General features: G+C 56.9%; 97 protein-coding genes and 2 tRNA genes (1 of these 99 running past the window's edge). 36 read left to right on the top strand and 63 right to left on the bottom strand.

Features of this window, described 5'->3' with window-relative positions; genetic code table 11:
* The first annotated feature begins 219 nt into the window (after window positions 1–219).
* Together HZB29_04195 and HZB29_04190 are read left to right on the top strand one after the other, a co-directional pair.
* Window positions 220–1,167, top strand: coding sequence for a nuclear transport factor 2 family protein (locus HZB29_04195; GenBank protein MBI5814792.1), 948 nt, complete (start codon window positions 220–222; stop codon window positions 1,165–1,167).
* A gap of 4 nt (window positions 1,168–1,171) precedes the next feature.
* Window positions 1,172–2,089 carry a L,D-transpeptidase family protein gene (locus HZB29_04190; GenBank protein ID MBI5814791.1) on the top strand — a complete coding sequence of 306 codons (918 nt, stop codon included), beginning with the start codon at window positions 1,172–1,174 and terminating at the stop codon, window positions 2,087–2,089.
* Window positions 2,090–2,131: 42 nt separating this feature from the next.
* Here the strand turns inward: HZB29_04190 and HZB29_04185 are convergent, their stop codons facing one another.
* Window positions 2,132–2,338 carry a glutaredoxin gene (locus HZB29_04185; GenBank protein MBI5814790.1) on the bottom strand — a complete coding sequence of 69 codons (207 nt, stop codon included), beginning with the start codon at window positions 2,336–2,338 and terminating at the stop codon, window positions 2,132–2,134.
* A 270-nt stretch (window positions 2,339–2,608) separates the two neighbouring features.
* Between HZB29_04185 and HZB29_04180 the strand changes: the two genes are divergently transcribed.
* Window positions 2,609–2,758, top strand: a complete 150-nt coding sequence (locus tag HZB29_04180) for a hypothetical protein (GenBank protein ID MBI5814789.1) — start codon at window positions 2,609–2,611, stop codon at window positions 2,756–2,758.
* Window positions 2,759–2,848: 90 nt separating this feature from the next.
* Here HZB29_04180 and HZB29_04175 read toward each other — a convergent pair whose 3' ends face one another.
* The 9 genes from HZB29_04175 to HZB29_04135 all read right to left on the bottom strand — a co-directional run bounded on the left by HZB29_04175 (window position 2,849) and on the right by HZB29_04135 (window position 13,168).
* Window positions 2,849–4,009 (bottom strand): DNA cytosine methyltransferase, encoded by a 1,161-nt coding sequence (locus HZB29_04175; GenBank protein ID MBI5814788.1) that lies wholly within the window; start codon window positions 4,007–4,009, stop codon window positions 2,849–2,851.
* On the bottom strand, window positions 3,931–4,368 hold the full coding sequence (locus tag HZB29_04170; GenBank protein ID MBI5814787.1) for a very short patch repair endonuclease: 438 nt from the start codon (window positions 4,366–4,368) through the stop codon (window positions 3,931–3,933). Before HZB29_04170 ends, HZB29_04175 begins: the two co-directional genes overlap by 79 nt.
* 48 nt (window positions 4,369–4,416) lie before the next feature.
* A complete protein-coding gene (locus HZB29_04165) occupies window positions 4,417–5,619 on the bottom strand; it encodes an MFS transporter (protein MBI5814786.1) in 1,203 nt (400 codons plus the stop codon).
* Window positions 5,620–5,723: 104 nt separating this feature from the next.
* Window positions 5,724–6,434, bottom strand: coding sequence for a nucleotide exchange factor GrpE (locus HZB29_04160; protein MBI5814785.1), 711 nt, complete (start codon window positions 6,432–6,434; stop codon window positions 5,724–5,726).
* 21 nt (window positions 6,435–6,455) lie between these two features.
* Window positions 6,456–7,490, bottom strand: a complete 1,035-nt coding sequence (gene hrcA, locus HZB29_04155) for a heat-inducible transcription repressor HrcA (GenBank protein MBI5814784.1) — start codon at window positions 7,488–7,490, stop codon at window positions 6,456–6,458.
* Between the two features lie 113 nt (window positions 7,491–7,603).
* Entirely contained in the window at window positions 7,604–8,281 is a 678-nt protein-coding gene (locus HZB29_04150; protein ID MBI5814783.1) for a cytochrome b/b6 domain-containing protein, read from the bottom strand.
* A gap of 47 nt (window positions 8,282–8,328) precedes the next feature.
* Window positions 8,329–8,811: a GIY-YIG nuclease family protein gene (locus HZB29_04145; GenBank protein MBI5814782.1), complete on the bottom strand. Its 483-nt coding sequence runs from the start codon at window positions 8,809–8,811 to the stop codon at window positions 8,329–8,331.
* Window positions 8,808–12,500: a hypothetical protein gene (locus HZB29_04140; protein ID MBI5814781.1), complete on the bottom strand. Its 3,693-nt coding sequence runs from the start codon at window positions 12,498–12,500 to the stop codon at window positions 8,808–8,810. Before HZB29_04140 ends, HZB29_04145 begins: the two co-directional genes overlap by 4 nt.
* A 278-nt stretch (window positions 12,501–12,778) precedes the next feature.
* Window positions 12,779–13,168: a hypothetical protein gene (locus tag HZB29_04135; protein MBI5814780.1), complete on the bottom strand. Its 390-nt coding sequence runs from the start codon at window positions 13,166–13,168 to the stop codon at window positions 12,779–12,781.
* 311 nt (window positions 13,169–13,479) lie between these two features.
* Between HZB29_04135 and HZB29_04130 the strand changes: the two genes are divergently transcribed.
* Window positions 13,480–13,992 (top strand): hypothetical protein, encoded by a 513-nt coding sequence (locus HZB29_04130; GenBank protein ID MBI5814779.1) that lies wholly within the window; start codon window positions 13,480–13,482, stop codon window positions 13,990–13,992.
* A 168-nt stretch (window positions 13,993–14,160) separates the two neighbouring features.
* Here the strand turns inward: HZB29_04130 and HZB29_04125 are convergent, their stop codons facing one another.
* Window positions 14,161–14,862: an RluA family pseudouridine synthase gene (locus HZB29_04125; GenBank protein ID MBI5814778.1), complete on the bottom strand. Its 702-nt coding sequence runs from the start codon at window positions 14,860–14,862 to the stop codon at window positions 14,161–14,163.
* A gap of 87 nt (window positions 14,863–14,949) precedes the next feature.
* Between HZB29_04125 and HZB29_04120 the strand changes: the two genes are divergently transcribed.
* Complete coding sequence (locus tag HZB29_04120; GenBank protein MBI5814777.1) at window positions 14,950–15,267, top strand: hypothetical protein; 318 nt, start codon at window positions 14,950–14,952, stop codon at window positions 15,265–15,267.
* Between the two features lie 3 nt (window positions 15,268–15,270).
* On the opposite strand, the gene HZB29_04115 is transcribed toward HZB29_04120, so the two are convergent.
* Window positions 15,271–15,591, bottom strand: a complete 321-nt coding sequence (locus HZB29_04115; GenBank protein MBI5814776.1) for an ATP-dependent Clp protease adaptor ClpS — start codon at window positions 15,589–15,591, stop codon at window positions 15,271–15,273.
* Window positions 15,592–15,670: 79 nt separating this feature from the next.
* On the opposite strand from HZB29_04115, the gene HZB29_04110 reads away from it, so the two are divergent.
* Window positions 15,671–16,837, top strand: a complete 1,167-nt coding sequence (locus tag HZB29_04110) for a GAF domain-containing sensor histidine kinase (GenBank protein ID MBI5814775.1) — start codon at window positions 15,671–15,673, stop codon at window positions 16,835–16,837.
* A gap of 17 nt (window positions 16,838–16,854) precedes the next feature.
* Here HZB29_04110 and HZB29_04105 read toward each other — a convergent pair whose 3' ends face one another.
* From HZB29_04105 to HZB29_04085, 5 genes are all read right to left on the bottom strand, one after another.
* Window positions 16,855–17,481, bottom strand: a complete 627-nt coding sequence (locus HZB29_04105; protein ID MBI5814774.1) for a class I SAM-dependent methyltransferase — start codon at window positions 17,479–17,481, stop codon at window positions 16,855–16,857.
* Window positions 17,482–17,517: 36 nt separating this feature from the next.
* Entirely contained in the window at window positions 17,518–17,814 is a 297-nt protein-coding gene (locus HZB29_04100; GenBank protein ID MBI5814773.1) for a cytochrome c, read from the bottom strand.
* Between the two features lie 72 nt (window positions 17,815–17,886).
* Window positions 17,887–18,105 carry a type II toxin-antitoxin system HicB family antitoxin gene (locus HZB29_04095; protein ID MBI5814772.1) on the bottom strand — a complete coding sequence of 73 codons (219 nt, stop codon included), beginning with the start codon at window positions 18,103–18,105 and terminating at the stop codon, window positions 17,887–17,889.
* Window positions 18,102–18,359 carry a type II toxin-antitoxin system HicA family toxin gene (locus tag HZB29_04090; protein MBI5814771.1) on the bottom strand — a complete coding sequence of 86 codons (258 nt, stop codon included), beginning with the start codon at window positions 18,357–18,359 and terminating at the stop codon, window positions 18,102–18,104. The genes HZB29_04095 and HZB29_04090 overlap by 4 nt, the downstream gene beginning before the upstream one ends.
* A gap of 26 nt (window positions 18,360–18,385) precedes the next feature.
* Window positions 18,386–19,300 carry an exopolyphosphatase gene (locus HZB29_04085; GenBank protein ID MBI5814770.1) on the bottom strand — a complete coding sequence of 305 codons (915 nt, stop codon included), beginning with the start codon at window positions 19,298–19,300 and terminating at the stop codon, window positions 18,386–18,388.
* A 114-nt stretch (window positions 19,301–19,414) separates the two neighbouring features.
* Between HZB29_04085 and HZB29_04080 the strand changes: the two genes are divergently transcribed.
* Window positions 19,415–19,894: a DinB family protein gene (locus HZB29_04080; GenBank protein ID MBI5814769.1), complete on the top strand. Its 480-nt coding sequence runs from the start codon at window positions 19,415–19,417 to the stop codon at window positions 19,892–19,894.
* Window positions 19,895–19,897: 3 nt separating this feature from the next.
* Here HZB29_04080 and HZB29_04075 read toward each other — a convergent pair whose 3' ends face one another.
* A complete protein-coding gene (locus tag HZB29_04075) occupies window positions 19,898–20,293 on the bottom strand; it encodes a hypothetical protein (GenBank protein ID MBI5814768.1) in 396 nt (131 codons plus the stop codon).
* Window positions 20,286–21,356, bottom strand: a complete 1,071-nt coding sequence (nagZ, locus tag HZB29_04070; GenBank protein ID MBI5814767.1) for a beta-N-acetylhexosaminidase — start codon at window positions 21,354–21,356, stop codon at window positions 20,286–20,288. The genes HZB29_04075 and nagZ overlap by 8 nt, the downstream gene beginning before the upstream one ends.
* A gap of 145 nt (window positions 21,357–21,501) precedes the next feature.
* Between nagZ and HZB29_04065 the strand changes: the two genes are divergently transcribed.
* Window positions 21,502–23,943: a hypothetical protein gene (locus tag HZB29_04065; protein MBI5814766.1), complete on the top strand. Its 2,442-nt coding sequence runs from the start codon at window positions 21,502–21,504 to the stop codon at window positions 23,941–23,943.
* A complete protein-coding gene (locus tag HZB29_04060) occupies window positions 23,940–25,253 on the top strand; it encodes a hypothetical protein (protein ID MBI5814765.1) in 1,314 nt (437 codons plus the stop codon). The genes HZB29_04065 and HZB29_04060 overlap by 4 nt, the downstream gene beginning before the upstream one ends.
* 82 nt (window positions 25,254–25,335) lie before the next feature.
* On the opposite strand, the gene HZB29_04055 is transcribed toward HZB29_04060, so the two are convergent.
* Window positions 25,336–25,719: a hypothetical protein gene (locus HZB29_04055; GenBank protein MBI5814764.1), complete on the bottom strand. Its 384-nt coding sequence runs from the start codon at window positions 25,717–25,719 to the stop codon at window positions 25,336–25,338.
* A gap of 241 nt (window positions 25,720–25,960) precedes the next feature.
* Entirely contained in the window at window positions 25,961–26,932 is a 972-nt protein-coding gene (locus HZB29_04050) for a zinc-binding dehydrogenase (GenBank protein ID MBI5814763.1), read from the bottom strand.
* A gap of 58 nt (window positions 26,933–26,990) precedes the next feature.
* Here HZB29_04050 and HZB29_04045 point away from each other — a divergent pair, with 58 nt between their 5' ends.
* The gene (locus HZB29_04045) at window positions 26,991–27,830 is read left to right on the top strand and encodes an alpha/beta hydrolase (protein ID MBI5814762.1); all 840 of its coding nucleotides are present in this window, start codon (window positions 26,991–26,993) and stop codon (window positions 27,828–27,830) included.
* Here the strand turns inward: HZB29_04045 and HZB29_04040 are convergent.
* The 8 genes from HZB29_04040 to HZB29_04005 all read right to left on the bottom strand — a co-directional run bounded on the left by HZB29_04040 (window position 27,816) and on the right by HZB29_04005 (window position 34,109).
* Window positions 27,816–28,601 carry a hypothetical protein gene (locus tag HZB29_04040; protein MBI5814761.1) on the bottom strand — a complete coding sequence of 262 codons (786 nt, stop codon included), beginning with the start codon at window positions 28,599–28,601 and terminating at the stop codon, window positions 27,816–27,818. The genes HZB29_04045 and HZB29_04040 overlap by 15 nt on opposite strands.
* 67 nt (window positions 28,602–28,668) lie before the next feature.
* Window positions 28,669–29,937: an outer membrane protein transport protein gene (locus tag HZB29_04035; protein ID MBI5814760.1), complete on the bottom strand. Its 1,269-nt coding sequence runs from the start codon at window positions 29,935–29,937 to the stop codon at window positions 28,669–28,671.
* 174 nt (window positions 29,938–30,111) lie between these two features.
* Window positions 30,112–30,558: a four-helix bundle copper-binding protein gene (locus HZB29_04030; GenBank protein MBI5814759.1), complete on the bottom strand. Its 447-nt coding sequence runs from the start codon at window positions 30,556–30,558 to the stop codon at window positions 30,112–30,114.
* Between the two features lie 116 nt (window positions 30,559–30,674).
* Window positions 30,675–30,956, bottom strand: a complete 282-nt coding sequence (locus tag HZB29_04025; GenBank protein ID MBI5814758.1) for a hypothetical protein — start codon at window positions 30,954–30,956, stop codon at window positions 30,675–30,677.
* Entirely contained in the window at window positions 30,953–31,498 is a 546-nt protein-coding gene (locus HZB29_04020; GenBank protein MBI5814757.1) for a redoxin family protein, read from the bottom strand. Before HZB29_04020 ends, HZB29_04025 begins: the two co-directional genes overlap by 4 nt.
* Complete coding sequence (locus tag HZB29_04015) at window positions 31,485–32,471, bottom strand: hypothetical protein (GenBank protein MBI5814756.1); 987 nt, start codon at window positions 32,469–32,471, stop codon at window positions 31,485–31,487. The genes HZB29_04020 and HZB29_04015 overlap by 14 nt, the downstream gene beginning before the upstream one ends.
* A complete protein-coding gene (locus HZB29_04010) occupies window positions 32,472–33,479 on the bottom strand; it encodes a hypothetical protein (GenBank protein ID MBI5814755.1) in 1,008 nt (335 codons plus the stop codon).
* A 165-nt stretch (window positions 33,480–33,644) separates the two neighbouring features.
* The gene (locus HZB29_04005) at window positions 33,645–34,109 is read right to left on the bottom strand and encodes a hypothetical protein (protein ID MBI5814754.1); all 465 of its coding nucleotides are present in this window, start codon (window positions 34,107–34,109) and stop codon (window positions 33,645–33,647) included.
* Between the two features lie 230 nt (window positions 34,110–34,339).
* On the opposite strand from HZB29_04005, the gene HZB29_04000 reads away from it, so the two are divergent.
* Window positions 34,340–34,424 (top strand) — tRNA-Leu (locus HZB29_04000).
* A gap of 53 nt (window positions 34,425–34,477) precedes the next feature.
* Here the strand turns inward: HZB29_04000 and HZB29_03995 are convergent.
* Window positions 34,478–34,801, bottom strand: a complete 324-nt coding sequence (locus HZB29_03995) for a hypothetical protein (protein ID MBI5814753.1) — start codon at window positions 34,799–34,801, stop codon at window positions 34,478–34,480.
* Here HZB29_03995 and HZB29_03990 point away from each other — a divergent pair.
* Window positions 34,800–35,165, top strand: coding sequence for a hypothetical protein (locus tag HZB29_03990; GenBank protein ID MBI5814752.1), 366 nt, complete (start codon window positions 34,800–34,802; stop codon window positions 35,163–35,165). The genes HZB29_03995 and HZB29_03990 overlap by 2 nt on opposite strands.
* Window positions 35,166–35,257: 92 nt before the next feature.
* On the opposite strand, the gene dinB is transcribed toward HZB29_03990, so the two are convergent.
* The 6 genes from dinB to HZB29_03960 all read right to left on the bottom strand — a co-directional run bounded on the left by dinB (window position 35,258) and on the right by HZB29_03960 (window position 38,698).
* Window positions 35,258–36,430 (bottom strand): DNA polymerase IV, encoded by a 1,173-nt coding sequence (dinB, locus tag HZB29_03985; GenBank protein ID MBI5814751.1) that lies wholly within the window; start codon window positions 36,428–36,430, stop codon window positions 35,258–35,260.
* Between the two features lie 432 nt (window positions 36,431–36,862).
* On the bottom strand, window positions 36,863–37,174 hold the full coding sequence (locus HZB29_03980; GenBank protein ID MBI5814750.1) for a hypothetical protein: 312 nt from the start codon (window positions 37,172–37,174) through the stop codon (window positions 36,863–36,865).
* Window positions 37,105–37,386: an NAD(P)H-binding protein gene (locus tag HZB29_03975; GenBank protein ID MBI5814749.1), complete on the bottom strand. Its 282-nt coding sequence runs from the start codon at window positions 37,384–37,386 to the stop codon at window positions 37,105–37,107. The genes HZB29_03980 and HZB29_03975 overlap by 70 nt, the downstream gene beginning before the upstream one ends.
* Window positions 37,387–37,437: 51 nt before the next feature.
* A complete protein-coding gene (locus HZB29_03970) occupies window positions 37,438–37,839 on the bottom strand; it encodes a CbiX/SirB N-terminal domain-containing protein (GenBank protein MBI5814748.1) in 402 nt (133 codons plus the stop codon).
* Between the two features lie 13 nt (window positions 37,840–37,852).
* A complete protein-coding gene (locus tag HZB29_03965) occupies window positions 37,853–38,314 on the bottom strand; it encodes an FxsA family protein (protein ID MBI5814747.1) in 462 nt (153 codons plus the stop codon).
* A gap of 30 nt (window positions 38,315–38,344) precedes the next feature.
* Window positions 38,345–38,698 (bottom strand): hypothetical protein, encoded by a 354-nt coding sequence (locus HZB29_03960; protein MBI5814746.1) that lies wholly within the window; start codon window positions 38,696–38,698, stop codon window positions 38,345–38,347.
* 131 nt (window positions 38,699–38,829) lie between these two features.
* Here HZB29_03960 and HZB29_03955 point away from each other — a divergent pair, with 131 nt between their 5' ends.
* Window positions 38,830–39,090, top strand: coding sequence for a CDGSH iron-sulfur domain-containing protein (locus tag HZB29_03955; protein MBI5814745.1), 261 nt, complete (start codon window positions 38,830–38,832; stop codon window positions 39,088–39,090).
* Window positions 39,091–39,109: 19 nt separating this feature from the next.
* Here HZB29_03955 and HZB29_03950 read toward each other — a convergent pair whose 3' ends face one another.
* From HZB29_03950 to HZB29_03935, 4 genes are read right to left on the bottom strand one after another with little or no spacing between them, the layout of a single operon-like run.
* Window positions 39,110–39,487 carry a HEPN domain-containing protein gene (locus HZB29_03950; GenBank protein ID MBI5814744.1) on the bottom strand — a complete coding sequence of 126 codons (378 nt, stop codon included), beginning with the start codon at window positions 39,485–39,487 and terminating at the stop codon, window positions 39,110–39,112.
* Entirely contained in the window at window positions 39,484–39,801 is a 318-nt protein-coding gene (locus HZB29_03945) for a nucleotidyltransferase domain-containing protein (protein ID MBI5814743.1), read from the bottom strand. Before HZB29_03945 ends, HZB29_03950 begins: the two co-directional genes overlap by 4 nt.
* Before the next feature lie 42 nt (window positions 39,802–39,843).
* Entirely contained in the window at window positions 39,844–40,854 is a 1,011-nt protein-coding gene (trpS, locus tag HZB29_03940; GenBank protein ID MBI5814742.1) for a tryptophan--tRNA ligase, read from the bottom strand.
* A 17-nt stretch (window positions 40,855–40,871) separates the two neighbouring features.
* The gene (locus HZB29_03935) at window positions 40,872–41,576 is read right to left on the bottom strand and encodes a site-2 protease family protein (protein MBI5814741.1); all 705 of its coding nucleotides are present in this window, start codon (window positions 41,574–41,576) and stop codon (window positions 40,872–40,874) included.
* Window positions 41,577–41,657: 81 nt separating this feature from the next.
* Between HZB29_03935 and HZB29_03930 the strand changes: the two genes are divergently transcribed.
* The 11 genes from HZB29_03930 to HZB29_03880 all read left to right on the top strand — a co-directional run bounded on the left by HZB29_03930 (window position 41,658) and on the right by HZB29_03880 (window position 54,663).
* Window positions 41,658–42,119, top strand: a complete 462-nt coding sequence (locus HZB29_03930) for a MerR family transcriptional regulator (GenBank protein ID MBI5814740.1) — start codon at window positions 41,658–41,660, stop codon at window positions 42,117–42,119.
* A 79-nt stretch (window positions 42,120–42,198) separates the two neighbouring features.
* Window positions 42,199–42,558: a DsrE family protein gene (locus tag HZB29_03925; GenBank protein MBI5814739.1), complete on the top strand. Its 360-nt coding sequence runs from the start codon at window positions 42,199–42,201 to the stop codon at window positions 42,556–42,558.
* A 28-nt stretch (window positions 42,559–42,586) separates the two neighbouring features.
* Window positions 42,587–43,798 carry an FAD-dependent oxidoreductase gene (locus HZB29_03920; GenBank protein ID MBI5814738.1) on the top strand — a complete coding sequence of 404 codons (1,212 nt, stop codon included), beginning with the start codon at window positions 42,587–42,589 and terminating at the stop codon, window positions 43,796–43,798.
* 535 nt (window positions 43,799–44,333) lie between these two features.
* Entirely contained in the window at window positions 44,334–45,047 is a 714-nt protein-coding gene (locus HZB29_03915) for a methyltransferase (GenBank protein MBI5814737.1), read from the top strand.
* Window positions 45,034–46,011, top strand: coding sequence for a tRNA (adenosine(37)-N6)-dimethylallyltransferase MiaA (miaA, locus tag HZB29_03910; protein ID MBI5814736.1), 978 nt, complete (start codon window positions 45,034–45,036; stop codon window positions 46,009–46,011). Before HZB29_03915 ends, miaA begins: the two co-directional genes overlap by 14 nt.
* Window positions 45,974–48,151 (top strand): transglycosylase SLT domain-containing protein, encoded by a 2,178-nt coding sequence (locus HZB29_03905; GenBank protein ID MBI5814735.1) that lies wholly within the window; start codon window positions 45,974–45,976, stop codon window positions 48,149–48,151. Before miaA ends, HZB29_03905 begins: the two co-directional genes overlap by 38 nt.
* Window positions 48,152–49,738, top strand: coding sequence for a D-aminoacylase (locus tag HZB29_03900; GenBank protein MBI5814734.1), 1,587 nt, complete (start codon window positions 48,152–48,154; stop codon window positions 49,736–49,738).
* Window positions 49,739–49,840: 102 nt separating this feature from the next.
* On the top strand, window positions 49,841–51,235 hold the full coding sequence (locus tag HZB29_03895; protein MBI5814733.1) for a diguanylate cyclase: 1,395 nt from the start codon (window positions 49,841–49,843) through the stop codon (window positions 51,233–51,235).
* Between the two features lie 8 nt (window positions 51,236–51,243).
* On the top strand, window positions 51,244–52,167 hold the full coding sequence (locus tag HZB29_03890; protein ID MBI5814732.1) for a motility associated factor glycosyltransferase family protein: 924 nt from the start codon (window positions 51,244–51,246) through the stop codon (window positions 52,165–52,167).
* Between the two features lie 12 nt (window positions 52,168–52,179).
* Window positions 52,180–53,991 (top strand): glycosyltransferase family 39 protein, encoded by a 1,812-nt coding sequence (locus HZB29_03885; protein ID MBI5814731.1) that lies wholly within the window; start codon window positions 52,180–52,182, stop codon window positions 53,989–53,991.
* Window positions 53,992–54,009: 18 nt separating this feature from the next.
* Complete coding sequence (locus HZB29_03880) at window positions 54,010–54,663, top strand: ATP phosphoribosyltransferase (GenBank protein ID MBI5814730.1); 654 nt, start codon at window positions 54,010–54,012, stop codon at window positions 54,661–54,663.
* A gap of 18 nt (window positions 54,664–54,681) precedes the next feature.
* Here the strand turns inward: HZB29_03880 and HZB29_03875 are convergent, their stop codons facing one another.
* From HZB29_03875 to ilvE, 4 genes are all read right to left on the bottom strand, one after another.
* Window positions 54,682–55,446 carry a hypothetical protein gene (locus tag HZB29_03875; GenBank protein MBI5814729.1) on the bottom strand — a complete coding sequence of 255 codons (765 nt, stop codon included), beginning with the start codon at window positions 55,444–55,446 and terminating at the stop codon, window positions 54,682–54,684.
* Window positions 55,447–55,475: 29 nt separating this feature from the next.
* A complete protein-coding gene (locus HZB29_03870) occupies window positions 55,476–55,808 on the bottom strand; it encodes a hypothetical protein (protein ID MBI5814728.1) in 333 nt (110 codons plus the stop codon).
* A 59-nt stretch (window positions 55,809–55,867) separates the two neighbouring features.
* Complete coding sequence (uvrB, locus tag HZB29_03865) at window positions 55,868–57,859, bottom strand: excinuclease ABC subunit UvrB (GenBank protein MBI5814727.1); 1,992 nt, start codon at window positions 57,857–57,859, stop codon at window positions 55,868–55,870.
* Between the two features lie 67 nt (window positions 57,860–57,926).
* Window positions 57,927–58,790 carry a branched-chain-amino-acid transaminase gene (gene ilvE, locus HZB29_03860; GenBank protein MBI5814726.1) on the bottom strand — a complete coding sequence of 288 codons (864 nt, stop codon included), beginning with the start codon at window positions 58,788–58,790 and terminating at the stop codon, window positions 57,927–57,929.
* 77 nt (window positions 58,791–58,867) lie between these two features.
* Here ilvE and HZB29_03855 point away from each other — a divergent pair, with 77 nt between their 5' ends.
* The 3 genes from HZB29_03855 (at window position 58,868) to HZB29_03845 (ending at window position 60,271) form a co-directional block, all read left to right on the top strand.
* Window positions 58,868–59,323 carry a winged helix-turn-helix transcriptional regulator gene (locus tag HZB29_03855; GenBank protein MBI5814725.1) on the top strand — a complete coding sequence of 152 codons (456 nt, stop codon included), beginning with the start codon at window positions 58,868–58,870 and terminating at the stop codon, window positions 59,321–59,323.
* Window positions 59,324–59,559: 236 nt separating this feature from the next.
* Window positions 59,560–59,997 carry a hemerythrin family protein gene (locus HZB29_03850; GenBank protein ID MBI5814724.1) on the top strand — a complete coding sequence of 146 codons (438 nt, stop codon included), beginning with the start codon at window positions 59,560–59,562 and terminating at the stop codon, window positions 59,995–59,997.
* A gap of 28 nt (window positions 59,998–60,025) precedes the next feature.
* The gene (locus tag HZB29_03845; GenBank protein MBI5814723.1) at window positions 60,026–60,271 is read left to right on the top strand and encodes a hypothetical protein; all 246 of its coding nucleotides are present in this window, start codon (window positions 60,026–60,028) and stop codon (window positions 60,269–60,271) included.
* 66 nt (window positions 60,272–60,337) lie between these two features.
* Here the strand turns inward: HZB29_03845 and fliS are convergent, their stop codons facing one another.
* The 10 genes from fliS to HZB29_03795 all read right to left on the bottom strand — a co-directional run bounded on the left by fliS (window position 60,338) and on the right by HZB29_03795 (window position 70,649).
* Entirely contained in the window at window positions 60,338–60,775 is a 438-nt protein-coding gene (gene fliS / locus HZB29_03840; GenBank protein MBI5814722.1) for a flagellar export chaperone FliS, read from the bottom strand.
* Window positions 60,776–60,816: 41 nt separating this feature from the next.
* Window positions 60,817–62,406: a flagellar filament capping protein FliD gene (fliD, locus tag HZB29_03835; protein MBI5814721.1), complete on the bottom strand. Its 1,590-nt coding sequence runs from the start codon at window positions 62,404–62,406 to the stop codon at window positions 60,817–60,819.
* Window positions 62,407–62,671: 265 nt separating this feature from the next.
* Window positions 62,672–63,553: a flagellin FliC gene (locus tag HZB29_03830; GenBank protein ID MBI5814720.1), complete on the bottom strand. Its 882-nt coding sequence runs from the start codon at window positions 63,551–63,553 to the stop codon at window positions 62,672–62,674.
* A 211-nt stretch (window positions 63,554–63,764) separates the two neighbouring features.
* Window positions 63,765–64,505, bottom strand: coding sequence for an orotidine-5'-phosphate decarboxylase (gene pyrF, locus HZB29_03825; GenBank protein MBI5814719.1), 741 nt, complete (start codon window positions 64,503–64,505; stop codon window positions 63,765–63,767).
* Window positions 64,489–65,304 (bottom strand): twin-arginine translocase subunit TatC, encoded by an 816-nt coding sequence (gene tatC, locus HZB29_03820; protein ID MBI5814718.1) that lies wholly within the window; start codon window positions 65,302–65,304, stop codon window positions 64,489–64,491. The genes pyrF and tatC overlap by 17 nt, the downstream gene beginning before the upstream one ends.
* Window positions 65,305–65,311: 7 nt before the next feature.
* A complete protein-coding gene (locus HZB29_03815) occupies window positions 65,312–66,124 on the bottom strand; it encodes a DUF72 domain-containing protein (GenBank protein ID MBI5814717.1) in 813 nt (270 codons plus the stop codon).
* 75 nt (window positions 66,125–66,199) lie between these two features.
* Window positions 66,200–66,475, bottom strand: coding sequence for a hypothetical protein (locus tag HZB29_03810; GenBank protein MBI5814716.1), 276 nt, complete (start codon window positions 66,473–66,475; stop codon window positions 66,200–66,202).
* Between the two features lie 594 nt (window positions 66,476–67,069).
* Complete coding sequence (locus tag HZB29_03805) at window positions 67,070–68,377, bottom strand: 6-phosphofructokinase (GenBank protein ID MBI5814715.1); 1,308 nt, start codon at window positions 68,375–68,377, stop codon at window positions 67,070–67,072.
* Between the two features lie 80 nt (window positions 68,378–68,457).
* The gene (locus HZB29_03800) at window positions 68,458–69,957 is read right to left on the bottom strand and encodes a hypothetical protein (protein MBI5814714.1); all 1,500 of its coding nucleotides are present in this window, start codon (window positions 69,955–69,957) and stop codon (window positions 68,458–68,460) included.
* 11 nt (window positions 69,958–69,968) lie between these two features.
* The gene (locus HZB29_03795) at window positions 69,969–70,649 is read right to left on the bottom strand and encodes a TetR/AcrR family transcriptional regulator (protein MBI5814713.1); all 681 of its coding nucleotides are present in this window, start codon (window positions 70,647–70,649) and stop codon (window positions 69,969–69,971) included.
* Between the two features lie 162 nt (window positions 70,650–70,811).
* Between HZB29_03795 and HZB29_03790 the strand changes: the two genes are divergently transcribed.
* The 7 genes from HZB29_03790 (at window position 70,812) to cyoE (ending at window position 77,549) form a co-directional block, all read left to right on the top strand.
* A complete protein-coding gene (locus HZB29_03790; GenBank protein MBI5814712.1) occupies window positions 70,812–70,979 on the top strand; it encodes a hypothetical protein in 168 nt (55 codons plus the stop codon).
* Window positions 70,980–71,515: 536 nt separating this feature from the next.
* The gene (locus tag HZB29_03785) at window positions 71,516–72,289 is read left to right on the top strand and encodes a heme-copper oxidase subunit III (protein MBI5814711.1); all 774 of its coding nucleotides are present in this window, start codon (window positions 71,516–71,518) and stop codon (window positions 72,287–72,289) included.
* Window positions 72,290–72,304: 15 nt separating this feature from the next.
* Window positions 72,305–73,156: an SCO family protein gene (locus HZB29_03780; GenBank protein ID MBI5814710.1), complete on the top strand. Its 852-nt coding sequence runs from the start codon at window positions 72,305–72,307 to the stop codon at window positions 73,154–73,156.
* Window positions 73,153–73,974: a hypothetical protein gene (locus tag HZB29_03775; GenBank protein MBI5814709.1), complete on the top strand. Its 822-nt coding sequence runs from the start codon at window positions 73,153–73,155 to the stop codon at window positions 73,972–73,974. The genes HZB29_03780 and HZB29_03775 overlap by 4 nt, the downstream gene beginning before the upstream one ends.
* A 75-nt stretch (window positions 73,975–74,049) precedes the next feature.
* Complete coding sequence (locus tag HZB29_03770; protein MBI5814708.1) at window positions 74,050–75,633, top strand: cbb3-type cytochrome c oxidase subunit I; 1,584 nt, start codon at window positions 74,050–74,052, stop codon at window positions 75,631–75,633.
* A 131-nt stretch (window positions 75,634–75,764) separates the two neighbouring features.
* Window positions 75,765–76,652, top strand: coding sequence for a heme A synthase (locus tag HZB29_03765; GenBank protein ID MBI5814707.1), 888 nt, complete (start codon window positions 75,765–75,767; stop codon window positions 76,650–76,652).
* Window positions 76,653–77,549: a protoheme IX farnesyltransferase gene (gene cyoE / locus HZB29_03760; GenBank protein ID MBI5814706.1), complete on the top strand. Its 897-nt coding sequence runs from the start codon at window positions 76,653–76,655 to the stop codon at window positions 77,547–77,549.
* Window positions 77,550–77,781: 232 nt separating this feature from the next.
* On the opposite strand, the gene HZB29_03755 is transcribed toward cyoE, so the two are convergent.
* The 9 genes from HZB29_03755 to HZB29_03715 form a co-directional block, all read right to left on the bottom strand.
* Window positions 77,782–77,859 (bottom strand) — tRNA-Arg (locus HZB29_03755).
* A gap of 145 nt (window positions 77,860–78,004) precedes the next feature.
* Entirely contained in the window at window positions 78,005–78,364 is a 360-nt protein-coding gene (dksA, locus tag HZB29_03750) for an RNA polymerase-binding protein DksA (protein ID MBI5814705.1), read from the bottom strand.
* 51 nt (window positions 78,365–78,415) lie between these two features.
* Entirely contained in the window at window positions 78,416–79,627 is a 1,212-nt protein-coding gene (locus tag HZB29_03745; protein MBI5814704.1) for an O-antigen ligase family protein, read from the bottom strand.
* On the bottom strand, window positions 79,627–80,598 hold the full coding sequence (locus tag HZB29_03740) for a cellulase family glycosylhydrolase (protein ID MBI5814703.1): 972 nt from the start codon (window positions 80,596–80,598) through the stop codon (window positions 79,627–79,629). The genes HZB29_03745 and HZB29_03740 overlap by 1 nt, the downstream gene beginning before the upstream one ends.
* A 2-nt stretch (window positions 80,599–80,600) precedes the next feature.
* On the bottom strand, window positions 80,601–82,361 hold the full coding sequence (locus tag HZB29_03735) for an ABC transporter ATP-binding protein (protein MBI5814702.1): 1,761 nt from the start codon (window positions 82,359–82,361) through the stop codon (window positions 80,601–80,603).
* Window positions 82,361–83,407, bottom strand: a complete 1,047-nt coding sequence (locus tag HZB29_03730) for a glycosyltransferase family 9 protein (protein MBI5814701.1) — start codon at window positions 83,405–83,407, stop codon at window positions 82,361–82,363. Before HZB29_03730 ends, HZB29_03735 begins: the two co-directional genes overlap by 1 nt.
* Window positions 83,408–83,466: 59 nt before the next feature.
* Window positions 83,467–84,246 carry an ATPase gene (locus HZB29_03725; protein MBI5814700.1) on the bottom strand — a complete coding sequence of 260 codons (780 nt, stop codon included), beginning with the start codon at window positions 84,244–84,246 and terminating at the stop codon, window positions 83,467–83,469.
* 44 nt (window positions 84,247–84,290) lie between these two features.
* Entirely contained in the window at window positions 84,291–86,225 is a 1,935-nt protein-coding gene (locus HZB29_03720; protein MBI5814699.1) for a GAF domain-containing protein, read from the bottom strand.
* A 114-nt stretch (window positions 86,226–86,339) separates the two neighbouring features.
* The gene (locus tag HZB29_03715) at window positions 86,340–86,924 is read right to left on the bottom strand and encodes a hypothetical protein (GenBank protein ID MBI5814698.1); all 585 of its coding nucleotides are present in this window, start codon (window positions 86,922–86,924) and stop codon (window positions 86,340–86,342) included.
* A 179-nt stretch (window positions 86,925–87,103) separates the two neighbouring features.
* Here HZB29_03715 and HZB29_03710 point away from each other — a divergent pair, with 179 nt between their 5' ends.
* A complete protein-coding gene (locus HZB29_03710; protein MBI5814697.1) occupies window positions 87,104–88,399 on the top strand; it encodes a UDP-glucose/GDP-mannose dehydrogenase family protein in 1,296 nt (431 codons plus the stop codon).
* 13 nt (window positions 88,400–88,412) lie between these two features.
* Window positions 88,413–88,882 carry the 5' portion of an SDR family oxidoreductase gene (locus HZB29_03705; protein ID MBI5814696.1) on the top strand. The gene runs 469 nt beyond the window's last position, so 470 of the gene's 939 nt are visible here — the first part of the coding sequence; the start codon lies at window positions 88,413–88,415; its stop codon lies off the right edge, out of view.

The following is an 88,882-nucleotide window of genomic DNA, read 5'->3' as shown; positions in this document are numbered from 1 at the left end:
CCATGGCACGCTCAATCCCTTCCACTTGAGAAAAGAATTTGAAAAAATACTCAGGAGGCTTTTTAATGAGTTATGGGCCAATGAACCATGAGGCGAAAATCCACGCCCCCTTCGGTTACCTTTTCCCGTGAGGCAACGCGTTATGGCTTGACGCGGCTTGTCGCGAACTGCTAAAGATAATCGTTCATTTTTACCATGATTTTCCGGCGGTTTGATCGGATGAAAGCAAGGCTCTTTTCAATCATATTCGGCGCTGCGTTATCCCACGCGCTTATTGCCCTGACGGGCTGCCAGACGATTGGCGCCAGGCCCGGCGAAACGTCCTTTGTTTTCGGGACGGCGGCGGGCGGGAAAAAGGATGGCGCAATCTCCAACTCGGTCACCGGGATAAAGACCACGTCCGAAAAGGACAAGTCGCTGATTGTCATACAGGCCACGGCGCCGTTTGATTATTCTTCGTACAAGCTTGAAAGCCCTTTGCGGCTGGCTGTGGAGCTTTCCGGCGTTACGCACCATATGAAACGCCCGATGATCCCGGTGCGCGAGGGGCTTTTGGACAGGATTCATTTTGTGAGTTTCGACCGGGCCGGCAAGCTGCGGGTGGAAATCGGGGTGAACGCGCTTTTCCAGTACGACATCAAGAAATCAGGCTCCTCGATCCACATAACCATCGCCAGGGATAACAGCCCCGAGGCGCTGGCGCTGGAGGCGGCCAAGAAAAAAATTGACGAGCTGACGGAGGAGAACAAGTCGCTGCGCATGAAGCTTGCGGAGCAGGACGCCGCCAAAGAGGAGAAACAGGCGCCAATGATTCCGGTGGTGGACGAAACGGAGGCGATAATAAATACCATCGCCCGGTGGAAGGGGGCGTGGGAGGCAAAGGACCTGGCGGCGTTCCGGGAATTTTACACCCCTGTTTTTGAGATCGAAGGGCAGAGCACAGAGGAATGGCTGGCCGACAAACAAAAAAAATTCCGCCGCTCAAAAGATATTAAAATAGATGTCGCGGACATTTCCGTCAAAGCCGATGGTGACAAGGCGGCTGTGGAGTTTATCCAGAAATACACCTCAGGCCGCTATTCGGACACAGGCGTGAAGACGATGGCCATGGTGAAGACGGAAAACGGATGGAAAATCGAGTCGGAAAAATTCAAGCCGAACCAGTAAGGCGATGATAGACACATTAAGGCACCACCTGCGCCGCCGGGCGTTCGAGGCGAAAGTGCGGTTTGCCGTGCGGATGAGCAATCTGCAGGTGGACAACATTTTCCGCAACGGCCGGGAGGCCTCTTTCGCCCGGACGGGCGCGCTGGCGGGCGGGGTGATGACGATATTGATGGCGTTCACGGTCATAAGCTACGCCGTGACGCCGCCGTTTGGAGGGGCCAAAGGATCGCTTATGACGGCGCCGCAGCCCGTTCCCGCCGTGAGCCTGGCTCCGCCATCGCCGGAAACCCCCGTGGATGACGAGTCGGTCATCATGAAAACCTTGCCCAACCTTTCGGAACTTCCGGCTCCGGAAAAATCATTGCCAAAGCCGGACGTACAGTCCATTTACACCCTGCTTGTGGACAAGACGCGTAGAGAACTGTTTGTGCTGGAGGAAACGCAGGAGAACTACAAGGTCGTTACCAGCTACCCTGTTTCGCTGGGAGCGGAAGCGGGGGACAAGCTTGAAAGGGGAGACCTGCGTACGCCGGAAGGGCTGTACAAGGTCACCGGCGTGAAAGAACAGCCGGAAATACCCTTCCAGAAATACGGCCCGCGGGCTTTCGTGCTCAACTATCCCAATACACTGGACGCGCGCCTTGGCAAGACCGGCTATGGCATATGGATCCACGGCTCCGGTATGGGGGACAAGACAAAGCCCACCGAAGGATGCGTCCAGCTAAACGATTCTCATATTATTGAAATCAGCAGATATATAACCAATGGAGCGCCGGTGTACATTTTTCCGGGTGGATTCGAAGCGCCAGTGAAGAACGGCGCCATCCAGAAAAAGGTAATTGATCCGGACACTCTTTACGCCATAAAAGAATGGAAAAACAAGGCGATGGCCGCCGCTGATAAAGAGAGGCAGGGGGGATGACCGCAAGTTAAAAGGATTATACTTTCAGATCATAAACGTTTGTCAGGTGGACATCAGTCCCTCCAGCTCCCACACGAACTTCTCCTTGTTGAACCTGTTGCCATCCATGAACCGTCCTTTATACTCCAGAGCAGGCAACACCCTTTTTCCCAAAGCGGCGATTATGACCTCCGCCGCATCCGGATTTTCGTCCAAATCAACAAGGTTATACTTTATCCCTTTTTCTTCCAGGATCCTTAAAGCCGCCATACAGTCCGGACACCACTCTGCGGAATACACAGTTAAAACAGCCACTTGAACTCTCCATTAAAGTAAGGCGCAAAGCCTCCGATTAGTGATTATGAGCCTATATTATATGTAGATATTACTGGATCAAAGATGAATCCATTAATGTCCGGCGGTCATCTATGGCGTGCGGACAAGGAGATAATGATTATGAAAACCAGAACTATCAGGACCGCGCGGAGAAACTCAAAGCCCGGCCATGTCCGGGGCGGTGAACATGGAAATGTGTCTGTGATGGAAAGCATCCCTGAGGTAAAGACCGTATGCAGTCATTGCGGCGGGATGATCAAGTACGAACCTGACGGCGCCTCCTGCGTGATGTGCGGCAGGGACGTTAGCCACAGTTGCTCAAATTGCATGCATATCGCGAAAAGCGCCGCGTGACAAGGGTGGATCGGCAGTCAACGGTTTAGATGTGAGGGGCGCGGAAAGCCGCGCCCTTTTTTTGTCCATGTCCGCCGGGAGCCGAAGCGTCTATAGAAGCGGATTGAGGACGTTTGCCGCGATCCACTCGATTAGCGGCGCGCATACGGCGTCGCCAAAGGCGAATAGCCCGGCGCTCTGGCTTTTGGGAAGTATATATCCGCCGTCCACCCCCTGCAGCCTTCCGCACTCCCGGGCCGTCAGATACCTGGCCATGGCTTGGCCTCCACCCATGCGCAGGAGAATCTGCCGCGAGGAGCCGCCTCTTGGGGTGCGAAGACATCCGGCCAGCCCATCCATCCTCGGTTCGGCCATCACTATTCCTTTGCGCATCCTGAGAAATACCGTGGCATACGTTGTCCTGCGGCCGCTGATGGCTTCTTCCACCTCTCCAATCCGGTTTTCACCTATGCGTGAGATCAACTTCGCGGTCCGGGCCGCGTCCCACCATTTTGCCTCGCCATCTTTTTCGAGTATATCGGCAAGGATTTGGGAGGAAGCATCCGGCGGCGAAGGTATTTCAATAAAATTCCATTCTACGTTTCGCGCGCTGCGCACCGCCCTTTCAATCGCCGGGGATTTAAGGCGTGGATCACGCTCTTTGAAAGCTTTGCGCCCGGCGGACATCTTGCGATTTGTCCCTAGTATGAAAAGCCTCGGTCTGCTTTGCGGGGTGAACCAGCGGGCGTCCATGATGAACATGTCCAGCCTGTAGCCGAGGCCGCTTATGGCGGCCAACGCTTTCTGGATGTCTTTCCCGCCACCGGAGGTGAGCAGGCCCGGCACGTTTTCCAATAGGACCATTGGAGGGCGTCTCGATCCGATTTTTTCAAGAGCCTGCACAAAACCGTAAAAAGCGCTGGAGCGTTTTCCCGAAAGGCCGCTCCGTCCCCCCGCAAGCGAAAGGTCTGTGCAGGGGAATGACGCCGTTGCAAGGTCGCATTGCGGCAAAAGCTTTACGTCCAGCTTGCGCACATCCTCCTCGGCAAAATGGCCGCCGCCGAAGTTGGCCCGATAAATGGCCGCTTTATTAGGATCGTTGTCGTTGGCGAATACGCATTCCCATCCGGCGGCCTCAAGCCCCAGCCGGAAAAGCCCCGCCCCGGCGAAAAACTCGGCGAACCGTGGGCGGCTCACAGCGCGCGCCCGCTCACGCTTCTGATCACCCTGGCGGCGGCCCTGGCCGGGTTTCGCTTTACTTGGCTTTCCCATATCCTTATCACCTTCCATCCAGCCTTGCGCAACGCCGTGTCCACAGCCCTGTCGCGCTGGATGTTCTTCCTGATTTTATTTTCCCAGTAGGCCCTGTTGCCGACTTTTTCAAGTTGGTCTTCAAGGCTTTTAAATCCGCGCAGCCGCCACTGGTTGCCGTGCCAGAAATCGCCGTCCACAAACACCGCCACCTTCGCCCGCGTGAAGACGATGTCCGGCTTGCCGGGCAACTCCTTTTTATGCAGTCTGTAGCGCAGGCCGGCGTTCCAAAGTATCCGCCGCATCGCCATTTCCGGGGCGGTGCCGGAGCTTTTCACGGCCTTCATGGCCTTGTGGACGTGGAGCGGGTTTCTTCGCATTGGACGATTCTAATATAAACGCGGCGTCCATTAGATTGCGCGTTGTTTCTATATCCGGCTGGCGGGCGCTGAAACGGCGTCCACCCCCCTTGTCCAGTTCACCATGATCGCGGCAAGGGCGGCGGCGGCGGCCATTATAAGGAAAAGCACATCGCTATGTTTGGAACTGAGCCATCCTGCCAGCATCCCCCCCACGAACACTCCGAGGAACTGGCTCAAATTGTAAAACCCGATGATCGAGCCGCGATGCGCGGGATTGGCCAGCTTGGAAACGGCGGCAGGCAACGTGGCCTCCAATATCGAAAAACCGGCGAAAAAGAATCCGAATCCGCCCACAGTCACCCAGAACGACTGGGAGGTGGACATCAAAAGGAATCCGCACACCAGCAAGCTTAGCGCGGAGGTTATCACTTTCCGGGCCCCGCCGCTGTCCGCCTTGCGAGAGAACAACATCATCCCGGCTCCTCCGATCAAGGTGAGGGGCAGGTACACTTTCCAAAGCTCCCCCATTGTCAGCGACTCTTTGAGCCGCAGTGGCACATAGAAATTGGTGGCAATCATGGTGGAGTTTACAAGAAAACCGACCACGTCGAGCTTTAACAGGTCCGGCGTCGCCGCATATTTGAAAGTGACTTTGGGGTCAAGCGAGAAATCGGAGCTTTCGTGCGGCTGGTTTGCGGGGGGTTCCCGGAGCAGGCCCAGGGTTATGGTTATGGCCACCGCCGAAAGGCCTGCCGAAAGCCAGAAAAGGAACGGCACGCCCATTGCGCCCCCGATGACCGGGCCGAGCACCATGCCCCCCACCACGCCGGACCCGACGGACATCCCCATGAACGCCATCGCCATGTTCCGGCGGGACTCGTGGGTCAGGTCCGCCGTCCACGCAAAACAGGCCGAAGCGATGGCGCCAGCCCCTTGAAGGAAGCGGGCGGCGATCATAACGTAAATGTTCGTGGTCATCGCGGCGATCACGGACCCGATCCCGAAAATCACAAGCCCCGTGGCCACCACCGGCCTTCTGCCATACCTGTCGGACATGAAGCCGAAGGGGATCTGCAGCATCGCCTGCGTCAGGCCGTACACACCAAAGGCCACTCCCGCCAGAAAAGGCGTGGCCCCCGGCAGCCCCGTGGCGTACACCGAGAACACCGGGATCATGAAAGAAAGGCCCAGCATCCTAAGGCCGATCACCGACGACAGCCCGGCGATGGCCCTGCGCTCATCCGCCGGGAACGAAAACATCTTGCCCATCAAATCTCCAGTTCCGGATATTGCGTTAGATGATACCGCGTGGAAACTGGAAACGCGAAAATTTCAGCGAAGCCGGTCCTTACGGCGGGATTACGCGGAGATATTCAGTCCATTGCCCCTATGTCCGGATCGCCGGTCTCGCCGCTTGCGGCCGCCGCCTGGGCCGGATTGTTGGCCACGGCCACTTTGGCCGTGCGTATCACCCTGTCCCTGAACATATATCCCGGGATGAACTCCGTGAGCACCACCCCGTCGTCCGCTTCGGTGGAGTCCACCATCTGGATGGCCTCCGTCGTGTTCGGGTCCATCGGCTTGCCGAGCGTTTCCACCCTGGCAAGGCCGTGGTTCTTTAGCGTCTCCATTATCTGCCGGTGGATAAGCTCCAGCCCCTGGGCCAATGCGTTCATGTCCCCGCCGCCGGCCGCCGCCTGGAGCGCTTTTTCCATGTTGTCTATGGCGGGAATGAGCGCCTCCACAATCGGGGCGGGGGCGTGGCGCTGGAAATCCTCCTTCTCGCGGGCGATCCGTTTCTTGAAGTTGTCCGCCTCCGCCACGGCTCGCAAAGACTTGTCTTCCGCCGCCACAAGCTCGGTCTCCCTTTTTTTCAGTTCCTCCGTAAGGTTGGCGATCACCTGCCGGAGCTCCGAAATTTCATCTTCCTTTTTCCGGGGGAGCTCCTTGCGCTCAAGCTTCACCGTGCCGCCGGGCCGGGGCATCCCGCCGGACACCTGGGAGACAGTTCCGCTGTCATCATCGCCGAAAGATTCGGCGCCGCCAAAGTCCATCTGCTCAGAATCTTTAATCTCTTTGTTCACGGCCAACTCCGAATCTCATCCTTATCCATTAAGCCTGCTGCCCACCTGGTTTGCGGTGTAAAGCACAAGGCCCATGGCCCTGGCGTAGTCCATCGCCTTCGGGCCGATTATCCCAACGGCCCCCATCGCCCCGTCATGTCCCTTGAAACGGTGGGCCACCATGCTATAGTCCGAAAAACCCTCCATTTCAAATTCCGACCCGATTATCAGGTTGATCCCCTCCGGCTTCAAGCATGATGTCAAAAGCGAGACCAGCCTGCTTTTCTCGTCCAGAGTCCTGAAAAGGTTCTTCAGCGCGGCGATGTCCAGAGTCACCCCCTTGAGGTTCAAAAGATTGCTCGCCCCGTCCAGGGATATGTTCTCGTTGGCGTCCACGGAGACCCGCTCCCCGATAAGCTCCGCCATCATCAGCACATGTGATAGCAGCTTGTCCGCCCGGGCCTTTTCGTCCCGCATCTCCTCCATGAGCGCCTGGCGCACCCCTTCGAGGGTCATCCCGGAGAACTTTGCGTTAAAGCAGTTTGAAATCTTGTCCAGGTCATCCTGCTCCAGCGGCTCGGCGGTCTCGATAAGCTGGTTTCGTATTTCCCCTCCGGACATCACCATCACGGCCAGCGCCCGCTTTTCGGCGATATGCACAAACCTTATCCGATTAACAGGGGCGACGCTTATGGACGCGATGCCAACAAGGCTCGCCTGGCTGGAAATGTCCGACAGCGCCCTGGACACCGCCGCCAGCAGGTCCGTCAACTCCTGCCACGCGGCGCCGTGCGTGGCCGAGTGTATGCGGTCCATCTCCTGCGTGGAAGGGATTGCCGGGCCCGCCATGGACTGGGCGTAATACCTGTAACCTTTGTCCGAAGGTATCCTTCCGGCGGAGGTGTGCGGTTGTTCCAGAAATCCGCTTTCCTCAAGGCCGGCCATCACATTGCGTATGGAGGCGGGGCTTAGGTTGAATTCGCTTCGTTTGGAAATGATCCGCGCCCCCACCGGCTCCGAACTGGCTATATGGCCTTCCACCACAGCCTTGAGCACCATGGCAGAGCGTGTGTCCAAGCAGGAACAACCCATTGATTCCACCGTTACGAAATTTATCTGAATCCCTGATTATATATAAAAAAGCATGCGCCGGGTGTCAAGACGGACGCTGCGGCAGGCGCAGGATATTCTCAAGCCTTGCCGGAAGGCCCGGGCGGCTGATTGTCCCCAAGTTTCCCCATCACCCTTTCCTTTGCCATCCGCTCCATCCATAGCGGATGATGATGCATCGCCCATTCCGCGTCCACCTCGCCGTCTATTATCGACCCTATCCCGGGCCGTGTGTCCCGGTTGATGAGCGCCATGAAAACGTGGCCGGACAGGGTGATCGCCATCACCACGGTTAGGGACGTATGGATGAAAAGGCCAAGTATCGCCGATTCGAACATCCATATGACCACGCCGCTGAGAACGAGAGTGACAGAGCCGGAAATGGCGATAATGGCCCAGACTTTCTGGCCCGGGTTGAACTTGTCCTCCGCGGGCAGGTCTATCCCCTTGCGTATTGTCTTGAACGGTTTTTTTAAAAGCCATTCGGCGTCGCGACGGGTGAAGGATGTGATTATGCTCAAGTTTTCCCGCCAAACTTTTTTATTTCCCAAAAGAAAGGCAAGCGGCGGGCCTGCCATAAACAGCACGCTCATGACCTTGTGGGCCACGGAAAGGAAGTGACGGGATTCGTTATGCTTTCCCAAAAGGTTGTGGACGATCATCGAAAGGCCGGTAATCAGAAGAAAAATAAAGGTGAACATGACAATATTGTGGAACCACCGCTCCGACGGGGTGAACCTTATCACCGTCTTATTCATCGCCAACTCTCCGGCAAACCTTTTTGTCCATATAGCAAACTTTCATTCTAATTCAACTGGTTTGGCAAAGCCAAACGTTTTGGCGCAAAGGGGCGCTCATCGTTATTAAATGCAGGCGAACCCGCGGGTATTTTGCCCAGGGCGCAGACAAGTTCAAGAGTTTTGTCCGCCGGTTTGCCTGTATGTATCAGATGCCCCCCGCACCGGCAGTCCGATGAGCCGAATCCGGCGGGGAAAACGCGGCCTTCCAGAATCTCCCGCACTGCCACGGCCAACCGGCACTCCCCTAGCGCGCCGGGAAAAGGAGACGAACCATGGAAACCGGCCCGGGCGCGAAGATAGTCTATATGCCACCTTAATGGCTTGGTCTTTCTTGAATGGCGGGCGATCCGCTTGGAAAGTCCGCGTTTTGCGCTCCCCACATAAACGTAACTTCCCGCGGGGAACCGGACTTTGCCAAGCTTTCCGATTTCCACCACCACCGGGCGCTCAAAATTCAATACGATGGCGTACAGGCCGGAATCGGTCATCTAAAAGCCAGGTGGCCGTCCGCGTTTGCGACCAGCGCTTCCGAACAAACCGTCCGGATAATCAGGTTGAGCGCGGTCATCCCCCGCATGGCTTCCTCAAGGGGGGCCAGATTGGCGATGGCGCTGATCGGAGCGTCTTTCATTACCTGGATAGAGACCGCCTGCCCGCTGGCGGATGAGCCGTATTTCAGGCCAACGGTCATCGAAAAGGCCCCGTGCTTTGCGGAAAACTCCACTTTCCCGGGATTTGCCCGTTTCAAAAGCGCGCGCACGCTCATTATCGACGGGACGCTCTCTTTCGGGTCCATGAAAAGAAGCAGTTTGTCGAGCGCCTCCGGGCTTATGCGGGTGATGTAAACCGCGGCGTCGGCCTTGGATATGTCCAGCCCGTCATCTTCATCACCGGCGGCGATGGCCACCTCCATGGAGCCGTCTATTCCGGCTTCTTTTTCAGAAAGTCCAAAATCTTTATGGAGGACGCGCTCAAGGTTTATTTCGCTGAAAAACTGGGCGCCCCTCAGTATGGGACCGCCCCCCTCTCCCTTCATCTGGTACGCGCCCGTCAGCGAACCTCCAAGGACAGCGGTCCTCAGGAAATCAACGCCGAGCGAGTTTTCTCCCAGTTTCAGGTCAAAGGCCGTCCCGCGCATGAGAACCGGGTCCATATTTATATATTCCACCTTCAAGCTGTCCTTCCCGGGGTTCCAGCCGCGCAACGATTCAAAGAACGCGTCGTCGCGGACGGTTTTGGCCTTGTCAGCGAAATCCGCATGGGCGATAAAGGAAACGCCGCCGTCCTTTTCGCTCAGAAACGTCAACTTTTTCGAGAATGGCAGGCGGCCATTGAGTTTTTCGACAACTTTTTTGCCTTTTGACCATATGGAAAAGTCCGAAAAAGCGGCTTTCCCAGTGATAGAAAGGCTTTCACCGGCGATGGATTTTACCGTCAGGTCCATGTTAGCTCCACCTTCCAGGTCCGTTTTGAAGATAGATACGCCCTTGGACGCCGCCAGGGTGAAGTGATTTTCAAAATTCATCGCAAGGTTTGGGACCACTTTGCCGGGCTTTTTCGCCAGATCACCCCATGCCTTGGAGCTAAGCCCCCCGATGGTCCCCTTGAACGATTCGGAAAGCCCTATTGCAGGAGCGCTGATTATGAACTTGTCCACCTCCAGCCTGTCGTTGTCCAGATAGCGCAAGTCCACTTCGGCGGAAGGATCGGCCGCCTTGCCGCCGAAAATTGCCTTGTCCACAAACTTCTTTGCGCGGATGGTCCCGGCCAGTTTCGCCCCGTTGCGCCCAGCCCCGGCGGCCAGGGTGGCGGACGCCCCTTCGGCGATGATTCCCATCGGCTTTAAGTTGATCGCGCCATCGGTCAGCTTTATGTCACCGCTGAAATCGAAGGGGGGCGGCCATTTAAAGTCCTCCATGGAGCCAGGAAGCTTGCCTTCCCATAGAGCCGCGAACTTAAGCTGCCCCTCCATCTGTTGCAGGCCGAGGTCTTTTCTGGACGCCGCGGGAATCAGGCGGAACACCGTTTTAAGATCAATGTCCTCCGCGCCCAAGTCCCCCTTGAAATTCATCCCTTTGCTGTCGAGCCATCCCTGCGCCCTCATCGAAGAGGAGCCAATCCGCGCCAAGGCGCTCTTTATGACATATTTATTGAGCACGGGGTCGGATATGGCTTCCACCTGGGTGTAAGCGGGAAACTCCTTGCCCCTTTTACCTGTGGAGAACCTGTCGGAGTTTAAAAGGAATTTCACCCAGACCTTGTCATTCACCGGATCCGGCGAACGCAGGGCCATGGTGAAATTGACCGGAGTGGCCGTGAAGGAGTCTTCCGCCTCCACTCCGGCCGATTTGATATTGGCGTTGGTCTCAAGGTCGGTGACCGCCAGCAAGGGATTGAGCCTTCCTTTAAAATTTATATATCCAGACGAAGGCCTCATATGCGCTGACTGGCCGGCGAACTCACCCTCCACGCCGCCAAGGTTCACGACGCCGGTGAAAGTGATCCTGGGCTCCTTGAAATCCATGCCCGCCTTCCCGCCTATTTCGGCGGAAGCGTCCATTTGTCCGCTGGTGAAATAATAGCTTTCGCCGCCAGACGGCAATAATCCGTTCAACCGTTCCATCGGAGCCCTGAAATAAACCTTGGACGCCAGCGATTCCAGCCCGTAATTACCGATAGCCCCGGAAAGCTTTCCAAACACCCCGTCCTGCGACGCCACCGTGGCCGTGATGTCGCCTATGTCGCCATTAAGGAAGTCGCCTTTCGCCTTAAGCGTAAAGTTCATCCCCGCGAACTTCGTCTCTTTATGAGCCGAGTCCGCTATGAACAAGGAGGCCGCGGCGACCCCGGACGACGCCGTCTGGGTCGTCCCGGACATGTCCGCCTCCAGTTTTCCGAAGATTCCCTTTAAATCCGTATCCTCGAATTCCAGTTTCTGCACGGACAGCCCCCCCGTCACCTTGCCGGCGTATCCTTTGCCGGATATCTTGAATTCATCCAGGGTCAAATCCATGCTTCCACCTTCCGGCATGGTGACGCCGTTTATGGAAGCGAAATAGAGCCTGGCGTGGGTCTTGCCGGATATCACCGTCTCGGGGGGTGTCTTGCCGTCTCCCGGCGCCGTCCCTTTTGCGTCAAACTCGGTGACGTCCATCACGCCGTTGGCCCATATTCCGGGAGGAGCGGCGAATTTGGACAGGCTGTCCAGGTTGATCTTCATCTTCCTGGACTTGATTTCATATTTAAAATTACCGCCATCATCCTCGGCGCTGGCGGAAATGTCCATAAGCTGTTCCTTGTCCAGGCTCAAGAACGCCGTCGCATGGCCCGTGGGGACGCCGTTTATCTCTCCTTCAGCCTTCATGGACGCCTTAAGGCGCACGGGAGATGATATGGAGACGTTCTTGCGCCGTCCCTCGGAAATGAATTCCACATCCCCCCGGATGGCTATGTCCCCGGACTTGGCAAGCGACGCGGCGGCCACTATCTGCGGAATTATCCGCGCTTCCGAACCCCACCGCCTGTTCACTATCAGCGCGTCTTCCGCGCTGACGATGGAAAAAGAGCCTTCGCCTCCGTCCGGGCCTATGGATCCTTTTCCTGAAAAATTGACGCCTGAAACGGACACCGATCCGGATTTGTCCACCCGCTCCATGGCCAGGTCGTTTAACGCCAGCGCATTCACCGTTATGAATATCGGCGACTTGACCTTCGGAATATTCACTCCACCCCTCGCAACAGGTTCCGCCGGAGGGGGCGTGGCCCCTTTGGCAGGCTCCGGAGCGGGAAGCAGGGCGAGGCGAGGGCGCTCGATATTGACTGACGGCAGGTTTATCTTCCACATCCATAGCGAATCCAGGTCCACCATGGCTTCTATCGTGTCGGCGGTGAACTGAAATCCGCCCCCGGGTTTTTTGACCGAAAGCTTGTGGACGCTTATTTTCCCTTTTTCGTTGACGGATATGGAGCCCACTTCAACTTCGCCCCCCGTGACCACCCCCAGCAGATAGACCACCGCGCCTCGTACATCGCCCGATTTGAACCAGTGGTTCAAATAGACCGCGCCCGCCGCCAATGCCAGGAATAGCAGGACCGAAAGCGCGGCGATCCCCCTGATAAGCCATTTGGCCACCTTTGACAGGGGGAAGCGGGACACTGGAGCTATATTGTCAGTCACTTTCGTGTATATATGGCCATGCTTCCCATGCCGCTAAAGCCTGCACGGGAAGAAAGTGGTTTACGATAAAATCCAAAACCTTGCGCATCGTTGGCATATTTTACTCTTAAGTCGCCTTCATTAATAGGGGAGCGTGAAAGCCGGGGGCGAATCGGGTCAAAAAAGGCTCATCCCTTGCGCGAAAGACCCTTTATTGGGGGGGTGGGGTGGATCCTTTTACGCAAGGGACAAGCCGTGGTCAACGCTTGACCCCGCTGTTTCCAGCGGGAGCTTTTAGTTTAAAAGATCAGGCCGGATTTCTTGAGCCACGCCTTTTCATCGAACTGCTCGGATGTCCATTCCTGGAACGCAGTCTCCCTGGTGCTAAGCTCACGGCCGTCTATCACCGCTTTTTCCTTTACAGCCAAAAGCTGGTCGCTTTTCGCTTCGGCCGCGCGGGGGTCTGGCCCCGCCTTGCGCACGCCAAGCTCTTCCTGCGAAAAAGCCGTGCCGGAAACTTCCACAAGATCGCTGACTTTAAGAGCGAGACCTAGCAGCGTGGAGGAGTCGATCACCTTGCGGGTCTTCAAGTCCAGCAATAGCGTCATGATTTCTTCATTGTGAGTCAAAACTTCCATGATCGCCCTGGTCAACGCCTTAAGCTCCTTCTCATTCTTCTTGTCTTCCATGGCCACGCCTCCTTGTGTGGTTTCGCTCTTGATTACTTTATCGGAATAGTCGGTAAAGTTATTTAATCAGCAAACCTGCTATTTTTTATTGCAAGCCGGATACCAATGAGACAAAAATATCGCTCGCAAGCTAACATGTTGATTATGCGCCCATTGCTCAATAAGGCCGCAAACGGCTTTGTTTGCGGATGCGACATTATTGCCTCCTTTAAAGACGATTTTGCGCGATGAATCCTAAAAAACGTCATTCACAGGGACAGTTTTGCGTCCAAATCACCGATATAATACATACATGATATGACGGTCTTGCCATGAAGGATTTGATTTTAAAGTACAGGAAATATCTTTTTATCGCGGCGCCGGTGTTCGCCATGTTTATGGTGGGCGGCGTTGCATACTTTGCTTTTTCACACAACGCCCCCGCCGGTGATCAGGTGGCCATGGAAAGCGCCGCCAAGGAGCCTGAAAAACAGGCGAAAGAGGAGGAAAAAGCGGGAGGTGTGGGGGAGACCGATGTGAATGACCACGAAAAACAGGCCGAGAAAGAAAAGGAAAAGGCGAATATCACCGCCAAGAAATCCATTCAGACCTCCGCCGGGGCCAAAAGAGGGAGCGACGACGACTGGAAACTGGACAAGCCGCTGGACAAAGTAAAATTCGACGATCCAAAAGAGCGGGAACTGGCCCAGCGAAGCGTTATCGTAAGTTTAAAGAATAAAAAGAAATCCGACATCGCCAAGGTCAAGGAATGGGATCCGCAGATCCAAGCGAAAAAAGAAAGAGCCCAAGCCATAGAAGCATGGCTGGAGAGAGACAAGATGTAGGTCTTAAAAACACTGAGCTATTCCACAGCCCCCATACCATTCAATAAGTTTGACTAAAATATTAATGGCCACACCGAACGCACCAATAAAACCAAGGTATTTGTACAATGTGCTGGTCACGTTCGCCGAGAAAAAGATACTGAATTTACCTTCGTTTATTTTATAGGCTCATGCGCCCCATCCTTTTGGCGGTTCTATCTCAAATTCCATTTCCTCTTTGGTCACGGGGTGGATGAATTCCAGCCGGGTGGCGTACAGCAGGATGTTCTTCCCCTGCGTCGGCTCTTTCGCGCCATATTTCAGGTCGCCAACTATCGGATGCCCTATCGCCGCAAGCTGGGCCCGGATCTGGTGCGACCGTCCGGTGCGCGGTTTCACCAGAAGCTGGCACAGGCCTCCTTGCGATTTTGTCACCTCGTATTCCAGCTCCGCTTTTTTCGCGTCAGGCTTGGGATTTTTGTAGGCGCTCACCCGGTTCTTCTCCCGGTCCTTGGCAAGGTAATGCGTCAACGATCCCCTTTTCTCCCTCGGCGTCCCGATCACCACCGCAACGTATTCCTTGCGGATTTTGCGCTCGCGCAGTTGCTCGGAAAGGCGCGAGGCGGCCTTCGAGGTCTTTGCGAAAAGGCAAAGCCCCCCCACGGGCCTGTCGAGCCTGTGGACCATGCCAAGGAATACCTCGCCCGGTTTCGAGTATTTTTCCTTCAGGCGCTTTTTTACCATAGTCAAAAGGTCCGGGTCGCCGCTTTTGTCCGACTGGGTGGGGATGTTGAACGGTTTTATGACAAGGATCAAGTGGTTGTCCTCATATACCACTTCAAAACCGGCCGATGACGTATTTTTCACCTGTTTCCTTTCAGCGTGCCGCATGGAAGTCCGCTCGCCTGATGATATACTGATTTGATGGATGGAATAAAGGTAGTAGAGCCCCCTTTTTGCCCGCATTGCGGCGAGTTGATGACAAAGCACGCCACCCCGCCGGTGAGTTTCGGCGACGGGCTTGGATGGGGAGCGCCGTTCCTCTGGATTTGCGCGAACGACGAATGCCCGGTGTTCAAACAGGGATTTGGCGCCGTGATGCAGAATTACGGACAGGCCTCAAGCCTGCGGGCCATTGTGGAACCGGACACGGGACGTCATTCCGTCACCCCCGCTTTTTCCACCGACCCGGAACATCTGGCCGAGTTTTTGAAAGTCCGGGAGAAACTTGTCAAAGTTCCGCCACAGCCAAACGATGAAGACCTTCCGATCGGCTCTGATGACGAGGAAGAGTGACTTTTAAACGTCTTCCGGTTCGATGGTGCAGGTGAGGGGATAACCGCTGGCCCTGGCGGCTCGATGCACTGTTTCCACCTTGAACTCGGCCCTTTCAAGCGGCATAAGCCCTATGCGCGCAAGGCCGGTGTAATGGATGCGGTACATCAGGTCCTCGGCCACATGAAAACTCAAGCTGAACACCTTCATAAGTATTTCCACCACGAAATCCATGGTGGTGACAGGGTCGTTGTGCATGACCACCCAATACATAGGTGCGAAACGCTCCCTGCTTTGAGTTTCATGGATGGTGTCGGTGTCCAGTTCAGTTTTACGCGGCGCCATAGTCAGAAAATCCGGATAATCACGTTAAAAAGCGGTCATTGTAAGCTAATTTTCAGGATTTTAATTTATAATAATACAAATGGACGACAAACTGCAGAAAGTAAATTTCCTTGGTCAATACCTGACCACCTCCCGCTCCGAAACGCAGATTCTTGAAATGGCGATGCTTATATCCCATGACGTGCTGGGGTATGACCATGCGCTTATCCGCCTTTTAAACGACGGAGAGCTTGTTTCCCGGCAGGGGATCGGCTTTCCAAGAGAGGCGGCGGACATCGTGATCCATGTGGGCGAAGGGATCAGCGGCGCGGTGGCCAAAACCGGCGAAACAATCCTGGTGGACGACACGCTAAACGATCCACGTTTCATAAAGGGTGTTGAAAACTGCCGGTCGGAGCTGTGCGTCCCATTGAAATATAACGACAGGACCATAGGCGTGTTCAACGTGGAGAGCGACCAGCCGGCCTTTTTCTCCCAGCGGGACGTGCAGCTGCTGGAGACCCTCGCCTCCCAGATCGCCGCGGCGCTGGAGACGGCCCGGCTGCGCGATGAGCTTTCGAGGGCGGAGAAACTTTCGGTGGTGGGGAAGATGGCCTCGTCCATCCTTCACGACATCCGGAACGACATCCACCAGCTCAACATAAGCGCCGACCTTCTGCGGCGGGGCGGCATGCAGCAGGAGACCGTGTCGCGGATGGGGGATATGGTAAGAAAGTCCAGCGATAACATATACGGCCTGATCGAGGATATCTTCGATTTCGTGCGCACGGGCCATTCCCACCTTTTGAAAAAGCCGCACCTGCTTTTCCCGGCGCTCGAATCGGTGGTGGAGCAGCTAAAGGGGACGGAGCATTCCGGGGTGGACATTCAATTGGAGGCGGACCGCGCCATCGAGCTTTCGATGGACGTGCGTAAGGTGCGCCGCGCCCTGGTGAACCTTGTGCGCAACGGCGTGGAAGCGATGCCGGCGGGGGGGACGCTCACCATCAAGGCCGTGCGCGAAGGGGAAGGGGCGGTGATAACCGTGGACGACACGGGCGTGGGCATATCAAAAGACAACCTGCGAAAGATATGGGAGCCCCTTTTCACCCACGGCAAGGCCAACGGGACCGGGCTAGGCATGGCCATAGTGAAAACGATAATCGAAGATCACGGCTGGCAAATTAGCGTGGAATCGCAAGAGGGGAAAGGGACGACGTTCACCATAAGGGCAGGGCAACATTCAGGAAAGACTTCTCCGCCATGAAAATTTAATCCAGGCGATTATTTTTCCTTCTCCGCCACTCCCATGTAAATGTTCCCCATCACCGACGGCGCGTTCTCCAGCGTTGATTTTTCCAGCCGCACGATTTTAAGGCCGCCGCTTTCCACTATCGCCGGGATGTCGCGGTTCAAATGGCAGCCGTCGGCGATGATGCGGTTTATGGGAGTGAGCCTGTCTTGCCACTTCTTTGTTTTTGGATTGCCGGAAGCGCCATGCTCCAGAAAAAGGAACCGGCCGCCCGGCTTTAGCACCCTCCCCACTTCACCCATCACCCCCGCCAGATCGTCCACGCTGCAAAGGGTCCATGTGCACACAACGCTGTCAAACTCCCCTTCCCCATAGGGGATCGCGGCGCCGGTGGAATGATGTATTTCTATTTCCATTCCGGATGCGGCGATCCTTTTGCGGGCAAGTTTTGTCATGCCAGCATTGGGTTCGACGGTGGAGATTTTGCGGACGCCGGGCGGGTAATGGGCAAGGTTTAGTCCGCTGCCGAAGCCTATTTCAAGTATCCTTCCGGCTGCCTGGGCCAGGGCCGCTTTCCGGCGCTCGGCGATATGCGGGCGCGAAAGGGCGTAATCTGCGATCACCGGGAACACGAACCGGGAATATAACCTGCCGATCATCTTGCCAAACCTGCCTGCGCGGGACTTATAAGGCGACTACAGCGTCCGCAGGTAGTCAACGATGGCGCCAAGGTCCTTCGGGCTGCACACGCCGGTGGGAGGGCAGTTGTGCGCGGCGCGCTCCATGAGTTTTGTTTTGTCGTATTTTTTGCCCACGCCTTTGAACGAAGGCCCCATGCCACCTTCCGCGCCGGTCGGGCCGTGGCATTTCGCGCAATTATATTTTTGCGCCGAATAAAGGACTTTCCCTTCGTCCGCAGTTCCGGCCGCGAAAGAAATGGCCGAGCCTGCGATAATGGCGGACACCGCCAACAGCGTTATAAATAATTTCATATCGTCAATTCCTGAAAAATGGATGGTCAAGTTTGCAGAGCTGGCAAAGTCCTCTTTTGCGCATAAAACCAATCATGCCGTTTGATAGATAAGAGGGCGGTATTTAGGAGCGGGAATGGGTTTCCCCTCGGCCTTTGCCGCTTCCAACCACGCTTCTTTGGCCAATTGAACCTCACGCAAGGCTTCCTGGGGGGTGGCGCCAAACGCCGAGCAATGGGGAAGATCAGGAATGTCCGCGATATACCCGCCATCTTCATCGCTGTAAAGAATATTTATATGATAGTCTGTCACGCTTCCTTCTCCTCCAGCCTTAAATTGTATTTTTCGGCCAGTTTAAGAAACTGCCGGACTTGATATGGTTTTGCGCTTCCATCCACATCCTGCAAGTTTACCAACTCATTTACCGCCGGATGAGCGAATATGTGATGGCTTCCCTTGATCCTGACGAGTATAAAGCCGAATGCCATCGCCAATTGACTCAATTCCTTAAACCTGACATTGCGCTGATTATTTAATATCTTGAGCAATAATTTGCGCTTGGTCACGATGCCGTCATTCCAAAGTTATTATATCATCCGTCTTTTTTCATCTGATTCACAAGCTCGGCAAGCACTCTGTCCGCCGTGTCATACGCCACCTGGCAGGTGCCCACCCGAAGATGGCCGCCGCCGCCGTATTTTAGCATCAGGCTTCCAACGTTGGTCCTGGAGGTGCGGTTGACGATGGAATGCCCAACCGCGAACACCGCGTTCTGCTTCTGCCTGCCGTCTATGAGCCATATGGAGATGTTCTGCTCGGGAAACAGCGCATAGATCATGAACCTGTTCCCGGGCTGGATTTCGCCCACGCCGCGCATGTCGCTTATGATCACGTTGCCGTCGGTCTTCGTATGGCCTTCTAGCATGTCGCGGAAAAGCTTGTCCTGAGTGTAATATCGCACCACGCGCTCCTGCACGTCGGAGTCGTCCAGGATTTCTTCCGCCGTTTTCGACCGGCAAAGGCCGATCATTTTCATCATCAGGTCGTAGTTGCTGATCTTGTAGTCCCGGAAACGCCCAAGGCCCGTCCGCGGATCCATGATAAAAGAGAGGAGCACCCAGCCAGACGGATTCATGATCTCGTCCCGGGTGAAGCGGCCGGCGTCGGCCTTGTCCACCGCGTCCATCATCACGGATAGTTTTCCGAATGCCTGTTTGCCGCCGAAGTAGTCGAAGATGACCCGTGCCGCGGAGTCTGTTTCGCGCCAGTCCCCCTTGAAGGTTCCTTTGTCCGGCAGGCGTTCGTTCTCGCTTGCGTGATGGTCAAACCACATTCCGCAGCCGGGGACGTATGGGATGTTGGTCAGGACGTCATTTTCGGTGACTTCCACCAGGCCGTCCTGAATGTCTTTTGGGTGGACGAACTTGTAATCGTCTATAAGGCCGAGCTCTTTTAACAGCACAGCGCAGGCCAGGCCGTCGAAATCAGACCTTGTGAGCAGTCTCATATCTTCAGGATCAACTGTTTAAACATGCCAGCCATTCCCCAAGTTTGGGCTTATAATACCATACAATTTGCGGCTGTTTCCGATCACAAAAAACATGATCTAAGCGGAGGGGCCATGGGAGCGCTGGATATTTATTACGACAGGGCCGGGATAGTTGTGGAACACATGGCGTTGGCGCTCGAGCAGGTTCCGGAGGACAAAGCCCACTGGAAGCCTTGCGAAAAAGCGCTGCCCTGGATGCATCTGCTCAGCCATAACGCCATTCACCGGATATTGTTCATGCAGTGCGTCAAAGGGGAGCCGGTGGATTTTCCCGGAGCGTACCGCGATCCCGCTTTGCAGCCTGAAACGCCAAAAGAAAGGGCCGCAATGGTCCGCAGGGTATGGGCGGAGCTTGTGAGCTTTCTCAAATCAAAGCCGGAAGATTTCGCCAAAGCGCGCGTCACCCCTTTCTGGGGCGGGCAGGAGCTCACCGTGGAGGAGTTCCTCTGGTGGATGTACGAAGAAAACGTCCATCACCGGGGGCAGGCGTGGATTTACGCCCGGATGAACGGGATCAGGCCGCCGGCCATATGGGGAACGGAAAGGCCGTAGGGCCTATCTCCGTTTCCAGACGCCAATCAATATCCGGTCACGTCCCGGGCAAGGATCATCGTGGCGGGATATGCGAAGTTCCCGGCCGGCAAAATCAAAAGTGTATATGCCGGTCTTCATGCAATGGTTCCTGCCGCCGTCGGCGTTTATGACTATCTTTCTCCTGGTGGCGGTGTAATGTCCGAAGACCTCCTTGACGGCGCCGTTTTCCAGGATCAGTTCAAACCGGCCGTCCGGGTGGAAGTCAAGGGTGTCCACTCCACCTCTCGGGTTCACCTTCACCCATGCCCCGGCGATAAGGCGCTCCGGTCTCCCTTTCCCCTCCCGGGCCGGGGCAAACGTGGCGGGGGCGAGCAACAGCAACATGGTAATGAACGCAATAGCGCTTCTCTTAAGCATTATTCCCTCCAATACTCAATATTTTGTTCTTTGCCTTGATTATCCGTTCCAGCCGCTCATGGACCTTGGGGCCGTCAACCAGTCCGGACTCCACCGCTTCAAGGACGGCGTTAAAGACGGTCCGCCTCCTGGGGGTCTCGTGGCATACGAGCAGCATGTCCACGCCCGCCTGCAGCGCCATCCGGGCCGCCTGCCCGTCTCCCCATCTTCCCGCGATCGCCTTCATGTCCATGTCGTCCCCGGCGATAATGCCATCATAACCTATCCTGTCCCTTGCGATGCCCTGGATTATTATTTCGGACAGCGTGGCCGGATTGCGGGGATCAAAAGCGGGATAGACCACATGGGCGGTCATGAAAAAGTCCACACCTTCCGCCGCCGCGGCGGCAAAGGGGGCAAGCTCCGCGTCGTAAAACCTTTGGGCCGGTCTTTGATCCTCCGGCAGGTCCAGATGGCTGTCCAGGCTTGTGTCTCCATGGCCGGGGAAATGCTTTGCGCAGGAGAGGATTCCGGCGTCCTTGAGCCCCCGTATGGATGCGGCCACAAAACGGGAGACTTTGTCCGGGTCGGACCCGAAAGACCTGTCGCCGATGATTGGATTGCCCGGATTCGTGTCCAGGTCGGCCACCGGGGCGAAGTCCACGTTGAATCCCAGGCCGTGAAGGATATTGCCTATTTCCCTGTAATTTTCCCGGACGCGCTCTTCGCTTCCGTCCATCGCAAGCGCGCGGGCGGTGGGGAATTCCGGGTAATGCTTTACCGGCAGGCGCGAAACCCGCCCCCCCTCCTGGTCCACGCACACGAACGGAATCATGCCGGTGACGTCTTCGGAGAGCTTTACGATGTCGGAAACAAGCCGCTTGATCTGGCCCGGCTCCTCCATGTTCCTTGCGAAAAGGATCACCCCGCCCGGCTTGAATTCCTTGAACCATGAGCCCATGGCGGGGGTGTATTTCGTCCCGTCAAAGCCCAAGATCAAAAGCTGGCCCGCGGCCCGGGCGGAGGTGAAGTCCCCCGGCTGCTGCTGATGCGAAAAAGTTGTTGCGTTCAAGTGGTCAAACAAGTTTAAATACAGCCGCAATGGTAAAGGTTTGGGGCGCCGGAATCAACGGATAATAAAAAGCGCCCGGCCTTGCAATGCGAGATAGGGCGCAGGCTGGCCTGCATGGCCGCCGGAAGTTGAGTTGTTTGCTAGAGGGTGTATTAAAGTGGCCGGTCTATCCATAAAATCCGCCGCAAGGACGTTGTTCATGGCTTTGGCCGTGGCCGCCATGGCGTCGCCTGCGTTCGCCCAGTCGCTGGGTGTGGGGCGGCTGATCTCCCCGGGGGACCTGGCCAAATCCCACACCGAACTGGACAGCATCAAAAAGTGCATTGATTGCCATGACCTGACCGGCGGCGTCAACGAAGACAAATGCCTGGACTGCCACAAGGAAATAAAGCTGCCCGTCCCGCCCAGGGAAGGGGGGTATCACGCCCATTCCACCGTCCGGTCGAAAAAGTGCAAGGACTGCCATCCAGACCACAAGGGCCGCCAGCTATACATGATCCAGTGGGAGAAGGGGAAAAGGGACTTTTTCAACCACGATCAGACCGGGTATCCGCTCACCGAAAAACACAAGATAACCGATTGCGAAAAGTGCCATAAGAAGAAGACGGAACGCGGATCGGTCACATATCTCGGGGCGGGAAGGGACTGCGTCTCCTGCCACAAGGACGTCCACATCAAGACCCTTGGGGACAAGTGCGCGGACTGCCACATCAACTTCCGTTCGTGGAAGGGGATGGACGTAAAGCTCGACCACGACAAGCAGACGAAGTATCCGCTTGAGGGCAAGCACGCGCGGGTCACCTGCGAGAAGTGCCACCCGAAACGCACCCCCGGCGAGGCGGTGTTCAGGGCGGCCGGATATGAAAGGTGCGTAACCTGCCATAAGAAAGAAGATGTGCACAAGGGCGCCCTTGGAGACAAGTGCGAAAACTGCCATGGCGCTTCGGACTGGAAGAAGGTGCGGTTCAACCATGACAAGACACGCTATCCGTTGCGCGGGAAGCACCTTGAGCAAAGGTGCGAGGTCTGCCATCCGGCGGGCGCCAAGGGGAGCTATAAGGTCGCCAGGTTCGACAGTTGCCAGGCGGAAGGATGCCACGACGTGGCGGCTAGGGGGCTTGTGCATGGCGACCAGTTCAAGGGAAGAAAGTGCGAGGAGTGCCACACGGAGGCCGGCTGGAAGAGCCTGCTGTTCAAGCATGAAAGCGCAGCCTATAAGGGCTTTAAGCTGAAGGGAAAACACGCCAAGGCAGAGTGCGCAACCTGCCACAGGCAGACGGCGGAGACCGTCAAATACAAGGCCGGCCATGTGCGGGTGTTGTACAAGCCCATAAACACATCGCGGTGCGACAACCAGTGGTGCCACGACACGCCCAAGCGCGGGGCTGTCCACGGCGTCCAGTTCAAGGACAGGCGGTGCGACGAGTGCCATGATGAATCCGGCTGGAAGCCAGGCCTGTTCAAGCACGAGAGTTCCTCTTACAAAGGCTATAAGCTCGAAGGGGCGCACGCCAAGGTCAAGTGCCAGGATTGCCATTATAAAGACGGCGCAGGCATGCAGGTGTTCAGGCCTATTGACACCAAGCGTTGCGCCACCGCCAATTGCCACGACAGCGAGAAGCGCGGCGCCATCCACGGCCGCCAGTTTGACGCGGCCAACTGCGGCGACTGCCATTTGATGAAGGAATGGAAGCCCGCGGCATTCAGCCACGACAGCACGGCATACAGGGGATACAGGCTCGACGGCAAGCACAAGGACGTAAAGTGCGCCAAGTGCCACAAAACGGACGCGTCGCGCGTTTTAACATACGAAGGGAAAAGCCTGCCGCTGGTCCATTACAGGCCGATGGCCTATGACACATGCTCGGCCTCCGGGTGCCACGCCGACCCGCACAAGAAGCTTTTCGAGCCGAGAAAATGCGAGACCTGCCACGTGACGGCGGACTGGAAGGACATGACAGCCAAGTTCAACCATTCCACATCCACGCGATATCCGCTCACAGGCAAGCACAAGCCGGCCAAGTGCGACAGCTGCCATAAGAACAAGGTATGGAAGCCGGTCCCGATGGACTGCAACGCCTGCCACAAGAAAGACGACAAGCATAAAGGCAAGCTGGGCCCGGCCTGCGAAGAGTGCCATACCACGGCCAACTGGCATCCGAAGGTTGTGGCCCACGAAAGGACGGGTTTCCCGCTGACCGAGACCCACGCACAGCTGCAGTGCGAGGACTGCCACACCAAGATGAAGGGGGACTTCACCGGGCTTGGGCCGGACTGCCAGCAGTGCCACACGGACCCGCATCTAAACCAGATGGGGAGGCTTTGCAACGATTGCCACTCCATGAGAAGCTGGGAGCCGCACAAGTTCCGCCACAACCTGACAGGGTTCCGGCTTGAAGGCGCCCACCGCTATCTTGACTGCAACAGGTGCCATCAGGGTCGTGTTTACAGGGGGCGGCCCAGCGACTGCGTGGCCTGCCACGCCAAGGACATGTTCAGCGCCACGGCCACGGCGCTGCACACCATTTACAATCCCTCGAACGACACAAACTGCAAGCGCTGCCACACGCAGTTCACATGGATTCTGCCGAAACGATGAGAAGGCACATATATAAAACAGCGGCCCTTTTCGCCATAGTGGCGCTGTTCGTCCCGGGTGTGTCCCGCGCCGTTGACACGGAGCCCCACGGCCGCATGGCCATAAGCTCCATCAACATAAGCGACACACTGGACACCCAGAGCTTTAGCGCCACCACCCTTTATTACCGTTACATCCAGGAAGGTCTGCTCGGCGAGGACAAGCTTTCGTTCAACCTGGACGGGGCGGCCCGTTTCTCCAACAACGACTATAACGACGGCATCCCCGGGGGCCGGGTGATAATGGCCAACCTCAAATACAGGAAACTGGCCGATTTCGCCGACATCACCATCGGCCGTTCGTTCGTCGAGGAATTCGTCAGCGAGATGGTGGACGGAGTGAACGCCAAGATATGGCTCAACAACAAGAACGGCTTCGGCCTTTTCGGCGGCGCGCGGCCGGACCCATACCATGACAGCTTCAATACGGACTACAACGCCTATGGCGGATACATCTTCACCCGGACGGACGAGTTCGGCGCCTCCGGCGGCTACGCCTACGACACCTACAAGGGGAACAAGGACAGGGAGCGGGCCAACGCCTTCATTTATTTCATGCCGGCGATGGAGGGTTTCCATTTCCAGGCCAGCGTGGACATGGACAATGTGGACGAAGAGGCGGACGGATCAAGCAAGATCGTGACCAAAGGGTGGGACATGACAAACGCCCTGGCGCAACTTAACTGGAGAGTCTCCAAGGCCTTTGTACTCAGCGCCACATATAACGAGTTCCGGGCGATAAACCGGGAAGCGTCGCACACCGAGTGGAAGGTGGAGCTTCTGGAGGACAAATACCGCGTCGCCCGGCTTCGGGGCGAGACGGGGATATGGAAGACGCTGAGCCTTTACGCCGGAACGGACTACCGCTATCGCGAGGCCGACGGGAAATCCGCCCCGCAGAGTTACGTGGGTCTGCGGGACACCAATTTCATTTTCGACACCAGGTGGGACATACGTTATTCCGACCTGGACTATTTTACGTCCAAGGTACAGGCTGTGTACGCGTCGATTGGCGTGACGCTTTTCGAAAAATTCAACGCCGACGCGGCCGTCACCTGGATGAAGAACACGCAGGATGGGCAGATGGGCGGCCTGGACCAGATGGTGTATGAATTGAACATGGACTACGCGTTCACCAGGAACATCTACGCCGTGCTGTCCTGGCAATACTCGTCGGAGAAATACCTGGACATCAACTCGATATATTCCACCCGCTACGCCGACAACTTCAACACCACCACCATGTACGGCCAGGTGGGATACAGGTTCTAGCTTACCTTACGGCCTTCACAAAATAAAAATGCCGGCGCGGGTGGGGTTTCCGCGCCGGCCCGATAACCACAGGGGGAGGGATCTACCTGGTGGCTTCGCTGGGGACAAAATGTCCCGGATAAGTCTTGATGAGTTTTACGGTTTCGGCCAGGCACCATGCCAGCAGGACCGCGGAGACCGCAAGCCCCGCCCAGGCCGCCGACATGTCAGACACCGGGCCGATGACCGGCTCATACATCTGCTTTAACGAAGGCAGGGTCTGGAGCGGGATGGCCGCAAAGGCGAGTATTATATTGGACTTTGAAACCGGGTAAGCGCGGTTGATTATCAGGTAGCCCGCCCCGATGCAGGCGTAAGTCAGGTCCGAGAACAGCACGATTGTCGCCGCGACCACAAGCATATAGTCCGCGCTGTACCAGTTGTCGTAAAAAACCCCCGCGTAGAAAATGGCAGAGAAGATAATCATCAAAAGGACGGATAAACTGAGAATTATGACAACGAAATGTTGACCGGCTTTGCTTTGATCCATGTCCCACTACCCTCTAGAAAGTTAACTTTATAATGTTAAGTTAGATGTCTGTTAAATGTGAAGGATTCAAAAAGTTGCGCATATTTGCTGCTGTTGAAAGGTAATGCATTGATAAACAATGATAAAAGCTTGGGGATTCTAAAACGGAAATTCCGGAGCTATACTTTGGACGCGCCAGTTAAATGGAGAGGTCTATTACAATCTTTCCGCGGCCATGCCGCCCCTCCAGCCTCCTATGACCTTCAGCCACTTGCCCAAGGCTTATCACTTGGTCCACCTGCGGCTTTATAAATCCGCGTGTTACGAGGGTGTAAATAGCGGACAGGGTCTCCTTTGCGGGGCGCTCCAGCTCGCAGAAAATGGCCGCGTTTTTAAGCTTGGCGGGATTCAAGGCGGAAAGTGGCTTGTTTGATGTTATGGCGTTCAGGAATACTATCCGCCCGAATTGCTTTATTATCTCAAAGCTTTCTATTAGGCAATCATCCCCCACCGTTTCTAAAACCACCTCAACTCCCTCGCCATTGGTGATCTGGTGAATCCTTTCGGCCACACTCCCTTTTGTATAGTCAACGATGTGGTCCGCCCCGAGACTTTTCAAATATTCAAAGTTAGCGGTGGAGCAGACCCCGATCACCCTGGCGCCAGCCCACGAAGCCATCTGGACCGCAAGGGATCCAACCCCTCCGGCGGCTCCATATATAAGAATGGTCTCCCCCATGGCAAGACGCGCCTGCTTGAAAAGCCCTTGCCATGCCGCCATCCCGGCAAGCGGAATGGCCGCCGCCTGAACATGGGTCAGGTTTGCCGGTTTTTTATGGACGATGTCCGTCCGTACGGCGTGAAATTGCGCATACGCCCCTTGCCCGAAAAGCTCCGCGCAATAGAACACTTCATCTCCGGGGGCGAATTCGGAGACTCCTGCGCCCGTTTCATCCACGACTCCGGAGACGTCATATCCATAAATCGCCGGATATGTCCTGCGGGCGGAAAGATAGCCGGCCCTGATTTTATAGTCCACCGGATTCAGGGCGCACGCCTTGACCGACACCACGATCTCCCCCGGTCCCGCCTGAGGCCTTGCAACTTCCGCAAGCCGCAATACCTCCGGCCCGCCGGGTCCGTCCGCCAATACCGCTTTCATCATCTTCATCACATCCCCCTTCCAGGTTCGGTTATACTGCCAGTCCGGGCCATCCAATGGATAATATATGACTTCGCGTCCAAAAAATCTTCTTCTTGCGGCGCTGATTTTAGCTCTCGCACTCGTCTCCCTGCGGGGTTATATCAGGATAATGGAGCCTGTGTATCTTTTCCATCCCCCCGGCGGCCTGCAGATAAATCCCTCCATGATGGAGATGGAATACCGGGATGTGACCATGGAGTCGGGACGATTCAGGATTCACGGCTGGCTGTTGCCGAAAAAGGAGGCCGCCGGGTATGTGGTGTTCTTCCACGGCAACGCGGAAAACGTCTCGCACAGGGTTGGGTTCGCAAAGGCGTTGGCGCCGTTGAAGGCCAATATACTTCTTGTGGACTATCGCGGATACGGGATCAGCGAAGGGACGCCGTCTATTGAGGGAGTGGCCCAGGACGCGGTGGCGGCGTTGGAGTGGCTCCACGTAAAACATAAAGTCCCGCTGGACAGAATTGTGCTGTGGGGCTTTTCACTTGGCGGAGCGGCGGCGCTGGCTGTGGCGGAGAAATATCCGGCTGTGGCGGGGGTGGTGGTGGAGTCTTCTTTTATCTCGCTTCGAACTTTCGCCACCGAAATATTCCCATGGATCCCGGCGGCGCTGGTGACCGACGCCATGGACAATGGCGCCATAGCCGGCCGGCTTGCCACCCCAAAGCTTTTCATCCACGGGACGGCCGACACGATTATCCCATTTTCGCACGGCCAGGCGTTTTACGAAATGGCGGCCGGGCCCAAATATTTTCTGGTGGCGAAAGGCGCCGGGCATGGAAACGCCCTTGAGGCCCAAGGCGCGCCTGAGCGGACGATAAACTGGATTCAAGAAAGGCTGGAGAACGCTTCACAGCAGCGATGATATGTCCACGTGCGCAAGTTGGCCGTAATTCTCCGTGGTCTCATAGACGTTGTTGCGCAATAACGCAAGCCTCCGCTGGATGGTGATCCCCGTGGACTTGTTCGCTTCATATCCGTCCACGGGAGGATCGGGCCAGTGCAGGAAATCGAGGTTCCTTATGGCATGCCAGAAAAGCTGCTCATAATTCACCCATCGGTTTTCCCTGTAAAGGAAATCATTTGAAAGCGCGCCGGAATTGACCAGATAATCCGGCCTGGCGATGAACACCTGTGTCGCCACATGGGTAAGCAGGGCTTCCGCCTGCCCTTCCTTTTCCAGCAATGGGTGCCCCTTAGCCCACGGGATTTTATTCAAAGGAGCGCCAGTCAGATGGACATAAAGGTTTTTGCGGCGTTTTTCGAGCATTTCTATCGTGCTGTCCAGGCTCCAGCCGCCGAAAATAAAATACCTGCCTGTGAGTTTTAATAGCCATTTATGGCCTCGGGAAGCGGATAAATGCACCCCGTCGCGCACAAGCGTGGCCTCTCCCACGCTTTTCCCGGGATTGCTTGCCGGGCGAAGCATTATGGCGCCGGGGGGGCACAATTCGAGTATCTGTTCGGAGGGCATTTTGCCTGCCGGGGAGTTGTCGGCAATGATGAGTTCATACGGCTGGCTGATGTGGCCGCGCAGGGTCGTGATGCATTTGACAAGCTCTTCCACTCTGGCGGCGAAAGTCTCCTTGTCTATCCCTTCATACCAGCATGTGCTTGTCAGCAAAACGCCGATCATGTTTCTCCGCCCATAAAAAAAGCGGGGAGCCGTGAAGGCCCCCCGCCATGTTCAAACGAATCGAATGTCAGAAGTCGTAACCGATGGAGAGCCCGAAGATGTTCGCGGTGGACTTGTAATCGCCGTCCACCGAAGAGCCGACCTCGTTGCCCACGGTGTTGTTCACCGTGCGCGAAGCGGTCCACAGGTAAGCGTAAGTGGCGTCCAGCGTGAAGCGGTCCCCCGCCCTGTAGCCGAAGCCGAAAGAAACGATGTTCCGGTCGGAGTCCGGTGTGCGGGGATCAAAGGTCGCGTCCGGCACCGCGGACTTGTCGTTGACATACCCGGCGCGCAACGTTGTGGCCGGGGTGATCTTGTACGCCGCGCCGACGCGGATGGCCGTGGTATTGGTCCAGTCCTTGGTCTGGGTGGAAGTGGCCGGGAGCAAGGAGACGCCGTTGGACAGCGTCAGCGGCTTGGAAAACTTAAACTCAAGCTTGTCATAGGAGGACCACCCTGTGTAGTCAACGTCAACCTCCACCAGCAGCTTTTCGTTGGCCTGCCAGGATATGCCTAGCACCGCGATGTCCGGATAGTTTATGTCCACCTCGGCCCCGCTGTTATAGTCGCCGCCGGCCCCGCCCACAAGCGCCCCGAGGGTTCCGGGGAAGTTGAGGATTTCCGCCGTGCCGGAGATCGTTGTCTTGACCTTGGACCTGTAGGTAAGGGACGCCTTTATGTTGCCCGTAGGCTTGAACAGCACCGCGGCGTTAAAGCCGTAGCCGTTTCCGGTCCCTTTAACGATCCTGTAACCGTCCGCGGCGCCCGCCTCGAAGTAGTAGAACGGATACATCGCGTCCAGCCGGGCGTCGGAGGTCATCATGTCCACACCGACGGCGGCGGAAAACCTGTCGCCAAATTTCTTGGCCACGTTGAGGTTGTAAGTGGTGGTGCGAAGGGTGGTGTCCGTGGCGTTATAACGGAACCGGCCGTAGTCCGACCACGATGTTCCAAGCCCGAAATTGGAAAAAGCGCCAAAGCCCACGGCCAGCCCAGATTCCGCGAAGCTCCTGACCAGGTAAAGGCTCGGCACGGCGAAAGTGGTGTTGGACGTTTTTTCCGTCCGGTTCTGCCCCGCGTATTCGGCGTCCGCCGACGTGAATTCAGACACAGGATCGATGAACTGAACGCCCGCTTTGACGGCGTAGTTTGGCACCTCTATCATGGCCGCCGGATTGTGATAAACGCTGGCGGCGTCGGTCACGGAGGCGGACACTGCCTGCCCCATCGCCGTGCCGGCGTTGTCCACTTCCGGGATGCGGAAGCCGGATGCCGCGGCCATATTCGGTGTGGCCATAAAAATAGCCGCTATCAAAGCTTGTGCCAGTCTTTTCATATCTACGTCCCCTAACAAGGTGGAAAATTCTTATTAATAGCTGAATTTGTATCAGTTTTGGCGTTGCGCGTCAATAAAAGAAAGGGGACGGCCACATAAAAAAGGGCCGCCCCCGCAATGAAATGATGGTGAGTTTCAGGCCGCCGCGAGGATATTCTTGCATTCGGCCACGCATTTGGCGCAGGAGTCCGCGCAATCTTTGCATGTGGCGTGCTTCTTTTCGTGTTTCCTGCATTCGTTTTCGCAGTCCTGGCATATCTTCATGCAAGTGGCCACGGCCTCCTTTGCATATTTGCTCTCGTTGGCGGCGATCTTCACCGTGGCCGCGCAGAACGCCAGCATGTCGTTGACGGAGCTTGCGCAGGCGGCTAGCGCGGTGTCGCCAGCGGCGAACGATGTAAAACAATGATGCAGGCACAGTTCGCCGCGTTTCATACATTCCACCGCTTCGGATATCAGCTTGTCATACGCTCCGCCGCCGGACGCATGGTGGTGCTGATGTTCGTCGGCGGCGAAAGCCGTGCCGGAAACAGCCGCCACGGCCATTGCCCCAGCCCCGATAATCAACTCTCTCCTGTTCATATTGCCTCCTCAAAATAGGTTGTAAGGTATAAGATATCACGCAAAAAAGAAGGGGGGCGGTTGTGGGGGAACCGCCCCCCGATGAGGGGAGGAAGGATCATGTAAATAGGCGCATGCTATTTCCCCTGCATGGACATAAAGTAACTTTTCAATGTGGCCGTCTCCTCCTCGGTCAATGTGGCCATCCCTTTCCGGGCAAGCCTCTTGTTCATGGTTTTTAGCGCCACCTCCCATTGAGCCCGGCTTAGCGCCTGCGGATATGGAAGGGCGTGGCAGACGGCGCACCGCTCCTTGAACAGTGTCTCGCCAGCGCCAGGTTTGTCCCCGGCCTGTCCATAGGCGGCTGCGGTCAAAGCGGCGGCAATCGCCAGCGCCATCAGAAGGCTCACTCTTTTCATTGAAGCCCCTCCAGCGCCGCCGTCAGGGCCTTTCCATCCTTGTAATCCTCATTCATCACGATTTCCCCATCGGAAGCGATCACCACCGTTGTCCCCATCGTGGCTCCGTACGACCCAAGCAAGGCTCCATTGGAATCCACCAGCGTGGTGAACGCAGTCCCGGAATATCCGTTGGACACTTCCTCGCCCCTGGCTCCCTGGACAGTCCCGGACACGTAATCAACAAGGAAAAACCTGATATCGGGGAAAAGGGGCGTCACGTTGTTTAGCATATGGTCCATGTGGGCGGCGCATATCGGGCACCACATGGTGAAATACAGGACCACGCCCTTGCCCGTCGCCAGGGTCTCATAAAGGTTCACGCTGCGCCCCAACGTGTCCGAAAGGGTGAAATCCGCCGCTTTGGAAGTTGCGGAGGCCTCTCCGGAGCTGGCCTGTGGGCGCAAGTCTTCCCCCGACGGGCGCAGGTCGTCATAGGTCCCTCCGCAGGAGCTTATTGCCGCCGCGCATAACAGGCCGATGGCCCGCTTAACGAATGACATGGCTTATACCTATCGTGAAAATGTCCGTGGCCGGGAAGTTCTCCCCATAATTGTCCTGCTTGAAAGTGTGGTTGACGCTCATCTTCACCACCCATTCGCGCTCCGGGTTCGCCCAGGCCAGCGATCCGGTCACCGATTGCTTTTTCATCCCGGAGGCGGGATCGCTCCCCCCGTCGATGGCCCCCTTGTTTTCAGCCAAGTCGGCCACTGCGGCGCCGATTGTCAGCGAATTCATGTCCTGCATGAAATGGGTGTATCCGCCGGAGAGGGAGATTGAACGCCTGCCGCCCGGTTTTTTGTGATATGGCTTTATGTACTCCCCGTATTCTTTGTTGACGGGCCTTTCGAAATAAACTCCGTATGAGTATTGGAAGGAGACGCTCCATGGGAAAATGGTCTTTTCCACAAGCAGGTTCCCGTCCAGCCGCCAGAACCCGCGCCCGGTGACGTCGAAGCTGCTTTGCACGTCGTCAAACTGCGACACGCCGGTGGGGACGGTGAGCGCCGCCCCGAGATATACCGCTGGCCTCAAATCCGCAAGCTCCCGCACTTTCCATGCGCACATGATGTTGTCGAACGCTTCATACCAGACGCCAAGGGCCATGTCGCCCATGCCCCGGGTCTGCGAATTTACGGCCGAATATTTGTTGTCGTTCCACGCAAGCGGAAGCGAAACCGAGGCCTGCCAGTTGTCCGAAAGCCTCATGGCGCCCCCCAGGTTGAGCCTGTACTGGCCAAGGGCGGAACCGGGCGGGTCGGACATGTATTTGCCGTCCGAGTTCCAGTAGCCGTCGTATTTCTCCACGTCCAAAGAGACGTCGAACATCCCCTGCGAAAACTTGGGCAGCACCAGTGAAGACGCGCCCCCGCCTCCGCAGCATGACGCCGCCCACGCCCCATCGGGGGCGGCGGCCCCGATCAGCAAGGCCGCCGCTCCGATTAAGGAAATGAAAGAGAAAGGAGACAGGCTCATTTACATTCCGCTTCCAGCCATCGTGGCCGTGAAGACCGCGTTGGCGTTGTTGGACGCAGGATCGGAGGAGTTGTTTGCCGCCCCGCCGTCGGTGGTGTACGTCACGCCGTTGATGGTCACCCGTATGTACGCAGTGGCCTGTTCTCCGGCGGAATATGCGTGATGCATGTGCCCTTCGCACTGCCCGTTGGACGAGCAGGTCATCGGATCCCATTCAGCCCCGTCGGCGGATATCTCCACCAGAAGGCTGTCTATGGTCTTCTGGACGGCGCCGTCCATGCCCAAAAGCTGCGTCCCGGCTGTGATGGCGGGGAAATGCATCAGCCCTTCCTCCTGCGCGGCGATATAGACTGTGAAGGCGCTGCCATGCGTTTCGCCGGGGACCAGGCCCGCGTTGTAAACGTGGTACCAGCGGGCGGACATTGTCCCGTCCGTTCCCATCGTCATGTCGTCGTTGCTGCGCAGGATTATGCGCTGGGTGTCCGTCCCCATGTACATCTGCACGGCGGGGGTGAAGGTCACCTCCTCGCCGTTGACTGCCACGTTCAGGTTCCATGTTCCCATGGACATACCGGAGGCGTCCACGCTGGCCATGACAAAATAGACAGTGCAGTCATACGTGCCGGCAGTCGAACTTTCCTGCACGGCGTCCGGCGGAACGGCAGTTCCGTGGGACATTGTGGACATCTCCATCACAGGATTGAGCGTCACAGCGGAAGCCAGGCCCGTCACGGGGAGCCCGGATGACTTGTCCGTGATTTTAAGCTGGAACCGCGCCTTGCCGTTGGTCAGGCCCATATCCGGCGTCACCAGCTCCACCCGGTACGACGATGTTGATTTCAGGGTGTCCGAATCGGCCGGAGTTGACGAGCCGGACGAACCGCAGGAGCTTAACGCGATTGCGGACACAAGCATAATGACCGGAGCGATGGCCGGCTTTAACTTGCGGTAAACGACACTGAAAGGCCATATAAAGACCGCCATGACGGCGGCGAACACGTTAGACATAAACCCAAACCCCCTGTAAAACACGCGCCTTTTTCAAACTTGCCGAGGCAAGGGCGCGAAAAATGTTTAAATCAGTTAAAAGGAAAGCAAAGTGGAGCGCCAGCCGGGCATGCTGTTGGTGGAGGACAATCCTCCCTCAGCGGCAAGCTGGCGAACAGGAAAAGGTCAGATGGATGGTGGTCTTGGATTGGGACCGTCTAAACGGCCTTTGTTGACAATCTGGCACTGGGCGAAAATCCCCGCGTGGCCGGGCGTCTTGGGGAGGGCTTCGGCCTCGGCGAGGAAATGAGAGTCTGTCATGTCATGTCCGGCGGCGGCGGCCAGCCCTCCGCAGTTCTTAAGGCAGCATCCGGACGAGGCGTGGAACGCCGCATTTTTGCCGGTGTGGCACTTGGCGGCCATTTGGCCGTGCTGCAATGAAGCCAGGCCGGCCCCTAATTCACCGGACAGGGCGCCGTCAAGCGCCGCGCCGGACTGGGCCGGAGCTGATTTGGGCTCGCTATGAAATCCGCAGATTATGTCGCCAAGCGAGTTGTTCCCGTCCGGAATGATGGCTGTGGCTGAGGCCGTGCCGCCATAGAGCGCGCCAAGCGCCACGATGGACAGGAAAAGGAATAAGGCCCGCTTCAACCGTTTCAAGCTCCGCGGAAATTGCGACGATGATTTTTTTATGAACTTAAGCGGAGTTTACGGATTTTACGAGCCACTGTCAACATTTTTGTTTGCCGCGCGGATCCTGCGGTTTTGGGCGCGCGGACGGGGGGCAAAAACTTTTTTCGTGGACGGCGGCCTGTTTTTTTGTAAAATAGCTGTTCGTCCCGCGTTGGCCTTATGGCGCGGGGCGCGCGTTAAGATCAGGCGCCCTGGTGGTGGAACTGGTAGACACGCCATCTTGAGGGGGTGGTGGGGAGACCCGTTTCGGTTCGAATCCGAACCAGGGCACCAATTATCACGCGCCGCCAATTTCCGATCCAGGCTCTTTCCTTCAAGCGCGCTCACTATCCACAGTAACGCCACACAATCACCCTCCCGTTTGAAATAATTTCAAGGGACGGGGGAATTGTGCGATGGCTGTCCATGATTTCTATCGTGTACTCAACGCTCCGCTCCAATGGCGGGAAAAGGTGTATTTCCTTGCTCTCCCCTCCCGCCCATGTGTCCGCCGGGCCAGGAAGCTGGATCGGGGCCTTCCATTCGGCGTCAGTCACGTTCACCGATTTTCTGCCGAGCCAGAAATCCGGGCCTTGCATCGAGGCGTCCGCCTGATACACCGCCGGATGGCTTCTTGAATAGACCACGTCCACCATTGCGGCGAACGACATGAATATTAGCGCCCAGAATAAAATCGCCGCCGCTTTCCCCTGCCGGGACGGTGGGCGCTGCGCCCCGGCTATTGACGTAATCGGCCACAGGGCCAATAATCTAATCAGGAGACGCCGCATGATGTTTGCGGCGGCGATATCGGTCCGCCAGAGGGTTTATGGCGGGAAGGAGGCGTTTATGAAACGCGATTCCACGTATGTGAAGATGGAAGGCAGGTTTGAAGAGAAAGCCCCCTATAAAAAAGGGATGCTGACCCATCAGACGCCGACCTACATGCTCAAAAAGGAGCGGCGCATCCTGCCGAGGTTTTTGCCCAGGCACAACAAGGCGCAGTTCAGGAGTTCGGCCGCCAGGATGGGCTGAAATAACAGCGGTGCGCAAGGGATTGGCAAGCAAAGGATCATGAAGGGGGAGATTTTCGCGCCGAAACCATGATGGCGCCGAAGACCCCCCGGTCACGCCACCCGTTTTCTCCCCTCCATCGCTTTTGCGAACACGTATGACCGGGCGGTCATGGCGGAGTGGAAGCCGAAACGCTCTTTTGCCTCGTCCACCTGCCGCGTCAGACGCTCGGCGGAGAGTGACGCCGGCGCGTCGAATATCGTCGTCTGTTTCGGCGGCTCGGCCAGGCAGGAGACCGTAACCCCGATAAGCCGCACGGCGGCCCGCCTTGTGTAAAGGTTGTGGAGGATGTCCCGCGCCGCCCTGTATATGTCTCCCGTGCCGCTGGCCGGGTTTGCGATGGTTTTTGCGCGGGTGTAGGTGTTAAAGTCCGCATAGCGAAGCTTCACCGTCACCCGGCAGAACACAAGCCCCGCCCTTCGTAACCTTTGGCCCACGCTTTCGGAGAGGTACGACAGTGTCGCCTCCAGCATCTCCGGGTCGGATGTGTCCGCGGCGTATGTCAGCTCCCGCCCGATGGACTTTGCGTCGTCGTCATCCGTGGAGACCTCGGAGCCGCCTCGTCCCGCCGCCTTTTCGGAAAGCCAGGAGGCGCGCTTGCCGAAGACCTTTTCCAGCGTGTCCACGGGGAACCGGGCCAGGTCGCCGATTTTGTGGACACCCAGTTTATAAAGCTCTTTTTCCGTGGAAGGCCCCACCCCCGGCATCTTGCCGATGGGGAGCGGCGCCAGAAAATCCGCCTCGCGCCCGGGGCGCACATAAAGCATCCCGTTTGGCTTGGCCATGTTGGCGGCTATCTTGGCGGTGACCTTGTTTTGCGCTATCCCGATGGAGCACGGCACCCCCACTTCATCGCTTATGGCCTGGTGGATACGTTCGGCGATGGTCACCGCGTCCGCCTTGTGCGCCCGTTCGCACCCGGTAAGGTCCATATACGCCTCGTCCACGCTCACCTGCTCCACGGCGGGGGTGTAGCGCTCCAGGATTTCCATGATCCGGCGGGAATATGTGGAATAAAGCCTGTGCGACCCTTTAAGGAAGATGCCTTTCGGGCAGAGTTTTTTCGCCTGGGCAAGAGGCATGGCGGCGCGCACGCCATATTCGCGCGCCTTGTACGAAGCGGAAGTCACCACCCCCCGCCCGCCAGGGTCGCCCCCCACAATCACCGGTTTACCTTTGAGTTTCGGGTTCAAGGCTTCTTCCACAGAGACGAAGAACGCGTCCATGTCTATATGAAGGATGGTTCTGGGTTTTTCACCGTCAGCCTCCGGATTGTGGAGTGGGGCCGTAGCCGTATGACCCCGGTAAAACGTTTTAAAATCCCCTCTATTGCCATTAATGGCGGTTAAATCAGGGTGTTTTAAATACATTGAAACCTCTGCTGGCGGATCGTTCCCATATCCCGGCATGGCGATCCAAAAATGACCGGTGATGTGTTTTCCCCTTCGGCTAAAGCGAGGAGTGGATTTTTCCGCATCCGCAACATCTCCCGGACTTCCCTTGCGGAGCCAACCAGTAGCATGACTATTTTCGTTTTATTTTCGTTCATGGGGGCAGTATAGCAAATAAAAAGCGAAAATCAAGAAAAAAATAAACGTGTGATAAAACGAAGGGCGGACGTTGCCGCCCGCCCGCCGCGAGCCGTGAAATCTACGGCTCTAGTGATGGACGAGTTCTCCGATGAACGTTTCCGCGTAATCGTGGAGGAAACGCTCGAAGTCTCTCGGCGCTCTTCCGGTGATGTCTTCCACGCACGGGCTGACTTTGGCCCCCCGGCCCGCGCTGAATATCTCGTACAGCTTGCGCAGATCATCGGCCAGCCAATCCGGCAGTCCTTCGCGCGTCATGGTCCTTCTCGCCTCGTCCAGCGGGATGTCCACGTATGTCACGCGTCTGCCTGTCACGCCGGACAGTATCTCGGCCACCTTTTCAAGGCCGATCGCCTCCGGGCCTCCGTTTCCCAGTGCCATCTGGCGAGGGCCACAGGTGAGTTCGGGCCGGCCCCCATCGCCGACTGCTTCACCAATAGTGAAACACCGGCCTTGGCGGCGGCCTTCACCACGTTTCCTTGCAGCCTTGCCTGCGCCGGCTCGGCGGATGAAAGCAGGAACACCCTGTCCACTCCCTTGAACGCCCGGTCCAGGGTGATGGTGTCTTCCATATCCCCGGCGAATATCTCCATGCCGGTTCATCGCGAAAAACAGGATTTGCGCGAACGTTTCGCTTTGGCCGTTTATCCGTTTATCCTGCCGCCGATCAACATGGCCAGCGCCGAAAGCGTCTCTTCCCATTGGCCGATGACGTCCGTCCAGGTGAATTCCACCTGCGGCAGGCTGGCGGCCACCCGGCCAGCTATTTTCGGAAAATCGTTGGCTGAGTGCGATCCTACCGCCAGGAACATGGGGATCACCGTCACTTTGGCGGCGCCGTTCCGGGCCATTTCCTCCGCGGCGCTAAAAATGTCCGGCGGGCAGTCCTGCAGGTACGCAACCCGCACCGCCACCTCTTTCAACTGGCCTGAAAGCATCCGCTCCAGCTTTTCGAAAGGCTCTTTCCAGCGAGGGTCGCGGCTGCCGTGGGCGAACAGGATCAGCCCCTTGGCGCCGCCTTGTTTTTCATTTTTCCGGTCAGCCATCACAAACTTTCCGCTAGACGTCTATCACGTCGTCATCGGGCCGGCCGGCCTGGCCGCCGTTAAAATCAGTCCGGTGATTGCCGCCAAAGCCGGAAGAATATACCACCCTGGCCTTCATATTCCTTTGCGCCCACCTCACCACGAACGGCTTTACGGACCGGCGTGACAGGGGTGTGACGAGTATGATCCCAACGATGTCCGTGATGAAACCGGGGGCCACCATCAACGCCCCGCCCACCACCACCAAAAGGCCGTCCAAAAGCGCGTCCGCCGGGAATTCCCCACGGTTTAGCGTGGCGGTGAACTGGTTGATCACATAAAGCCCCTGCCGCCTGGCGTAATACGCGCCCACCGCGCCGGAGATCAGCAGCATCGCCACGGTGGGGAACGGGCCGATCAGCCTGCCGATCTTGATGATAAGCCATATCTCAATGGTGGGGACGATGGTGAAAAGAAGAAAAAGTTTCAGGAACATGTGAATCCTTAAGGCCGCTTGATTGAAGGTCTATCCGCAGACGGATCTTTCTTTTTCGGCCAGATCGGAAAGTTCCTTTTCCAGTTCCCGGACTTTGACAAAATCCCCGTCACCTTTGGCTTTGCCAATCTCGCCCCTGATAAAACCGCGCCTGTCGCCAAGGGACTTGCGCATGTTCTGGCATTCAACACTCGGCCCGGATGAGCCGGAGGTGTCCGGTGTGGAACTGTAATCGCGAAAGGAACCTTCCCTTTTTGCTCCGGACGAGACCACCGAGCTTTCTATCCTGTTCAGAAAGCCGATGTCCAGCCCGGCGAAATGGTTGACCAGCAGCGCCGCCACAAGGCCCGCCGTCAAATAAAAGAGAAGGTCTTTTATATTCATGCCAAAAAGTCCCGTAAAATCCACTCTCACCAGTATATAACAATATTGCGTCAATAAGTAATCGTGACGCTTGCGTTGGGCGGCCAGGCGTGTAAAATTGCGGAAACAAAATATTAAGCCGGAGCGCCCCGATGCCTGATCCCAAATCGCCGAAGAACGCTCCTTACATCGTGGAGCTTAAGGCTGGAAGTTACGCATGGTGCGGGTGCGGGCTTTCCAGAAAGCAGCCTTTCTGCGACGGGTCGCACAAGGGGACGGAGTATGAAGGGATGAAAAACGTCCCGATGGTTTTTGAAATCGAAAAGGACAGGCACGCCGCCCTATGCGGATGCAAGAAGACGACAAAGCCGCCTTTCTGCGACGGGACGCACATGCTCACGGGATTGGTCTGAGGAAAAACTCATGAATGGGCTACTCGCCGACGATTTGCTTCGCCCACTCGCGCAAAATATTCAATAGTTCCGCCGCTTCTTCCCGGGACATCAGGCCGATCTCGCTGCTTTCATACCTGAATCCGACAGCGTACGGATTGAGTTTCTCAAGGTCGTCCATGCTGGCCGGAAATGGGATATCTTTTTCTTCCAGTTGATAATACAGTTCAATGAGGTTGTGTGTTTTCTTGTAATAAACTTCATTGAACGCCAGCGCGGCCTTAATCAGTTTTTCGGCGCATTGCTGTGCGTTGAAAAGGACATTGTTCAAATGGGCGTCAGGATTTCTCCTGAGGATATCGAAAGCCACGTAATCTCTCTGCGCGACCTGCAAAAGGATTTTGGCTTCCTTTTTCATCTTGTTTCGTAAACCACCTTGCCTTCGCGCAACGCCCAATACACGGGCGTTGAACACCAATCTTGCCGCTCCTTCACTTCGGCTTCGGAATAAACCAGCACGTCCGCCGTCATCCGGAGAGGGCGGAGCGCCTTGTGAAGGCGCACCATTTCTTGTCCCTTGTCATCCACGGCGGGCTCTATGACAAGGAAATCCAGGTCGGAATCCTCAGTGGCCTCTCCGCGAGCGTAGGAACCGAACAGGATCACCTTGGCGGGTTTGGCCGCCTCGCCGATGAGCCTGGCCGCTTCCATGATTTTGTCTTCGGTAATCATGATTCAATCCGTGTAGCTATTATATTCCACATTTCCCCGCAATTACTCCCCGAACATCGCCTTTATATCTATCTTCATCGCCGCCTCGGCCTCGGCTATGGTCTGCCGGGCAACTTCGCGGGCCTTCTGCGTCCCGTTATAAAAAATGTCCAGCGCTTCCTTGGGGCGGGCTTTCCAGTGTTCCCGGCCTTCGAGCAGCGGCGCGAGCTTGGAGAATATGTTTCCGGCGAGTTGTTTTTTGCAGTCCACGCATCCTCTCGCGGCGGAGCGGCATTCCGATTCGACGGCGGACGTGTCCTCCTTCGATGTGAACACCTTGTGAAAGCTGTAGGCGACGCACTTGTCCGGATCACCGGGGTCGGTCCTTCGCACCCTGGCCGGGTCGGTGACTATATTTTTTATTTTTGCCGCCATAACCTCTTTCGAGTCCGAAAGATATATGGCGTTGTTGTACGATTTGCTCATCTTGCGCCCGTCCACCCCGGGGAGTTTTGGCACCTCGCTCATAAGTCCCGCCGGCTCCACGAACACACGGCATTTGTAGATGTCGTGGAACCTGCGGACTAACTCGCGGGTCAGCTCCAGGTGCGGCATCTGGTCTATCCCCACCGGCACGAAATCCGCCTTGTACAACACGATGTCCGCCGCCTGCAGCACCGGGTAGCCCAAAAATCCGTATGTGTGCAGGTCCCTGTTTTCCACCTGCTCCATTTTTTCCTTATAGCTTGGCACCCGCTCCAGCCACGGCAATGGCGTGATCATGGAAAATAAAAGGTGCAGCACCGCGTGCTCCGGGATGAGCGACTGGACGAACATGACGCACTTTTTCGGGTCCAGCCCGGCGGCCAGCCAGTTTACCGCCAGGTCCAGCAGGTTGTCCTTCAAATGCCCCGTTTCCTCGTAGTTGGAGGAGAGGGCGTGCCAGTCCGCCGCGAAATAGTAGCATTCGTACTCGTCCTGCAGCCGCACCCAGTTTGAAAGGGCGCCAAGAAGGTTGCCTATGTGCAGGTTCCCAGTGGTCTGCATGCCGGAGAGTATCCGTTTTTTGCCCATTTTATCCTAAGCCCCTGTCACAACAGAAGGTCGAGCACCCACCGTATCAGCGGGTGGATCGTGACGTCTATAATATGCAACGGGTTGAAGAAAAGGATGAAAATCAAAAGGAACATGCCGAAAGGCTCTATCCGGGCGTAAGAAGAGGAATGCGGCTCCGGAAGAAGGCCGACCACGATCCTCCCCCCGTCGGCGGGTGGGATGGGGATAAGGTTGATGACCGCCAGGATGGTGTTGAGAAGCACGGAGAAGTAAAGCATGTATATCACCGGCACGATCACCACGCTGCCGGCCCCGGCGCCACCCCCCTGGATGTTGGCGTACACTTCCAGCAAGGATTCAGGGTAAAGCCACCCGATCCCTTTTATCGCAAAAGCCGATATCACCGCCAGGATTACGTTTGTCAAAGGCCCCGCCGCCGACACCCACACCATGTCCCGCTTCGGGCTGCGCAGGTTGAAAAAGTTCACCGGCACAGGCTTTGCGTAGGCGAAAAGGAACCCAGTGGTGGCGTAGAACACGATGGGCAGGATCACGGTGCCGAAGATGTCCACATGCGCCAAGGGATTGAGTGTGAGCCTTCCCATGATCTTGGCGGTGTCGTCCCCTTTGAGGTGGGCCATGTATCCGTGTGCCACCTCATGGAGAGTCACCGCAAGCACAACGGGGATGGCCATCACCGAAATCGTCTGGATAAGATGGCCGATATTTCCTGTGTCCATCAGGACAATTTACCATACAACTTGCGCCCCGCCACAGGCCAAAATGGGAAAAATTCCTCCATTTGGTGTATTATCAGATGGATGGAAACAGAATTTGAAGACTCAAAGCCCCTTTACCCGATCAACGTGGCGGCGGAAGTGTGCGGTACCACTCCGAGGATGCTGCGCGAATACGAGAAGGCGGGATTCATAAAACCGGCCCGGATAAACAGCCAGCGGCGGTATTCGAACAACGATATCCAGTTTATCAAGAACATCCGTTTCTACCTGGAAAAAGTCGGCATGACTATTACAGGGCTAAAACTTCTTTACATGATGGCGCCCTGCTGGGAGATCAAACAGTGCGGACGGCAGGGGGATTGCCCGGCGTATGGCGCCACGGCAAAAAAATGCTGGGAAGCCATAGCCGAATCGGGCCAGACGGACATGCGCACCTGTTACGGATGCCCGATCTACCTGACGTACGACAAGAACAAAGACATGAAGATACACCAGGGGCGGGACATCGGCCCCCGGTGTCTTGTGCAATCCTCCGGAGCTTGACCTCTAACGGTTAGCAGTCTTGACATTTTATTGTTAAGGCTGGATAATCGGCCATTATCTCTGGAGGAGGATGGCGATTATGGCTGGAAAGTCACTTCTTATCATCATAAGTTCCGCTCCGTATAATGGGACTGACAACGTTTGGAACGCCATGCGGCTGGCGCAAACATCGGTCAAAAACGGGACCGCGACCCGTATTTTCCTTATCAACAACGGTGTGGACGCCGGGCGAAGCGGCCTGCAACCCCCCGAAAATTACTTCAACCTGGCCGATATGCTCAAAGAAACAGCGGAGCAGGGAGTGGAGGTAAAATACTGCAAGACATGCATAGACCGTTGCGGGATTGGCACGGGGGACATGATCGGAGAAATCGCCGCCGGATCCATGCAGTTGCTTTACGACTGGACTATGAGCTCGGATAAAGTGGTCACTTTCTAAAATCTTCCTTTCAAAAAGGGGACGGCGCATGGGCAAAAGGATCGTCGTTTCAGGTTCGTCTTTCGGCGGGTTCAACGCGGCGGTTGCGCTGCGGTATTCCCTTGGCCCCACCGATGATGTGACGGTGGTCTCCTCCGAAAAAATGTTCACATTCGTCCCGTCGCTCCCATGGGTGGCGATGGGATGGAAAAATCCGGAAGACATACAGGCGGACGTGGCCGTGCGGTTGGGAAAGCTTGGGATCAAATTCATCCATGACACTATAGTGAAGGCCGAGCCGGACAAATGCCGCGTCCGGGGCTCCGCGGGCGAATACGATTATGACTACCTTGTGGCCGCCACAGGGTCGGAGCTTGATTTTTCCGCCATACCGGGAATGGGGCCGGAAGGGGGGAACAGTTATTCCATTTTCAACGTTCATCAGGCGATGCAGACCAAAAGCGCGCTCGACGCGCTGATCGAACGGGGGAGTGGCCATATAGTGCTGGGCAACGCGCCGGGGGCCTCCTGCCTTGGCCCGGTGTACGAACTGGCCATGATGATGGACACCAAGTTGCGGGGCCTTAAAATCCGCCCCAAGTTCAAGATATCACTTTTCACAAACGAGCCTTTCCTCGGTCATTTTGGCGTTGGCGGTTTTGGCGCCATGGGCCGGATGATGGAAGACGAGTTCGCCGACCGTGGGATCGCGTGGAAAACAAACGCGAAGTTGACGCAAGTGTTGCCGGACGGGGTGGAGTTTGGCGACGGTGATAAATGGAAAAGCGATTTTTCTCTGATCGTCCCCGCGTTTTTCGGCAGCCATGCATATATGGGGATTGAAGGATTTTCAAATCCGCGCGGATTCATAATTGGTGACGATTATCTTGCGAACCCTAAATACCAGAACGTTTATGCGGTGGGGGTGACCCTTGCCATACCGCCTCCAGCCGAGACGCCAGTGGCGGTCGGCGTTCCCAAGACCGGGCAGATGACCGGCGCCATGGCGGAAGCGGCCGCCCATAACATCGTGGCGGACATCCGGGGTGGGGCCAAAAAACGGGGGAAGGACTTTTCGGTGATCTGCATAGCCGACGCGGGGGACACAGCATTTTATATTTCCGCTTCGCCCCTTCTGCCGCCCCGCAACAAGCTGCGCCACGACAGAGGGCGCGTGTACCACTGGATGAAACACGCGTTCGAGAGATATTACATGGCGATGGTGAAATACGGAGCCCCGAAGCTTGAATTCGGGTGGTGAGCGCATAGTAGTTATATCCCCTCCTTTAATCGCCATCGGCCAGCCTTCTGCCGCTCGGCGGGGTGTTTGAGCGCGAAGCGCGTCACCCCGCCTTCCTGAACGGAGCACAAAGAGTCCGGGGTGACCGCCCTTGCGGGCTACAACACCCCGGACAGCGGTAAGCGTTAGTAGAGGTAACCACAGGGAAGCATTATGGAGCCTTTGATGCTCCGTCTAATTAGTGCGGGCAAGATGCCCGCGCTTCCACGAAGTCCCCGGTTCCTCGCTTTAGGAATCCGTGGTCAGCGACCACGGGGAAGCGTTAATGGAGGCGGCCACGGGGAAACGTTATGGAGTCTTTGAGGTTCCATTTATGTGATGCGGGAATTCCGCCGTGGCCGTGCCACCCCGCGCTCCCTGGGTTCCGTTGCAGCGCCACCTTTGACGGTGGCAATTGCAGGCACTATACCGGCGTCGCGAAGATAGCCGGATCAAGAAGACCCCCGTCAGTTGAGATATGATATTATTGAAAAAATAGAACGATATCCCACTCCCCATGGCCCATTCATATAAAACATTAAGCCTCAACCAGCGCGAGACTGGCTACAGGTACAACCGCGATTCGTTCGCTCTGGCCGATTTTTTCCGTCCGGCGGGAGCGGGGGCGCTTCTGGACATGGGAGCGGGGGTGGGGGTGGTGTCCATATTGATCGGCATCGAAAATCCGAGGATAAAAATAACGGCGCTGGAGATAAACCCGGAGCTTGCTCGGCTGGCGGAAGAGAACGCGCGCAACAACGGGCTTGAAAACTATCATGTTGTGACGGGGGACATGATGGAATCGCCAAAACTGTTTTCAAAAGGGACGTTCGATGCTGTTGTCTCCAATCCTCCATACCGGCGCAAAGGCTCCGGCAGGCTCAATCCCGATCCGGCCAAGGCGGCGGCGCGGCACGAGATAATGATGACCCTGGACGGGCTTGTGAAATCGGCCTCGCATGTTTTAAAAGAGGGGGGGGCGCTTTGGATAACGATGATCCATGAGCGGCGCGATGAATACTGTGCGATCCTTGCGCGGCACGGTTTTGGCGAAACAAGGGTGCGTGACGTAAAATCCTTCACAGGATCGCCCCCGATCCTTTTCCTTTCGGAAGCGAGGCTCGGTCATAAAGGAAATGCGGAAGAGCAATCCGCGCTTGTGCTTAAAAAAGGCGACGGGGCGGACTCGGACGAATTCAACAGGATAATCGCCAGATATGTGTCCAGATAACCCGGACGCTCCGCCGCCGCTGCTGGTGATCGCCGGGCCGACGGCCTGCGGCAAGACAGAGACCGGCGTCATCGTGGCCGAAAGGCTTGGAACAGAAATAATCTCCGCCGACTCGGTGCAGGTATATAAACATTTCGACATCGGCTCCGCCAAGCCCACCGCGCGGCAATTGGCGCGGGTGAAACACCATCTGGTAAGCGTGGCCGGGCCGGACGAAAACTACACGGTGGGGATGTTCCGGGAACAGGCGGAGGCCATCGCGCGGGATATGTGGAGACGCGTCAAAATCCCACTGGTGGTGGGCGGCACTGGGCTGTACATCAAGGCGTTGACCGAAGGATTGCATTGCGGCGTGCGGGCGGACGAGAGGACGGAGCTTTGCATGGACGCCATCGAGGCGGCCGAGGGGCTTGCGGGGCTATACAAACGGGCCGTTGAGGCCGACCCGGTGTGGATGGCGAAAATCCATCCGAACGACAATTTCCGCATCCGGCGATGCCTGGGGGTGTTCCTTGCCACCGGAAAGACCATGAGCGGCATATACGCCCGGAATCCGAACCGGCCTGAGTGGGACGCGCTGGTGATCGTGATAAGCCCGGATCGCAAGGTCTTATATGACCGGATCGGGAAAAGGGTGGACGAGATGATGGAAGAAGGATGGCGCGAAGAGGTTAAAAGGCTGAAGGAAAAAGGTTATAATGAAAAAACAAAGCCGATGAGGGCTTTGGGCTACAAGACGTTGCTGCGGGAGATTGAAGGCGCCATTCCCGCCGCCCAATCGGCGGAGACGATAAAGAAGGAAACCAGGAATTTCGCCAAGCGGCAGATAACATGGTTCAAGAAGGTTGAAAACGCCATTTGCATACCCGCCGGAGCGGCAGACACGGCAAGCGCCGTGGCGGACGCCATATTCGCAAGGACGGAAGTTGCGGAATATTTCGCTCGTCACCGCGTCGCTCATTAGCGCGCTTTCGTTAGCGTCGTGCGGGACAACTCCGGATCAGCGCCCGGCGGCCTTCAAGTCCACGTCAAAAGATTCCGGCGGCCATGCGATGGCGTATCAAAGCGCCCGCAAACTCAAGCAGGCAGGGAAATATTCCGAAGCTCGCCGGGAGTTTGCAAAGCTCGGTTCCGCCGCGTTCATCATTGGTGACTATGCGGCGTATGACCTGGCCCGCATGGAGATGGAAGACAGGCGCCCCGCCGAAGCCTTGTCCATCATGAACACCATGCTGGAAAGATATCCGGACACCCCGTTACAGGCCAAGGCCAACGAATTGCGGGTCAGGGCCGCTTGCGCTGACGCCGGGATGGAAAAGTGCGGCGAATATCTGGAGTTGATCGGCGCGGCGGATGTTCCAAACGAATTCGCCCCAGAGCGGCTTTTCATCGAAGGGACGCTCAAGCTTAAAGAAGGAGACGCCGCAGGAGCCCATGCCGTTTTCATGGACATCTATCTTTCATATCCGGCTTCCAGCGCGGCGTCAAAGGCGAAGGCCGCGATAGACTCCATCGAAAGCGGAGCGGACGAGACTCTGCGGGAAAACCTGGAAATCACCACCATCAATCAGCGGATGGAACGGGCGGAGAAACTCAAGGCGGCGTACAAATATACTGAGGCGGCCGAAGAGCTGGAGAGCGTGATCGAATCCGCCACGCCGCCGCATCAGCGCGAGAGCGCCCTGTTGAAACTTGGCGAAGCTTACAACAAGGGGCGTGAGCGCAAGAAGGCGCTTGACCGCTATCAAAGGCTTTTGGACGAATTCCCGAAAAGCAGCCACGCCGCATGGGCCATGTATCACATGGCGTCTATCCAGTGGAACCTGGACATGGGGGGCGAGGCGCTGGAGACTGCGTCTAAATTAATCAAGGCCGAGCCGACGTGCGAAGCGGCTGGAAAGGCGCGGATACTTATGGGCAAGATCGCCGAGGCCCGGGGGGATTTCCCCGGCGCCAGATCGCATTACTCAAGGGCGCTGGCAATGGGGCTTGCTCCCGCTGCGGAAGATGAAATTCGATGGAAGCTGGGATGGGTAGAGTACCGGCAGGGGAAATTCAAGGAAGCGGCGAAGTATTTCCAGCGCGCCGCCGAAAAGGCGGGTTCATTCAATAATGACGGGAAATTACTGTATTGGGCGGCCCGGGCGCAAAGCCGTGCGGGGGACGGCGAATCGGCCAGCGCTTTAATGGCGACGCTGACACGCAAGCATCCGCGCACATATTACGGGACAATGGCGGAAGGAATTGGAGAAAGCGCTGTGGACATGGCGGACATCGATCCGGTTACCGGCGCTTTTACCGCTCCCCCCGCGCATCTTGCCGAGGAGGCGCTGCGGCGCTATCAGCGGTTTGAAATGCTGGCCCAGATCGGCCACATGGAAGGGGCGAGGATGGAGGCTGGCGCCATAGGCGGGCTTACAGGCGGTGGATCGGAGGAGACCTTGTGGCTTGCTTCGTTATACCGGAGGGCGGGGGCGGCGGACCAGTCCATCCGCCTGCTCACTTCGCCCATATTCGCCGAGCGCGCGGCGGATTACACCGACCCATACTGGCGGGCCGTGTATCCGGTGAGCCATTGGGAGATCATACGCGGCGCCTCGGCCAGCCGTGGGATCAGCCCGTTTATGACCCTTGCGATAATAAAGCAGGAGTCGGCTTTCAATCCCGGCGCGCTGTCGCCGGCCAACGCGCGGGGGCTGATGCAGCTGATACCCTCCACAGGCAAGGTGATTTTCGAGAAAACAGGCTCCGGGCGTGAGCCCGCCGTGAAGTTTGATCCTTTGTCGTTATTCGACCCGGAGACGAACGTGACCCTCGGCGCGGCATATTTCCAGGAGCTTGTGGCCCGTTACAAGGGCAACCTCCCCCGCGCCATCGCGGCGTATAACGCCGGAGCCCCCGCCGTGGACAGGTGGGACGCGCGGTTTGGAAATCATGACGACGACGAGTTCGTGGAATTGATACCATATCTTGAGACTAGGGAGTATGTGAAAAAAGTGATGCGCAACATGGTCCTATACCGGCGTATATACGCCCCTTCCGCCCGGCCGGATCCGGCGGCGGAAGCGGGGCTTAAAAGCGCCAAACACGCGGATGAGAATTAGATGAAGTACGACATAGTGATCAAAAACGGCCTTGTGGCAGACGGTGATTCGCCCACCATGAGCAAGGCGGACATAGCCGTGTCAAGAGACAAGATCGTCGCTATTGCCCCATCAATTCCGGCGGACAACGCCGATGCGCTGGTGGACGCGGCCGGGCGCGTTGTGGCGCCGGGGTTTGTGGACGCCCATTCCCATTCGGACTATTACCTGATCATCGATCCAAGGGCCGGATCGAAAGTGACCCAGGGGGTGACCACCGAGGTTGGCGGCAACTGCGGATATTCGGCGGCCCCCATGAGCGGCGAGGTGGCCGCGCGCAGGGCCAGGGATTACAAGGAACAGTTCTCCATCAATGTTGACTGGACGCGGATGGACGAATATCTCGGCGCGCTTGAGGACGCGAAACCGGCGGTGAACTTCGCTGCGCTGATAGGATACAACACGGTGCGCGGTTCGGTGCTGGGGATGAATTCCAGCAAGCCGGGGGAGCGCGAAATGAAAAAAATACAGGAGACGGTGGCAGGCGCCCTTGACCACGGCGCAATAGGCATGTCCGTCGGCGTTGTGTACCCGCCGGCCTGTTTCGCGGAAACGGACGAGTTCATCGAAGCGTTTCGTCCGGTGGCGGAGCGTGGGAAAGTGTTCACCTCGCACATAAGATCCGAAGGGCCCAGGCTGCTTGAATCGCTGGAAGAAGTGGCGGCGGTGGCAAAAGGCTCCGGGGCGAAATTGCAGGTGAGCCATTTAAAGACCGCCGGGAAGGAAAATTGGGGAAAGCTTCCCCGGGCCTTTGAAATACTGGAAGGCGCCATGGACGGCGGGGTGGAGATAATGGCGGACAGGTATCCATACCTCGCATCCAACACCGGATTGCAGGTGATTCTGCCGGACAGGGCGTTTGACGGCGGCAAGGACAACCTGGTGGCGATGTTAAAGGACAGGCGCGAGCGAGACGCTTTCAAGGCGGAGATTTTGAAAAACCATCCGGAACCGGAATACTGGGAGACGGTGATGGTGTCCCAGGTGGTGACGGACGCAAACCGCGGCATGGAAGGGCTCACCGTGGCCCAGGGAGCGGCGGCGCGGGGCAAGGACGTCTTCAATTTCGTGTTCGACCTTCTGGCGGAGGAGAAGACCGATGTCGAGGCGATTTACTTCTGCATGAGCGAGGACAACCTTTCCCGAATACTCCGCAAACCGTGGGTGGTGATAGGATCGGACTCTGGCGCAAGGGCGGTGGACGGGCCTTTGGCCCTGGGCAGGCCACATCCGCGCACGTTCGGATCGTTCCCGAAATTCTTCAAGGAATTCGTGCGGGAGAAAAAGATGTTCACCATCCCCGAGGCGGTGAAAAAGACCTCCACCGCCGCCTGCGATTTTTTCGGTCTGTCGGGCCGTGGCAGGCTGCGCGAAGGGCATTTCGCCGACATCGTGGTGTTCGACCCGGACACCATCGGGGACAGATCAACCTACGCCGACCCGCTCCATTACTCCGTAGGGGTGGACACTGTTATCGTCAATGGCGCCATTGCGATGAAGTCCGGCAAGCTGACCCGGCAGCGCGGCGGCAGGGTGTTGACCGGATGAAGCGCGCCGATAACGTTGCGCCGTCTGCCGGATAGGGATAGACTTTACCGCAAGGCGGATCATGCCGCCGCGATTTTAATGTAAGAAGGTTATCCTGAGCCGATGAGCGAAGTAATCCAGAAATACAGGGACAAGGCAGAGCGGCTTTCCGAAGTCATCGAGTCGTACAAGACCCTTGCAACCGCCATACTCACCCATATCAAAGGGCTGGTGAAGGGGAATCCAGAGCTTGAAAAAGCGATGGACGCGCTGGCCCAGCGCATCAAGGGGGCGGACAACCTTTTCCAGGTGCAACAGCTTCATCGCGATTACATGACGCTGGTGAAGTACGTGGACTCCTGGATGAAGGACCGGTGGGGCGCGGCCAAAGGGGGGGGGGGAGGAGGTCTGTTCTCCGCCATAGGATCGCTGTTCGGAGGCAAGGAGGAGGCCGAGCAGAAAGTGGAAGCGGCCGCCGCAAAGGAATACGACACGCGGATGGAGATTGTGGACACATCGCGGGAGCTTCTCGGCCCATATGTCTCCCTTCTGGACAGCTTCGCCAAAGGGACGCTCATATTGGCCGACGAGGAGGAGCCGTTCTACACGCCGTTGAAGTTCAAGCGGGACAAGCGGTTCGCCGAACTTAAACAGCCGGAGGTGGACTCCATGAGCGCCTCCCTGTACAACTTCTATATCAACAAGAGCAACGAGTCCCACGCCCTTGAAAATGAGCGCGAAGAGCTCAAGCGGATAATCAGCAACCTCACAAGCCACATCCAGACGCTCTCCGTATCCAGCGAAACCTTCGGCAACAAGTTGGACACGTACTCCAGGAAGATCGCTGTCACCACGAACCTGGACGAGATAAAGCAGATCCAGCGCGCCATTCTCACCGAGACTTTGACCATACAGAAAGAAAACGGCGCGGTGCGGGAGCGGCTTGTGGAGTCGGAACGCAAGCTAAAAGAGTCCGCCGAGAAGATAGCAAAGCTGGAGAACGCCCTTGAAATGGCCCGGCAGGAGAAGATCGTCGACCACCTGACCCAGTTGTACAACCGGGGATATTTCGACGAGAAGCTAAAGGAGACGGTAACAAATTACCAGCGTTACAAAGAGCCCTTCTGCCTGATAATGTACGACGTGGACCATTTCAAGAAATTCAACGACGCTTACGGCCACCAGGTGGGGGACAAGGTGCTGCGCACGGTGGCGGACATATCCAAGGACACTGTACGGGCGGCGGACACAGTGGCGCGCTACGGCGGGGAGGAATTCGCCGTGATAGTGTACAAGACATCGAGCGAACAAGGGGCCAAGGTGGCGGAGTCGCTCCGGGCGGCGGTCGGCTCCCACGAGTTCGTTTTCAAAGGCGGGGACAAGACGATAAGCGTGAATGTGTCCCTTGGAGTGGCGGAGTTTGCGGAGGGGGACACGCCCGAGAGCCTCATCCAGCGGGCGGACAAGCGGCTGTACGATGCCAAGAAGCAGGGGCGCAACCGCGTCGTGGCAAGCTAGCGGCGCGAATGGACCTGCAAAGGATATACGAGGTAAAGACCGCCACCATCGCCAATTTCGGCGCCCTATGGCTTGCCAACCATGAAGCGCTAAAGCCTAAGATCGCATCATCACCCGGCGTTGCGCCGCTGTTCGGAAGGTTCACGGACGTTCCGGCGGTGATCGTGGGGGCGGGCCCGTCGCTGGACAAGAACAGGATGTGGCTCCACGCCGCGCAGGGAAAGGCGGTGATAATCGCCGTGGACACGATTTTCAAGTCATTGGCGGACGAGGGGATAGCGCCCACGTTCACCGTGACCCTCGATCCCCAGCCCGACGTGGCCAGGTTCTTCGCCGGCGCTTCCACCGCAAAAAAAATTCTTGTGGTCCCCTCCATAGCCCATCCCGCCACGATAGAGGCGTGGAAAGGGGAGACGGTCTTCTACAACAAGTTCGCCCCGGACATCCCTGTACTCACGGAAATCGCACGGATGAACCAGAGGCTTGGCTATTTAATACCCGGCGGATCGGTCCTCACCGTGGGGCTGGACTTGGCCTTCAGGCTCGGCTGCCCGCGTATCGCCTTTATCGGGCAGGACCTTTCGTTCCCTCACGGCGGGGCGGCCTACGCCGGGGACACGATTTATGAAGACATCTCCGCCCAGGACGCCCTGGCCTCCAGCGTGGACGCCGTGGTGGAGGAGCGGGACATTTTCGGCCGCCCGGTGCGCACACGCAAAAGTTTTTCGGTGTCCAAACAGTGGATGGAGTGGGCTTTCGTCAACCTCAAGCGGGACCAGCCCCCGGCCGAGTTTTACAATTGTTCGGAATCCGGGATAGTCACCCGGCACTGCCATATCGCCAGCTTTTCCGAATGGGTGGCGCGGTATTGCGTGGATAGGAAGAATATAGACTGGTCCGTGAAAAAGGCTTTTTCACGGGGAAAAAGGTAAAGGTGCCCGGCGATGGATGATGCGGCCTGGGGGCGCAGGGAGGTCTGGATCGTTTTCGCCGTGGCGCTTGCGGCCAGGTTCCTCCACCTTCTGGCCAGCCTGCAAAATCCATTGCTCCACACACCCATTCTCGATGAAGCGTATTACGCAGGTCTTGGCAGGGGGATCGCCTCCGGATTTCTCATGGGCGAGGGGCGGGCTTTTTTCATGGATCCGCTGTACGGTTATTTTCTTGGCGCGCTGCTCGCAGCCGCCGGTGACGATCTTTTGTTTGTGCGCGCCGCGCAAATCGTCCTGGACTCGGTGAGCGCGGCCCTCGTTTATTTGATCGGGGCGCGTTTGGCCGGCAAAACGGCGGGGCTTGCGGCGGGGCTGATATACGCTTTTTATAAAGTGTCGTTCTTTTATTCTCTGACGATCCTCAAGACCACGCTGACCATGACGGCGTTGCTGTTGTTCGTGCACCTCCTTGTCCGCGCATCGGAAAACGCAAGCCTGAAACGATGGTTATTGCTCGGGCTGTTGGGCGGATTGGCCGTGGAGCTTCGGGCGAACACGGCTCTTCTCATGACGATGGTTCCGGCCATGTATTGGATTGCCCGCCGCCCCAGGATGGGCGCCTTCGTTGGCGCCTGCGTGATGTTCGCCGCCGGAGTAATGGCGCCTCTCATGGCCGGAGCGGCAAGGAACTTCGCCGCCGCAGGTGAGTTTGCCATGCTGCCGACGCAGGGGGGGAGGCTCCTTTATTCATGCAACAATCCGGACAACCTCACCGGGCGATACAACACCCCTCCGTTTTCCCGCCCGAATCCGGAGGACTCCGAGACAGATTTCCACGCCGAGGCGGAGAAACGGCTGGGCAAGAAACTTACGCAGCGCCAGGTGTCGGACTATTGGACGAATGAGACGCTAAGCTTTCTCGCCTCCACCCCATCGGTCATATTGCGGCTTGCGGCCAACAAACTCAAGGCGGCTGGGGGCGATTACGAGATACCCGACATCCATTCGTTTTACCAGGCGGCGGAGTTTTCGTGGGTGTTAAGGCTTCCTCTTCCCACATTCGCGTTCCTGCTGGCCCTGGGGATTCCCGGCCTTGCCGCAGGATTCTGGCGGGACAGGCGCGTGGTCTACGCCATAGGGCCGCCGCTGGCGATAGCATGCTCCATAGTGATCTTTTACGCTTCGTCGCGGATGAGGATGGAAGCGGTCCCATTTCTTGCCATTGGCGCGGGGATTTTTGTGAAACAGGCGGCCGAATGGCTCAAAGGCCGCGACTATGCGCGGATGGCGTCGGTATGCGCAGTGGCGCTGGCGTTGTTCGCCGCGTCAAAGTCCGTCGCCCCGTCCCCTCCATCCGGGGCGGAGGAGTTCTATCTGGCGAAGGGGTACCTTGCCTTAAACGACCTTGCCGGCGCCAAAGCCGCGGCGCAAGCTGGCGCCGAGAAATTCCCCGCGCAGTCCAGGTTCGCTTCGTTATTGGGTTCGGTGGCGCTTGCCGCAAACCAGCCGGACGAGGCCATAGCGCAAAACATGAAAGCGCTGCAAATCGAGCCGGGATCGGCCGACGCATACCACAACATGGGCCTTGCGTACCTTATGAAAGGCGATGCGGTGAAAGCGGCTCCCCTGATCAAGAAAGGGTTGGACATGGATCCAAGGCCGGTGCGCGCCTTCGCCCTTGCCCGGGCGCATGAGATTTCTGGAGACAAAAAGACGGCGGCTTTCTATTATATGGAGACCATAAGGCTGTCCAGACATGGCGGCAGCCTCATGGCGCAGGCAAAGGAAAAAATCGCGGCCCTCGGCGCGGCGGACGGCGGCTGAAGAAAATGGAAACATGAAATGGAATATTTGACGATAGCGTTGCCCAAAGGGCGCAACTTAAAGCCATCCGTGGCGCTTTTCAAGGCGGTGGGGCTAGATTTTTCCGGAGCGCTCACCGACAACCGCAAACTGATATTCGAAGCGCCCGGGGCCGGCTCCAGGGCAATTGTCGTGCGGGACACGGACATCCCGACGTACGTCGAAAACGGCTCCGCCGATATCGGCGTGTCCGGGGCGGACGTGCTGGCCGAGCAGGGGCGGGACCTGTATGAGCCGCTCGACCTCAAATACGGCTACTGCCGGATGATGGTTGCCGAGCCCAAGGAGCTTTCGGAGCGGGACAACCCCGGCGACTGGACCCACATCAGGATAGCGACGAAATTCCCCAACATCACGGAGGCCCATTTCGCCGGGCGGGGAGTGCAGATAGAGATAATAAAGCTGTACGGCTCCATCGAGCTGGCCCCGCTGGTCGGTCTTTCCGAAAGGATAGTCGACCTTGTCTCCACGGGCGAGACCCTGCGCAAGAACGGGCTTACGCAGGTGGAGCTTATCATGGAGGCCACGGCGCGCCTTGTGGTGAACAGGGCCTCCTACAAGACCAAGAGCGAAAGGATAGGAAGCCTGATCGCGGCGGTGGAGGCGGTCCTCCCCTCGCTCAATCTTTCCTGATCAGGAGTTTTACCGGAATCACTCCGACGCCAGCGGGATCGCCAGCTCCCGTTCGAGCCTTTTAAACAGCCTGTCGGTGACGACGATGTTTGGCTTGGCCTCTTCCCACCTGGTCCCCTTGAAGACCTCCGTGAACGGGACCACCTTTATCTGTACCGATGCCCCCTTGTCGGCGATGCGCACGTTATAGCGATAGCGGATCACCGCATCTCCCCCGAAGGGGTTGATGGAGATGAGCGCGTCCTTGTCCTTGCGCTCGTCATATATCCAGCCGGTCAATATCATCCCGGACGACCTGTCCAGCGTTGTCAACGGAAGGTCCACAACGGTGTCCACAATCCTGTTCCAGGCCACGCCGAATTTCAGGTTGTACTCTTTTAGCACCGAGTTGTTGTCGTATGTGACCACCCGGGTGGGCTTTGCCCCCTCGTCCACGGCGGCTCCGGAGGGAGTCTGCGCCTTTTCGTCCACCACCTCGAAGTACCGTTTGTTGGCTCCGTTGCCGAGGCCGGCCTCTTCCACCTTCACCACTTTCGGGCGCGAAAGGGCCGTGCGCGCCGTCTCCTCGGGGCTAATTGGATTTATCCGCGTCTCCTCCAGGCCCACAGGCGTTATCTCCGCCGCCTTTTCCTGTTTGGCCTGCGCCGGTTTGCCGGGCATCGGCTTGTCCGCGTCCTCCGTTTTCCAGATCAGAGAATCGGTCATGGAAGCGCAGGAAGATGTTCCGGCCATTGTGAAGGCCGCAGCGAGAATGAGGGCCGCGTTGCGTAAGGTGTTATTCATTTTATTCCGGTTGAATTTAAGTTCTCAGTTTAAGAACGGTTGGAGCGGCAAGTCAAGGCCAAAAATGCCGGTTGTGATCCCTCGTCTGCCTTGCGCCCCCCCTTTATCGTGAAGCTGACGCCGCTTGAGGAGTTTTGCGCCTTGCCCGGCAACATGGAAGCGATTTTGTCCCGGGTTTCTTTGGGCAGTTGGTCCAACGGAACCTCCAACCCGCTCTTGGCAGTGATTGTCTGGCCCGGATTTTCCATGGCCTTGTGGATGTTGTCCCCAAGCAGGGCGCGCAGCTCCTCCGGGACCTCGTCAAGGCTCCGGTAAACCTTGCCGTTGATATTGATGTTGGTGGTGACGCTCTTTTCAAACATGGTTTCCTCCGGCATGGTATTCGCCATAAATATTTTAGCCCGATTTTACCGGCATGGGCTCATTTCATCTCCATCTTCTTAAGCTTCCTTATCCTGTCGCGGTACATGGCGGCGGTCTCAAAGTCAAGGTCCCGCGCCGCTTTTTTCATCTTCGCGTCGTATTCGCGGATCAGCCTTTCGATCTGCGCCTCCGGCAGATAGTCGAGCGCTTCCTCGCTTTCCTTGGGCACGGTCACATAATCCTGCTCGTACACGGAGGCGAGCGCCTCGCCGATCTTTTTCTTCACGCTCTGGGGGGTGATGCCGTGCTTTTCGTTGTAGGCCCGCTGGATGCTCCTGCGCCTGTCTGTCTCGCCGATTGCCCGCTTCATCGAGCCGGTCATCTTGTCGGCGTACATTATCACCGTCCCCTCCACGTTACGCGCGGCGCGCCCGGAGGTCTGGATCAGAGACGTTTCCGACCGCAGGAACCCCTCCATGTCCGCGTTGAGGATGGCCACCAGGCTCACTTCCGGGATGTCCAGCCCCTCGCGCAGAAGGTTGATGCCGATGAGCGCGTCAAACTCCCCCATCCGCAAGTCCTGGATGATCGCCATGCGCTCCAGGGTCTGGATGTCCGAATGCAGGTAGCGGGCCCGCACCTCCAGCCCCTGATAGTAATCGGCGAGGTCTTCGGCCTGCTTCTTGGTCATCGCCGTGATAAGCACCCGCTCGTTGCGCTCCACCCGTTTCCTTATCTCGTCGAGCAGGTCGTCCACCTGCCCCGCCACGGGGCGCACGATGATCTGAGGATCGCAAAGCCCGGTGGGACGCGCCACCTGCTCAACAACCACACCGCAAGACTTTTCCAGCTCGTAGGCCGCCGGTGTGGCGGAAACGTATATCGCCTGCGGCACAAGCGCCTCGAACTCCTCAAAGGAAAGGGGCCTGTTGTCATAGGCGGAAGGAAGGCGGAACCCGTATTCCACCAGCGATCTCTTCCTGGACCTGTCCCCCTTTAGCATGGCGCCGATCTGCGGGATTGTCTGATGGCATTCGTCTATCACCAATAGCGCGTCCTTGGGCAGATAGTCCAGAAGGGTGGGGGGCGGATCCCCCGGCTTGCGGCCGGTCAGGTAGCGCGAGTAATTCTCTATCCCGTTGCAGTAGCCGATGGCCTTTATCATCTCGATGTCGGCCATGGTGCGCTCCTCTATCCGCTGCGCCTCGATAAGTTTGCCGTTGACGGTGAATTGCGGGACCACCTCCAGAAGTTCGGAGCGGATCCTGCCCATGGCCTTTTCCATCACCTCGGCGGGGGTGACGTAATGCGAGCCTGGATAGATGTTCACCCCGTCAAGCCTGGCGGCCACCCTGCCGGTGAGGGAGTCCACCCGACTTATGGAGTCTATCTCGTCGCCGAAGAACTCCACGCGTATCGCCGTGTCGCTTTCGTATATGGGGAGTATCTCCACCACGTCCCCGGTGGCGCGGAACGTGCCGCGTTTAAAGTCGATGTCGTTTCGCTCGTACTGTATCTCCACAAGTTTTTCCAGAAGCGCGTCCCGCTCCATCTTCTTGCCCCGCTCGATCCGGATCCGCATGGCGTTATATGCTTCCGGCGAACCCAGACCGTATATGCACGAAACGGAGGCCACTATGATCACGTCCCGCCGCTCCAGAAGCGACATGGTGGCGGAGTGGCGCATCTTGTCTATCTCCTCGTTGATGGAGGAGTCTTTCTCGATGTATGTGCCTGTCTTGGGCAGATACGCCTCCGGCTGGTAGTAGTCGTAATAGGAGACGAAATATTCGACCGCGTTCTCCGGGAAAAACGACTTGAACTCCGAATATAACTGGGCGGCCAGGGTCTTGTTATGGGCGATCACCAGCGCAGGTTTCTGGGTTTTTTCGATGACGTGGGCGATGGTGAAAGTCTTGCCCGAGCCTGTGACCCCCAGCAACGTCTGGTGCTTCAAACCGGACTCGACTCCCTCCACGAGTTTTGCGATGGCGTCCGGCTGGTCCCCCGCCGGCTTGAAGTCCGAGACTATCCTGAATTTAGCGCTCATCAGGACAGTATAGCCAATCAAACGGCGGCAAGGCGCCTGGATTTAGTAATTTGCCTCCAAATTGCCCTTATCCCTGCGTGACGAGCGCCATGAACCTTTTGGACAATTCAAGGAACACAGGCCCCGGACACGCGGCCAATTGCCGGCCGTCCACCTGCGCCACGGGTATCAGTTCAGCCCCCGTCCCGGTTAAAAAGCACTCGTCGGACGTATATATGTCATATGGCGCCAATGCCGTTTCGGCGGCGGGAATCCCGGCCTTGCCCGCCAGTTCCAGAGCGACAGACCGGGTGATCCCCTCCAGCGCCCCCTCGACGGCGGGAGGGGTTAGCACACGCCCGTTGCGGACGATGAACACGTTGTCCGCCGTCCCCTCGGCCACCCTTCCCTGTGCGTTGAGCAGCAAAGCTTCGTCGGCCCCCGCCCGGTTCGCCTCGATCCTGGCCAGGATGCGGTTCAAGTAGTTAAGGCTTTTAATGCGCGGGTCGAGCACATCGGAAGGGGCCTGCCGGGTGGATGCGATTATCACCCTTGCGCCTCGCTCGCGGGCTTCCCGGCTCACCATCGCAAGTTCGTCCGCGATGATAAATAACGACGGTTTCGGGCATTTTTTTGGATCTATTCCCAGCGGCCCTTTGCCCCGGGTGACAACCAGCCTTAAGTATCCGTCTTCACCAGGGAAAGCGGCAACGGTCTTTTCCACAGCCGTTCTGATTTCGTCATGGGTGCGCCCTGCATCAAGGGCGATGGCCCGGGCCGAGCCGAACAGCCTGTCCAAATGTTCGCCGAGTTTGAAAATCCTGCGCCGGTAGAACCGGATACCCTCGAAGACGCCGTCGCCGTACAGCAGGCCGTGATCGAACACCGAAACCTTCGCCTCGTCCCCCGGGACGATTTTCCCGTCCATCCAGCACACCGATTTGCCGCCCATGACCGCCCTCCTTTGTCTCAAATAAGGTCAACTATATTGACATATTAAACTTACTCCATCCGGTCTATAATGTCAACATGGTTGACCATATTACGCCCGAAGCCTCCCGGGAGGCTTGTCTGAACAAGGCGCTGGAAGCGCTGTTCTTTGCTTTCCGCGCGGTCATCGCCAAGCCCGACGCGCGGCTTGCCGGGCTCGGGTTTTCGCGCGTCCATCACCGCATCCTATACTTCGTCGGGCGCAATCCCCGGCTTGGCGTCAACGAACTTTTGCGCATCCTGGGCGTGAGCAAGCAATACCTCAACAGGCCGTTAAGGCAGCTTATGGAAAAAGGCCATGTCAGCTTTGTCCAGGACGGGCAGGATCGCCGTGTAAAGCGCCTTTCCCTCACGAAGAACGGCCAGCGGCTGGAGCGGGAACTGTCCGGAGCCCAGCGCATGCGTTTCGCCAAAGTGTTCGCGAAAGCCGGGTCAAAGGCGGAGGAGGCATGGCGCATGGTGATGAAACTTCTGGCCGATCCGAAGTTTGATTGAGCGGACAGGCGCGGCTGTATGTTGCATGTTCCACTGCCGCAATTTTCACCGGGTGTGGCCAAATGCGGCGGTGAAAGAATCCCCATCCAAATTAACTCTTTTAAAATTCACATGTTACGTCTGGCGCCGCTATTGCTCCATAAATGATTGGAGTGCCGCTTCTGCTTGGCGGAGCAAATATGTTTTGCGGCGGCGTGAATCGGTGGCGATGTCAAACATGAAAATCGGGGTGGGCCATGTATATCCAGTGGAGCAGTTCATACAGGGCCGGCGTGGATAATTTTGACAGGCAGCACAAGATATTGTTCGACATCATGAACGATTTTCACAGCCGGATAATTTCCGGCCACAGCGGGGATTCCCTGCTCCCCACGTTAAACGAGCTGGCCAGTTACGCCGCCACGCATTTTTCCCTGGAGGAAAAGGCGATGGCCGCGGCCGGGTATGCGGGGCTGGAAGCCCACAAAAAGGAGCACGCTTTATTCCGGAGCGAGGTGATCGGCTGTCTTTCCGATCACATGAACGGGGTGAAGGTCATGCCCCTGGACCTGCTCCGGTTTATTTCCGAATGGCTGAAAAACCACATCATGAAAAGGGACATTGAATACGGCGCCTGTCTTTCAAGCGGGCAAACGCAGCGTCACGCCATGAGCGGACGCGAGACGGGCGTATGAGCGTCAATCTGATTCCGGAGTTATGGAAATGGACACGCAAAGTCTTGTAAAGTGCGACGGGTGCGGCAGGATGTTTTCCGATGAAGGCGAACCAGGCCAGATTGAGGTTGAGGCCGAATTCAAGGACATGAGGAGCGTTCCGCTTGGGGTGACGCTTCACGCCCGGCGGCGGGGCCTTGAGTTCCAGTTAAAGCCATATGAATTCTGCCAGGAATGCACCTCATACCTGCTCGATATCATGAAACGCAAGCTTGAGCAGATGCAGGCCGTCTGAAAAAAAGAACTGACGTCATCTTTGGCAACGGGGACAATGCGCCCGTCATTGCGCCGCAAGTATCCGTCAGACGGCCACTTTAACCCCGGCCGCCGCCATTGGCGCGGCGTGGATCGGCATTTGCTCCTGCCCCGCCGAGTGCATCGCCTGGCTCCACGCGTCCTTTAACGTGGTGAACATGTCCATGCAGATGTTCAGGTCCGCCACGCTTCCCTTCATGTTCGCGTCCAAAAGCCGCCTGTTGACGATCGAATAGACCTTCTCCAGACTGACCGCCACCTCTCCCCCTTTTTCCATGTTCAGAGCGGCGCGCAATTCGTGCACTATGCGTTGAGCCTTGCTTATGGCAAGCCCCCTGCCCGCGATGTCCCGTGTTTCAAGGCAGCGTTTCGCGTCGTTGATGAAGCGTATCGCCCCGTCATACATCATGAGGACCAGCTTTGACTTGTTCGCGGTCGAAACCTGCGTCACCTGGTAAACCGATGGCCTGCCGTAACCTTGCATTGTAAGTGATTCCTTTCAGATAAATGTTCGAACCGCCGACGTTATCTCCAGTTCTTGTTCAGGTTCGTCAACTGGTTGTTAAGGTATTGCTGCTGGGAGCTCATCTTTGCCAGCAAGACCTCCAGATTGGCGAATTTAGCTTTCAGGTCCACTTCCTTTTTCGTGATTCTCACGTTCAAGGCGTCAATGTTGTCCTGATATTCCCTGTCCCGGTCATCTATGCTCTTGGTCTGGGTGTAGATCAGCCCTTCAGCCGAATATTCCGTGTAAGTCGAAGCGTTGGTGGCCACGCGCTCGGCCACGCCCACGGTTATTTTCATCTGGCCCGTGGCGCTTTCCACCAGCGATCCTGTCCTGATTAGCAGCCCTTCAAGCGATGTTCCGGCCTGCCCAAGGGCGAAGTTCCCGTCCTGCGTGAGGGATATCCAGTCGCTTGTGCCGGAAAGCTTCATCTGGAACACCCCGCCGGACACCCTGGTGCTGTATGTCCCGCCCTGTGTTTTGCCAGAGGCGGCCACGAAAGTGTAGGTACCGCTTCCGCTGGGGGCGAAAAGGTTCTGGACCTGGGCAAAATTGGTCTGCAGCGCCGAGGAAAGCTCGGCTGTGTCCACCGTGAGCTGGAAATTCCGGTCCATCATGATCCCCACCTGCGACAGCGTCGATAACGTGCTTGTGTCAGTGGGGTCCAGTCCGGGCACCGCGCCGCTGACTATGGAGCGCAGCTGGTTTTGTATGGTCATCAGGGCGTTATTGCCGAAAAGCGCCCCTTTCGACTTTGTGGACGGGTCGTACTTGAGCTCGTTGGAGATCAGGTTGAGCGCGTCATTGTACGCGGCGACGAATTTTTCTACCTTCGTGACGATCCCGGCATAGTCGGTGGCGACCGTCACGGCGCCGGACCCGGAGGTCTGCAGGTTTAGCGTCACCCCGGAAATGACGTCAGTGGCCGTGTTCGTGTCCTTGCTTATGGATATGCCGTTGACGGTGAACAGGGCGTTCTGGGCGGACTGCGTGGTGGTGAAACTAAGCGCTCCCGCGTCCATCACCGTTGATGCGGTGAATGCCCCGGCGGCCCCGGTGTCATCGCCGGAGAGGACAAGCTTGTATAGTGGGCTTGCGGTCGTTCCGGAGTTGACTATTGTCGCCGTGGCTGCGGCGGCCGAATTGTTTATGTTGCTCAAAATATCCGACAGGCTCTGCCCGGAAGTGATGCTCACGTTGGTGGCGCCGATGCTCAAGGTCCCCGAAAGCCCGGCGGCTGTGGTCATGCTCGCAAAAGTCTGGCTGCTGGCGGAAATCTGGTTGGCGGCTAGTTGAGTGACCTTTACGTTATATGTGCCTGCCGCCGCGGATGTGGTGGCCGTGACCGACAGGACGGACCCGCCGGCGGAGTTGTTGTTCTGGAACGAGGCGGACAGGCTGGAGAACTTCTGGGCCGATTTTAAGTCATTGGCGGCGGACTCAAGCGAAACGAGCTTGGGGCTGATGGCCGACCAGGCGGTCTTTTCTTCCTTGAGGATGGTCTGCTTGTTCTCGATTAGCTTTATGGGCTGCCTCTCGATGTCAATCAGTTGCTGGATCAAGGACGTATAGTTAGTCCCTGAGACCAGCCCGTCAATGGAAATAGACATTTTATAAACCCCGTTAAAGCCGCATAATCGAACTTCAAGTATATTATCGGTTCAATGCGCTATCCCCTTTAGGATAATCTTACTGTTTACCCATATGCGCTAGAAAATTATAGCAATAAACAGGCCAAAACATTAATTTTTGCCGCCAGATTGCAGGTTTAAACGCCACTTCGCTTGAAAAATCAAAGGGGTCTGGATTGCTCCAGACCCCTTCTTTGATCCAACGGTTTGATTATCAAGGTGTTGGATGCGAAGCGCCATGACGTTAACCGAGCAGCTGCAGCACCGACTGAGGCACAAGGTTGGCCTGGGCCAAGATCGCCGTCGAAGCCTGCACCAGTATCTGATTCCTGGTGAACTGCGAGATTTCGTGCGAGTAGTCCGCGTCGCGTATCTGTGATTCGGCTGCCTGCAGGTTCTCAGCGGACACCGCCAGGTTGTTGATGGTGTGCACGAGCCGGTTTTGCACCGCGCCAAGCCGGCCGCGGGCTTCGGTCACCCTGGCAAGAGCGGAATCTATCCTGCCAAGAGCGTCGAGGGCCGAAGAGACGTGCGTCACCGAAATGTTGGTTATGTTAAGCCCGGTGGAGTCTATGGCGGTCAGGTCCACGGAGGCGTTCAGGCTGATGCGGTCAGCCCAGCCGGCCTGCATGCCAATCTGGATCACCACCGAGTTGGCGGATGCGCCGTTGTTCAACTTGATGGTGGTTATGTCGCCGTTCAGTGCGCCGTTGAGCAGTTTCTGGCCGTTGAATTCGGTGACCGTCGAGATCCTGTCTATTTCGTCCCGCAGCGCGGAAAATTCGCGGTTGATGGTGGCCCGTTCGGTGGAACCGACTGTGCCCGTGGCGGCCTGCGCGGCCAGTTCGCGCATACGAACGAGGATGGAAGACTGTTCGGAAAGGGCGCCTTCCGCCGTGTTGATCATGCTCACGCCGTCGTAAGCGTTCCTTGTGGCCTGCTGGAGGGAGCGGATGTCCGCCCTCAAGCCTTCGGATATGGCCAGACCCGCCGCGTCGTCCGATCCGCGGTTGATCCTCATACCGGATGAAAGTCTTTCCAACGATGTGCCAAGGCTGGCGTTGTTGGTGCCCAAATTGCGCTGGGCGGTGAGGGAATACAGGTTGTTGTAAACTCTTAATGGCATTGCCGGTCCTCCTTGATAATGTGGGCCTCAGCATCCTTGCTGAAACCAGTTAACCTCTTTTGTCGGTGGCGCTTCTACCGCCGATCTTCATCGGGTTTTCCCGAAGTTGATTTCTTATCGTCCCGGCGAAATTTTTCCTTGAGGGTTTTTTTTGCTTGCGGGAAAGATGGCATGGAAGTTGGCTGGAGATGAAAAAATTGCCGGGGGGATATTAGACGGAGGTGGACGAAATTTCCTCTATTATTCTTAAGGCGGCCTCCTTGGGATTGCCAGCCTTCAATATTGGGCGTCCCACTACTATATAGTCCGCTCCTTCCTCGATGGCCGCAGAGGGGGTCATTATCCTCGCCTGGTCGTCGGCTGCGGCCCACGCCGGGCGGACACCCGGCGTGACCACCAGAAAATCGTCCCCGGTGATTTCCTTTATCATCCGCGCCTCCTGCGGCGACGCCACCACGCCGTCCAGCCCCGATATTTTGGCGTTCCTCGCCAGATGAAGGACCATCATGGCTGGAGTGGAGCCAACGCCGGCCGCTTTTAGTTCCGGCTCCGTCATGCTTGTGAGGATTGTGACCGCTATTATTATGGGAAGGGTCTTTCCAGCGCTCGCGCAAAAGGCCGTCACTTCCTTGACGGCGGTGGACATCATTTCCGGCCCTCCCAGGGCGTGCATGTTGAACATGTCCACCCCAAGCCCGGCGGCCGCCTTTCCGGACAAGGCGACGGTGGCCGGTATATCGTGGAACTTTAAGTCCAGGAATATCTTCGCGCCGGACGCGTTTTTAATATCTTCTATTATGCGGGGCCCGCAGGCGGTGAAAAGCTGGCTTCCAACCTTGAACCACTGGACGGCCCCCTTAAGCGGCTCCACGGCGGCCATCGCCTCCGCGTGGGTTGCAACGTCCAGCGCCACCATCAGCCTTTCGGCCGGATCGTCAGTCCGTTTGCCCATCCGGCTCCTCCTGCTTTTTCGCCGTGAAGAAACGGGCCGCGAATAACCCCGCCTCGAACAATATCATCATCGGCACGGCCATCATAAGCTGGGAGACCACGTCCGGAGTCGGTGTGAGAATGGCCGCCACCACAAAGTCCCCAACGATGAAATATGACCTCTGCTTGGCCAGCCAGTCCGGCGTGACCAATCCCATGCTGGCCAGAAACACTATCACAAGCGGCATCTCGAATATGATCCCGAACGCCAGCGTGAACATGAACACGAAAGAGAGGTAATTGCCCACCGAGATCATCGGCTTTAATCCCTCTCCGCCGTATCCGATCAGGAACTGCAATCCGATGGGCAACACGGCAAAGTAGCAGAACGCCGCCCCAATCGCGAAAAACAGGGTGCCTATCACCACGAAAGCCCCCGTGTACCGCCGCTCCACCGCCAGAAGGCCCGGCGCCACGAATTCCCAGGCCTGGTATAGAAGCATCGGCGTGCTAATCATCACGGCAACGTATATGGAAAGCTTTAAGTAAACGAAAAAAGCCTCGGTGGGGGAAAGGAACACAAGGTCAATGCCTATAGGCTTTCTGACAAACTGGTAGATATCTCCGGAAACGGCATAGACCGCCATGAACACCACGCCGACGGTCACAAGACAATAGATAAGCCGTTGCCGCAGTTCCTCCAGGTGGGTGGTGAACGGAAGTTTTTCCTCTTCCCCCACGCGGCGCATGACTTTTGGGGGGACGGCCGCGCCGGGGGCTTGCTTTTGCTTGTCCGGGGCCGCTATATTTTCGTCGTCCATCGCAGTCTTACTTCGCTCCCACAAGCTCTTTGAACATCTGGGCGTTCTTCGCCGCCGAGCCCTGGAAGTGGTTGTTGAAAAATACCAGCGTCTCCCCGGCCTGCGCAGCCACCCTTTTCACCGGCTCTATAAAGCCCCTCAACTCCGCGTCCGAATAAAGATAGTCGTAACGGACATAGGCGGGCACGTCAAACCATTTCGTGTTCCTCCCGTGGAACCGGAAATACGCCAGGTCCGACGTGGCCACGGGGGTGAACGGCGTGAGTTTTGGCAGGTCCGGCTCGTCCACAACGCAATACCCGGCATCCAGGCTCCGCAAAAGGTCGAAGGCCGATTGCGCCACCCACCCCCGGTTGCGAAGTTCCACCGTGAGCTTCAATGGCCGGAGCGCCTGGACGAACCATTTTAGATGCTCCTCGGTCTCTCCGCTTCTGGCGAATTTAATAGGGAACTGCGCCAGCACGCACTTTAGCCGCCCCGCCTCCGTAAGGGGTTTCAATCCTTCCATGAAATCGGCGAACGTCCCCTCGTCCCGGACAAGGGAGCCGTCCCCGGCGCGGATCTTGTGGGTCATCGAGCCGTGGGTCTTCACCACGAACGTAAAATCGTCCGGCACGTGCTTTAACATGGTCTCAAACGTCTTGGCGGCGGGCATGGTGTAATAGGTGAAGTTTAGCTCCACTATCTTGAACTTAAGCTCGGTGGCGTAATAGGAGAGCATCTCCTCCTTTTTCGTCCCTTTCGGGTACACCGGCCCTATCCAGTCGTCATACGAAAAGCCGGAGGTTCCGGCCAATATCCGGGGTTCGTCTATTTCCATGGTTCCACGCCCAACGTCAAATTGAAATAGATTAACAGGAGGGGAGGGGGTGGTGCGATATTTTTTGGAGGGCGCCTACACTTTAATGCCGATTCTCTCACCCTTTCCGCCTTGTACCGCTTCCTGGCCGCTCTGCCGCAGGCGCGAGGTCTGCGCGTCCGACGTCTGGTTGTTGACGTTCTTATATGGAGCTCCGCTTCCTTTCATCGGCACATTGGACAGTTTGCCGGACCAGTCCAGAAGCTGCCCCGGATTTTTGGCCGCTGGGGGCATGGATATGTTCTTCCCCGTCGGCCTGATGGACGACGACATTTTATTGCCCGTGGCCTTAGGCACGCTCAACGAAGGCATTCGACCGCACTCCTCGCCCGATAAGTCTTCATGGAGAACTTATCGGCGGTGGGGCGGGGGAGCTTGACCTTTTTTGAAAGTAAGAAAGGGGTCAGGCCGTTTACTTTTGACTTTTTACTGCTCGCCGGGATGTTCTTCACCCCGCCATCGTATACGGCGGCATGATGAGTCCGGGGTGAAGAACACCCCGGACAGCGATTCGTTCCCCCCTGGGAGCGCGGGCATCTTGCCCGCAACAAGTCCAAGGAGCCTCGAAGGCGTCTTGGACTTGCAAAAAGCGCTGCTGTAATTAGACGGAGCCGTTTAGGCCCCGTCTAATTAGTGCGGGCAAGATGCCCGCGCTCCCACGAAGTCCCCGGTTCCCCGCTTTAGGAATCCGTGGTCAGCGACCACGGGGAAGCATTAAGAGGCGACCACGGGGAAGCATTAAGAGGCGACCACGGGGAAGCGTTAATAGAAACGGTTACGGGGAAGCAGAAAATCATTTTCGACAATGGGTTTTTCCTTTGGGAGCGCCACCAGCGCGTTTGCTGTCATCCCGGAAGCCTCATAGGCTATCCGGGATAAGGGCCCCGGCCCCGGCTCGGAGCCTCTCTATATCTCCCCCGCCGCGAAACCGGGCTGCTGGTACGGGATGTACGTGGATGGCCCTTCAAATGCCACCGCGACGCGCTCAAACCTCTCGCGGAACTGCTCCGGTGTAAGGTTTGTCTGGGCGGCCAGGTGCTTTACGTATTCTTCGTTCTTAAAGTCGTCCTTTTTCAGCCGGATCATGTATTCCAGCGCCATTTCGTACGTCTCGGTGTGTATGTCCACCATGCGCACCTTCGTGCGCCCCGTATCCGGGTCCATGATCGCGTAAAAAGGCATCGGCACCGACTTGCCGTCCTGTATCGTTATCATGTCCCCGCTGCCGCCCAATAGCGCGTGTTTCGCCGCGGCGAAGCCCAGTTCTTTCGTGTACTCCATGTCGAAAGGGACAGGCTCCACGCAGCGCAGCTCATAGCCTATGTCCTTGTCCACGACGGTGGTCTTTATCCCAAGTTTTTTAAGTTCGCCGCGCAGGGTGTTCTTCACCACCTTGCCAAGCTCGATTTCCGAAAGGCGCGGATGGCCGTGCTCGTCGTATTCCAGATGCCCCATGCGTTCGAGTTCTTCCGTGGAAAGTTTTTCGGCCAGTCCCTCCGCCAATATCGCCACGCCATAGGGCCTGCCTGCCGCCTTGCGTTTTATGATGGCTCCCAGCAGGGTGTCCACAATCCACATGAAGTCAATTTTAGGTCCGGCGAACTCCTCCGGTATCACGGTTATGGTGGCGCCGGCCGGTTTGCCGATGCCGATGGCAAGATGCCCGGCCTTTCTTCCCATGGCAACCACCAGGTACCACCTTCTTGTGGTCTTGGCGTCGTTCATTATGCTTTTGACTATCTGCACCCCGAAATGCCGCGCTGTGGCGAAGCCGAAGGTGCGGATGCCGTGGGGGAGGTTCAAGTCGTTGTCTATCGTCTTGGGGACATGGATCACCCGGATGCGCCCCTGGGCAAGCTTTGCCACCTGGTGGGCGGAGAAACACGTGTCGTCCCCCCCGATGGACAAAAGGCAATTTATCCCGAGATTGTCGAGCGATTCGACGACGGCCTTCAAGTCCTCCGGCCTCTTCGTCGGATTTGCCCGCGAAGTGCGAAGGATGGAGCCCCCCTCAAAATGAATAGTGGACACATCCTCGATGAAAAGCTCCTTCACCTGGGTGATATCCTTTGCCATCAGGTTGGCGAAGCCATCGAAAATGCCTATCACCTTCGATCCATGGTTGCGAAGCTTTATCGTGGCCGCGCGGATGACGCTGTTTATCCCCGGAGCGGGCCCACCGCCCACCAGTATGCCTACAGTCAAAGGGTTCATGCCTATCCCCTAAAATGGATTAATTCGCTGACATATACTCATGAACAAGTATATGTCAGCGAGTGTGTCCCTCCAAGTCTTTATATGCGGCTGAATTCCTCCGGTTGAAGCCGTCTCCGGACTTTGGGTATTATTAAAGCCGCCAGCCCCGAAACGGCGCAGAAAATGAGCGCCATTACAGGCAGCACGTCCCCCGTGTCGGCGTACAATGTGGGAACGCGCCCAACGGGAACGTCGGCGATCATGATTCCGTCCGCGTCGCCGTCAAACCGCATGGAGGCGGCCGTCCTGCCATACTGGTCGGAGGCGAAGGATGTGGCCCGGCGGACCGAACGCACCATCGGCATCCCGTTGGACAGCGCCATGTACCGGGCCATCATCGAATGGACAGGGTCTATCCCCGGCCAGTCGGACGACGGGAGCAAAACCATGTCCGCCCCGCTCTGGGCGTTGTCCCGCGCTATTTGCGGGAAATCGTAGTCGTAGCAGATCGCGCCGGTCATCTTCACTCCGTCCACCTCCACCACCGCCGCTTTGGCCTCGCCGGGTATCGGTCCTTCGCCCGGCACGGGATGGCGCTTGTGATAAACGTCCGCCACTTTCCCCGAACTTGTGATGAAGTGATATTTATTCTCCCACACAAACGGCTCGAACGAATTTACCACACCAATAGCCATCACCAGCGATATCCCCTTTTCGCGGGCAAGCGCCGCCCCTCTGGCAACGAACGCCTCTTCTTCATCTTTACGCAGAAGCGTGCCCGCTTCATTCCATACCACGGTCTTTGCGCCCATATCGGCGGCCTTGCCGGTCCGATCGAAAAGGACGCTGTCATACGGCCTGAAAATGTCGGTGCTCTTCCTCATTTCGAGTATGAGGTCAAGTGGCAAAGGCGATGAGACCGCCGCAACGGTGGCGTTCTTTAATGGAGGATCGGTGAGCAGCCGCAGATTGCCATACGCCTGCGTTGCGATGAAGAGGATGATGAACGCGAAGATGTCCCCTTTCACGGCGCGCGGCCCATAGATAGCAACCGCCGCCGTCACTGATGAGCCTAGCGCAACTAGAAACGAAAGGCCCGCGATGCCCGCCAGCGAGCCTGACTGCGCCAGAGGAAGGTTGTCCACCTGGGTGAGCGCAAGGGCGCCCCACGTCCCCAGTTCAGTGAAACTGTAATTTAGCCACTCCGCCGCCACAGTGATAGCTGGGAAGAAGTATATCCCCCACCGGACGCCCAGCCGTCTTGATATGGCGGCGGTGAGAGATATTCCCGCGAATACATAGACCGCCGCCGGGACAGCGAAAAGAGGGACCGGCAGGATCACCGGAGGAGAGATTATTTTCGCCACAGTCAGGTTCATGGCAATGGTCAGATAAAAAAGCAGCCATAAATGCCCTTTAAAGTCGCTCCGGGCGGTCATTGCCACAAGGAAAGGGGCGAACGCCACCCACGCCAGTTCCTGGGCGCTAAACCGGTACATGGAAAGGAACAACAACGCCCCCCCTGCCAGAAGCGTTAAATGAAATCCCTTGTTTGAAAGTGAAAACCTCCCATCATCAACCTCCGTGAGCGCATTCATTTTCGATCCTCCTATATATTCCCGGCGTGGCGCCCACGTGCCCCCGTCCATAGGAGCGCCAACTGCCGTTTGTAAGCCTCGCCAAGCCCTATCATCCTGTGGGACGCCACAACCACCGGCGTTCCAAGGAATATCACCGCCAGCGAAAGCATAATCCCGTCCACATCCGCCCCGGAGGGAAGTTCGCCATTAGCGATGGCCGTTTTGATGAGGGGGGGCAATACCGATTCCAATCCCAAGTCCCCCAATTCCTGGAAATCTTCGATCTGGGGGAACCGGAGTGCTTTTTCCGCAATGGTGAGAGGAATGGCCGAGATGTTTTCCATGTTCCTTTTTCGGGACTGGAACGCGACGATCTCCTCCATCACCTCCGGGTTTTTCTCGCAAAGGCTGGCGGTATGGGCGAAAATCGCCTCGATGGCCGCAACGCTCCCCCCACCTTCTTCGTAGGTCATCCTTGCGCGCCATGAAACTTCCACGCTCCAAAGCTGGATGAAATAAACAAGCAGGTCTGTTTTTCTGGCGAAATAGTTGAAGAAGGTGGCGTATGAGACCTCCGCCGCATGGCATATTTCGGCGACGGTCACTTCTTCCAGTGGTTTTTGCGCCATAAGGGCCAGCGCCGCATCCAGCAGTTTTTGCTTGGTTCTGGCGAACTTCTTTTCCCGAAGGGACAATTGTTTATGTCTCATGATTAAATATATGCTGCTATCTAAGTTTATAGTCAAGTATATTTTTATGAGCATGTAAAACCATGACTTGCCTGCCGCAGGTATTATCTATGAGTTTTTAAGCAGGCTGTACGACACCATTATTTTCCACAAACTGGACCGGGAGTAGATAGCCGGCGTGGCGTGGCTGCAGATGAAAATGTGGAGGAAAGGCTTGCCAAAAAGAACATCGGCATTATTGTCACTCCCGCGGCCGCCGCGTACCTTGCGCAGGCCGGGTATGACGAAACATTCGGCGTCAGGCCGCTAAAAAGGCTATCCAGGCCCAGATACTCGACAAACTCTCGATGATGATCGTCGAAGGAAATGTGCTCGGCGGGGATGATGTGATAGGGGATGATGTGATAGTTGACCATGACGGCTCCGCCATTGTGATTACTGCCCGGGAAAAGCCGTAAAAACGGCGCATTGGAGCCATCGGGCCACGATTTTGAAAGGCTCCCGGAAAAAACTTGCGCAATTGTGGACATATGTCCTCGTTTTTGTCTTGTAAGCGCTGTCAATCCGTAAACAAGTAATTTTCCCTTCCCGAAAAGTAATCACTTGACAATACATGCCGGTTAATGTAAAAAGTCAAGAACATCAAGGTATATAGAGACCTTGATTTATCTCCAAATCGTTGATTTCATAAACGCGCGGGCCTTGAGAGGGGCATCCGGCGCTAAATGGGTTCAGCGAAAGTGGGGGGGGAGAAATTCAAACAAAGTCTTGTTAACTAAAGTGTCCTGGATCGGTCAGAAAAAACGGTTTAATTCCACGCGTATATGCATTGCGCGCGTGGGTGGGCTTTAGGTTTTTATCAACTAACATTATGGGGGAGGGTTTTTATGGCGCATAACGAGGGCCATGGTGGCCAAGGCCATACCGTCCATCACTGGGAATCAAGCGTTTATCCGCTGATTCTGGTGGCGGGCATCTTTTTCGCGATTCCAATCGCATTCGGCCTCTTTTTCCAGTATCACAACGCCACCATGGGCATAGCCGCCCTTGGCATTGGGACGCCGCTTTTGATCTGGGGGGTCGCTGGTTGGACGAAGGAAGGCATCGCAAACAGGGATCATGAGCACGGCTACTCCCTGACAGGCCTTCCGATCTTCATCGTTTCGGAAGTCATGATATTCCTGTCTCTTTTCGCCGCTTACTGGACAATGAGGATGTCCGCCGACGTGTGGCCGCCTGCGGGTTCTCCGGAGATAGGCGTGACCCTTCCTCTGATTATGACCGTGATACTGGTCACTTCCTCGGTCACATACCACCTCGGTGAAATGAGGATCGAAGAGGGAGACAAGGGCGGGTTCAACACCTGGCTGATGGTGAGCATAGCATTGGGCGCCGTATTCCTTGGCTGCACGGCCTATGAATACAACCATCTTCTCAGCGAAGGTTTCGTGTGGGGCACCAACGCGAAGAGCACGGCGTTCTACTCGATAACCGGCTTCCACGCTTCCCACGTTCTCGTCGGCCTGTGCGCGTTCATCGCGATACTGATACCGGCGCTTGGCGGGGCTGTGAGCCACACTTTCGTGAAGGGGGCCGGGATTTACTGGCACTTCGTTGATATCGTTTGGTTCTTCGTTGTGAGCCAGGTTTACATCTGGTAATTCGGGGATAATCAAGTGTACACGTTTGGGAAGCACCGGGCCGTTGTGATGGCGGCCGCGCTTATCCTGTTTTTCGCGGCGCAAGGGAGCGCCCAGGGATTCCGCCCGCCCGAGTCCGAGCTTGATCCGGCGACCTTGCTGGTTGACGAGATCAACGTCCTCGGGACCAAGCTTGACGGCGGACTGACCTTCGTAGGGAGCGACGGGAAGGAATTTTCCATGAAAGACCTGCGTGGCAGGCCTGTGATCATGGTCCTTTCCTATTATTCTTGCGACGGATTCTGCCCGGCCTTCAACGGCGACCTGAAAAAGGTGCTCGACAAGGCGCAGGCGTTAAAGAACGTGAAGATCGGCAAGGACTTTTCCGTGTTGACCCTGTCTTTCGACAAGAACGACAATGCGTCGAGCGCGGAAATATTTTCGAAGAGCCTTGGGATTCCATCGGACATGAAGGGCAGCTGGTATGTGGCCACCTTCAAGGATCATGAGGACATCAAAAAGCTCACTTCGAATGTTGGTTTCAAGTTCTTCTGGTCTCCCGCCGACAGGATGTTCTTCCACTCAAGCGCGTATTATTTCATTTCCCCCGAGGGCAGGGTCCTTCGAATCCTTCAAAGCCAGGTTTCCGACGCGCGGGACATGGAGCTTGCGATATTGGAAAGCAAGTTCGAGCAGCTCAAGCCGGCGGACGCGGGCAATATAGCGATGAGCATGTGCTACAGCTATAACTTCAAGGATGGCAAGTACCGGCTCAATTATCCGCTTTTCGTTTCTTTCGGTTCATTGTTGACGGGAGTGGCGGCGTTTTTATTCGCCGCCAATATTCAGAGGAAAAAAGTGAAGAGAGGCAAGGAGACTAAAATATGAAGAAATGGGTGTTTACGGCGGCTATGATGGCTGCCGCTCCATTGACGGCTATGGCGTCATCAGCCGCACCGGCCGCCGAGGGGGCTATCCATGACCACACCGAGGGTTGGAACAATCTTTGGGGCCATCTGGTGCTAGACCTGGGCGCGATTGGCGTTGTTTTCGGGCTGATATCGATTTACATGCTCGTGTCTTTCGTGAGGAAGAGCGAGAACGAAGAGGGCAGCCTTCCGGGATTGTCGCTGGGCGGCTCGCTGGCCTGGACGCTTGTCCCGGTGTTTGTGTTCCTGGCGGACGATATGTATCTGGCCGCCAATGGCTTCAAGCTGTGGATCAACCAGAGGACCGTCCCTGTGAACGCCAGGGAAGTCAAACTGACCGCAATGATGTACAACTGGGAGTTCGACTACGGCAACGGAGTCGTCGCCGAGGCGGACGCCAACGGCAGGCCGCAGCTTTTCGTTCCTCAGGGGCAGCCTGTTGTCCTCCGGATGCACAGCGAAGACGTGGTCCACTCCTTCTTCCTTCCCGATTACCGCGTGAAGGAAGACGTTATGCCTGGGCGCATCACTTACGAGTGGTTCCTGCCCAAGCAGATCGGGGAGAACGTGCTCACCTGCACCGAGTATTGCGGCGTTGGTCATTCGAACATGTTCGGCAAGGTGAAGGTCATTCCCGCAGCCAAGTTTGAGGAAATGATCCTTGCCAAGAGTGGCGCAGCAACTCCGGCTCCGGCCGCTCCGGCTGAGGGCGCTGCCCCGGCCGCTCCGGCAGCTGAAGGCGCCGCCGCTCCGGCTGCTCCGGCCGCCGGAAAGTAACGGTTTTAAAGAGGCCGGCGGGCTTGGGGTTCGTCGGCTTTACGGAAAATAGGCTTGAAATGAAAGGATATAGGCATGAAGGATTGGATTTTTTCAACCGATCATAAAAGGATCGGCATCCTGTATCTGGTAGGGTCCATCGCGGCGTTCGCTGTCGCCGGGATAATGGCCCTTCTGATACGGCTTGAACAGTCGGGCCTGGGGCCGACAATCACAAGCGACGCCACGAACTACAACGTATGGTTGTATTTCCACGGCGCCGCGATGATCTTGGCGTTCCTGATACCGGGGCTGACAGGGTTTTTGGCGAACTACCTCATCCCGATAATGATAGGCGCGCACGACGTGGCCTTCCCGAGGATCAACTCGTTCTCGGTGTGGCTCTTCTGGTTCGCCATCGTTCTTGCTCTTCTGACTTTCGTCATCCCGGATCCGCCTGATGTCATGTGGACGGGCTATCCCCCGTACTCCGTGCAGACGGCCGGGAACACTTCTTTCTACGTGTTCACCGTGCACCTGATGGGCTTCTCGTCCATCCTCGGCGCGGTCAACTTCCTTTGCACCGTGATCTACATGAGGGCGCCAGGCCTGGGCTGGAACCAACTGAACATCTTCGTGTGGACCGTTCTGGGCGCGTTCGTCCTGCAATTGATCTTCATCCCCGTGCTCGCCGCGGCGGTGACTTTGGTTCTCTTTGACAAGTATTTCGGCACGGCGTTCTTCGCGCCGGCCCAGGGTGGCGACGTGCTTTTATACCAGAACCTGTTCTGGTTCTATTCGCACCCGGCGGTGTACGTTATTCTGCTGCCGGCCATCGGGACCATCCTTGAGATACTCTCCACCATGTCCCGCAACCCCATATTCAACTATAAGACCTGTGTTTATGGCGGCGTGTGGGGGACTGTGGTGCTCGGTTCGGACGTGTGGGCCCACCACCTGTACGTTTCAGGTCTTGTGGACTGGCTCAGGATCGGCATGATGATGACGACGATCATCATCTCCATCCCGGTGGGTCTGCTGGTCTTGACCATGGTGGGGACGCTGTACAAGGGTTCCATCCAGTACAACACCCCGATGCTGTACGCGGCCTCCGAGCTGTTCCTGATCCTGGCGGGCGGGCTGACCGGTATCCCGCTGTCCATGACCTCGATGACGCTGCATCTTTCCGAGACATACTTCGTTATGGCCCACTTCCATTACATAATGGGAATCATGGCCACATTCGCGGTGTTTGCGGGGGTCTATTTCTGGTTCCCGCTTATGACCGGCCGGATGTACAACGAGACCCTCGGCAAGCTGGGCTTCCTGCTCAATTTCATCGGCGTGAACGTGACCTTCGCTCCGCTGATGTGGATCGGCGTGGAAGGGATGCCCAGGAGGTATTTCGACTATGCCATGTTCCCGCAGTTTGAAGGCGCGATGAAGATCGCCACTGTCGGCGCCCTTATCATCGCCCTTGGCATGGCCATCACGATCATCACCTGGATCCACGGCGCCATCGCCGGCGAGAAGGCCCCTCACAATCCGTGGGGTTCCAAGTCGCTGGAGTGGACACACACCGTGTATCCTCCGGGGGCCGGCAACTTCCCCACTCCTCCGACCGTGTCGGCGGATTGGTCGCCTTATAACTACGGTAAGCATACTGCTCACACGATATAAGGCGTGTTCCTGGTAGAATGATGCGGTCCCGGCTCTGGTATAATACCGGAGCCGGGCCGTTCTTTATAAAGTTTGCGTATATTTTCAAATACATCTTTGTTAGCATTAAAAGCAGTAGAGGAACAATGCGCATGAACAAGATACTTATCGGGCTCTCAATCGCTTTCACTTACATTCTTATGGTGGTGGGGAACGTGGTCACCACGACCGGATCCGGCCTGGGTTGTCCGGACTGGCCGTTGTGTTACGGGACGGTAGTCCCTCCCCTTCAGATACAGACATGGATTGAATGGAGTCACAGGCTTCTTGGAGGCGCGACAGGGCTTTTCATATTAGGCGCGACGGTTTCCGTATGGTTGACGGCAAAGGGGCCTGTCAGGGCGCTGACGATGTCGGCGTTGGGGCTATTGGGGGTTGGCGCGGTATTCGGCGGGGTGATCGTCATGCTGGAGGCGCCGCTTCTTGAGGGCGTTCTGCATATAATGGTTATCTCGTTCCACATTATTGTGGCCACGGCCATTTTCATTCTCATGATCCTTGCCTACCGGCGGCTGGACACGGCTCCGGCGGCGAAGGAAAACAGTGTCTATACTGTGATGTTCGCCATAATCCTTCTCCAGGTGATCCTTGGGATTTTCGTCAGGTACAGCCAGGCGGCCATGGCCTGCTCGGCGGAGTTCCCGCTTTGCAACGGCCAGGTGATCCCGGAATTCGCGGAGCCGGGTATCGCTCTTCACTTTGTCCACCGGCTGATGGCGTATGTGGTGTTCTTTTTCACCGGCGGTTATATGATAAAGGCGATAAAGGACAAGAGCGACGTGGCCAATTCCGTCATAACGTTTTCGCTCGTGGTGGCGCAGGGGGCGGTGGGCATAGGAATCGTGCATTCCGGCATGTTCCTCCCCCTGATTGTCGGCCACGGCGCCTTTGGATTCCTGCTGCTCGGCTGGGTGGCCTACAGGTCGGCCCCGGGGCTTCTTGGATTTAACATGCTGGTTCAAGAGGAGGCGAGGGCGTAAATGTCCGGGCGCGTATCCACCGCTGAAGCGAGGCAGATCAGCCTTAAAGGGGTCCTGTTGGACCACCTTGCGCTTGTAAAGCCGGGGATAATCGCGCTTGTGATAGTTTCCGCCCTGGCCGGGATGTACATAGCGCAAAGGGGGCTTCCCGCCCCCGCGCTTGTCTTCTGGACACTTCTGGGGACCGCTTTTTCCACGGCGGGCGCCGCCGCATTGAACAACTATATCGACAGAGATATAGATTTTGTCATGCGCCGAACTTCAGGCCGGCCGCTCCCCTCCGGATTGATCAGCCCGTTGAAGGCCCTTTATTGCGGGCTGGCGCTTTCCGCCATTTCCGTTGTGATCCTTACGGCACATGTAAACAAGGCCGCCGCGCTATATTCCACGGCGGCCTTGTTCATTTACGTCATACCGTACACTTTGATGACCAAGCGCAGCACGCCGCTGGCCACCTTTGTGGGCGGCGTGGGCGGGGCTCTTCCTCCGGTGATAGGTTACGCGGCGATCAAGCCGGTTCCGGACATCTGGGCGCTCACGCTTTTCCTGATAATATTCGCCTGGCAGCATCCGCATTTCTGGTCGCTCGCCCTAAAGTACATGGATGAGTACAAAAGCGCCGGAGTGATGAACCTGCCGGTGAAAAGAGGGGTGGACGAGACCAAGCGGCAGATAGCCATATGGGCCTTTGTGCTTGCGGCGGTCTCAATTCTGCCTTATGTAGTCGGGATGGCGGGGCTGTTTTACCTTGCCGGAGCAATGGCGGCCGGCGTCCTGTTCTTCTCTCTGTCCCTGTGGTTTGTTTTCTCGGGCAGGAAGGTGGCGATGAGCCTCTTCTTTTTCTCCCTGGTGCATCTCCCCCTGCTGTACTGCCTGATTATCGTTGATATTCGTTAAAACTCACCTGGCGGTCTCAAATGTCTGAAGGCAAAAAGAAGTTTTTTATTTCCCAGCGCACGCTTGTCATCATAATGATCCTTGTCATGGCTGGCATAGCAACATCATTTATATTCCGGGTCATGTCCCACGGCTACAGATAGGCTATTGCCTGGGCCGGTCTGACGTCTGGCGAAGTCCGCTCTTCCGCAAGAAACATACGGAAGGTGTGGCGTGGCTGGATGTGTTTGATTGGTGCGCCCGGCAGGATTCGAACCTGCGACCTACAGAACCGCAATCTGGCGCTCTATCCGGGCTGAGCTACGGGCGCACGAATCTGTAATTATATTCTATCGGGCCGCAAAGTTCAAATTCGATAATCGACGGTAAATATGCGCCGCAAAATCCGCTGGAAATATCTTGGAAACAAGCGGCTCTGAGGTTTCCACCAGGAAGTCAAAAGCGCTGAAAGTGCGCTAGCGGGCCTTCTCCTTGCGCTCCTGCTCTTCCTTGCACCCGATGCACAAGGTGGCCACGGGGCGCGCCTTCAGGCGTTCTTCGCCGATTTCCCCGCCGCAATCCTCGCAATGGCCGAATTCACCGGCTTCTATCCTGCCGATGGCTTCTTCGATCTTTTTAATAAGCTTCCTGTCCCGGTCCAGCAGACGGAGGGTGAAGTTTCTGTCGGTCTCAAGCGATGACCGGTCCACCACGTCGGGAAGTTCTTCCGAATTCGCGGAGATCCCCCCATTGGCGGACTCCGTCGCTTCCTTGACGATGTCCTCCCGCTGCTTTTCGAGGGCCTGTCTGAAAAAATCTAAATTGATTTTGCTCATGATCCAAATATAAAGGTCTTTATAAAATTTGAACCTATTGCAGGCTCCGCGTCAAGCCAAAACGGTGTCCTTAGAGTTATTCCCTTCATGGGAGGCCGCAAGACCGGCCGCCACAATGTAGTACATAAGCATCTGGATCACCGACGCCCCAAAGTTGTACTCGAAGACTCCAGCCGCCATGAAGGCTGTGATGGCGCCAATACCGGCCGCCCTTGCGGCCCGAAGCCCTCTTTCCACAGGGCTTTTCCACCCTTTGAGCGTCAGCCAGAAAGCGGCTGCCCACATCCATGTCCACACTCCAAGGCCGGCCAGACCCCTTTCGGCCCCCAATTCCAAAAAATTGTTGTGCAGGTGGGAGATGTTAGGCTCCTTCACCTGTGCACTGCGGTATGACGGGTACACAAGCGGAAAAGAATTCTGCCCGACGCCCAGCACCGGGTGGTCCAGGATGATTTTCACCCCGGCGCTCCAGAGGTGGAACCGCTCGCGGGTGGTCTCGTCCCCAAGGTCGGCAATGCTGCTCACCCTGTTGCGCACTCCGGATGGAGAAAGAATGAACACCGCCGAGGCCAGCAACGGAAGTATGACCAGCCATGCAGGCTTTCGAAGAGCGATGATCACGGCCAGCCCGGCGCCAAGTCCCATCACAGCGTTGCGAGTCAAAGAAAGGAAAATAGCGGCGGTCATCACGGCCGCTCCGGCCAGAGCCACGCCACGCCACGCGGCTCCGTTGAAGATGAAAATGGCTGTGGCCACGACGGCTGCCAGCATCAAAAGACCGGCGAATGTCATGTATATGTCCTGAAAGCCGGAAATGCGGTTGTGAATGTCTATTCCCCGCATGGCGGCCTGATAAAGGCCCATAAAAGCCGCGATCGCCCCACCCGCCGCGACGGCCAGCAACGCCGGCCGTATTTTTTCCCGCCGCCTGGAAAGGTAGTCGAACATGACGAAAAAAATGAGGAAGTGTGAAAGATCCTTCGAATCTATCAGCGACTCTTTCACATTGACCGAAAACAGGGCGGCCAGCAGAGACACAATGACAAAAGCGCCGATGGGCCGCTTCAAAGGAGAAAGATCAGGCAGCGTTCTTCCCGCTGCATGCCTTGCCGTCCAGCATATCACCATGCCCGCAGCGGCCGTTTGCGCGATGGATATAGAAACAAAGTCCATGACAGCGAAAACGACAGCGAAAATCCAGAGCCACCTGTCCCATACCTCGGCTCTTACAGGCCAAGGATACTTTATGGCGCTATCGCCCATCAGCGGCTCTTCAGGTGCGTGTACAAGGATGATTCGTACCTGTATCCGCCGTAATATGTCAACAGGCCGTAGGTCTCGTCCGGATTATGCTCCTCCGTCCGCCCTTCGCCTTCGATATAGCAATACCAGAAAATGCGTTCGGGATTGACCGACTTGTCTATGTATCCCATGTTGGAGTCGAAATAGGATTTTTGGTTTCCCTGTCCGCTCTTGCCGGTCTCGGTCACCCACACAGGCATTCCGGCGTTGGTCACCAGCGGCCCGCCGTTGGCGGAAAGCTCTATGTCCAGATCGGAATAATAATGAATATTAAGCACGTCGGCGTACGACGAAAGGCCCATGTCCACAAGTTTTTGCGTCCACTCGAACTTGGCCAGCCCGTCGGTGACTATGCTCGTGGTGGCCGCGGCGACGACTTTCGCGGACGGATCAACAGAGCGTATCGCGGCCGACACCTGCTTTAGCAGGTCGAAATAGTCCTCCGCCGAGCCGTTTAGCACGTCATATTTCATCTCGTCCGGCTCGTTCCAGACCTCCCAGTATTTCACCGAGCCTTTGTACCGCCTCACCAGCGGGATTACATAATCGTTCACAAAAGTGTTTTTCCAGTTTGGGTCTCCCCGAAGCCAGTCCGGCACGTAAGCCAGAATAGGGACGACCTCCAGTCCGGATGCGGCGGCCGCGTTGATGGTCTCGTCAAACCTGGCGTAGTTTGGCGACGCTCCGTTGTAGGCCATAAACTGTGTGTCAAACCAGAAAGTGGCCCGCACCCACTTGAACTTGAGGGTGGCTATGTCCGCCATTTGGGTATAAAGGTCCCCGGCGTTGCGGTTGCCCGGGAATATCCCCACGCCAAGTTTGTCATAGGGTGTTTCCGCGCCTCCCGAAAGTATAGTCTCAGTGATGTTGCCGCATCCAGCCGCGTAGAGGACAGTTGCGGCCAGAAGCGAAAGCAATAGATTCTTCTTCATTGTCACTCCATTTTCCCTGTTGCAGCAGCGGCGATGTCCCCGCCGCCGTTAAATTGTAACTCAAAGAGCCGCTTGTAGTAACCATCTTGCCGCATAAGCTGGTCATGGGAGCCAGTCTCCACGATCCGGCCCCTTTCCATGGCGATTATCCTGTCCGCGTGCATTATCGTGGAAAGCCTGTGGGCGATCACGAAGGTTGTCCGTTTTTGCATAAGGTTGGAAAGAGCCATCTGCACCATCTTTTCCGACTCCGTGTCCAGCGCCGATGTGGCCTCGTCGAGAATGAGCACCGCCGGATTTTTCATAATGGCCCGGGCGATGGATATGCGCTGGCGCTGCCCGCCGGAAAGCTTTACGCCGCGCTCGCCGGTCATTGTGTCGTATCCGTCTGGAGTCTCTATTATGAAATCGTGGGCGAAGGCGGCCCTGGCGGCGCCTTCCACCGCTTCCATCGGGGCGTCCACCCGTCCGTAGGCGATGTTTTCCCTGATTGTGCCGTGGAACAGGAACACGTCCTGCGTTACGATGCCGATCTGGGCCCGCAACGATTTTAGCGTGGCGCGCCGGATGTCCAGCCCGTCGAAAAGCACGGCGCCCGCGCCCGGGTCCAGGAATCTTGGGATAAGGTTCACCAGCGTGGTCTTCCCCGCTCCGGAAGAGCCGACTATGGCGACAATCTCCCCCTTGGCCACGTTAAGCTGGATGTCCGAAAGGGCCGGCTTGCCGGGAGCGTAGAAAAAGCTGACGCTTGAAAACCCGATCCCTTTTTCCAGCGGCGGGATATCCACTGCGTCCCGCGGGTCCTTTATGGTCACCTCCGAGTCCATAAGCTCGAAAATCCTGGCGGCGGAAGCTAAGGCCTGCTGAATTTTGTTGTTCACCCGGGAAAGCCTGGCGATGGGGGTGTACAGCATGAACAATGCGGTAAGGAACGAGAAAAACGACCCGACGGTGGCCTTCCCCTCTATCACCTGCGCGCCGCCATACCAGATAATCGCCGCGATGCCGAAAGCGCCGATAAATTCCAATAGCGGGCTGGACAGCTCGTTTATAACGATGGTCTTGCGGATGGTCTCGTAATAGCTGTTGTTGGCCTTTTTAAAGCGGCCCGTCTCATACTCCTCCATCCCGAACGCCTGCACAACGCGGATGCCGGTGATGGACTCGTGCAGCATGGCGGTCAGGTCGGCCATGCGCTCCTGCGACTCCCGGGAGACGATCCGCAAAGACTTGCCCAGCCTGCCGATGAGCGCGCCGGAGAAAGGAATGATCGTCACGGAGACCAGGGCCATCTTCCAGTCCCGGTAGAACACCACCGCCATGAGCGCCACCATTGTCAGCGCCTCGCGGATCAGGTCGTACACCACGATGGAGACAGCGTCTTGGATCACCGTCACGTCGTTTGTGACGCGGCTCATGATCTGGCCGGTCTGCCTTGTGGAGTAAAACGAAAGGGAGAGGCTTTGCAGCCTTCCGAAAAGGGCGTCCCGCATGTCCTTTACTGCCAGCTGGCCGATGGACTGCATAAGCGACGACGCGAAATAGCGCCCGACGCCCCGGACCAGATAAATGGCCACCACCCCCAGCGGCAAAAGCGAGAGCATGTCCGCGTTTTTGCTCATGAAGATGTCGTCCAATATCGGCTGGATTATGTATGCGGCGGCTCCGGATGTGGCGGAAACGGCCACCATGCAAAGCGCCGCGAAGATGAACCGGTCCCGGTACGGAGCAAGGTATGAAAGAAGGCGCCTGTACATATCCATCAGCGCGCAAGCTCCATGACCGGGCTGACTTTTCCAAGCGCCGCGTCCCGCACGAGGCGCACCTCGATTTTTTCCATGCAATCGAAATGAAGGCACTTTCGGGGGGTGCAACGCATGCAAGGCTCCACCTTGGGGCTGAGGGCCGTGTCCTTCGGCCCGATGGGGCCCCAGCGCTGCGGCAAACAGGCGAAGATCGGGCAATACAGCCCCACCACCGGAGTCCCCACGGCGGAGGCGATGTGCAAAGGACCGGTGCTCGACGCCACGAAAACGTCCAGTTGCGAAAGGGCGCTTACAAGCTCTGGCAAAGGGCCGGAGCCGATGAATTTCCGCGCAGGCTTGCCGCTTGCCGCCACAATCCGCTCCACAAGCGGCTTTTCGGCGGCCGATCCTGTCACCACAACGTCGCAACCGGAATCATACAGTTGTGCGCAAAGCTGGGCATACCGCTCTTCCGGCCAGTTGCGCGAAGATCCGCCATGCCCCGGATGCACACCGATAAGAGGCCGCCCTTCCGTCCTTTGCAAAAGGATAAGAGGCGGCTTTGGCGCCAGCAGGAAAGGGACCCGGATAGGGGTCACTCCGAACGGCTTTAAGAGATTCAGGTTGTGGTCGGCCTCGTGGACAAGGTTTTTGGAACGGCGCTGGATCACTCTTTGCGTAAGAAAAACCTGCGCCACCTTGGAAGCGGGCCCAACGCGGCAGGGAATCCCCGCCATCGCCGCCAGAGCCGCCACGGAGAAGTTCGAGTACAGGATCACCGCCGCGTCGAATTTCCTTTTCCTCACTTCTTTTAGCAGCCTTGGAAATTCGCCGAAGGGTATGGCCGCGTTCTTTGAATCGAACGATATCACCTCGTCCACGTCCGGCCTGCTGAGCAGAAGGTCTTTGGTATAGCTTCTGGTGAGGGCGCACAAGTATGCCCTGGGAAAAAACGTTTTCAACGAAGTGAACACCGGCAGCGACAGGACCACGTCGCCGATCCTGTCCGTCCGCGCCACCAGAATCCGGGGCCGGTCGGGCAGTTTTATAATATCCTGGCTCATCCGGACATTTTACCACGCAACGCCCGCTTTCAGTGTGTCGGCCGCGCGGGAGGGGTGGTTTATTGGCCGCCGCTCTCCACCTTGCGCTTACAGGGGAGCCATATCTTGAACCGGGTTCCTTCTCCCGGTTCGCTTTCCACTTCCAGTCTGCCCCGGTGTTTCTGGATAACGCTGTAGGAAAGGGAAAGGCCCAGCCCGGTTCCCTGCCCAACCGGCTTGGTCGTAAAAAACGGGTCGAAGATTTTTTTCAAGTCGCCGGGCGGGATGCCCTGGCCGGTGTCTATTATCTCCACGGCCACGCCTTCATCCTCCGCATATGTTTTTATCGTGATGACGCCCCGCTCCGTGATCGCCTGCGCCGCGTTTATGATGATGTTCATGAAAACCTGGTTTATCTGCATGGGCATGCATTCCACCTTCGGAATGCCGCCGAACTCCTTCACCACTTCGGCCTTGTATTTCACTTCGTTGTGCACGATGTTAAGCGTGCTGGAAAGCCCGGCGGCAAGGTCGTACTCCCGCCATTCGTTTTCGGCGGAGTGGGAGAAGTCCCGCAAGGCCATAACGATGTGCTTCACCCGCTCTAGACCATCGCGGGATTCGCTCATCAGGTCGAAAATGTCGGTCTTTATAATGTCGAACTTGATGGTTTTCCTGATATCGTCAAGCCGCGAACGAGCTTCCTCCGGCAAATGGTTTTCCAGCGCTCCGTGCTCGTCCAGAAGGAATACAAGCGCCTTTACATATCGTTCCAGCGAGCCGAAATTGGAATATACGTATCCGATGGGATTGTTTATCTCGTGGGCCACGCCCGCCGCCAGTTGGCCTATGGAGGCCATTTTTTCAGACTGGAGCGCGACGGCCTCCAGGTGTTTCTTTTGGGTTATGTCCTCCTTGACGGCGATGTAGTTGGATATGCGTCCGTCCCCCTCACCGGCGATATCACGGCGCTCTCCCAGTAAAGCTCGCCGTTTTTCATTTTGTTATGGAATTCACCCCGCCATACCCGGCCCGACGTGATGGTGTCCCAAAGCTTTTTATATTCCTCCGGCGCAGTGTGCCCAGACTTGAACAGCCGGGGATTTTGCCCCATCAGCTCCGCCTTGCTGTATCCGGTGGCTTCAAACGTCTTTTTATTGCCATAGACGATCCTCCCTTGCGTGTCCGTCATGATAATGGAGGCGTTGCTCTGCTCCACACCGACGGAGAGCAGCCGCAATATTTTTTCCATTTCCCTGCGTTTAAAGTGGGCGGAAAGGATATCCGCCGCAACTTTCATAAGCCGGATGTCCTCATCATGCCATTTGCGCGCCTTATCCGTGTCGTCAAATCCGATAAAGCCGGCCAGCCGCCCGTCCCCATGCCTGATGGCGACGCAAAGCAAGGATTTTATGTCCTGTTGTTCGAATATGGCCTTTTCCGCCGCGGCTTCAAGTGGCATGGCGGAAACGTCTGGAATGGCGATGTATTCCTGCGCGCCGATCCGGGCGTTCCACCAGGGGACGATGGAAACGTCGAGATTCTGTAAATTCGCGATCTGGGGCGTCACGCTTTCCTTCACCCATTCGTTGACGTTGCTCATCTTCCTGCCGCCCTCTTCCATTGCGAAGATGTAGCATCGGCTCGTGTCCACGGCGCGGCCAAGCACCCCCAGCGCCACGTCCATGTCCGGCGGATCCGGTGAGGCGAACATGGCCGAAAACTCCGCCAGCGCCTTTTCCGCTCCAAGCCGGTACGCAAGGCTCCTCTCGCGTTCTATACGTTCGGTTATGTCCCGTCCATAAATGTTGACATACCCTTCCTTTGGAATCGGGACTATGTGCAACGAAAAGTGTTTGCCGCCCCGTTCCACGACAATCTCGTCACTGGTCTCGTTTAAGTAGGCGCTCACCACCGCAGCCGCCAGATCGTCCGGCAGCAGCCCTCCGTTTTGACAGATACTTTCCGCGGCCGGATTGGCGTATATCAGCGAGCCGTCTTCTCCGGCGCGCAGCACGGGATGAGGGTTTTCTTCCGGGAATCTGGCCAGCCGGCGCGATGTTTCTTCAGCTAGAATCGCGGTTTGTCTTGCGCGCAACGCGGCGACTCCATAGGCCATGTCGTCCGCCAGTTCGCCGAGCAGTTGCGACTCCACCTCCGTGAAAGCGTTGGGGGTGTCCGAAAAAACGGTCAGGACGCCAAATGTACCGCCGTTGCCGATCATCGGGAACGAAATGCACGAAAGGAATCCGCGCTTGGCCTCCTCTTCGGCGCAATTGCGGCATGATTCGTCCGTCCGCATATCGCCACTAATCTGGGGCAGGCCGGTCTTGATGGCCCGCCCGGTGGGGCCGGCGCCCCCATCGGAATCGTCCCAGCGTATTTGAACGGCCTCGAAATATCCGTCCACGGCGCCGGCCCATGCCAATGGCGTTACTTTGCGGTCTTTATCATCCCCCGCCAATCCCACCCAGGCCATCGGGTAACCGCCAGTTTCCACGATCACCTCGCATATCCGGCGAAGAAATTCCACTTCGGATCCCGAGTTGATCAATATCTTGTTGGAGTCGCTTATGATCCTCAGAAAGCGGTTTGCGGACTCAATTTCCACCTGTTTGCCAAGCAGGGTAATGGACGATTTGCGAATGAGCGCGAAAATGATAAAAGCGGTGACCGATACGACAAGAAATTCTTCCGAAATATGCGCGAGCGTTGGCGGGCCGAATCTGCCTGTCAGATGGAACACAAAAGTGTCTGAAAATATTTCCCACGCGATAGCTACGACCAGGTAAACCAATGCTATCTGCGCCGGGGTTAACGGAGGCCTTTTCATTTTCATTAGCGCGTTCCGCCGATGCCTATCCATGACTAATATACGCCGCTTTGAACAATAATTGTAATAATGCGGCGTTATAATCATGCCGGAGCGGCACGGTAAAAATGGCTGGAAAAGCTAGTTTATAAGCCCCGGTGGCTGGCGGAAGGTTATGGAAGTGTCCCGCATGGTGGAGCGGATGGCGCTCATAAGCTGGTCGGGAAAAATATCGTCGCAATCGTTGAGGTATTGAAGCGCGGAAACGCTCCACGCCGCCTCGTCGGGTGTTTCGATTATGGCTATGTTCAGGCCGGAATATTCCTCTATCACAATGCCGCGCAGCCGGTCCAAATCCACGTTTTCTTTTCTTTCCACCACGTCTATTGGGCGCAGCGGGGAAATGTGATAGACCTCAAGGCCGAAAAGTTCCTCGGCCACGTCCCCGCCGGTCAGTTCCTCGATGGGCACAAGGCCCGGTTCACCGATCACCGATGGATCCCCCACAGCCGCAAGGTACACCGGAGCCTTCTGGATGATCATATGCTCCGCCACGCACACCCTGGCCACAGCTTTGCCCCTATCCCGCGAAGGGCCGAACACCACGAAATCCCACCGCCCAACCGTAAGTTCCTTTTGCCTCTGATGGATGATGGTGGCCTCTATGGTCTCTGCGGCTTTCCTTCGCGCGGCGTCCGACCCTCGTCTCAACGATACTTTGCCCATAACTTCCGGTCACTTCCCTGATTACTAAATGTTACAACCTCGCAAGATTATATCCCACCGCTGGCCCTATGACCATGCCGGCGGCACGGAACTGGCTGAAAGCTTTAATTTCCCTTCCATGAAAACGCTTATACGCTATAATAACCCCTTGCTTTTCATTCTTTAACGAGGAAATAGAGGTGCGAATCTGCGTTATTGGCTCAGGTTACGTCGGGCTTGTCACCGCCGCCGTTTTCTCCGACATGGGCAATGATGTGAACTGTGCGGACGTGGACGGGGCGAAAGTGGCCTCCCTTAACAAGAAAATCATGCCCATTTACGAGCCGGGGCTCGAAGAAATGGTCAAGCGGAACATGGACGAAAACCGCCTGACTTTCTCCACTGATGTGGCCGGTGGGGTGAATACTTCGGAAATCATTTTCATATGTGTGGGCACCCCTCCGAAGGACGATGGCGGGACGGATCTTTCATATGTTGAAAGCGCCGCCAAGACAATCGGAAAAAACCTCAATGGATACAAGGTTATAGTCAACAAAAGCACCGTTCCCGTCGGCACGGGGGACCTGGTGCGCCGCGTGATAAACGAATCTAAAAGCAACGGGCAGGAATTCGACGTGGTGTCCAATCCCGAGTTTTTGCGCGAGGGTTCGGCCATTGCCGACGCGCTCAGCCCGGACAGGATAGTGATAGGCGCGCCAACCAAGCAGGTGGCGTTAAAGCTGCTGGAGCTTTATTACACCTTGGGGGCGCCGGTGCTGGTGACGGACGTCCCTTCGGCGGAGCTTATCAAATATGCGTCCAACGCGTTTCTGGCCCTTAAAATATCGTTTATCAACGAAATATCCGATATTTGCGAGACCGTTGGCGCCAACGTGAAGGACGTGGCCAAGGGAGTGGGGGCGGACAGGCGGATCGGGCATGAATTCCTTAACGCAGGGCTTGGATTCGGCGGATCGTGTTTCCCGAAAGATGTGATGTCCCTTCTTTATACCGCAGGCAAGCTTGGCACGCCGTTCGGGATGCTAAAGGAAGTGCTCAGCGTGAACGATAACCGCGTGTCCCACTTCATGGACAGGATATACAAGCGGTTTCCCGATATGAAAGGGCGCAGGTTCGGCGTGCTTGGGCTTGCGTTCAAGCCGGACACGGACGACATGCGCGAGGCCAAATCGGCGGAGATAATAAAATCCCTCGTGGAAAAAGGGGCCGCCGTGAAGGCGTATGACCCGGTGGCAATGGAAAACAGCCGCAAGACGCTCCCTTCCGGCGTGGAATATTGCGACAGCGCATACACCGCCGCCACAGGGGTGGACGCGCTGGTGATTGTCACCGAATGGCGGGAGTTCCGGCTGTTGAACGCGGAAAGGCTCAGGAGCCTTATGAAGACGCCGGTGATTTTTGACGGCAGGAACATATACGATCCCGACAGGATCAGGGCCTCCGGCTTCGAGTATTACTGCATAGGAAGGGCCTGAAAGGAAAATTGCGATGGCAAGATTTTTGATAGCGGGCGGCGCCGGTTTCATCGGCTCGCACCTTTGCGAACGGTTTCTTGGCGAAGGGCACGAGGTGGTGTGCGTGGACAACCTGATCACAGGATCGCTGGAAAACATAAGCGATATCAAATCGCCGAAGTTCACATATATCGAAAGGGACATCACCAAGGGCTTGATGGACATCAAAGGACCTTTCAGCTATGTGATGAACTTCGCTTCGCCAGCCTCGCCGCCGGACTATCTGAAATATCCCGTGGAGACGCTGTTGACCGGATCGCTTGGCACCCACGCCTGTCTTGATGTGGCGCTGCGGGACAAGGCGGTGTTCATGATCGCCAGCACGTCGGAGATATACGGCGACCCGGAGATCAATCCGCAGAAAGAGACATATTGGGGGAACGTGAACTCCATCGGGCCGCGCTCCTGCTACGATGAGGCGAAAAGGTACGCGGAGGCCGCCAC

It is taken from the genome of Nitrospinota bacterium, from assembly GCA_016235255.1.
Classification (GTDB): domain Bacteria; phylum Nitrospinota_A; class UBA7883; order UBA7883; family JACRLM01; genus JACRLM01.
The sequence above is the reverse complement of the archived record's forward strand: the minus strand, read 5'-3'. Positions and strand labels throughout refer to the sequence as shown.

Coding starts and splice junctions, on each gene's coding strand:
- HZB29_03725 (MBI5814700.1), bottom strand. CDS start 84,246: ATGGCCTCCATAGGCCAACTGGCGGCGGGCGTGGCCCACGAGATAAAC.
- HZB29_04020 (MBI5814757.1), bottom strand. CDS start 31,498: ATGTCATTCGTTAAGCGGGCCATCGGCCTGTTATGCGCGGCGGCAATA.
- HZB29_03775 (MBI5814709.1), top strand. CDS start 73,153: ATGAAGAAATGGGTGTTTACGGCGGCTATGATGGCTGCCGCTCCATTG.
- HZB29_04170 (MBI5814787.1), bottom strand. CDS start 4,368: ATGCGAAGAAACCCGCTCCACGTCCACAAGGCCATGAAGGCCGTGAAA.
- HZB29_03845 (MBI5814723.1), top strand. CDS start 60,026: ATGGACACGCAAAGTCTTGTAAAGTGCGACGGGTGCGGCAGGATGTTT.
- HZB29_03935 (MBI5814741.1), bottom strand. CDS start 41,576: ATGGACACAGGAAATATCGGCCATCTTATCCAGACGATTTCGGTGATG.
- HZB29_04085 (MBI5814770.1), bottom strand. CDS start 19,300: ATGAGACTGCTCACAAGGTCTGATTTCGACGGCCTGGCCTGCGCTGTG.
- trpS (MBI5814742.1), bottom strand. CDS start 40,854: ATGGGCAAAAAACGGATACTCTCCGGCATGCAGACCACTGGGAACCTG.
- fliS (MBI5814722.1), bottom strand. CDS start 60,775: ATGCAAGGTTACGGCAGGCCATCGGTTTACCAGGTGACGCAGGTTTCG.
- HZB29_04120 (MBI5814777.1), top strand. CDS start 14,950: ATGACAAAGCACGCCACCCCGCCGGTGAGTTTCGGCGACGGGCTTGGA.
- HZB29_03855 (MBI5814725.1), top strand. CDS start 58,868: ATGGTTGACCATATTACGCCCGAAGCCTCCCGGGAGGCTTGTCTGAAC.
- HZB29_03735 (MBI5814702.1), bottom strand. CDS start 82,361: ATGGATATGTACAGGCGCCTTCTTTCATACCTTGCTCCGTACCGGGAC.
- HZB29_03945 (MBI5814743.1), bottom strand. CDS start 39,801: ATGATTACCGAAGACAAAATCATGGAAGCGGCCAGGCTCATCGGCGAG.
- HZB29_03805 (MBI5814715.1), bottom strand. CDS start 68,377: ATGAACCCTTTGACTGTAGGCATACTGGTGGGCGGTGGGCCCGCTCCG.
- HZB29_03800 (MBI5814714.1), bottom strand. CDS start 69,957: ATGAATGCGCTCACGGAGGTTGATGATGGGAGGTTTTCACTTTCAAAC.
- HZB29_04055 (MBI5814764.1), bottom strand. CDS start 25,719: ATGATTATCTTCTCTGCCATTTTCTACGCGGGGGTTTTTTACGACAAC.
- HZB29_03895 (MBI5814733.1), top strand. CDS start 49,841: ATGAGCGAAGTAATCCAGAAATACAGGGACAAGGCAGAGCGGCTTTCC.
- HZB29_04195 (MBI5814792.1), top strand. CDS start 220: ATGAAAGCAAGGCTCTTTTCAATCATATTCGGCGCTGCGTTATCCCAC.
- HZB29_04015 (MBI5814756.1), bottom strand. CDS start 32,471: ATGAGCCTGTCTCCTTTCTCTTTCATTTCCTTAATCGGAGCGGCGGCC.
- fliD (MBI5814721.1), bottom strand. CDS start 62,406: ATGTCTATTTCCATTGACGGGCTGGTCTCAGGGACTAACTATACGTCC.
- HZB29_03965 (MBI5814747.1), bottom strand. CDS start 38,314: ATGTTCCTGAAACTTTTTCTTCTTTTCACCATCGTCCCCACCATTGAG.
- HZB29_03920 (MBI5814738.1), top strand. CDS start 42,587: ATGGGCAAAAGGATCGTCGTTTCAGGTTCGTCTTTCGGCGGGTTCAAC.
- HZB29_04100 (MBI5814773.1), bottom strand. CDS start 17,814: ATGAAATTATTTATAACGCTGTTGGCGGTGTCCGCCATTATCGCAGGC.
- HZB29_03900 (MBI5814734.1), top strand. CDS start 48,152: ATGAAGTACGACATAGTGATCAAAAACGGCCTTGTGGCAGACGGTGAT.
- pyrF (MBI5814719.1), bottom strand. CDS start 64,505: ATGGGCAAACGGACTGACGATCCGGCCGAAAGGCTGATGGTGGCGCTG.
- HZB29_04165 (MBI5814786.1), bottom strand. CDS start 5,619: ATGGGCAAGATGTTTTCGTTCCCGGCGGATGAGCGCAGGGCCATCGCC.
- HZB29_04050 (MBI5814763.1), bottom strand. CDS start 26,932: ATGAAGATGATGAAAGCGGTATTGGCGGACGGACCCGGCGGGCCGGAG.
- HZB29_03885 (MBI5814731.1), top strand. CDS start 52,180: ATGGATGATGCGGCCTGGGGGCGCAGGGAGGTCTGGATCGTTTTCGCC.
- HZB29_04185 (MBI5814790.1), bottom strand. CDS start 2,338: ATGGCGGCTTTAAGGATCCTGGAAGAAAAAGGGATAAAGTATAACCTT.
- HZB29_03970 (MBI5814748.1), bottom strand. CDS start 37,839: ATGGCTGACCGGAAAAATGAAAAACAAGGCGGCGCCAAGGGGCTGATC.
- HZB29_04030 (MBI5814759.1), bottom strand. CDS start 30,558: ATGAACAGGAGAGAGTTGATTATCGGGGCTGGGGCAATGGCCGTGGCG.
- HZB29_04180 (MBI5814789.1), top strand. CDS start 2,609: ATGGAAAGCATCCCTGAGGTAAAGACCGTATGCAGTCATTGCGGCGGG.
- HZB29_03720 (MBI5814699.1), bottom strand. CDS start 86,225: ATGAAAATGAAAAGGCCTCCGTTAACCCCGGCGCAGATAGCATTGGTT.
- tatC (MBI5814718.1), bottom strand. CDS start 65,304: ATGGACGACGAAAATATAGCGGCCCCGGACAAGCAAAAGCAAGCCCCC.
- HZB29_03960 (MBI5814746.1), bottom strand. CDS start 38,698: ATGAATATAAAAGACCTTCTCTTTTATTTGACGGCGGGCCTTGTGGCG.
- HZB29_03850 (MBI5814724.1), top strand. CDS start 59,560: ATGTATATCCAGTGGAGCAGTTCATACAGGGCCGGCGTGGATAATTTT.
- HZB29_03980 (MBI5814750.1), bottom strand. CDS start 37,174: ATGGCACTGGGAAACGGAGGCCCGGAGGCGATCGGCCTTGAAAAGGTG.
- miaA (MBI5814736.1), top strand. CDS start 45,034: ATGTGTCCAGATAACCCGGACGCTCCGCCGCCGCTGCTGGTGATCGCC.
- HZB29_03975 (MBI5814749.1), bottom strand. CDS start 37,386: ATGGAGATATTCGCCGGGGATATGGAAGACACCATCACCCTGGACCGG.
- HZB29_03875 (MBI5814729.1), bottom strand. CDS start 55,446: ATGAATAACACCTTACGCAACGCGGCCCTCATTCTCGCTGCGGCCTTC.
- HZB29_03830 (MBI5814720.1), bottom strand. CDS start 63,553: ATGCCATTAAGAGTTTACAACAACCTGTATTCCCTCACCGCCCAGCGC.
- HZB29_04125 (MBI5814778.1), bottom strand. CDS start 14,862: ATGCGGCACGCTGAAAGGAAACAGGTGAAAAATACGTCATCGGCCGGT.
- HZB29_03785 (MBI5814711.1), top strand. CDS start 71,516: ATGGCGCATAACGAGGGCCATGGTGGCCAAGGCCATACCGTCCATCAC.
- HZB29_04075 (MBI5814768.1), bottom strand. CDS start 20,293: ATGCTTAAGAGAAGCGCTATTGCGTTCATTACCATGTTGCTGTTGCTC.
- HZB29_03810 (MBI5814716.1), bottom strand. CDS start 66,475: ATGCCTTCGTTGAGCGTGCCTAAGGCCACGGGCAATAAAATGTCGTCG.
- dinB (MBI5814751.1), bottom strand. CDS start 36,430: ATGGACGCGTTCTTCGTCTCTGTGGAAGAAGCCTTGAACCCGAAACTC.
- HZB29_04025 (MBI5814758.1), bottom strand. CDS start 30,956: ATGAAAAGAGTGAGCCTTCTGATGGCGCTGGCGATTGCCGCCGCTTTG.
- HZB29_04110 (MBI5814775.1), top strand. CDS start 15,671: ATGGACGACAAACTGCAGAAAGTAAATTTCCTTGGTCAATACCTGACC.
- cyoE (MBI5814706.1), top strand. CDS start 76,653: ATGTCCGGGCGCGTATCCACCGCTGAAGCGAGGCAGATCAGCCTTAAA.
- HZB29_03990 (MBI5814752.1), top strand. CDS start 34,800: ATGAATATTAGCGCCCAGAATAAAATCGCCGCCGCTTTCCCCTGCCGG.
- HZB29_04130 (MBI5814779.1), top strand. CDS start 13,480: ATGAAGGATTTGATTTTAAAGTACAGGAAATATCTTTTTATCGCGGCG.
- HZB29_03765 (MBI5814707.1), top strand. CDS start 75,765: ATGAACAAGATACTTATCGGGCTCTCAATCGCTTTCACTTACATTCTT.
- HZB29_04040 (MBI5814761.1), bottom strand. CDS start 28,601: ATGATCGGCGTTTTGCTGACAAGCACATGCTGGTATGAAGGGATAGAC.
- HZB29_03745 (MBI5814704.1), bottom strand. CDS start 79,627: ATGGGCGATAGCGCCATAAAGTATCCTTGGCCTGTAAGAGCCGAGGTA.
- HZB29_03795 (MBI5814713.1), bottom strand. CDS start 70,649: ATGAGACATAAACAATTGTCCCTTCGGGAAAAGAAGTTCGCCAGAACC.
- HZB29_03870 (MBI5814728.1), bottom strand. CDS start 55,808: ATGTTTGAAAAGAGCGTCACCACCAACATCAATATCAACGGCAAGGTT.
- HZB29_04150 (MBI5814783.1), bottom strand. CDS start 8,281: ATGAATAAGACGGTGATAAGGTTCACCCCGTCGGAGCGGTGGTTCCAC.
- HZB29_04080 (MBI5814769.1), top strand. CDS start 19,415: ATGGGAGCGCTGGATATTTATTACGACAGGGCCGGGATAGTTGTGGAA.
- ilvE (MBI5814726.1), bottom strand. CDS start 58,790: ATGGGCGGCAAATCGGTGTGCTGGATGGACGGGAAAATCGTCCCGGGG.
- HZB29_03740 (MBI5814703.1), bottom strand. CDS start 80,598: ATGAAGAAGAATCTATTGCTTTCGCTTCTGGCCGCAACTGTCCTCTAC.
- HZB29_04145 (MBI5814782.1), bottom strand. CDS start 8,811: ATGACCGATTCCGGCCTGTACGCCATCGTATTGAATTTTGAGCGCCCG.
- HZB29_03715 (MBI5814698.1), bottom strand. CDS start 86,924: ATGGGCAAAGTATCGTTGAGACGAGGGTCGGACGCCGCGCGAAGGAAA.
- HZB29_04045 (MBI5814762.1), top strand. CDS start 26,991: ATGACTTCGCGTCCAAAAAATCTTCTTCTTGCGGCGCTGATTTTAGCT.
- HZB29_04175 (MBI5814788.1), bottom strand. CDS start 4,009: ATGGGAAAGCCAAGTAAAGCGAAACCCGGCCAGGGCCGCCGCCAGGGT.
- HZB29_03880 (MBI5814730.1), top strand. CDS start 54,010: ATGGAATATTTGACGATAGCGTTGCCCAAAGGGCGCAACTTAAAGCCA.
- HZB29_03815 (MBI5814717.1), bottom strand. CDS start 66,124: ATGGAAATAGACGAACCCCGGATATTGGCCGGAACCTCCGGCTTTTCG.
- HZB29_03995 (MBI5814753.1), bottom strand. CDS start 34,801: ATGTCGTTCGCCGCAATGGTGGACGTGGTCTATTCAAGAAGCCATCCG.
- HZB29_03925 (MBI5814739.1), top strand. CDS start 42,199: ATGGCTGGAAAGTCACTTCTTATCATCATAAGTTCCGCTCCGTATAAT.
- HZB29_03915 (MBI5814737.1), top strand. CDS start 44,334: ATGGCCCATTCATATAAAACATTAAGCCTCAACCAGCGCGAGACTGGC.
- HZB29_04190 (MBI5814791.1), top strand. CDS start 1,172: ATGATAGACACATTAAGGCACCACCTGCGCCGCCGGGCGTTCGAGGCG.
- HZB29_03930 (MBI5814740.1), top strand. CDS start 41,658: ATGGAAACAGAATTTGAAGACTCAAAGCCCCTTTACCCGATCAACGTG.
- HZB29_03950 (MBI5814744.1), bottom strand. CDS start 39,487: ATGAAAAAGGAAGCCAAAATCCTTTTGCAGGTCGCGCAGAGAGATTAC.
- HZB29_03770 (MBI5814708.1), top strand. CDS start 74,050: ATGAAGGATTGGATTTTTTCAACCGATCATAAAAGGATCGGCATCCTG.
- dksA (MBI5814705.1), bottom strand. CDS start 78,364: ATGAGCAAAATCAATTTAGATTTTTTCAGACAGGCCCTCGAAAAGCAG.
- HZB29_04035 (MBI5814760.1), bottom strand. CDS start 29,937: ATGGCCACACCGAATATGGCCGCGGCATCCGGCTTCCGCATCCCGGAA.
- HZB29_04060 (MBI5814765.1), top strand. CDS start 23,940: ATGAGAAGGCACATATATAAAACAGCGGCCCTTTTCGCCATAGTGGCG.
- HZB29_04010 (MBI5814755.1), bottom strand. CDS start 33,479: ATGTCTAACGTGTTCGCCGCCGTCATGGCGGTCTTTATATGGCCTTTC.
- HZB29_04135 (MBI5814780.1), bottom strand. CDS start 13,168: ATGGAAGACAAGAAGAATGAGAAGGAGCTTAAGGCGTTGACCAGGGCG.
- HZB29_04115 (MBI5814776.1), bottom strand. CDS start 15,591: ATGGCGCCGCGTAAAACTGAACTGGACACCGACACCATCCATGAAACT.
- HZB29_03890 (MBI5814732.1), top strand. CDS start 51,244: ATGGACCTGCAAAGGATATACGAGGTAAAGACCGCCACCATCGCCAAT.
- HZB29_04105 (MBI5814774.1), bottom strand. CDS start 17,481: ATGATCGGCAGGTTATATTCCCGGTTCGTGTTCCCGGTGATCGCAGAT.
- uvrB (MBI5814727.1), bottom strand. CDS start 57,859: ATGAGCGCTAAATTCAGGATAGTCTCGGACTTCAAGCCGGCGGGGGAC.
- HZB29_03730 (MBI5814701.1), bottom strand. CDS start 83,407: ATGAGCCAGGATATTATAAAACTGCCCGACCGGCCCCGGATTCTGGTG.
- HZB29_03955 (MBI5814745.1), top strand. CDS start 38,830: ATGCCTGATCCCAAATCGCCGAAGAACGCTCCTTACATCGTGGAGCTT.